The sequence below is a fragment of the Pseudomonas proteolytica genome, assembly GCF_007858275.1.
Lineage (GTDB): Bacteria > Pseudomonadota > Gammaproteobacteria > Pseudomonadales > Pseudomonadaceae > Aquipseudomonas > Aquipseudomonas proteolytica.
Genome location: NZ_VFEV01000011.1, coordinates 1 through 115,343 on the forward strand (window position 1 = coordinate 1; position 115,343 = coordinate 115,343).

General features: G+C 59.1%; 98 protein-coding genes and 1 pseudogene (1 of these 99 running past the window's edge). 32 read left to right on the top strand and 67 right to left on the bottom strand.

All coding sequences use genetic code 11. The annotated features are described in order from the left end of the window. Positions 1 to 252: 252 nt before the first annotated feature. Positions 253 to 1,008, bottom strand: a complete 756-nt coding sequence (locus tag FIV38_RS09935; RefSeq protein ID WP_029298032.1) for a spermidine synthase — start codon at positions 1,006 to 1,008, stop codon at positions 253 to 255. A gap of 142 nt (positions 1,009 to 1,150) precedes the next feature. Here FIV38_RS09935 and FIV38_RS09940 point away from each other — a divergent pair, with 142 nt between their 5' ends. After that, positions 1,151 to 2,497: a class II 3-deoxy-7-phosphoheptulonate synthase gene (locus FIV38_RS09940; RefSeq protein WP_029298031.1), complete on the top strand. Its 1,347-nt coding sequence runs from the start codon at positions 1,151 to 1,153 to the stop codon at positions 2,495 to 2,497. 43 nt (positions 2,498 to 2,540) lie between these two features. Here the strand turns inward: FIV38_RS09940 and FIV38_RS09945 are convergent, their stop codons facing one another. Both FIV38_RS09945 and FIV38_RS09950 read right to left on the bottom strand, forming a co-directional pair. Next, entirely contained in the window at positions 2,541 to 3,773 is a 1,233-nt protein-coding gene (locus FIV38_RS09945) for a winged helix-turn-helix domain-containing protein (RefSeq protein WP_092235240.1), read from the bottom strand. A gap of 42 nt (positions 3,774 to 3,815) precedes the next feature. Beyond that, positions 3,816 to 4,025 (bottom strand): DUF1127 domain-containing protein, encoded by a 210-nt coding sequence (locus FIV38_RS09950; protein ID WP_071610041.1) that lies wholly within the window; start codon positions 4,023 to 4,025, stop codon positions 3,816 to 3,818. Between the two features lie 67 nt (positions 4,026 to 4,092). Here FIV38_RS09950 and FIV38_RS09955 point away from each other — a divergent pair, with 67 nt between their 5' ends. Continuing rightward, entirely contained in the window at positions 4,093 to 4,974 is an 882-nt protein-coding gene (locus tag FIV38_RS09955) for a LysR family transcriptional regulator (protein WP_070995456.1), read from the top strand. Here the strand turns inward: FIV38_RS09955 and FIV38_RS09960 are convergent. Continuing rightward, positions 4,964 to 5,713, bottom strand: a complete 750-nt coding sequence (locus FIV38_RS09960; protein WP_029298023.1) for a sulfite exporter TauE/SafE family protein — start codon at positions 5,711 to 5,713, stop codon at positions 4,964 to 4,966. The two genes, FIV38_RS09955 and FIV38_RS09960, sit on opposite strands and share 11 nt — an antisense overlap. Before the next feature lie 109 nt (positions 5,714 to 5,822). Between FIV38_RS09960 and FIV38_RS09965 the strand changes: the two genes are divergently transcribed. From FIV38_RS09965 to FIV38_RS09975, 3 genes are all read left to right on the top strand, one after another. After that, complete coding sequence (locus FIV38_RS09965; protein WP_092235237.1) at positions 5,823 to 6,773, top strand: LysR family transcriptional regulator; 951 nt, start codon at positions 5,823 to 5,825, stop codon at positions 6,771 to 6,773. A gap of 77 nt (positions 6,774 to 6,850) precedes the next feature. Next, complete coding sequence (locus FIV38_RS09970; protein WP_092235232.1) at positions 6,851 to 7,294, top strand: MarR family winged helix-turn-helix transcriptional regulator; 444 nt, start codon at positions 6,851 to 6,853, stop codon at positions 7,292 to 7,294. 251 nt (positions 7,295 to 7,545) lie between these two features. Continuing rightward, complete coding sequence (locus tag FIV38_RS09975) at positions 7,546 to 7,965, top strand: organic hydroperoxide resistance protein (RefSeq protein WP_092235230.1); 420 nt, start codon at positions 7,546 to 7,548, stop codon at positions 7,963 to 7,965. 174 nt (positions 7,966 to 8,139) lie between these two features. On the opposite strand, the gene FIV38_RS09980 is transcribed toward FIV38_RS09975, so the two are convergent. From FIV38_RS09980 to earP, 3 genes are all read right to left on the bottom strand, one after another. Continuing rightward, entirely contained in the window at positions 8,140 to 10,263 is a 2,124-nt protein-coding gene (locus FIV38_RS09980; RefSeq protein WP_092235227.1) for an acyltransferase family protein, read from the bottom strand. A 322-nt stretch (positions 10,264 to 10,585) separates the two neighbouring features. Beyond that, on the bottom strand, positions 10,586 to 11,158 hold the full coding sequence (locus FIV38_RS09985; RefSeq protein ID WP_029298017.1) for an elongation factor P: 573 nt from the start codon (positions 11,156 to 11,158) through the stop codon (positions 10,586 to 10,588). A gap of 49 nt (positions 11,159 to 11,207) precedes the next feature. Continuing rightward, positions 11,208 to 12,341 carry an elongation factor P maturation arginine rhamnosyltransferase EarP gene (gene earP, locus FIV38_RS09990; RefSeq protein WP_092235224.1) on the bottom strand — a complete coding sequence of 378 codons (1,134 nt, stop codon included), beginning with the start codon at positions 12,339 to 12,341 and terminating at the stop codon, positions 11,208 to 11,210. A 132-nt stretch (positions 12,342 to 12,473) separates the two neighbouring features. Between earP and FIV38_RS09995 the strand changes: the two genes are divergently transcribed. Both FIV38_RS09995 and FIV38_RS10000 read left to right on the top strand, forming a co-directional pair. Beyond that, on the top strand, positions 12,474 to 12,842 hold the full coding sequence (locus FIV38_RS09995) for a hypothetical protein (RefSeq protein ID WP_092235220.1): 369 nt from the start codon (positions 12,474 to 12,476) through the stop codon (positions 12,840 to 12,842). 13 nt (positions 12,843 to 12,855) lie between these two features. Then, a complete protein-coding gene (locus FIV38_RS10000; RefSeq protein ID WP_092235217.1) occupies positions 12,856 to 13,338 on the top strand; it encodes a GreA/GreB family elongation factor in 483 nt (160 codons plus the stop codon). A gap of 5 nt (positions 13,339 to 13,343) precedes the next feature. On the opposite strand, the gene cysB is transcribed toward FIV38_RS10000, so the two are convergent. The 5 genes from cysB to FIV38_RS10025 all read right to left on the bottom strand — a co-directional run bounded on the left by cysB (position 13,344) and on the right by FIV38_RS10025 (position 17,257). After that, positions 13,344 to 14,318 carry an HTH-type transcriptional regulator CysB gene (gene cysB / locus FIV38_RS10005; protein ID WP_010176165.1) on the bottom strand — a complete coding sequence of 325 codons (975 nt, stop codon included), beginning with the start codon at positions 14,316 to 14,318 and terminating at the stop codon, positions 13,344 to 13,346. Between the two features lie 104 nt (positions 14,319 to 14,422). After that, entirely contained in the window at positions 14,423 to 14,923 is a 501-nt protein-coding gene (locus FIV38_RS10010; RefSeq protein WP_092235214.1) for a universal stress protein, read from the bottom strand. A 70-nt stretch (positions 14,924 to 14,993) separates the two neighbouring features. Continuing rightward, positions 14,994 to 15,911 carry a 5'-nucleotidase gene (locus FIV38_RS10015; RefSeq protein WP_029298003.1) on the bottom strand — a complete coding sequence of 306 codons (918 nt, stop codon included), beginning with the start codon at positions 15,909 to 15,911 and terminating at the stop codon, positions 14,994 to 14,996. Between the two features lie 9 nt (positions 15,912 to 15,920). After that, a complete protein-coding gene (locus tag FIV38_RS10020) occupies positions 15,921 to 16,883 on the bottom strand; it encodes a putative 2-dehydropantoate 2-reductase (protein ID WP_070995450.1) in 963 nt (320 codons plus the stop codon). After that, the gene (locus FIV38_RS10025) at positions 16,880 to 17,257 is read right to left on the bottom strand and encodes a YbbN family protein (protein WP_029297997.1); all 378 of its coding nucleotides are present in this window, start codon (positions 17,255 to 17,257) and stop codon (positions 16,880 to 16,882) included. The genes FIV38_RS10020 and FIV38_RS10025 overlap by 4 nt, the downstream gene beginning before the upstream one ends. Positions 17,258 to 17,402: 145 nt before the next feature. Here FIV38_RS10025 and FIV38_RS10030 point away from each other — a divergent pair, with 145 nt between their 5' ends. Beyond that, positions 17,403 to 18,479 (top strand): 3-deoxy-7-phosphoheptulonate synthase, encoded by a 1,077-nt coding sequence (locus FIV38_RS10030; RefSeq protein WP_029297994.1) that lies wholly within the window; start codon positions 17,403 to 17,405, stop codon positions 18,477 to 18,479. Positions 18,480 to 18,535: 56 nt separating this feature from the next. On the opposite strand, the gene FIV38_RS10035 is transcribed toward FIV38_RS10030, so the two are convergent. Continuing rightward, the gene (locus FIV38_RS10035; RefSeq protein ID WP_029297992.1) at positions 18,536 to 18,817 is read right to left on the bottom strand and encodes a GNAT family N-acetyltransferase; all 282 of its coding nucleotides are present in this window, start codon (positions 18,815 to 18,817) and stop codon (positions 18,536 to 18,538) included. Between the two features lie 614 nt (positions 18,818 to 19,431). Between FIV38_RS10035 and oprI the strand changes: the two genes are divergently transcribed. Beyond that, on the top strand, positions 19,432 to 19,683 hold the full coding sequence (gene oprI, locus FIV38_RS10040) for an outer membrane lipoprotei OprI (RefSeq protein ID WP_003172710.1): 252 nt from the start codon (positions 19,432 to 19,434) through the stop codon (positions 19,681 to 19,683). A 134-nt stretch (positions 19,684 to 19,817) separates the two neighbouring features. Here oprI and FIV38_RS10045 read toward each other — a convergent pair whose 3' ends face one another. Genes FIV38_RS10045 through FIV38_RS10055 form a run of 3 tightly spaced genes read right to left on the bottom strand, consistent with a single transcriptional unit; the run spans position 19,818 to position 21,804 of the window. Further along, positions 19,818 to 20,786, bottom strand: a complete 969-nt coding sequence (locus FIV38_RS10045; RefSeq protein ID WP_092235209.1) for a L,D-transpeptidase family protein — start codon at positions 20,784 to 20,786, stop codon at positions 19,818 to 19,820. Between the two features lie 59 nt (positions 20,787 to 20,845). After that, positions 20,846 to 21,142, bottom strand: a complete 297-nt coding sequence (locus tag FIV38_RS10050; protein ID WP_029297976.1) for a hypothetical protein — start codon at positions 21,140 to 21,142, stop codon at positions 20,846 to 20,848. A gap of 56 nt (positions 21,143 to 21,198) precedes the next feature. Continuing rightward, positions 21,199 to 21,804, bottom strand: coding sequence for an arylesterase (locus FIV38_RS10055; RefSeq protein ID WP_092235206.1), 606 nt, complete (start codon positions 21,802 to 21,804; stop codon positions 21,199 to 21,201). A gap of 10 nt (positions 21,805 to 21,814) precedes the next feature. On the opposite strand from FIV38_RS10055, the gene FIV38_RS10060 reads away from it, so the two are divergent. Beyond that, positions 21,815 to 22,498 (top strand): ABC transporter ATP-binding protein, encoded by a 684-nt coding sequence (locus tag FIV38_RS10060; RefSeq protein ID WP_029297972.1) that lies wholly within the window; start codon positions 21,815 to 21,817, stop codon positions 22,496 to 22,498. Continuing rightward, positions 22,498 to 25,008 (top strand): ABC transporter permease, encoded by a 2,511-nt coding sequence (locus FIV38_RS10065; protein WP_092235203.1) that lies wholly within the window; start codon positions 22,498 to 22,500, stop codon positions 25,006 to 25,008. Before FIV38_RS10060 ends, FIV38_RS10065 begins: the two co-directional genes overlap by 1 nt. A 68-nt stretch (positions 25,009 to 25,076) precedes the next feature. Here FIV38_RS10065 and greB read toward each other — a convergent pair whose 3' ends face one another. Next, the gene (greB, locus tag FIV38_RS10070; protein ID WP_029297967.1) at positions 25,077 to 25,550 is read right to left on the bottom strand and encodes a transcription elongation factor GreB; all 474 of its coding nucleotides are present in this window, start codon (positions 25,548 to 25,550) and stop codon (positions 25,077 to 25,079) included. A gap of 138 nt (positions 25,551 to 25,688) precedes the next feature. Next, a complete protein-coding gene (locus FIV38_RS10075) occupies positions 25,689 to 26,873 on the bottom strand; it encodes a hypothetical protein (protein ID WP_092235200.1) in 1,185 nt (394 codons plus the stop codon). 308 nt (positions 26,874 to 27,181) lie between these two features. On the opposite strand from FIV38_RS10075, the gene FIV38_RS10080 reads away from it, so the two are divergent. The 3 genes from FIV38_RS10080 (at position 27,182) to FIV38_RS10090 (ending at position 30,639) form a co-directional block, all read left to right on the top strand. Beyond that, the gene (locus tag FIV38_RS10080; RefSeq protein WP_092235197.1) at positions 27,182 to 28,108 is read left to right on the top strand and encodes an ABC transporter ATP-binding protein; all 927 of its coding nucleotides are present in this window, start codon (positions 27,182 to 27,184) and stop codon (positions 28,106 to 28,108) included. Next, a complete protein-coding gene (locus FIV38_RS10085; RefSeq protein ID WP_329606293.1) occupies positions 28,105 to 28,689 on the top strand; it encodes an ABC transporter permease in 585 nt (194 codons plus the stop codon). Before FIV38_RS10080 ends, FIV38_RS10085 begins: the two co-directional genes overlap by 4 nt. 156 nt (positions 28,690 to 28,845) lie before the next feature. Then, a complete protein-coding gene (locus FIV38_RS10090) occupies positions 28,846 to 30,639 on the top strand; it encodes a Gldg family protein (RefSeq protein ID WP_092235194.1) in 1,794 nt (597 codons plus the stop codon). A 9-nt stretch (positions 30,640 to 30,648) separates the two neighbouring features. Here FIV38_RS10090 and FIV38_RS10095 read toward each other — a convergent pair whose 3' ends face one another. The 3 genes from FIV38_RS10095 to FIV38_RS10105 all read right to left on the bottom strand — a co-directional run bounded on the left by FIV38_RS10095 (position 30,649) and on the right by FIV38_RS10105 (position 33,163). Then, entirely contained in the window at positions 30,649 to 30,957 is a 309-nt protein-coding gene (locus FIV38_RS10095; RefSeq protein WP_029297956.1) for a hypothetical protein, read from the bottom strand. Between the two features lie 246 nt (positions 30,958 to 31,203). Then, a complete protein-coding gene (locus FIV38_RS10100; RefSeq protein WP_029297954.1) occupies positions 31,204 to 31,638 on the bottom strand; it encodes a DoxX family protein in 435 nt (144 codons plus the stop codon). Between the two features lie 103 nt (positions 31,639 to 31,741). Further along, a complete protein-coding gene (locus FIV38_RS10105; protein WP_092235191.1) occupies positions 31,742 to 33,163 on the bottom strand; it encodes an MltF family protein in 1,422 nt (473 codons plus the stop codon). Between the two features lie 235 nt (positions 33,164 to 33,398). Between FIV38_RS10105 and FIV38_RS10110 the strand changes: the two genes are divergently transcribed. From FIV38_RS10110 to FIV38_RS10120, 3 genes are all read left to right on the top strand, one after another. Next, positions 33,399 to 34,205, top strand: a complete 807-nt coding sequence (locus FIV38_RS10110; protein ID WP_070995443.1) for a TatD family hydrolase — start codon at positions 33,399 to 33,401, stop codon at positions 34,203 to 34,205. Positions 34,206 to 34,301: 96 nt separating this feature from the next. Further along, positions 34,302 to 35,783: a methyl-accepting chemotaxis protein gene (locus FIV38_RS10115; RefSeq protein ID WP_092235188.1), complete on the top strand. Its 1,482-nt coding sequence runs from the start codon at positions 34,302 to 34,304 to the stop codon at positions 35,781 to 35,783. A gap of 145 nt (positions 35,784 to 35,928) precedes the next feature. After that, a complete protein-coding gene (locus tag FIV38_RS10120; protein WP_092235185.1) occupies positions 35,929 to 36,291 on the top strand; it encodes an Mpo1-like protein in 363 nt (120 codons plus the stop codon). 7 nt (positions 36,292 to 36,298) lie between these two features. Here FIV38_RS10120 and FIV38_RS10125 read toward each other — a convergent pair whose 3' ends face one another. From FIV38_RS10125 to FIV38_RS10135, 3 genes are all read right to left on the bottom strand, one after another. Next, positions 36,299 to 37,096, bottom strand: coding sequence for an acyl-CoA thioesterase (locus tag FIV38_RS10125; RefSeq protein WP_029300793.1), 798 nt, complete (start codon positions 37,094 to 37,096; stop codon positions 36,299 to 36,301). 102 nt (positions 37,097 to 37,198) lie between these two features. Beyond that, on the bottom strand, positions 37,199 to 37,960 hold the full coding sequence (locus FIV38_RS10130) for a CHAD domain-containing protein (RefSeq protein ID WP_070995441.1): 762 nt from the start codon (positions 37,958 to 37,960) through the stop codon (positions 37,199 to 37,201). A gap of 95 nt (positions 37,961 to 38,055) precedes the next feature. Next, positions 38,056 to 38,334, bottom strand: a complete 279-nt coding sequence (locus tag FIV38_RS10135; protein WP_029300795.1) for a hypothetical protein — start codon at positions 38,332 to 38,334, stop codon at positions 38,056 to 38,058. Positions 38,335 to 38,550: 216 nt separating this feature from the next. Here FIV38_RS10135 and FIV38_RS10140 point away from each other — a divergent pair, with 216 nt between their 5' ends. After that, entirely contained in the window at positions 38,551 to 39,588 is a 1,038-nt protein-coding gene (locus FIV38_RS10140; RefSeq protein WP_029300796.1) for a patatin-like phospholipase family protein, read from the top strand. 124 nt (positions 39,589 to 39,712) lie between these two features. On the opposite strand, the gene FIV38_RS10145 is transcribed toward FIV38_RS10140, so the two are convergent. The 6 genes from FIV38_RS10145 to kdpF all read right to left on the bottom strand — a co-directional run bounded on the left by FIV38_RS10145 (position 39,713) and on the right by kdpF (position 47,632). Continuing rightward, entirely contained in the window at positions 39,713 to 40,408 is a 696-nt protein-coding gene (locus FIV38_RS10145) for a response regulator (RefSeq protein ID WP_070995179.1), read from the bottom strand. Positions 40,409 to 40,457: 49 nt separating this feature from the next. After that, a complete protein-coding gene (locus tag FIV38_RS10150; RefSeq protein ID WP_092235182.1) occupies positions 40,458 to 43,109 on the bottom strand; it encodes a sensor histidine kinase in 2,652 nt (883 codons plus the stop codon). Between the two features lie 52 nt (positions 43,110 to 43,161). After that, positions 43,162 to 43,707, bottom strand: coding sequence for a potassium-transporting ATPase subunit KdpC (gene kdpC, locus FIV38_RS10155; RefSeq protein ID WP_029300757.1), 546 nt, complete (start codon positions 43,705 to 43,707; stop codon positions 43,162 to 43,164). 63 nt (positions 43,708 to 43,770) lie between these two features. Beyond that, on the bottom strand, positions 43,771 to 45,834 hold the full coding sequence (gene kdpB, locus FIV38_RS10160) for a potassium-transporting ATPase subunit KdpB (RefSeq protein ID WP_092235179.1): 2,064 nt from the start codon (positions 45,832 to 45,834) through the stop codon (positions 43,771 to 43,773). Between the two features lie 5 nt (positions 45,835 to 45,839). Further along, positions 45,840 to 47,534, bottom strand: coding sequence for a potassium-transporting ATPase subunit KdpA (gene kdpA / locus FIV38_RS10165; RefSeq protein WP_092235176.1), 1,695 nt, complete (start codon positions 47,532 to 47,534; stop codon positions 45,840 to 45,842). Positions 47,535 to 47,542: 8 nt separating this feature from the next. Beyond that, entirely contained in the window at positions 47,543 to 47,632 is a 90-nt protein-coding gene (gene kdpF / locus FIV38_RS10170) for a K(+)-transporting ATPase subunit F (protein ID WP_032863112.1), read from the bottom strand. A gap of 398 nt (positions 47,633 to 48,030) precedes the next feature. Between kdpF and eat the strand changes: the two genes are divergently transcribed. From eat to FIV38_RS10185, 3 genes are all read left to right on the top strand, one after another. After that, positions 48,031 to 49,395: an ethanolamine permease gene (gene eat / locus FIV38_RS10175; protein ID WP_092235173.1), complete on the top strand. Its 1,365-nt coding sequence runs from the start codon at positions 48,031 to 48,033 to the stop codon at positions 49,393 to 49,395. A gap of 111 nt (positions 49,396 to 49,506) precedes the next feature. After that, positions 49,507 to 49,674, top strand: a complete 168-nt coding sequence (locus tag FIV38_RS10180; RefSeq protein ID WP_003172675.1) for a DUF2897 family protein — start codon at positions 49,507 to 49,509, stop codon at positions 49,672 to 49,674. A gap of 134 nt (positions 49,675 to 49,808) precedes the next feature. Continuing rightward, positions 49,809 to 50,399 (top strand): TetR/AcrR family transcriptional regulator, encoded by a 591-nt coding sequence (locus FIV38_RS10185; protein WP_029298636.1) that lies wholly within the window; start codon positions 49,809 to 49,811, stop codon positions 50,397 to 50,399. Between the two features lie 17 nt (positions 50,400 to 50,416). On the opposite strand, the gene FIV38_RS10190 is transcribed toward FIV38_RS10185, so the two are convergent. Further along, positions 50,417 to 50,752, bottom strand: coding sequence for a ComEA family DNA-binding protein (locus tag FIV38_RS10190; protein ID WP_092235166.1), 336 nt, complete (start codon positions 50,750 to 50,752; stop codon positions 50,417 to 50,419). A gap of 306 nt (positions 50,753 to 51,058) precedes the next feature. Between FIV38_RS10190 and FIV38_RS10195 the strand changes: the two genes are divergently transcribed. Both FIV38_RS10195 and FIV38_RS10200 read left to right on the top strand, forming a co-directional pair. Beyond that, on the top strand, positions 51,059 to 51,919 hold the full coding sequence (locus FIV38_RS10195) for a 3-hydroxyacyl-CoA dehydrogenase family protein (RefSeq protein WP_092237380.1): 861 nt from the start codon (positions 51,059 to 51,061) through the stop codon (positions 51,917 to 51,919). A 55-nt stretch (positions 51,920 to 51,974) separates the two neighbouring features. Beyond that, the gene (locus FIV38_RS10200; protein ID WP_092235163.1) at positions 51,975 to 52,715 is read left to right on the top strand and encodes an acyltransferase; all 741 of its coding nucleotides are present in this window, start codon (positions 51,975 to 51,977) and stop codon (positions 52,713 to 52,715) included. A 64-nt stretch (positions 52,716 to 52,779) separates the two neighbouring features. Here the strand turns inward: FIV38_RS10200 and FIV38_RS10205 are convergent, their stop codons facing one another. The 23 genes from FIV38_RS10205 to mtnA all read right to left on the bottom strand — a co-directional run bounded on the left by FIV38_RS10205 (position 52,780) and on the right by mtnA (position 80,671). Beyond that, positions 52,780 to 54,774 (bottom strand): polysaccharide biosynthesis protein, encoded by a 1,995-nt coding sequence (locus tag FIV38_RS10205; protein WP_092235159.1) that lies wholly within the window; start codon positions 54,772 to 54,774, stop codon positions 52,780 to 52,782. Positions 54,775 to 54,968: 194 nt separating this feature from the next. Beyond that, positions 54,969 to 55,979 carry an MraY family glycosyltransferase gene (locus FIV38_RS10210; protein ID WP_092235156.1) on the bottom strand — a complete coding sequence of 337 codons (1,011 nt, stop codon included), beginning with the start codon at positions 55,977 to 55,979 and terminating at the stop codon, positions 54,969 to 54,971. Continuing rightward, positions 55,979 to 56,944, bottom strand: a complete 966-nt coding sequence (locus tag FIV38_RS10215) for a UDP-glucose 4-epimerase family protein (protein ID WP_092235153.1) — start codon at positions 56,942 to 56,944, stop codon at positions 55,979 to 55,981. The genes FIV38_RS10210 and FIV38_RS10215 overlap by 1 nt, the downstream gene beginning before the upstream one ends. Continuing rightward, positions 56,941 to 57,852 carry a glycosyltransferase gene (locus FIV38_RS10220; protein ID WP_092235150.1) on the bottom strand — a complete coding sequence of 304 codons (912 nt, stop codon included), beginning with the start codon at positions 57,850 to 57,852 and terminating at the stop codon, positions 56,941 to 56,943. The genes FIV38_RS10215 and FIV38_RS10220 overlap by 4 nt, the downstream gene beginning before the upstream one ends. A gap of 63 nt (positions 57,853 to 57,915) precedes the next feature. Next, positions 57,916 to 58,836 (bottom strand): glycosyltransferase family 2 protein, encoded by a 921-nt coding sequence (locus FIV38_RS10225; RefSeq protein ID WP_158682884.1) that lies wholly within the window; start codon positions 58,834 to 58,836, stop codon positions 57,916 to 57,918. A gap of 35 nt (positions 58,837 to 58,871) precedes the next feature. Continuing rightward, entirely contained in the window at positions 58,872 to 59,864 is a 993-nt protein-coding gene (locus tag FIV38_RS10230) for an EpsG family protein (RefSeq protein ID WP_139273563.1), read from the bottom strand. Further along, the gene (locus tag FIV38_RS10235) at positions 59,861 to 60,796 is read right to left on the bottom strand and encodes a glycosyltransferase family A protein (protein ID WP_092235142.1); all 936 of its coding nucleotides are present in this window, start codon (positions 60,794 to 60,796) and stop codon (positions 59,861 to 59,863) included. Before FIV38_RS10235 ends, FIV38_RS10230 begins: the two co-directional genes overlap by 4 nt. Positions 60,797 to 60,806: 10 nt before the next feature. Continuing rightward, positions 60,807 to 62,084, bottom strand: a complete 1,278-nt coding sequence (locus tag FIV38_RS10240) for an O-antigen translocase (RefSeq protein WP_092235139.1) — start codon at positions 62,082 to 62,084, stop codon at positions 60,807 to 60,809. Beyond that, a complete protein-coding gene (locus FIV38_RS10245; RefSeq protein ID WP_092237377.1) occupies positions 62,084 to 63,205 on the bottom strand; it encodes a DegT/DnrJ/EryC1/StrS family aminotransferase in 1,122 nt (373 codons plus the stop codon). The genes FIV38_RS10240 and FIV38_RS10245 overlap by 1 nt, the downstream gene beginning before the upstream one ends. Positions 63,206 to 63,301: 96 nt before the next feature. Next, complete coding sequence (locus tag FIV38_RS10250; protein WP_092235136.1) at positions 63,302 to 63,706, bottom strand: sugar 3,4-ketoisomerase; 405 nt, start codon at positions 63,704 to 63,706, stop codon at positions 63,302 to 63,304. After that, positions 63,703 to 64,269, bottom strand: coding sequence for a dTDP-4-dehydrorhamnose 3,5-epimerase (gene rfbC / locus FIV38_RS10255; RefSeq protein WP_092235133.1), 567 nt, complete (start codon positions 64,267 to 64,269; stop codon positions 63,703 to 63,705). The genes FIV38_RS10250 and rfbC overlap by 4 nt, the downstream gene beginning before the upstream one ends. Further along, entirely contained in the window at positions 64,266 to 65,159 is an 894-nt protein-coding gene (rfbA, locus tag FIV38_RS10260; RefSeq protein WP_092235130.1) for a glucose-1-phosphate thymidylyltransferase RfbA, read from the bottom strand. The genes rfbC and rfbA overlap by 4 nt, the downstream gene beginning before the upstream one ends. 483 nt (positions 65,160 to 65,642) lie before the next feature. After that, positions 65,643 to 66,992 (bottom strand): Wzz/FepE/Etk N-terminal domain-containing protein, encoded by a 1,350-nt coding sequence (locus FIV38_RS10265; protein ID WP_092235128.1) that lies wholly within the window; start codon positions 66,990 to 66,992, stop codon positions 65,643 to 65,645. Between the two features lie 371 nt (positions 66,993 to 67,363). Beyond that, positions 67,364 to 67,597 (bottom strand): lipopolysaccharide assembly protein LapA domain-containing protein, encoded by a 234-nt coding sequence (locus FIV38_RS10270; protein ID WP_092235125.1) that lies wholly within the window; start codon positions 67,595 to 67,597, stop codon positions 67,364 to 67,366. Positions 67,598 to 67,621: 24 nt separating this feature from the next. Next, the gene (ihfB, locus tag FIV38_RS10275; protein ID WP_017848846.1) at positions 67,622 to 67,918 is read right to left on the bottom strand and encodes an integration host factor subunit beta; all 297 of its coding nucleotides are present in this window, start codon (positions 67,916 to 67,918) and stop codon (positions 67,622 to 67,624) included. Between the two features lie 328 nt (positions 67,919 to 68,246). Continuing rightward, positions 68,247 to 69,941, bottom strand: coding sequence for a 30S ribosomal protein S1 (gene rpsA / locus FIV38_RS10280; protein WP_029298694.1), 1,695 nt, complete (start codon positions 69,939 to 69,941; stop codon positions 68,247 to 68,249). A gap of 121 nt (positions 69,942 to 70,062) precedes the next feature. Next, a complete protein-coding gene (gene cmk / locus FIV38_RS10285) occupies positions 70,063 to 70,752 on the bottom strand; it encodes a (d)CMP kinase (protein WP_029298696.1) in 690 nt (229 codons plus the stop codon). Continuing rightward, positions 70,749 to 72,959 carry a bifunctional prephenate dehydrogenase/3-phosphoshikimate 1-carboxyvinyltransferase gene (locus FIV38_RS10290; RefSeq protein ID WP_092237374.1) on the bottom strand — a complete coding sequence of 737 codons (2,211 nt, stop codon included), beginning with the start codon at positions 72,957 to 72,959 and terminating at the stop codon, positions 70,749 to 70,751. Before FIV38_RS10290 ends, cmk begins: the two co-directional genes overlap by 4 nt. Positions 72,960 to 72,987: 28 nt before the next feature. Beyond that, positions 72,988 to 74,100 (bottom strand): histidinol-phosphate transaminase, encoded by a 1,113-nt coding sequence (gene hisC / locus FIV38_RS10295; protein WP_092235122.1) that lies wholly within the window; start codon positions 74,098 to 74,100, stop codon positions 72,988 to 72,990. A gap of 9 nt (positions 74,101 to 74,109) precedes the next feature. Beyond that, the gene (gene pheA / locus FIV38_RS10300) at positions 74,110 to 75,204 is read right to left on the bottom strand and encodes a prephenate dehydratase (protein ID WP_029298704.1); all 1,095 of its coding nucleotides are present in this window, start codon (positions 75,202 to 75,204) and stop codon (positions 74,110 to 74,112) included. Further along, positions 75,204 to 76,289, bottom strand: coding sequence for a 3-phosphoserine/phosphohydroxythreonine transaminase (serC, locus tag FIV38_RS10305; protein WP_029298706.1), 1,086 nt, complete (start codon positions 76,287 to 76,289; stop codon positions 75,204 to 75,206). Before serC ends, pheA begins: the two co-directional genes overlap by 1 nt. A 226-nt stretch (positions 76,290 to 76,515) precedes the next feature. After that, complete coding sequence (gyrA, locus tag FIV38_RS10310; protein ID WP_029298707.1) at positions 76,516 to 79,170, bottom strand: DNA gyrase subunit A; 2,655 nt, start codon at positions 79,168 to 79,170, stop codon at positions 76,516 to 76,518. Positions 79,171 to 79,594: 424 nt separating this feature from the next. Next, the gene (mtnA, locus tag FIV38_RS10315) at positions 79,595 to 80,671 is read right to left on the bottom strand and encodes an S-methyl-5-thioribose-1-phosphate isomerase (protein WP_092235119.1); all 1,077 of its coding nucleotides are present in this window, start codon (positions 80,669 to 80,671) and stop codon (positions 79,595 to 79,597) included. Positions 80,672 to 80,780: 109 nt separating this feature from the next. Between mtnA and FIV38_RS10320 the strand changes: the two genes are divergently transcribed. The 5 genes from FIV38_RS10320 (at position 80,781) to FIV38_RS10340 (ending at position 86,143) form a co-directional block, all read left to right on the top strand. After that, complete coding sequence (locus FIV38_RS10320) at positions 80,781 to 82,112, top strand: TRZ/ATZ family hydrolase (protein WP_092235116.1); 1,332 nt, start codon at positions 80,781 to 80,783, stop codon at positions 82,110 to 82,112. Between the two features lie 62 nt (positions 82,113 to 82,174). Further along, entirely contained in the window at positions 82,175 to 82,873 is a 699-nt protein-coding gene (ubiG, locus tag FIV38_RS10325) for a bifunctional 2-polyprenyl-6-hydroxyphenol methylase/3-demethylubiquinol 3-O-methyltransferase UbiG (protein WP_003172645.1), read from the top strand. A 4-nt stretch (positions 82,874 to 82,877) separates the two neighbouring features. Beyond that, entirely contained in the window at positions 82,878 to 83,549 is a 672-nt protein-coding gene (mupP, locus tag FIV38_RS10330) for an N-acetylmuramic acid 6-phosphate phosphatase MupP (protein ID WP_092235113.1), read from the top strand. 154 nt (positions 83,550 to 83,703) lie between these two features. Continuing rightward, a complete protein-coding gene (locus FIV38_RS10335) occupies positions 83,704 to 84,444 on the top strand; it encodes a YciK family oxidoreductase (protein ID WP_032863166.1) in 741 nt (246 codons plus the stop codon). A 772-nt stretch (positions 84,445 to 85,216) separates the two neighbouring features. Next, complete coding sequence (locus FIV38_RS10340) at positions 85,217 to 86,143, top strand: GGDEF domain-containing protein (protein WP_029298719.1); 927 nt, start codon at positions 85,217 to 85,219, stop codon at positions 86,141 to 86,143. Between the two features lie 22 nt (positions 86,144 to 86,165). On the opposite strand, the gene FIV38_RS10345 is transcribed toward FIV38_RS10340, so the two are convergent. The 8 genes and pseudogenes from FIV38_RS10345 to FIV38_RS10375 form a co-directional block, all read right to left on the bottom strand. Further along, the gene (locus tag FIV38_RS10345) at positions 86,166 to 86,924 is read right to left on the bottom strand and encodes an iron-containing redox enzyme family protein (RefSeq protein WP_186352324.1); all 759 of its coding nucleotides are present in this window, start codon (positions 86,922 to 86,924) and stop codon (positions 86,166 to 86,168) included. Positions 86,925 to 87,003: 79 nt separating this feature from the next. Further along, a complete protein-coding gene (locus FIV38_RS10350) occupies positions 87,004 to 89,466 on the bottom strand; it encodes an EAL domain-containing protein (RefSeq protein ID WP_092235107.1) in 2,463 nt (820 codons plus the stop codon). A 95-nt stretch (positions 89,467 to 89,561) separates the two neighbouring features. Further along, complete coding sequence (locus FIV38_RS10355) at positions 89,562 to 91,367, bottom strand: ABC transporter ATP-binding protein (protein WP_092235104.1); 1,806 nt, start codon at positions 91,365 to 91,367, stop codon at positions 89,562 to 89,564. After that, positions 91,360 to 91,962: a DsbA family protein gene (locus tag FIV38_RS10360; protein WP_169851649.1), complete on the bottom strand. Its 603-nt coding sequence runs from the start codon at positions 91,960 to 91,962 to the stop codon at positions 91,360 to 91,362. Before FIV38_RS10360 ends, FIV38_RS10355 begins: the two co-directional genes overlap by 8 nt. 36 nt (positions 91,963 to 91,998) lie before the next feature. Next, complete coding sequence (gene trhO / locus FIV38_RS10365; RefSeq protein WP_092235099.1) at positions 91,999 to 92,940, bottom strand: oxygen-dependent tRNA uridine(34) hydroxylase TrhO; 942 nt, start codon at positions 92,938 to 92,940, stop codon at positions 91,999 to 92,001. A gap of 103 nt (positions 92,941 to 93,043) precedes the next feature. Then, positions 93,044 to 93,169: pseudogene (locus FIV38_RS30335) on the bottom strand (outer membrane lipoprotein carrier protein LolA); the annotation flags it as partial. Beyond that, positions 93,165 to 93,458 (bottom strand): BolA family protein, encoded by a 294-nt coding sequence (locus tag FIV38_RS10370; RefSeq protein ID WP_029298730.1) that lies wholly within the window; start codon positions 93,456 to 93,458, stop codon positions 93,165 to 93,167. The gene FIV38_RS10370 and the pseudogene FIV38_RS30335, both read right to left, overlap by 5 nt. A gap of 12 nt (positions 93,459 to 93,470) precedes the next feature. After that, on the bottom strand, positions 93,471 to 93,992 hold the full coding sequence (locus FIV38_RS10375) for a DUF2059 domain-containing protein (protein WP_029298732.1): 522 nt from the start codon (positions 93,990 to 93,992) through the stop codon (positions 93,471 to 93,473). Positions 93,993 to 94,185: 193 nt separating this feature from the next. Here FIV38_RS10375 and FIV38_RS10380 point away from each other — a divergent pair, with 193 nt between their 5' ends. Continuing rightward, positions 94,186 to 95,574 carry a class II fumarate hydratase gene (locus FIV38_RS10380; RefSeq protein WP_092235093.1) on the top strand — a complete coding sequence of 463 codons (1,389 nt, stop codon included), beginning with the start codon at positions 94,186 to 94,188 and terminating at the stop codon, positions 95,572 to 95,574. A 9-nt stretch (positions 95,575 to 95,583) separates the two neighbouring features. Here the strand turns inward: FIV38_RS10380 and FIV38_RS10385 are convergent, their stop codons facing one another. From FIV38_RS10385 to FIV38_RS10400, 4 genes are all read right to left on the bottom strand, one after another. Beyond that, complete coding sequence (locus tag FIV38_RS10385; protein ID WP_070995209.1) at positions 95,584 to 96,546, bottom strand: DMT family transporter; 963 nt, start codon at positions 96,544 to 96,546, stop codon at positions 95,584 to 95,586. Positions 96,547 to 96,753: 207 nt separating this feature from the next. Beyond that, complete coding sequence (locus tag FIV38_RS10390) at positions 96,754 to 97,938, bottom strand: thiolase family protein (protein WP_070995210.1); 1,185 nt, start codon at positions 97,936 to 97,938, stop codon at positions 96,754 to 96,756. A gap of 128 nt (positions 97,939 to 98,066) precedes the next feature. Continuing rightward, the gene (pap, locus tag FIV38_RS10395) at positions 98,067 to 99,584 is read right to left on the bottom strand and encodes a polyphosphate:AMP phosphotransferase (RefSeq protein ID WP_029298740.1); all 1,518 of its coding nucleotides are present in this window, start codon (positions 99,582 to 99,584) and stop codon (positions 98,067 to 98,069) included. 102 nt (positions 99,585 to 99,686) lie between these two features. Next, on the bottom strand, positions 99,687 to 104,513 hold the full coding sequence (locus FIV38_RS10400) for an NEL-type E3 ubiquitin ligase domain-containing protein (protein ID WP_092235091.1): 4,827 nt from the start codon (positions 104,511 to 104,513) through the stop codon (positions 99,687 to 99,689). Between the two features lie 208 nt (positions 104,514 to 104,721). On the opposite strand from FIV38_RS10400, the gene mnmC reads away from it, so the two are divergent. Continuing rightward, complete coding sequence (mnmC, locus tag FIV38_RS10405) at positions 104,722 to 106,719, top strand: bifunctional tRNA (5-methylaminomethyl-2-thiouridine)(34)-methyltransferase MnmC2/FAD-dependent 5-carboxymethylaminomethyl-2-thiouridine(34) oxidoreductase MnmC1 (protein ID WP_092235088.1); 1,998 nt, start codon at positions 104,722 to 104,724, stop codon at positions 106,717 to 106,719. Here mnmC and FIV38_RS10410 read toward each other — a convergent pair. Beyond that, positions 106,711 to 111,549, bottom strand: coding sequence for an NEL-type E3 ubiquitin ligase domain-containing protein (locus tag FIV38_RS10410; protein WP_092235085.1), 4,839 nt, complete (start codon positions 111,547 to 111,549; stop codon positions 106,711 to 106,713). The genes mnmC and FIV38_RS10410 overlap by 9 nt on opposite strands. A 310-nt stretch (positions 111,550 to 111,859) precedes the next feature. Between FIV38_RS10410 and FIV38_RS10415 the strand changes: the two genes are divergently transcribed. Further along, the gene (locus FIV38_RS10415; protein WP_029298748.1) at positions 111,860 to 113,632 is read left to right on the top strand and encodes an N-acetylglutaminylglutamine amidotransferase; all 1,773 of its coding nucleotides are present in this window, start codon (positions 111,860 to 111,862) and stop codon (positions 113,630 to 113,632) included. Between the two features lie 3 nt (positions 113,633 to 113,635). Continuing rightward, on the top strand, positions 113,636 to 115,343 hold the 5' portion of the coding sequence (ngg, locus tag FIV38_RS10420; RefSeq protein WP_092235081.1) for an N-acetylglutaminylglutamine synthetase. Its footprint extends 38 nt past the window's final position; the window shows 1,708 of its 1,746 coding nt (coding positions 1-1,708); its start codon is at positions 113,636 to 113,638; its stop codon lies beyond the right edge, outside the window.

Sequence of the window (115,343 nt, forward strand, 5' to 3'; positions counted from 1 at the left end):
GCAGCCCCAATAAGCCGAATGCGTTGTACCAGATACGCCGCAGCGGCTGGTTTTGGGGCTGCTTCGCAGCCCAGCGCGGGCGATGCGGCGTTCCGACAAGCCCGCTCGCCACGGGGGAGTTCGTCAGTTTCTGAAAGTTGTGTAGATACCTATGCTCATCGCGGGCAAGCCCGCTCCCACATTTGACCGCATACACCTGTGGGAGCGGCGGTGCGACGATTCGACTTGCCCGCGATGGGCCAGTACAGACACCTACGTCGCCGGCCGAACAGCCTTGATCAACGCCTGCAACGAATACCCCAGGCGCGGCGCCAGCGCCTCGGCCCGCGCAGAAACCGCCGCCAGGTCCAGCGTCTGGTCCAGGTCCGCCGGCACCAGCAGGATCACGTTGCCCTCCTTCACCGGCAATTCCCAATAATGCCGATGATAAAGCCCGCGCAGCAGTGCAGCACCCAGCGGCTTGCCATCATCGGTCGCCCACTGGTTGATCACCAACCAACCGCCTGGGTTGAGTTTTTTCTGGCAGTTTTCCAGGAAGGTCCAGGCCAGGTGGCCAACCCCAGGCCCCACATCGGTATACAGGTCGACGAAAATCAGGTCTGCCGGCTCTGCCGTCTCCAGCAACTCCAACGCATCGCCCACGCGGATGTACAACCGCGGGTCATCATCCAACCCTAGATACTCGATAGCCAGGCGCGGCACGTCCGGACGCAGCTCAATGGCCTCGACATCTTCCAGGGGCAGGAACTTGAGGCACGCCTGGGTCAGCGTCCCGGCCCCCAGGCCGAGGAACAGCGCGCTTTCGGGCTGCTCATGGCACAAGGCGCCAATCAACATGGCGCGGGTGTAGTCGTACTCGAGCCAGCTGGGGTCGGCGGTGAACACACAGCTCTGCTCGATGGCATCGCCAAACTCGAGAAAGCGGTAGTCAGCCACTTCCAGCACGCGGATCATGCCGAAGTCATCATGGACCTCAGCCAACAGGCGCTCGACGCGCTCCTCAGTCATTTCATCTCCTAACGGGCCCGGGCACGGGTTCAAGCCGCCTGGTAGCAAGCGGGAAAGGCGCGATTGTCGGCCAAGCAGCGCCAGCAGGTCACGCACTAATTGCTGATAACATGCACGCTCCCGACATTCATTCGAGTTCACGATGAGCCAACCTTGGAGCCCCGACAGCTGGCGCGCCCTGCCGATCCAGCAACAACCCCGCTACCCCGACGCCGCACATTTGCTGCAGGTCGAGCAGAGCCTGGCCAGTTACCCGCCGCTGGTCTTCGCCGGCGAAGCCCGGGAGTTGCGCCGCCAGTTTGCCGAGGTGACCCAGGGTCGCGCATTCCTGCTGCAAGGTGGCGACTGCGCCGAGAGCTTTGCCGAGTTCTCCGCCGCCAAGATCCGTGACACGTTTAAAGTGTTGCTGCAAATGGCCATTGTCATGACCTTCGCCGCTGGCTGCCCGGTGGTCAAAGTCGGGCGCATGGCTGGCCAATTCGCCAAGCCGCGCTCGGCCAACGATGAAACCATCGACGGCATCACCCTGCCCGCCTACCGTGGCGATATCGTCAATGGCATCGGTTTCGACGAGAAAAGCCGCGTCCCGGACCCCGACCGCCTGTTGCAGTCCTACCACCAGTCCACCGCCACCCTGAACCTGCTGCGGGCCTTCGCCCAGGGCGGTTTTGCCGACCTGCATCAGGTGCACAAGTGGAACCTGGACTTTATCGCCAACTCCGCGCTGGCCGACAAGTACAGCCAACTGGCGGATCGCATCGACGAGACCCTGGCCTTCATGCGCGCCTGCGGCATGGACACCTCGCCACAATTGCGCGAGACCAGCTTCTTCACCGCCCACGAAGCGCTGCTGCTCAACTACGAGCAAGCCTTCGTGCGCCGCGACAGCCTGACCAATGATTACTACGACTGCTCGGCCCACATGCTGTGGATCGGCGACCGCACGCGCCAGCTCGATGGCGCACACGTCGAGTTCCTGCGCGGGGTGAACAACCCGATCGGGGTCAAGGTCGGCCCGAGCATGAACCCCGACGACCTGATTCGCTTGATCGATATCCTCAACCCGGACAACGACCCCGGCCGCCTGAACCTGATCGCGCGCATGGGCGCCAGCAAGGTCGGCGATCACCTGCCCAACCTGATCCGTGCCGTGCAGCGCGAAGGCAAGCAGGTGCTGTGGAGCAGCGACCCGATGCATGGCAACACCATCAAGGCCAGCAGTGGCTACAAGACCCGGGACTTCGCGCAGATCCTCAGCGAAGTGAAGGAATTCTTCCAGGTCCATGAAGCCGAAGGTACTTACGCCGGCGGGATTCATATCGAAATGACCGGGCAAAATGTCACCGAGTGCATTGGTGGTGCGCGACCGATTACCGAAGATGGCTTGTCGGACCGCTACCACACCCACTGCGACCCGCGGATGAATGCCGATCAGTCGCTGGAACTGGCGTTCCTGATTGCCGAGACGCTGAAGCAGGTCAAACGCTAGGACCACGAGGCCCGCTGTGGCGAGCGGGCTTGCCACAGTAGCCCTACCTGCCTGCCTCCATTGCCAGCATCGCCACCCGCAACCGGGCCGCACTGGGCCGCTGACAGTTTATCTGTACCTGTTCCAACCCCAGCCAATCAGCCATCTGCCGCAAATTCAACGCCAACGCCAACATCCCCGCCTCGTCCAACCCCGGTTCTTCTTCGTGCACCGCATGGACCGCCAGCCGCCCGTTGGCGCGCTCGGCCCGTAAATCCACGCGCGCCGCAACCCGTTCGTTGTGCAGGAATGGCAGCACGTAATAGCCGTACACCCTTTTGTCCTGCGGGGTGTAGATCTCCAACCGATAACGGAATTCGAACAGCCGCTCGGTACGGCTGCGCTCCCAGATCAATGAATCGAAAGGCGACAGTAAGGCACTGGCCGTGACTTTGCGTGGGACGCTCGGCTCGGGCAGGCAGTACGCCGGCTGCTTCCACCCCTGGACCTGGCAGGCCTGCAATTGCCCATCCTCGACCAGCTCGGCAAGGCGCCCGCGACTGTCTGCCGGTTCCAGGCGAAAATAATCACGCAGGTCCTTTTCCGTCCCCACGCCCAACGCCGTCGCGGCATGCAGCAGCAACCCACGTTGGGCACTGTGCTCACTCAAGGGCGCCTGTTGCAGAATCGCCGGGGCAATGACTCGCTCGGGCAAGTCGTACAACCGCTCGAAACCACGGCGCCCGGCCACCGTCACCAGGCCGGCGGCGAATAACCACTCCAGCGCGTGCTTCTCGTCACTCCAGTCCCACCAGGGCCCGGCGCGTTCCTGACGGGTCGACAGGCTGCCAGCCCCCAGCGCGCCTTGCTGCTCGACGATGGCCAATACCCGGCGGATGGTGGCCTGTTGCTCGCGTCCAAAACGCGCCATTTGCTGATAGATCCCCTGCCCCTCGGACGCACGTTGCATACGCCAGCGCATCAGCGGATACAGGGCCATGGGCAGCAGCGAGGCCTCATGCCCCCAATATTCAAACAACGTGCGCCGCCGCCCCTGACTCCAGGCGGCCTGTTCGAGCAACAGCGGGGAATAATTGCCCAGGCGGGAAAACAGCGGCAGATAGTGGGAACGCACCACGGCATTGACCGAGTCAATCTGCAGCACCCCGAGGCGCTCGATCAGGCGGTTGACCTGCACGGCCTTGACCTGCGCAGGCGGTTGGCGCCCGGAAAAGCCCTGGGCCGCCAACGCCATGCGACGCGCCTGCTTAAGGGAGAAACTCAGATCTGCGGGCATGTGCATCTCCTGATTTGGCCCACAGACTGTAGCGCGAAGCCGTCATTTACCCAAAGGATCGTTCCAGGAATGCCGGTGGCGCTCATGCTCGACATCCCTGCGGGTCAAGCCGATATCCTTGAGGGATTCATCACTCAACTCTGCCAGCAATTGCCGCTCGCACTGCAGGGCGTACCAACGTGAAACCCTTTGAAACAGCCCAGCAAAGCGGCGCTTCGCCAGTAACCCATGATCGATTCGACCTTTCATCATCTCGCCCTCCACTGGGGATGACTAAAGTCTGTGCCTGGCGCTAACATCAATCCAACGAATGTTTTTTATGAAATACATCTCAGAGATTGATCAATTGCCCAACTACCCCAGTATCGATACCGAAGTGCTGCGCACCTTCGTCGCCATTGCCGACCTGGGTGGTTTTACCCGGGCTGGCGAGCAGATCAATCGCACTCAGTCAGCGGTAAGCATGCAGATGAAGCGCCTGGAAGAGGACGTGCTGCAACGCAAGCTGTTCGAGCGTGACGGCCGACAGGTCAAGCTCACGCCCGAAGGCCAGGTGCTGCTGGGGTATGCGCGGCGCATCCTGAAGCTGCACAGCGAGGTGTTCAATACCTTGCGTGAGCCGCACATGGTCGGGCTGGTGCGCATCGGTACGCCGGACGACTACGTGATGCGCTACCTGCCCGGCATTCTCCAGCGGTTTTCCAAGGCGTACCCGCTGATCCAGATCGAGATGCACTGCGAAGGCACGCCAGTGCTGATGCAGCGACGTGACTTGGCACTGACCGTTATCAGTCGCGAACCGGGGAGCGAGGTCGGTGAACTGCTGCGCACCGAGCGCATGGTCTGGGTGGCCTCCCACTGCTTCTGCGTGGACGAACATGAAGTCCTGCCCCTGGCAATTTCCGGCATGGACAGTTATTGCACGCACTGGGCCACCGCGGCGCTGGATGCCGCGGGGCGTCCGTATCGCCTGGCCTATCACAGCTCCAATGGCGCAGCGATTCAGGCGGTAGTCGGTGCAGGCCTGGCCGCGATGGTGATGATGGAAAGCCTGGTCACCGACGATCTGCGCATACTCGGCAGCGACGAGGGCTTCGGCACGCTGCCGATGGTCAATTTGCGGCTGTTGCGCAATCCCGCCATGGCCTCCCCGATCACCGAATGCCTGGCGCAGTACATTGTTGAGGGCTTCAGACCTTAAAGGTCAACATCACCGCGCACACCACCAGGAAGCCGCAGAACAACCCGCGCAGCAATCGCTCCGGCAATGCGTGGGCGATCTTCACCCCCCAACTGATGCTGAGCAGCCCACCAACGGCCAGGGGCACGCCGATCAGCCAATCCACTTCCTGATGCCAGGCATAGGTCACCAGGGTGACGCTGGTACTGGGCAAAGCCAGCGCCAGGGACAAGCCTTGGGCGACCACTTGGGTGGTGCCGAAAATACTGGTCAACACCGGGGTTGCAACCACCGCACCACCGACGCCGAACAACCCGCCCATGGAGCCGGACACCGCCCCCAACACCCCAAGCCACGGCCAGGAATAGCGCATCTGCGGTGAGGGTGGTGCATTACTGGTGACCATGCGCAACAGGTTGTATGCCGACAGCGCCACCAGAAACGCAATAAAGCCAATACGCATGATCCCCGCATCGATCCCCACCGCCCAGATCGACCCCAACCAGGCAAAACAAAAGCCCATGAGCCCCAGTGGCAAGGCATGACGCAGCTCGATCCGATTGCGCTGGTGATAACGCCACAACGCCAGCATCACATTGGGCACGACCATCACCAACGCAGTCCCTTGGGCGATTTGCTGATCCAGGCCGAACAGCACGCCCAGCACCGGGATCGCGATCAGCCCGCCGCCGATGCCAAACAGACCACCAACGGTACCCAGGGCTACGCCCAGCACCACATACATCGCCATATCCACCACAACTACACCCCTGCACCGTCTCAAGCCCTGCATGCTACGCAGTCCCCTCTGGCATGGAAACGCACAGCAACGCACAATGGCTATGCCAGATCCGCATAAGCGAGCCCCCATGAACCCCACCACCTTGACTGATCAACTGGGCCTGTTCCTCGATGTGTTGGAGGCAGGCAGTTTTTCTGCTGCCGCGCGCCGCCACCCCCTCACGCCCTCCGCCGTGGCTCGCCGGATCGACAGCCTGGAAAGCGCCGTCGGTAGCCGGCTCTTCCTGCGCAGTACCCATGCGGTGCTCCCGACGCCGGCAGGCACGGCGTTTGCCGAGCGTGCACGGCGGATTGTCCGGGAGCTGCAACTGGCCCGAGCCGAGGCCGTGTCCTTGAGCCATGCGCCCGAAGGTCTGATTCGCGTGGATGCACCCGCCGCGTTTGGGCGGCGGCACCTGGCGCCCGCAATCGCAGACTTTCTGACGGTCTACCCGGGGCTGGATGTGCACCTGCACCTGATCGACAGCTTTGTCGACATGCAGGGCGAGCACTTGGGCAAGGTTGATCTGGTGCTGCGCGCGGGGCATATCGTCGATACACGGCTGATCGCCACGCCGCTGACCAGCATCGTGCGCATCGCCTGCGCCAGCCCCGCCTACCTGAAGAACCGCGGCACTCCAACCCATCCCAGCCAGCTCAACGAGCACGATGGCCTGGACTGGGAAGGCTTGGCGCCAATGTTCGCCTGGCGCTTTGAACTCGATGGCCGCAAGAACACCTACCGTCCGCAGCGCATCCGCATGAGCGCCAACAATGCCGAAGCCCTACTATCCGGCGCCCTGGCCGGGCTGGGCATCGCACACCTGCCCACCTGGCTGGCCAGCGAGTATCTGGTGCGCGGTGAACTGGTACCGCTGTTCTGCGAAAACGGCCTGCCTACCGCAGAAACCGCTGGCATCTACGCCCTGCGCCTGGAACAGCAGGCCAACGCCCGCAGCCGCCTGCTGCTGGAGTACCTCAAGAGCCGTTTCAGCCCTGTTCCACCGTGGGATCTGGCGTTACAAAGCGGCTGGGGCTGACCGCTGCCACAGAATTATCTGGCGCGTTAAAGGTTTGGCCGCTAGATTCCAGAGCAAATACGTTTTAAGGCACTGCCATGACCGACACTTGCGATTCCCTGCTCCTCAACAACCAACTGTGCTTTGCCTTGCACTCCACATCGTTGTTGATGACCAAGGTCTACAAACCCCTGCTGCAAGCCATTGGCCTGACCTACCCACAGTATTTGGCGATGATGGTGTTGTGGGAAGAAGATGGTTTGACCGTAGGCGAAATCAGTAGCCGCCTGCTGACCGATCCGGGCTCACTGACACCGCTGCTCAAACGCCTGGAAGCCGAGGGCCTGTTGAGTCGCACCCGTAGCCGCAACGATGAGCGCGTAGTCGTCGTAGAGCTGACCGCAACCGGCCGAGCGCTGCGGGACAAGGCCATCGATATCCCCCAATGCATTCTCGGCGCCAGCGGTATGCAGATGGAGCAGTTGCAAAAACTGCAGGCGGATTTGCTGGAATTGCGCAGGAACCTGCAGGGTAGCGTCTGACCCTCACACGGTTTTCGACCGAACATCCCCCCCTGTAGGAGCCGGCTTGCCGGCGAAAAACCCGAGTGCGACGCTGGGCACCAGGCACACCGCGTTATCGCTCGCGATTTTCGCCGGCAAGCCGGCTCCTACAGGGATTGGGATGAGCTTGGAAATTTATATTGCGCACTAAACATTTGCGCGATACATTCACCTCGCCACCTACTTAGCGCGCAAACTTTTAGCGCAAAATAAACCGCGAGGAATCTCCCATGCAAACTCTGTATACCGCAGTAGCCACCGCCACTGGCGGCCGTGATGGTCGTGCCGTTTCCAGCGACAACATCCTCGACGTCAAACTTTCTACACCCAAAGAGTTGGGCGGCGCTGGCGGCCAGGCCACCAACCCCGAGCAGCTGTTCGCCGCGGGCTATTCGGCCTGCTTTATCGGCGCCCTGAAATTCGTCGCCAGCCAGAGCAAACGCAAAATCCCCGATGACGCCTCGATCACCGCCCATGTGGGCATCGGCCAGATTCCCGGTGGATTTGGCCTGGACATCGACCTTCACGTGTCCCTGCCCGGCTTGGAACACGACGAAGCGCAAAGCCTGGTGGAGGCTGCCCATCAGGTCTGCCCTTACTCCAACGCCACCCGTGGCAACGTCGATGTGCGCCTGCATATCACGGTGTGACTGGCAAACAGGCACAAAAAAACCGATGCCTGCAATTTGGCATCGGTTTCTTCAGGTAACCCACCTTCTTAAGGGTAAGCTTTACTGGTCTGGTGCCAGATCTCCAGCGTATCCAGTTGGACACGCGCCGGTGTTGCTGAGCGTATTCCAGCGCTGGTTTTGGCTTGCAGATGTTTAGTTTATTTCAACGTCCATGTCTTCAGGCTTAAGCGTCTCTTGCTGGAAAGGCAGTCCTAATGCCTCCAGCATTAACGACGCAATTAGATTATTGACTACAAATAAGGAAGTTGCCGCGTTGAAATGCCCATAATCGAATGAAACCAGTCCTTTTTTCATATCTTGCCCCAGATATGACAAGCACCCATCTACGTTGCATAGCTCATCAATTACAGATATATACTTAAATCCACCCTCTCCCTTCGAATACTTACCTTTCAGGGAGGCATCTTCATCAAATGGTTCCTGCGTAAGATTTGTAGAAATCCTTCTAGGTGTGTGCAACCAATACTGCCGGAGTACAATTTGGTAAAGCGAGACCTCATACCTCGGCACCGGCCCCATAACGATCACACGCTCAACACCGTAAGCTTTCAGCTTAGCAACAACACTCTTCATATCATTCTTTGTATCAATACCTGAAAACTGGGCAATAATCACTACTTTAGGAATTACTCTTTCAATGACGTCTAGCGCCAGAATGTTAGATGTGTCACACACTTTATTGGCAGCAGTCTCTGGCCCCGGAACATATGGAAAGCACCCGCTACTCGCCACCTGAAGAATTGAAACTTCTTTAGGAAGCACCTTTTCAATGCCATAACGCAACTGTTGTACATGCGAGTCCCCCCACAACATAACACTTTTATTTGAGGTCGGCGTATAGCAGGAACTTAAAATCTCCGGTCTAGGATCAACCGTAGGTCGGCCGTGACGATAGTTTTCTAAATCAAAAAAATCACAATCAAGCCTATAGCGTCGCGCCAAGTCATGCTCAGTCATGTACTTCATACCGGGTGCTGCATTTTCGAAATACTGAGCAAAATCCTCTCTATCTTTCATACGAAAAGTAAATCCGTCATTCTTATAAGTCGCAAAACCTACGATACCCAATATAGCAGCAACGAATAACAATCCCAAACTTTTAGTCCCAATATGTGCGGGAGAGCGAAATGGTTTTTCCACGAACCTGTAGGTTAACCATGCCGCAACGACACTTGCAAACACACAGATCACCAGGACTTTTACACTTGGCGTACCGCTCTCCATCGTTCGGGCAAATGTGAGAATGGGCCAATGCCAGAGATAAAGCGGAAAACTTATAAGGCCAATCCATACCATCACTCTGCTCGACAATATCCGCTTGTTGATTAGCGAGTCAGGTCCCGATGCGATCAGAAGGACCGACCCAAGGACCGGAATAGCCGCCCAGTAACCCGGAAATGCGAACGTTTTGTCTATGAAAAAGAAACAACCAACGAGCAAAATCAACCCAACGAAAGAAAACACGTTAGGTAATATCGGCGAAAGTTTTGCAGCTGCTACTGCATTTTCACTAAAAAATGATGCAACTGAGCTAACAACCGAATGATTTTTATATGAGCTGTACGCCAGCAAACTACCACAAAGAATTTCCCACACTCGATTGTACGGGAGGTAAAAAGCCGCACTGGCATTAGTTCCAAGCTCAATCACACACAAAACAAAAGAAAGCAAGGCCATGATCGCAAGCGATACATATACATCAAGTTTAAGTCTCCAAACAACTATTGCAGCTACTGGAAACAATAGATAGAATTGTTCCTCAACACCTAGAGACCATAGATGAAGAAGAGGTTTTAGCTCCGAGGCAACATCAAAATACCCAGACTCCCTGTACAAGATAATATTCTGTACAAACCCTAACCCTGCAGCTATATGCTTACCCAGTGACGAAAATTCCGTAGCCACAGATGAGATCCAGCCAAAACAATAACATGCAACTAGAACAAATATCAATGCTGGAAATATTCGCCTAATCCTCCTTTTGTAAAACTCAACAAAGCTAAAACTCCCAGCTTCCAAACTTTTAAAAATAATGCTCGATATAAGAAACCCAGAGATAACAAAAAAAACATCAACACCAACAAACCCACCGCTCAGCAAACCCGGAAAGGCATGAAACAAAACAACCGAAATGATAGCGATCGCACGTAGACCATCAATATCAGCTCTATACTTCAAATGCTGATTATCAGAAGTGAAATTATGTGCTGACGGGCCAGAGGTTTCCACTTTACTCAACTTACTCATTTCACTCATTCAAGTTTCTCCCTCTATCCATAACCCATTTCTTGTGGTTCGCGCAATGTGCAGCGATGCTCACATTCGTGCCCCAAAGGCAGGCTGCAGGGTGATTGCCCTTCCCTAACCAAATCACCATATCCAAGGTTCGGCAGCAACGTTGGAGATTAGGCTTTTCAGCCAAATCCAGAACAGCACTTACATCCTGAGCAATGGACATAAAAAAACCGGAGCCCTAATGAGACTCCGGTATTCCTGCTGCACATGAGTGTTTATCAACAACCCTCATGTGCACAGCATTACAACTGACGGTCGCTTTACTGGGTCAGTAACCCCAGAATTACTTCTTGGCGCGACCTTTGTACGAACCACCTTCACGGGTGTCGATCTCGATCAGGTCGTCGATTTCGATGAAATCAGCCACTTGCAGTTCGGTACCGTTAGCCAGCTTGGCCGGCTTCATCACTTTGCCCGAAGTGTCGCCGCGAGCGGAACCTTCGGTGTAGGCAACCTTACGCACGATGGTGGTCGGCAGCTCTACGGAAACCAGGCGCTCTTCGAAGAAAATCGCTTCGCAGACGTCGGTCATGCCTTCTTCGATAAATGGCAGAACGGCTTCGATGTCTTCAGCGTTCAGCTCGTACATGGTGTAGTCGGTGGTGTCCATGAACGTGTAGGTGTCGCCGCTGATGAACGACAGGGTCGCTTCTTTACGGTCGAGGATTACGTCGTCCAGCTTGTCATCGGCGCTGTATACGGTTTCGGTCTTGTAACCGGTCAGCAGGTTCTTCAGCTTGGTCTTCATGATTGCGCTGTTACGACCAGACTTGGTGAACTCAGCTTTCTGAACCAACCAAGGGTCGTTGTCGATACGGATCACGGTACCGGGTTTCAGTTCTTTACCAGTTTTCATTACGAATATCCGAAATTTGGATGGGATTTACAAAAATCAAGGTCGCGTATCATATCCAATTTTCATAAAACTGTACCAGCGCCGTCGCAAGATCAGCCTGCAAGGCCTGTTCCAGACACCATTTTTCGGCGTGCACGGTCAGTTCCGGCCAATGCTCAAGCAGGATTTTCCAGCTTGAGGCCATATCGCTGTCGGTGTTCCAGGCTTGCCATAGGGCGATCAGCGCGGCTTTTGCGGGTGCCGACAGGGCCTGGGTATAGAGCGCGAGGAAGGCATCGAGCTTGTCCAGGTGGATATCTTCGTCCTGGCGGTAGATGTGCCATAGCAACGGGCGCCCAGCCCATTGCGCACGCACAAAGGAGTCTTCGCCGCGCACCGCATTGAAGTCGCAGCACCACAGCAGGCGGTCGTATTGTTCCTGCCGCACGAACGCCAGCACCTGTACCGTCAGCGTCCCGCGCAGGTGAATATCCCCTGCGGCCAACGCCTCCACACCCAACCAGCGCTGCACGTCGCCAAGAATGCGCCCTTCCGGCACCAACAGATGAGTGGCTTGCCCATCAGCCGCCAACACGTCCAGCCAACTGGCCAGCCCGGCGTTTTCATAGGCAAACAGCGACATCAACCGCGCGCCCTTTGCGGGAAAGACGCCCAGCCCTTGCAGGAATTGTTGCCGGCCCTGCAAATCACGCTGAAAGGCCTGGCGCCGCTCGATCAGCCCGGCCTCACGCAGCAAGCCCCCCGTGCCAGGGCGAAATCCCGGGAAGAAGAAATACTTTTGGACACCTTTGAACTTCACCGACGGCAGGCCGTGGCAACCGACCACCCATTCCTCGGCGCTTAAATAGTCGAGGTTCATCCACAGTGGCGAGTGCTCGCACCCCGCCATGGCCTCCATATAGTCATGGGGCAATTGGCAGGCAAATGCGGCAATCACCACATCAGCCGCTGGCGTAGGCGCCCAGTCCTGTGACCAGTGACGTACGTCGACGCCCTCTTGCCACTGCTGGTCCAACTGCACATCCACCTCTGGGCACATGCGCTCGAACGCCCGCAAATCATCGACCCATAGGCGCACAGCGCAGGCGTGTTCTGCTGCCAATTGCCGGGCCAGGCGCCAGGTCACGCCGATGTCGCCGTAGTTGTCGACGACGCTGCAAAAAATATCCCAGCGGGCTTTCATTCCGGGCTCCATCATTCAAAGGCTCGATTGTCCGCATAAATGCCGTCATGCAGAAGGGTTGATCGCGATTATTCTGCACGCTGGCTATGCGACAATCCCTCGCTCACCGCAACCGTCCGCCAGGAGGCCGCCATGTCCGATCGCCCGATGTCGCTGTTCAAACTCAGTATTGCCGTGGCCCTGGGCCTGTGGCTGGGCTTTGTCGCAATCGCGCTGACAGGCTGGCTGGCCTCGCGCTACCTGCTTGAACAACCTGTGGCCGCCGTCACCCAGGCCGTGCAACAACTGGGCACGCCGCCGACCGTGACGCCAGAGCCGCCCAACCAAATGTTTGAGCAATACCAACAGAACCTGCACAAGCAGGAACAACAACAGACGCTGGACCAGGCGCGGGCCAACCCGCGCAACCTGTCCAACCCCAAATGCCAATTCTGGCTCCAGCAGGACCAGAACGCCCCCAGCGACAAGAGCCGGGCCAACGTCCTGCAATTCTGTGATTGAGCCGCAAGCCCCCATGAATAAACATGCCGTCCTCCAGTTGATCCTGGAAAAACTCGCCGCCGACCTGAATGTGGCGCAACGCGCCGCGCAAACCGCCTACGAGACCGCGACCCACGAAGAAAACATCGCCGAGAACAAATACGACACCCTGGGCCTGGAGGCGTCTTACCTCGCCGCCGGGCAAGCCAAGCGCGTGGAGGAAATCAGACAGTCACTGGTGTTGTGCCAAAACCTGAGCCTGCGACCCTACGATGAGCAACGGGGTATCGAAGTAGGCGCCCTGCTCGGCCTCGAAGATGACAACGACCGCCAGCAATGGCTGTTCCTCGCGCCGGACGCGGCAGGCCTGAAAGTCTATGTGGTGGGGCAGTTGGTGACCGTCATCACCCCTCGCTCGCCGCTGGGCAAAAGCCTGCTGGGCAAGTTCGAGGGGGATGAGGTAGAGATACTGGTAGCGGGCGCCCGGCAACAGTTCGTGGTGACCGAGGCCCGCTAGGTCGGTCAGTGAACCGGCAGTTCAACGCCGTCGAACAGCTCTTCCAGTTCCTGCTTGTTGTGGCACTGGATCGCCTTGGCCATGACTTCACGGGTCAGGTGCGGGGCGAACTTCTCGATGAAATCGCACATGAAGCCACGCAGGAACGTGCCACGACGGAAACCGATCTTGGTCACGCTGGACTCGAACAGTTCACTGGCATCGAGCACCACCAGGTCGCTGTCGAGCTTGGTATCGACGGCCATCTTGGCCACGATGCCGACGCCCAGGCCCAGGCGCACGTAAGTCTTGATCACGTCGGCATCAGCCGCGGTGAACACCACTTTGGGCGTGAGGCCGCGATGACTGAAGGCTTCGTCGAGCTTGGAGCGGCCGGTGAAGCCAAACACGTAGGTGACAATCGGATATTCCGCCAGCGCTTCCAGGGTCAGCTTCGGCAGCTTGGCCAATGGGTGCCCCTGGGGCACCACGACGCAGCGGTTCCAGCGATAGCACGGCATCATCACCAGGTCGCCGAACAGCTCCAGGGCTTCGGTGGCGATGGCAAAATCGACAGTACCGTCAGCCGCCATTTCCGCGATCTGCATCGGCGAGCCCTGGTGCATGTGCAAGGCCACGTCCGGGTACTGCTTGATGAACGAACTGATCACCGGCGGCAGGGCATAACGGGCCTGGGTGTGGGTGGTGGCGATCGACAGGGTGCCTTTTTTCTCGTTGGAGAATTCCTGGGCGATCTGCTTGATGCTTTCAACCTTGCGCAGGATCTCACCGGCCGTGGTGATGATGCGCTCACCAGCGGGTGTGACGCGGGTCAGGTGCTTGCCGCTGCGGGCGAACACTTCGACGCCCAATTCGTCTTCGAGCAGGCGGATCTGTTTACTGATACCCGGTTGCGAGGTGTAGAGGCTTTGAGCCGTGGCGGAAACGTTGAGGTCGTGGTGCGCCACTTCCCAGATGTAGCGCAATTGTTGAAGCTTCATATGTGTCCCTCAAAGCAGATAGACGCCACGGATATCAGCGACGGTATATAACTATATTAAAGGTTGGATCGATAAATCTAGAACTTTTTATCGTTTACGCCCCATCACACATCATCACTGCGCCGACACTGCCGCAAAGGCACCAGATAGACCGGTACCCGAGACAACTGCAACACCCGCGCCGCGGTACGTCCCAGTGGCGTCGGGATCCCTGTGCCCTGGCTATGACTCCCTACGATCAACAAATCCACCGAGAGTTTCTGCGCCTGGTCGAGAATCACTTGGGCGGGATCCCCCTGGATCACCCGCACCGAATGAATCGCCTGCAAGTCCTGCTCGCCGTCCTTCAACTCTTCACGAAAACTGTCCAGCATCCGCTGCTCGATGTTCGCCATTACTGTATTGAGCCCCTGGCTCTGCCATTCGCTCAAGGCCTGTTCATCAAGATAGGTTTGAAGCACCGACTCTGCGAACAGCCCGATCGGCTCTACCACATGAATCACATACAGATCCGCCTTGAACGTGCGTGCCATCGCCAGCGCATGCTGCATCACGTAAGGCGCATACACACCCAGGTCTGAGGCGTACAACATCGACCGAATCATAGAACCTCCCGGGCTGCCAGGATGGCGGGGATTGTTTCAGCTTAGCAGCGCCTCCGCGACTGCGATGAACTTAGCTCTGGACCTGGACTTTTGGCTCATTGCTCACGCCATGGGGCACATGCCCGGTGGCCACAACCTCCCTGGCTTTCTCGCAATGGCCGGCCTGGTCGTCAAAAAACACGTCGGCGGCGAACGCCTCAAGGAACGCGGATTTTTCCAGGCCGCCAAGAAACAGCGACTCATCCAGGCGGATGTCCCACTCGCGCAACGTACGGATCACCCGTTCGTGGGACGGGGCCGAACGCGCCGTCACCAACGCCGTGCGGATCGGGCAGGACTCATCGGGGAACTCGCGCTGCAACAGATTGAGGGCGGCCAGGAACCCTTTGAATGGCCCGCCGCGCAGCGGTTCGCGGGCCGCTTGCCGCTCGCTGGCCTGGAAGGCTTCCAGGCCGCCGCTCTGGTAGACGCGCTCGGACTCGTCGGAAAACAGCACCGCATCGCCATCGAAGGCAATCCGCAATTCGGCACTGCAAGCCCGGCGGGCGCCGCCAGACAGAATGGTCGCCGCCGCAAAACCGGCATCCAGCGCGCTGCGCACATCTTCGGCATGGGTGGAGAGGAACAGGTGGCAGCCAAACGCCGCCAGGTAAGGGTGGGGGTTACGCCCACCGACAAAGGCCGCGCGGGAAATATCCAGGCCGTAATGCTGGATCGAATTGAACACGCGCAAACCGGTATCGGCACTGTTGCGCGACACCAGCACCACTTCGACCCGCGCGCGGCCCAGGCTGGCATTGAGGGTCAGGAGCTTCTTGACCAGAGGGAACGCATCCCCGGGCTCAAGGATTTCTTCCTCGTGGTCGATCTGGTACTTGCGGTAGGCCTCGACGCCCTGGGCCAGATAAACCTTGTGGCTTTCGCCCAGGTCGAACAGTGCCCGCGAGGAAATCGCCAGTACCAGTTTGTCGCTCATGCCTTTGGCCATGTCTGTTCCTCAGCCGTTGCGTCGATCAATAAAGCCCAAGGCTTGATACAGCGCCTGCATCCGCGGCATTTCACAGCCGGCGGCCTGGGCGGCAGCCAGCGGACGGGCGTAGATCGCAGCCAGTTCCAGGGGGCGCTGGTGCAGATGATCGTGATACATGCTGGGCCAATAGTCCGTCAAACGCTCGGTCATGTTGAACATCTGCGCGGCGTAGCCAGGTGCGATTTCATGGCCGCATGCATGGGCGCCTTGCACCACTTCGGCCATCAGGCCCTGGATCAATTCCCGGCTGGATTGGTCAGCCATCAACTCCGAGGTATTGGCACCGAGCAGCACCGACAGGCCGTTGTATGGCACATTCCACACCAGCTTATGCCAGCGTGCCTGGTCCAGGTCAGGCATGGCCTGGGAGTCGATCCCGGCCTGGCGAAACAGCCCGGCGCCCTCCTCCACAATCGCCTGGCGGCGGTCTGCATCCTGTGCGGCATTGCCACTGTGATAGCCAAGACTGACCCGGCCCATGGCCTGGTGCTCGACGATCCCCGGCCCGGAACGGTGTACGCAGATATAACAAAGCCCGCCGAGCAAATGCAGGGACTCAGGCAAATGTTCGCGCAGGCCGTCCTCGACACCCAGGCCATTTTGCAACAGCACGACCTTGGCATCCGGCGCCGCCACCTGGGCAATGGTCGGTGCCAGCTCAACGTTGCCGGTGGTTTTGGTGCCCACCAGCAGCCAGTCGCAAGGCGGCATGTCGGCCGCATTGGCATAGGCCTGGACCGGGTGCAGGCTCAAGGCCCCATGCACCGAACTATTGAGTTGCAAGCCACGTTCGCTCACCGCCGCATATTCGCTGCGCAACAGGAAATGCACGTCAAAACCGGCACGCGCCAGCATCAACCCGTAAAAACCACCGATGGCACCGGTGCCGATAATCCCAATGCGCGGCCCAGGTTCAACTGCACTCGTCATGGCAACTCCTCTGGTTCTTGTTGGAGCGCCTCATTTATAGCGTCGCTGAGGTCACTCGGGTTCAGGCCCACCTGTAGTGCGCCGTGCAGTTGACCCTCGCACACTACAAATAAAGCCGGCAAATGAAAGATCCCGTAGCGCGCAACCGCGCCGCCATTGTGCCCAGCGTCGACCCAGCAGATGCGCGCCACCGGCAGATTCCAACCGGGTAGCTGCTGGCGCGCCCAACGGCAACTGGAACAGCCGACACTGGTAAACACCAGCAGCGAAGCACCAGGCAGCGCCAGCAACTGCTGGTCGATATCCAAATCCGTCAATTCAAACGCTTTCACTCGATCCGCACCACCACCTTTAACCAGGCAACACACTATCAGGCCACACGACAACGCGCGCAATTGCCCATTGTCGAGCAGGCTTGTACGCGCTAAGGTTCGGCTCCCCGCTGCATTTAAATCATGCTGTGCTCCGCCGCACGGGGTTCGCTGGCGGCCGGCACCCGTGACCCTGACGAGTAACACGATGGCTGATTTACCGATCAACGACCTAAACGTCGAATCCAACGAGACCCTGATCACGCCCGATCAGCTCAAGCGCGAAATCCCTTTGAGCGACGCTGCCCTGCAGACTGTCACCAAGGGCCGCGAAGTCATTCGTGACATCCTCGACGGCACTGACCACCGCCTGTTCGTGGTGATCGGCCCTTGCTCGATCCACGACCTCAAGGCTGCCCATGAGTACGCCGAACGCCTCAAGGTGCTGGCTGCGGAAGTGTCCGACACCCTGTACCTGGTGATGCGCGTGTATTTCGAGAAGCCGCGTACTACCGTCGGCTGGAAAGGCCTGATCAACGATCCGTACCTGGACGACTCGTTCAAGATTCAGGACGGCTTGCATATCGGCCGCAAGTTGCTGCTGGACCTGGCTGAAATGGGCCTGCCCACGGCCACCGAAGCCCTGGACCCGATTTCCCCGCAGTACTTGCAAGACCTGATCAGTTGGTCGGCGATCGGTGCACGTACCACCGAATCGCAAACCCACCGCGAAATGGCCTCTGGCCTGTCCTCGGCCGTGGGTTTCAAGAACGGTACCGATGGCGGCCTGACCGTGGCGATCAACGCCTTGCAGTCGGTTTCCAGCCCGCATCGTTTCCTGGGGATCAACCAGGAAGGTGGCGTGTCCATCGTCACCACCAAGGGCAACGCCTATGGCCACGTAGTATTGCGTGGCGGTAATGGCAAGCCCAATTACGATTCGGTCAGCGTGGCCTTGTGCGAACAGGCGCTGACCAAGGCGAAGATCAAGCCAAACATCATGGTTGATTGCAGTCACGCCAATTCCAATAAAGATCCGGCACTGCAACCGCTGGTGATGGAGAACGTGGCCAACCAGATCCTGGAAGGCAACCAGTCGATTATCGGCCTGATGGTCGAGAGTCACCTGAACTGGGGTTGCCAGGCGATTCCAAAAGATCTGGCCGACCTGCAATACGGCGTGTCGATCACCGATGCCTGCATCGACTGGTCTGCCACCGAGACCACCCTGCGCAGCATGCACGCCAAGCTCAAGGACGTATTGCCCAAGCGCAAACGTACCTGACGCACACAAAAAAGCCGGGCTAAGCCCGGCGTTTTTTTATGTGCGCATCTTTGCTTTTACAGCTTCGCGGCATGGCGCTGGTGACGCTCCATATAGCGCTCCACATAGGAACAGGACGGGATCACCGTATAACCCATGCTCTCGGCGTATTGCAGCGCCTCTTCGGTCAGCGCAGCAGCAATGCCGCGCCCACGCAGGGCATTGGGCACAAACGTGCGGTAGATATCCAGGGTCTGTTTCCCCAGGTCCATGTAGGTCAGATAGGCACGATGACCGTCCACATTGGTCTCGAACTGATGACCAGCCTGGTCATGGTGGATGGACAACGCCTCGCTCATCACTACTCCTCGCGGGTCTTGGTTTCTGACCCCTACCTTACCGATGTTTTTCCGGCGAAGGAACATCTACGCCACCCCGTGCCGGTTTCGACAACGAGAAAAGCCCTACAGCACTCACGCCCCGCACCAAGGAATAGTAGGCACCAATCCTGTCATTGCTCAAGGGACGCTCGTCATCCATCAGGCTGGCGGACATAGAAAGGGCTGATCGAACATCCGGTGGTCGATAGCCTGAACATTGCCGGCAGTTGAAGCTTGAGACGAAGCGCCGCTTTTAAAGTCACCTCTACATGCGCGAAAGATGCCCATCAGCGCCCGGGCAATCTGAACAATAGTATTGGCGCAGATATATAAATTGACATCGGCTTACAACGTTTAACACTTGCCAGGCGGTGCTTTCAGCCTGGATCCAATGTTTGCCCGCGCAGCAAAAACTGGATATTTTTTATACAAACTCGCTAAAGATTAGCCAAAATAGATTCGGCACAAGAATTTTTTTTGCTTCTTGCGCTACGTCAGTTTACTTACTACAAGTAATGGGTAGTATGTACGCCGGCTATTAGCTCACTCTGAGATAGTAGCCATTAAATAGAAAGTCCTTGAAGGGGAACACGATGAACAACGTTCTGAAATTCTCTGCTCTGGCTCTGGCCGCAGTTCTGGCTACCGGTTGCAGCAGCGTCTCCAAAGAAACCGAAGCTCGTCTGACTGCAACTGAAGACGCAGCAGCTCGCTCCCAGGCCCGTGCAGACGAAGCCTACCGTAAAGCTGATGAAGCTCTGGCTGCTGCTCAAAAAGCACAACAGACTGCTGACGAAGCTAACGAGCGCGCTCTGCGTATGCTTGAAAAAGCTAGCCGCAAGTAATAATCCTTCGGGGTTGTTATCAAGCCGATCCATTTTTGGATCGGCTTTTTATTGCCTGGGATTCAGCTAAGGATCCAAGGCAATAAAAAGCCCGCCAGGAGCAATCCATGGCGGGCTTCGATTGACGGCAGGTGTTACTGCTGCAAATCGACCGGCATGCCGGTGACCATCGGCGCCGCTCCCGGCTCGCCGATCTGCGCCGGCAAGCCATCTTCGGCCGCGACGACATCACGCACTTCATCCCAGTTGACCCGCAGGTTGTTGGCCAGGTCTTCGCGCTTGAGCATCGCATTGATGACTACCGTGTGCTTGTCGACCACCGACGGCGTGCCATCGTCGTTCAATGGCGCATGGGCTTCCAGGTAGACCTTGCCGCCGCTGATGCCGAACTTGTAGGCATCATTGATGATCCGCACAGGCGTGCCCACCGGGACCATCTTGGCCATCTCCAGCACGTTGTTGTTGAACATCCGGAAGCAGCCATGGCTGGTACGGGTACCAATGCCGAACTTCTTGTTGGAACCATGAATCAGGTAGCCCGGCGTGCCCAGGGTGAACTTGAACGGCCCCAGGGGGTTGTCAGGACCTGCCGGCACCACGTTGGGCAACGGGTCGCCGTCGGCAGCGTGCTCGGCCTTGATTGACGCTGGCGGGGTCCAGGTCGGGTTGGGGGTCTTGGCGATGATGCTGGTATGGGCAATCGGCGAGCCCCAGCCTTCACGACCGATTCCAAGCGGGAAGGTGTACACCACGTCCTGGCCCTTGGGGTAGTAGTAAAGACGGTACTCGGCCAGGTTGATCACGATGCCCTCCCGGGGACCCGGCGGCAAAATGAAACGGGTCGGCAGCACAATCTCGGCCCCGGCACCCGGCAACCAGGCATCGACGCCGGGGTTGGCCGCAACCATCTCCGAATAGCCCAGGTCATAAGTCACCCCCAGGTCGGCAAAGGTGTCTTCGTACTTGGCCTTGATCACCTGGACCTGGCCGACAATGTCTTCACCCGGTGGTGGCAGGGGCAGTTGCAGGGCCGCAACAGGACCGGCTGCACACAAGGCAGCGAGAGACAGGCAGCGGGTGACGACAGGCAGGCGCGACAACATCCGGAAAATCCTTCGCAGATCGACGGGGGTAAAATGGCGATTGTAGCGTGTACCTGCCCTTAAAGCTCGAAGCGCAGTTCAGGCCAGATAGGCGGCGTACCCCGCTTTTGCGATTCGAGAATCGCCCGGCACAAGGGGCAGAGGCGCTGGTCCTGGAAGATCGAACGATCCACCGAAGACCAGCGTGGCTGGGCCGGCAGCAATGTGCCGCAAAGCGTGCGATCGATGGTACCGCCCAGCTCCAACTGGCGCGTCACCAGATGCACCTTCACTTCCTGGCAGGCGAACAGATCCAGCTGCTCGTCGGGCTCGATCAGTTGGTAGGCAAACAAGGACCAGGCAGGACGCGACGACATCGGGGGCTCCAAATCGGGGGCGCCACCTTAGCCGAAAGACCGCTGCTAGAAAAGCGTCATAACAGCGGTTTTAGCGTCGGCCAGACATTTTCCAGCAACTTGGCCTGGGCACCGACTGCCGGGTGCAGTTGATCGGCCTGCATCATCTCCGGATGACCGCCCACGCCCTCAAGGAAAAACGGCACCAGCGGAACGTTTTTTTCCTTGGCCAGCGCACCATAGACTTCGGCAAACGCAGTGGTATATCGCAGGCCATAATTGGGCGGCAACTGCATCCCCAGCAGCAACACCTTGGCGCCACCGGCCTTGGACTGGTCAATCATCGACGCAAGATTTTGTTGCAATTGCGCCGGGGGCTGCCCACGCAAGCCGTCGTTCCCCCCCAACTCGATAACCACCACGTCGGGCTTATGCTCTGCAAGCGCCGCCGGCAGCCGCGCCAAGCCTCCGGCACTGGTGTCGCCGCTGATGGAGGCGTTGACCACTTTATCGGCGAAACCCTCCTTCTTGAGGCGTTGCTCCAGCAGTGCGACCCACCCTTTGCCGGTATGCAGGCCGAAACCGGCACTGATACTATCGCCAACGATCAGGACAGTACCCGCCGCTGCGTTCTGGGCCATGCACATCAAGGCCAGGCCAGCACTCAAAAACCATATTCGCATCGGATTCTCCATGGGCGCATGCATTCTCACCGCGCAGAACCTTAGCAAAGTGGTTCCCAGCGCGGAAGGTGAACTGACCATCCTGCACGAACTGAGCCTGGAACTGAACAAGGGCGATAGCCTGGCTATCGTCGGCAGCTCCGGTTCCGGAAAATCCACGCTCCTTGGCCTGCTGGCCGGGCTCGACCTGCCCAGCAGCGGTGAAGTGACCCTCGCCGGCCAGGCCCTGAGCGTCCTGGACGAGGATCAACGGGCACGTATCCGCGCTGAACACGTCGGTTTTGTGTTCCAGTCGTTCCAGTTGCTCGACAGCCTCAATGCCCTGGAAAACGTCATGCTGCCCCTGGAGCTGGACGGGCGCAAAGACGCCCGCGAGCGCGCCAGGCACTTGCTCGAACGTGTCGGCCTGGGCCAGCGCCTGACCCATTCACCCCGCCAGCTCTCCGGCGGCGAGCAGCAACGCGTGGCGATTGCCCGGGCGTTCGCGGCCGAGCCGGACGTGCTGTTTGCCGATGAACCCACCGGCAACCTCGACAGCCACACCGGCGAGCGCATCAGCGACCTGCTGTTTGAACTCAATAAAGAAAACGGTACCACCCTGGTGCTGGTGACCCACGACGAGCGCCTGGCCCATCGCTGCCGACGCCTGATCCGCCTTGAAGCCGGCCTGATGGTCGAGCCCCTGGAGCCTTGATGGCACGTTTGCCGCTGTTGCGCCTGTTCAGCCTTGCCCTACGCCAGTTATTGCGCGATGCCCGCGCCGGTGAATTGCGCGTGTTGTTCTTCGCCCTGCTGGTGGCCGTGGCCGCCAGCACCGCCATCGGTTATTTCGGGGCGCGGCTCAACGGCGCGATGCTATTGCGCGCCACCGAGTTCCTCGGCGCCGACCTGGTGCTGGAGGGCAGCTCCCCTGCCCGTTCCGAGCAGGTCACCAGCGGCATGCAACTGGGCCTGACGCACGCCAGGGTGGTGGAGTTTTCCAGCGTCATCGCCACCGACAACGGCATTCAGCTGTCGAGCATCAAGGCAGTCAACGAGCAATACCCGCTACGCGGCCAACTGAAAAGCGCGGCCGAACCGTTCGCCGAAGAAGCCTCGGGCGGCGGGCCGAAAGCCGGTGAAGCCTGGGTCGAGGCACGTCTGCTGACAGCACTGGACCTGAAAGTCGGCGACAGCATCGACGTGGGCATGAAAACCCTGCGCCTGGCGCGCGTCCTCACCTATGAGCCGGATCGGGCGGGCAACTTCTATAGCCTCACCCCTCGGGTGATGATCAACCTGGCTGACCTGGAGGCCACCGGCGTAGTGCAGCCGGGCAGCCGGGTCAGCTACCGCGAGCTGTGGCGTGCGCCACCAGCCAGTACCGCCCTGCAGACCTATCGCGACCAGATAACGCCGGGGCTGGCCGCCAACCAGCGCCTGCAGGACGCACGGGACGGCAACCAACAGATCGGGGGTGCCTTGGGCAAGGCCGAGCGCTACCTGAACATGGCCAGCCTGGTTGCCGTGCTGCTGTCCGGGGTGGCCGTGGCCCTGTCGGCGAACCGCTTTGCCAGCCGCCGCTTCGACGCCAGCGCACTGTTGCGCTGCCTGGGCCTGTCGCGCCGGGAAACCATGCTGTTGTTCAGCCTGCAGCTGACTGTCCTGGGCTTGCTGGCCAGCCTTGCCGGTGCGGCACTGGGCTGGCTCGCACAGTTGGGGCTGTTTTACCTGTTGCACGACCTGCTGCCGGCAGACGTACCGCCGGGCGGGCTGCTACCCGCCGTAGCCGGCATCGGTACCGGGCTGGTGGCCCTGGCCGGTTTTGCCCTGCCCCCTCTGGCAGCCCTGGGCCGAGTGCCGCCGCTGCGGGTATTGCGGCGCGACTTGCTGCCGATCCCCTCCAGTACCTGGATGGTGTATGGCGCCGCGTTGTTTGCCCTGGGCCTGATCATGTGGCGCCTGAGCCTGGACCTGGTGCTGACCTTCGCCCTACTGGGCGGTGGGGTTATCGCCGCGTTGATCCTCGGGGGCCTGCTCCTGCTGTTGCTGCAAAGCCTGCGCCGCCTGCTGGCACGCGCCGCCCTGCCCTGGCGCCTGGGGCTGGGCCAGTTGTTACGCCACCCATTGGCCGCGGCGGGCCAGTCCCTGGCGTTTGGCCTGATCCTGCTATCGATGGGTTTGATCGCCTTGCTGCGTGGCGAGTTGCTGGACACCTGGCAGAACCAGTTGCCAAAGGATGCTCCCAACTATTTCGCCCTCAACATCCTCCCGGCCGACAAGGACGCCTTCGGTGCCCGCCTGCTTGAACTACAGGCGCAGGCAGCGCCCTTGTATCCCGTGGTGCCGGGACGCCTGATCAGCATCAACGGCGAGCCGGTGCAGGAAATTGTCAGCAAGGACTCCAGTGGCGATCGTGCGATACAACGGGACCTGAGCCTGACCTGGGCGGCCAACCTGCCCCCAGGCAACACCCTCACATCAGGCACCTGGTGGTCGGATCAGCCGGGCGATGCCATTCCAGGCGTGTCGGTCGAGGCCAAGGTCGCCGACAGCCTCAAGCTCAAGCTCAACGACCACCTGATCTTCACCGTTGGCGGGGAAAACCGTGAGGCCCGCGTTACCAGCCTGCGGGAGATCAACTGGGACAACTTCCAACCCAACTTCTTCATGATCTTCCAACCGGGCACCCTCAAGGACCTGCCGGCCACCTACCTGACCAGCTTTTATCTGGCCGCCGGCCATGACCAGCAGATCGTCGACCTGTCCCGAGCCTTTCCGGCAGTGACCATCCTGCAGGTCGAGGCGTTGCTGGCCCAATTGCGCAGCATCCTGGCCCAGGTCACGCTGGCCGTGGAGTACGTGCTGCTGTTTGTCCTGGCGGCTGGCATGGCGGTGCTGTTCTCGGGCCTTCAGGCCACCCTGGACGAACGCATCCGCCAAGGCGCCTTGTTGCGCGCCCTGGGGGCGGAACGCAAGTTGCTGGTCAAGGCCCGGCGCATCGAGTTCGGGCTACTGGGTGCGGTCAGCGGACTGCTGGCGGCGCTGGGTACCGAACTGGTGACGCTGGTCCTGTATCGCTATGCCTTCGACCTGGTCTGGCACCCCCATCCGTGGCTGCTGGTGCTTCCGCTGATTGGTGCAGTGTTGATCGGTGGTGCCGGGGTATTCGGTACGCGTCGGGCGTTGAACGCCAGCCCGCTGGCGGTATTGCGCGAAGGTTGAAACAAAAAAAGCCGGCTCCCCCCTGGGAGCCGGCCTTACTAAAGGCGCCATCGCCAGCAAGTCGGCTGCTACTTGATGTACTCGATGCCGGTGATCCACCAGCACACTTCACCGCCTGGCGTCTGCACAATGGCTTCATCGTCCACCTCTTTGCGCAGCAACGCCCTGGCCATGGGTGAGTCGATGGAAATGTAGTCCATGCGCTCATAAATCTCGTCATAGCCCACGATTCGAAAACGCTTGGTCTCCCCCTGCTCGTTTTCGATATCCACCCAAGCCCCGAAGAACACCTTGCCCTCCTGCTCGGGCATGTATTCCACCACGCGCATATCTTCCAGGCGTTTGCGCAGGTAACGCACCCGACGATCGATTTCGCGCAGCAGCTTCTTGTTGTACTGGTAGTCGGCGTTCTCGCTGCGGTCTCCCAGGGAAGCTGCCCAAGTCACTTTGCGCGTGGTATCAGGACGCTTTTCTCGCCACAGGTAATCAAGCTCCTTCTTCAGCGCTTCATGACCTTCTTTGGTAATCAGCTTGGTACTCAAAAGCGTCACATCCCCCGCAAACTTCCATTGGTTCAAACCAGCGCTACATCCACCAAAGATGCACTGGCTGCCTGACGGCAACTGGTCGGCCTTGATAATAAATGAACGCCAGAAAGTAGCCAGGCCTGATTCCCAGGGTCAACCGGAACCAGGCAAACTGCCTGCATCCACGCCGCGCTGCACCTCGACCTTTTGCTCGGGAAACAAGGTGGCGTCCAGGCGATTCAACACCGCCTGCAGATCGCCCCTCAGGCCCGACAACTGCCCCATGTTGCTCGCCAGTTGCTCAGCCTGTTGCTGGGTCGCACGGTCCAGCGCCTGCAGCCTGAACGACTCATCTTCGATCTGACGTGCCCAACCCTCCAGACGGCGTTGTTCTGCCTGCTGCACCTGCGCCTGGTGCTCTTCACGCCCCTTCAACGCCAGGGTTCTTTGCTGCAAGTCAGTTTCCAGCGCCGCCAACTGTTGATTGGCCTGCGCCAATGCATTTTTTTCCCGTAGCAACTGGCTTCTCTGCTGCTCAAGTTCCTCCTGCTGCTCAAACGCCGCACGCTTCTGTTGCGTCAACTCTTGCGCCACCCGGGCAAGATTGGTCAGCGTGGTATCCACCTCATGCAGGGTCGCCTGATCCGGGACCACGGATGGCGGCACGGCTTCGGCAGGTGCCACAGGCTCTTGCACTCGCGGAGCCGGCTCCTCGGGCTGCGGCGCCTTCGTCGGAGTAGGTAATGGCTCCTCAGGGATTAACGCCGGCAGAACTACGGCCGGTTCCTCGTCCGGCTCCTGCGTCACAGCCTCATTACGATTTGCCGGATTGGGCGGCGACACCATTTTTGACGAGAAACGAATGGACGGCACAATCAACTCGGCGCTCTCGATCGCAGGCAGGCCAATGACTGAAGTCCCCAGGGTGATGACCTTCATCACCAATACCTTCTTGATCATCAGCGAGTGGTGATCTTCAGGCCTCGCCGTCGGTAGCTTGCTGCCCTTCAAGTCAATGAAGTGATACGCCACCTGTGACGCCGAGCAATTGCCATCCTTGACCCCGGATGCGGTGGCCAGGGTGATGATCTGCTTGAGCACGCTCATCGCCAGTTGCAGGTTCTCCTTGGACTCGATCCCTCCTAGAAAATACCGCTCGGCCTTTCTGCGCAGTGCAGCGATATAGACCCGCGAACTCCCAGGCTCGACCTCTTCGTCCAGGCTATAGACAAGAAAGTTCGCAGCGATTTGCGGTACCGCAAAGCAACAGAGCAATGCACCGTTAACCGGGGAATCATGACCAGAATGTTCAAGAACAAGAGTACGCAGAAGCATCATGAGTATCGGACTCCTTTACGGTAGTACTTCATATACACGCCATCTATGAAATCAAAATCAACATATCACCAAGAACAACACAATTGTTTCAGCGAGTGATTGAGGCACATGTAGGACTTACCTTATTCCAGCGACTCAGCGTTTCCAAACGCCCCTATTGAACGTACCATTTTTTAACAAAGCAGCGCCTTAAACACTTGATCAGTACTTTTTCCCACAACGTTCGGCAATTCTCAAACCGAAGACACTGGCTTATAGAGCCCCGTCTACTCAGCATGCCCCGGCAAACAACCAAGTAGAAAAGCCCAATGATCGAAATAACAAATCTAACAAAAAAAACAGGACAGACGATTGCCATCGACAACTTGACGTTCAGCGTTACCTCCCGGGAATGCCTGGGATTGTTTGGACATGAGGGCGCAGGCAAAAGCACATTACTCAAATTGCTCTCAGGCGCAATCAAGGCAACTTCCGGCACCATAAAAATACATGACACAAATATCTCAACCCACCCCATAAGAGCGAAAAAAATAATAGGTTATCAACCTGAAGCGGCACTCGGCCACGGCAACATGACAGTCAAGAACTTCCTCGGTTTCATCGCCGAAGTTCGCGGGCTGCATGGCCTGCAAAAGCGCAAGATGGTGGATCGGGCAATCACCCGCCTAGAGCTCTGGCGAGTACTTGACTCACCTATCGCCACCCTTCCTGCGGGGCACCAACGCAAAGTGGCGCTGGCCCAAGCCATCCTGCATGACCCCAGGTTGCTGTTACTCGATGAGCCCACAGCAGGCCTGGACCCCTTGCAAAAGCAAAAGGTCGGGACGCTCATCCAGTCCCTGGCCGAAGACATGACGGTGATTGTCGCCTCGCGCAATCCCGAAGAGTTCTCGTGTACTTGTCAACGGGCGCTGGTTATGGCCGAGGGCAGATTGCTGGCCGATGCCCCGGTCAGCGAGCTACAGCGCAGTTCGCACTATTACCAGGCAATCACCCTGGCCGCCGATGCCCCCCTCGACCTGCTGGCGCTGGCCGTTCTCCCGGGAGTGGCCGGCATAGAGGAAGACCGGCATACCGCCGGCAGCGTGACCGTGCTCGCGATGCCAGGGCAAATCATCTATCCACACGTCAATGCCCTGGTCGCCAACCGTCGCTGGAAGATCAATACCTTGAGCCTTGAGCCGGGGCGCCTGAGCGATGTCATCCACCACTTGAGCCAGGAGGCACTCAATTGAAACGTCTACCCGTGATATTCAAGCGGCAACTAAGCAGTTACTTGTCGAGCCCGACCACTTACTTAAGCATCGCGACTTTCTTGATTGCCAACACTGTGCTCGGCTTGTTTGTAGGAAACTTCCTGGAAAAAACTCCGGAAAACTTACACGCTTTTTTTCAGTTCCATCCTTGGCTTTACCTTTTTTTCATTCCTATTATTTCAACACTGCTTTGGGCAAACGAGCACAAAGACGATGCATTTTGCTTTACAAGCACCCTGCCAGTCTCCGCCCTGGAGCTGACACTGGGAAAATTCCTGGCCGCCTGGACACTCTGTGCGCTCACGATTTTATTAAACTTCCCACTGGTCATTACCATAAATTATCTGGGCGTCGCGGACAATTCGACCATCTTGGCTCAGTCCATCGGGAGTTGGCTACTGGCAGGTGCTTATCTTTCATTCGCCTGCCTCATCTGTGTACTGGCCTATAATCGTCTGATTATTTTTGTGATCACACTCGCGCTACTATTTGCAGTAAGCACTGCTATCACTAGTTCTGGATATGTTGGACCATCAGGCGCCCATCTGGCTGATCGATAGTTTGATTTCACTCAATCCACAGATACGTTTCAGCTCGATAGATAGCGGCCTTCTGACGCTGCATGACACGTTGTACTTCATAAGCATGATCATTGCGTTCCTCACCGCAACCACCCTTACTTTAAATTTCAGGAAAAGCTGAGAAAGGAACCCCCCATGAGGAACCTCATGAACTTCGGCGTGACGTTGATCGTCATCGTCCTGCTTTTTCTTGCCTTTAACCTGGTTTGGGCACTGAAGCTGCCCAACTACCGCCTGGACCTCTCAGAGAAAAAAATCCATACCCTGTCGCCTTCGACGCAGGCCCTGCTCGCGGGGCTTGAAACCCCCATGGAGGTGCATTTTTTCAACGCCAGTCACGCCCGCAAGAGTGAAGCATTGAAAAGCCATGGCGCGTACATCGCGCTGCTGCTCAAAGCCTATGAAGGCGCATCAAACGGCAACATCACGCTGCACCTGATTGACCCTGAGCCCTTTTCAGAGGAGGAGTACCAGGCCGAGTCATTGGGCCTGGATAGAACGCAGGGGCTGTTCGGGCTCATCGGCACCCGCGCCAACCATGAACCTCAGAAAATCGAACGCTTCGACCCGGCCCAGGCGAACTTCCTGGAGTATGGGATCAGCCACTTGATCCACAACGTCGCACGCCAGGAACAGCCAGTAATCGGCCTGATCAGCGGCTTAACCGTGGACGGCAGCCGGGATGAACGCAATCAGCAAATCATACCGCCTTGGCAGTTGCTCAAGGAAATCCGCGCTCAGTTCAATCTGGTGAGCCTGGGCAGCGACATTTCGCGTATCCCCGGGCACATCAAGACCTTGATGGTGGTGCAGCCCGCTCGACTACCGGAACAAGCGCTTTTTGCCATTGATCAATTTGTCCTGGCTGGGGGCAAGCTGCTGATGTTTATCGACCCCCTGAATGAACCGGGCTCAACCACCGAGAACCCTGGCCAGCAAAACCTGCTCGCCGCATGGGGCGTGCAGGTGCCAGCGAACCAGGTTTTGGCAGACAGCCTCTACGCAACGCCGGTAGTGGTGGCGAACGGCCAAGCCCCCGTACGCCATCCAGGGGCGCTCACCCTGACCCGAGAATCAATGGCGCAGAGCGATATCAGCAGTTGGGGCGTTGACAGGGTGACACTATTGAATTCCGGTACGCTCATGCCCCTGAAAAAAAGCCGCACCACCTTCACTCCCCTGCTCTGGAGCTCCGAGCGAGCCTATACGTTCGATGGCGCACGCTTCGCCCAACAGGATGGGTTCGACGCCATGCTCAGCGAGGCCGCCATGCGCGGCCGGTCGAGTGTGATCGCCGCGCGGATACAGGGACCCGCCTACTCCGCCTTTCCTGACGGCATCAACGGCCAGAAAGCGACGTTGCAAAAAACCGCCAATATCCATGTAGTGCTAGTTGCCGACACTGACTTGCTCAGTGACCGCGTCTGGCTGGCCGCACGCACTGCCAATGGACACCAAGCGCAGCGTCCGGGCAACGCCAGGTTTGTCTTCAACACCCTGGATAACCTGGCGGCGCCTGACACACTAAGCGCTATCAGCCCCCGCGCAAGCGACGGGCCACAGCCTGGGTTGCTGGACAGAATGCGCAACGAGGCCGCGCAGTCCTACCGGAAAAAAGCCAACCTTCTGGAGCAACGTCTGGACCAGGCAGAAAAGGAGTGGCAGACGCTCAACGCGCCTTTATCGAGGCTGGGAAGCCAGGCCCTTTCCTCCAATACGCTGTTGCAGGCGCTGAACAAAGAACGCCTGCGCTTGCGCCTGGAACTTCACACCCTGAAGAAGGGAGCCTACAAGGACGTCCGGCAGTTGGAGCGCACGGTAGCCCTGCTCACTATCGTCACTGTTCCGTTGATAGTGAGCCTGCTGGGGCTGGGGATTCTCATCTCGCACCGACGCCGCCAACATCCACCCGCCGCAGCGTTCTATTGAGCGTCGCGGTCAGCGGCGGGTAATCAAACCCTGGCGCGCTACGCGGGTCAGGTGTCGGATGAACTCACCGGCATCGTCGGCGTTGGGCGCCTGGATCACCGCCAGGTCAAAGCTGTTCGTGGCAAAGCGCGCCAGGGACTCGCCGTCTTCGACAAACTGGATCAAGAAAGCCGAAGGGCGGCCAGTACGGCGGGGCCAGCCATCCAGGTAACGCAATAGCGTCGGTTGGTGCTTGCCGCCAAGCAGGATTTTAGGGTTGCGCTGAGTGAGGCCCGCAGTGATCGGGGCCAGGCGTACAAGAGGTCGTAGTGCATTCATCGTGTCGTGTCTCTGCCTCAAAAGTCTGCGGGCAGGTGAGAGGCAACACCGAACCAGCGCTTTAGCGGTATTTCGAAACCTGGAGCAGGCTTCTGTCGGGGCTGCAGTGAGTCCCTGTGGCGCCCCGCAATTAGCTGTTTAAATCGGCGCATGCAGCATCCTAGAGAAGCCGGTGGGGCGGTGTCAAGAATCCCCTACAACGAAAAAGGCCCGCACGGGCGGGCCTTTAACACGTGTGCTGCAAGATCAATTGGCGATGGCGCGATCGACAGACAGTTTGCCAGCACCTTCGAACAGGACCGCCACCGTGCCGCCCAGCAGCGCCAGGGCGAACTCATAGCCGTTGTTGGCCATGAACAAACCGTTGCTGATATGCACCGAGAATATCGCCACCAGCGAGACAATCGTCAGACCCAGCGCCGCTGGGCGTGCCAGCAAGCCAATGATCAGTGCCAGGCCGGCAAAGAACTCAGTGCCGCCCGACAACAGCGCCATCAGCGTACCTGGGGCCAGGCCGATGCTCTCCATCCACTGCGCCGTGCCCGCCAGGCCACCACCGCCGAACCAGCCAAAGAGTTTTTGCGAACCGTGGGCGGCAAAGATGATGCCGACGAAAATCCGCAGGACAGTCAAGCCGAAGCCTGCACGGGTGGATAGAACGTTTCTGATCATTGGGCTCATGTAGATAATCCTTTTCGATGATGGGGTTGGTTGGCCGCTATATTAATCAGTTTATAGAATGATAAAAGCCGAAAATAGCGTTAATCAATATCGATTAATTAGATTATTTGCGTGAGACGATCTTGGTCGCCACCGGCTCCAGGGAGTCCCGTTCCCGATCAAACGCCAAGTAGTACTTGTTCACGCTATTAACATAGCTGACGCCGCCCATTCCAACCTGCTCCATGGCGATGCGCTCCACCTGGAAGAACCACTGATTGGGGTTCAACCCCCGACGCCTGGCCTCGGCGCGCATGCCCTGCACCCGTTCCGGGCCCATGTTGTAGGCGGCCAGGACGAACGCCATACGTTCGCGCTCGTTGAGCTTGGGGCTGGCGAAGAACTTGCGGCGGATCAGCGCCAGGTAGCGCGCCCCTGCCTGCACATTGCTGTCCAGAGTCTGGATATTGTTGACCCCCACACGCTGGGCGGCCGACGGGGTGATCTGCATCAGGCCTGTGGGCCCGCTGCCACTTTTCGCGGCGGGATTGAGGGACGATTCCTTGAAGGCCAGGGCCGCCAGGTTCAGCCAGTCCATGCCCTGTTCCCGGGCATGTTTTTGCAAGACCGGGCGCAGCTTTTCGAGGCGCTGGCGATCGGCCCGTGCCAAGGGATAACGCACTTGGTAGAGGCGCCGATAGATACGCTGGAACGCTACATCCTGGTCTGACGGGGTCTTGTAGGTTTTCAGGAAGCGGTCGATGCTCGCCCGCAGCATCGACGCATCCTGGCGCACGAACCAGTACTCCTCACCCGGCTCACTGATCGCCACTTGCTTGTCGAAACGCAACTTGGGCAGGATCTTCGACCAGCGCTCGGCAATCGGTCGCTCGACAATGGTCAGGTGGAAGATCCCGGCCTGGACCATCTCCAGCACATCTTCCACCGCCAGGCTGGGGTCCACCCATTCCACCTTGACCGGCGGCAGCTTGCGCAGCGCCAGCTTCTGGTTGATCTGGTTGACCGCCTCCCCTGCTGCGCTGCCCGTGGTCAGGGCCAGGGTGCGCCCGGACAGTTGCTCCAACCGGGTAAACCGCCGCTCGCCCTTGAGACCCACCAGCCACAGCGGCACGTCACTGGCAATCGGGTCACTGCTGCTGATCTTGTGGGCAGCCGTCACATCCAGCAGCTCACCGGGCGCCACCAGGTCACCTTCGCCACGGGCCAGCGCGCCCAGCAACTGATCCTTGGCCTTGGGAATGATCTTGAGGTTGATTTCCTGGCCATCGCGGGCGCGGCCATTGAGGTAGTGTTCGAAGGCCCGCAGGCGATGGTACTCGACACCAATTGACTGGCCCTGGACTTCACCGGAGCTGTTGCGACTCTGGTTGACCAGCACGCGCAACGTGCGACTGCTGCGGATTTCGGCCAGGTCGCGGACCTTGCCCGGCTTGGTCACTTCCAGCGGCCCGTCCAGACGCGCGACCGCCGCGTTGGGCAGCAGTAGCGTCAGGCATACCATGAGCAATGCCGAGGGTCGGATCATCCGCTCTCCGGAAAGAACAAGGCCCCATGCACCGCGAAACACGCCACATTGGGGGACAGAAACAGAGCGCCAGAGGCGCAGACTTTGAGCGCAAGGGTGTCACAGCAGCAGGCCTTCGGCCAACCACGGTGTGACTTGCGACGTTCAAAGACAGCGATAACTCTTTGTAGTTCTTGGCTTTTCTTATAAATCCACAGCTCTGATAGACTTTCCGGCCGCAGGCGGAGATAGCACCATGCAACTCATTGATATTGGCGTCAACCTGACCAACCCCAGTTTCGACGACAAACACCAGGCCGTGCTCGACCGCGCCTATGCCGCCGGCGTGGGCCAGCTGGTAGTCACCGGCACCAGCGTGCACGGCAGCGAACAAGCCCTGGAACTGTGCCAGCGCTTGGATCCAAGCGCCCGACGCTTGTTCAGCACCGCGGGCATTCACCCCCATAGCGCCAGCGACTGGAATGCCGACAGCGAGCGGCAACTGCGTGACCTGCTCAGCCAGGACCGGGTGCGTGCCGTGGGTGAATGCGGGCTGGACTTCAACCGTGACTTCTCACCCCGCCCCCAGCAGGAAAAAGTCCTCGAAGCCCACCTGGCATTGGCCGTCGAACTGCGCTTGCCGGTGTTTCTCCATGAACGGGACGCCAACCAGCGCCTGCTGGAGATCCTGCGCGACTACCGCGATCAACTGCCCGCCGCCGTGGTGCACTGCTTCACCGGCGAACAACGCGCACTGTTCAGCTACCTCGACCTGGACCTGCATATCGGTATCACCGGCTGGATATGTGACGAACGCCGTGGCACACACCTGCACCCGCTTGTCAGGGAAATCCCCCGGGGCCGCCTGATGCTGGAAAGCGACGCGCCCTACCTGCTACCGCGCACCCTGCGGCCCAAACCGAAGAACGGGCGCAACGAGCCAGCCTACTTGCCGGAGGTGTTGCGCGAAGTGGCCCTGCACCGCGAAGAAAGCCTGGAAGACCTGGCCCAACACAGCACCGCCTGCTCCCGCGCGTTTTTCGGCCTGCCTGCGTTGGATTGACGCGGCGCATTGACCCACATCAACACCCTTTTTCCGAATAGCGGCACAATAATGGCACCTTGCCAAAACTGTTTCCGCTATCAGAGAAAACCTTCCATGGGTGCCTGGCTTAGCAATATCTCGCTGAAGTACAAATTCTGGGCCGTGAATGCGGTCGCTTTCATCACCACGCTGCTGCTGGTGCTGTATGCCGTGCACCTTGAGCAACAGGCCCGCAGCCATGCCTCCCAAGCCTCGGCACAAGCCCAGGGGCGCTTGCTCGGCGCATGGCCGGCGGGGCAGCCGCTGCCCAAGGACGAGCACTGGCTGGTGTTCCAGCGGGGCCTGGCTCCCGAACTGGCAGACCAGGACCTGTCCGCCCTCAGCGAGGCCAATGGCTGGGTCGAGTTCAACTCTATGCCGCTGTTCGGCGAAAACCCGTTGCTGGGCGCCGAGGTCATATCCCGCGCCGACGGCCAGCAAATCGCCGTACTGGCGTATGCGCCGAGCCTGAGCCAGGTGTTTACCGAACGCTTCACCAACTACGCGGTGGCGGTGCTGATCCTGATGCTGGCGATGCTCTGTGCCTCGCAACTGCTGATCCGCTTTTTGCTCGCCCAACTCAACACCTTGAAAGACGTGATGCTGCACGTAGAAAAAACCGGCGACCTCTCGGCCCGCGTTCCCCTGGCCTGCAAGGACGAAGTCGGGCAGATGGCCAGCGCGTTCAACGCCATGCAGGCCGGCTACCAGCGGGTGGTCAGTACCGTGGCGCGCACCGCCAAACTGTTGGACGACGGCGCTGCGCGCCTGGCCAGCAGCATGAATGAAGTCCAGCACGGCATGCTCGGCCAGCAAAGCGAGACGGACCAGGCAGCCACCGCGATCAATGAAATGACCGCCACCGTGTATCACATTGCCCAGCACGCCGGCGCCACACGGGACCTGTCGCAGACCGCCGACACCCTGGCCGGCAGCGGCCAGGAAGTGGTGACCCGGGTCCAGCGTTCGATTGCCGGATTGTCCACCGGCGTGCAGCAAACCGCCGAGATGATCCAGAAGCTGGCCGAGGACAGTCAGAAGATCAACGGCGTGGTCGGGGTGATCCATAGCATCGCCGAACAGACCAACCTGCTGGCCCTCAACGCTGCCATCGAAGCCGCCCGCGCCGGGGAGATGGGCCGCGGCTTTGCCGTGGTGGCCGATGAGGTGCGCAACCTGGCCAAGCGCGTGCAAAGCTCCACCGATGAGATCACGCGCATGGTCTCGGCCCTGCAGGCCGGCACCCGGGATGCGGTGGATTTTATGCAGGAAAGCTCGTTCAAGGCCGATGACTGCGTGCAGCAGGCCCAGGAAGCCGGCGCCTCACTCGCGGAAATCACCAGCGCCGTGGCGCAAATGCGCGAGAGCAACACGCAGATTGCGGTCGCCGCCGAACAGCAAAGCCATGTGGCCGAAGAGATGAACCGTGCGGTGGTGAGCATCCGTGATGTCACAGAAAACACCGTGCAACAGACCGTGGACTCTGCGACCACCAGCAACGAACTGGCGACCCTGGCTGGCGAGTTGAGCAAGGCGATCGGTCAACTGAAGTTGTGAGGTTTGCCTGCCGTTCAGCCAACGCTTGCCGTTGGCTGAACCCGTCAATTGGCTATAACCCCCATAGCCAACCCCAATTCGCCGCCCCTGCCCGCCCCACCTAGACTCTGTTCATCGAGTATCAATGGACAGAGGATTTATAATCATGGGCAAACGTCACCCCAATCTCCCGGCCTGGCAATGGCGCGCCTACCCGCAGAACCATCAGCACCCGACCAACCTGGTGTTGCACCTGATTGCAGTACCGCTGTTCATCGTCGGGTTTCTGCTGATTGTGTCCGGGGTGTTCAGCCTGAGCTTGGCCAGCTTTGCCATCGGCGTGGTCGGCGTGTTGGCCGGCCTGGCCCTGCAACGTCATGGCCATAGCCTGGAAGCCCAGGCCAGCGAGCCATTCAGTGATCGTAGGGATGCGGTGCAACGCCTGGTGGTCGAGCAGTTCGTGACCTTTCCGCGCTTTGTCCTCAGTGGCCGCTGGTGGCAAGCCTGGCGCCAGCGCCACCACCATTAAGGCGGGCTCAGGCGAAAACCACCACGGTCTGGCGGCTGATGGCGATCAACTGGCCGTCAGGCCCCCACAACATCGCAGCGGCATGGCCATAGCCGTCGCGGGCATGCTCGATCTCGACGTGGTACTGGCACCAATCCAGGGTCGTCAATTGCGCCAGAGGCTGGATGAATTCGATGGTCCAGGTCAGGGTGCTGCCCGCTGCAGGCCGCTTCAGGTGCGGTAGCAGGGCCGGCGGCCAGGCATCCACCAGCGCGAGGATATGCGCTTCGGTCAAAGGCTCCTCCTTCACATCCCCGCGCAAACGCACCCAGCCGCCCATCTCCCGGGATTTGTTGCCCGTGAACGGCAAACCGCCGACGCTCCAGCGCATTGCCAGGTAGCGCATGAACTCAGGCGTCACGCCTTTGATATAGGGCAGTTCCTGGCATTCGTCCCAATGCTTGAAGGTTGGCGCGGGCAGTGCTGGCACGTCGATCTCCGAAGGCCGTGATGCGCCGAAACTGGCCTGTGCCAGGGTCATTACTTCCCCACCCTGCACCACCCGCCCCAGCAACTGGCTGACCGCCTTGCCTTCGCGCAGCACTTCCACTTGATAGCTGGCAGAGACGTCTGGCGCCACCGGCCCAACAAACGTCACGGCCAACGAACGCAACGGCCGGTCTGCCGGCACCTGGGCGCGCAAGGCTTCGTATTGCAAGGCGGCGACCAGGCCGCCAAACGTGGCACGGCCCTGGGCCCATTGCGCCGGGATAGACACGTCCAGCGGGTTATTACGGGCGGCGTCGAGCAAATCACTAAAGCGCATGGCGACCTCACATCAAGAAAATCGATTGTGCGATCTTAACCAGCGTGCCAGCCAGGTACAGCGCTTATTCCGGCCAAATACCCAGACAGATAAGCCGCCGCCTCAGAAACACTCCGCCGCCAGCTTATCCAGTACCCGATCCGCCTTGCCTTCGGCCTGGGCCATGGTGCGATGCCAGACCGCAACACAAGGTTGCAGATCCGCCTGGTGTTCGGCCTGCGCCAGCCATTGCCAGCAGTCATGCCAATCCCCCAGTGCGCCTTGGGCGGATTTGAGACGGGACATGGCCTTGGCCGGCAATTGCCCCAATTGCGGATAAGCCTCGGCCGCGTAACGTACGCGCTTGATCAACAAGCGCAGGCGATGGCGGTCGTGACCGGGATCGTGCAGGGCCGCATCGAGGGTCTGCCATTGCTTGGCCAGCCGCTTTTCGATGCGCGCCCGCAGCCCCTTGAGTAGTTTTTGATGATCTGACGCGCGGATAAAGCGGGGAAAGGCATCCAGGATCAGCAGCAGTTGTGCGACTTCCGGGCTTTGCGCCACCTGCCGATAGGTTTGTGGCTGCTGGCGCAGACGCCGCGCCGCAGCGTCGTGATAACCGTGCTGCTGCAAGTACGCCGCCAGCACCTCACGGTCGCGCAACGGCGTGGTCAATTGGCCGACTGCGCTGGCGGCCGCTTCCAGTTGCTCGACGCCGGGCAGCCCGCGCAAGGGGCGCAGCAGGCTGCGCAGGCGCCGCACCGTGGTGCGCAGGTCATGCAGCGCTTCGTCATCGGTAACCGCCGCCAGGCGCGCCTGGCAACTCAACAATCCGACTTCCAGGCCAATGACCTGGGTGACCAACTGATCCACCAACGCCGACATGCTGCTTCCCCTGATAAACAACGTCCATGTACCTGCGCAAAACAGGCGTCTGGAACTACCTTAACCACTACCCCGGCATGTTGCGCTGACTCGGATCAACGCCCGGCGCGCGACTCACGGATATAGAAACGGGCTTTTTCCGCCTTGCTGGCGCACCCTTCGAACGCTTCGAATTGTTGCTGGGTCTTGGCGCCAGTCAGCAACGACAGAGCCTTGGAATAGCTGACCGTGCCGGCGAAACCTTCAGCCTTGGCCAAATCCAGTTCGTGCCACGCCGCATCCAACTGGCTGCCGCAGCTATCGCGATAGGCCGTTTTGCCGGCACAACCGGCCAGGGCCAACACAATCACAGGCAAACACATCCAGGCTTTCATCAATGACACCTCAAGAAAAGAAAACAGTCGTGGGATGTAGACGTTGCCTACATCGAAAAGTGCCTTATCACACAGCCTGAAATGCCTAGCGCCGATAGCCAAAGCATACCCGAGCAACTAGCTCGGCTTATGAAAATAATCACTCTTGTCAGCTAGGATTGAAGCAGCCCCCTGGTTGGGTGCATTGTGGACAGCTGTTTTGCGAAGGATCCGATCATGAAAAAACGCGTTGCATTGGTCCTGGGCTCCGGTGGAGCGCGGGGTTATGCCCACATCGGGGTGATCGAAGAGATCGAAAAGCGCGGCTATGAAATCGCCTGTATCGCCGGCTGCTCCATGGGCGCGGTGGTCGGCGGGATCTATGCCGCAGGCAAGCTTAAGGACTACCGCAACTGGATCGAAAGCCTGGACTATCTGGACGTGCTGCGCCTGGTGGATGTGAGTTTTCGCCTGGGCGCGATACGCGGCGAAAAAGTCTTCGGGCAGATCCGCAAGATCGTCGGCGAGATCAATATCGAAGACCTGCGCATTCCCTACACCGCCGTCGCCACCGACCTGACCAACCAACAGGAAATCTGGTTCCAGGAAGGCTGCCTGCACCAGGCCATGCGCGCCTCGGCGGCGATTCCCAGCCTGTTTACCCCGGTGATGCAAGGCAACCGCATGCTGGTGGACGGCGGCCTGCTCAACCCGCTGCCAATCGTGCCGGTGGTGTCGAGCCATTGCGACCTGATCATTGCGGTCAACCTCAACGCCACCAACCAGAAGCACTACACCCTGCCGGTAATCCAGCGCCCGCCGGCGTTCAAGAGCCGCTTCGACAACCTGGTGCGCTCGTTGGGTTCGCACCTGCCGTTTCGACGCAAGCAGGCCGAGCAACTGCTGTTGCTGGAACAGGAAGCGCTGCAGGCGCAAGCCGCTGATATCAACCCCTGGCTCGAGGGCGCCGAGCCCGAAGCCCAGCAACCGGCCGCCGCCCCAGAGTCCGCTGGTGCACCGAAATCCGCTACCGGTTCGTTCATCATCGACAACGTGGGGCCGGCATCGCTGCTGGATCTGATCAACCAGAGTTTCGAGGTGATGCAGACATCGTTGGCCCAGTACAAAATCGCGGGCTACCCGCCGGATGTGCTGATCAACGTGCCCAAGCGCGTGTGCCGGTTTTTTGAATTCTACAAAGCGCCGGAACTGATCGCCCTGGGGCGTGAGATTGCCAGTGATACGTTGGATCGGTATGAGAGTGAGCAGAGTTGAGAGCTTCGCTGGGGCTTGGGGCCCTATCGCGGGCAAGCCCGCTCCCACATTCATATTTGTGAATGCATTCAAAAGGTGGGAGCGGGCTTGCCCGCGATGAGGCCGGTCCAGCCACCACAATCCCTCAGCCCTCAGCCCCCAACAACCGATACCCCACCCCCGCCTCGGTCACGATAAAGCGTGGCTGGGTCGGGTCATCCGCCAGCTTCTGGCGCAAGTGCCCCACCACAATGCGCAGGTAGTGGCTGTCTTCGGTATGGGTCGGGCCCCAGATGTCCTTGAGCAACTGTTGCTGGGTAATCACCCGGCCTGGATAACGCGCCAGTTGCGCCAGCACCGCGTATTCCTTGCGGGTCAGGGCCACGTCGACACCGTCCAGCAACACCCGCCGATAGGCCAGGTCGACCGTCAGCGGGCCAAACTGCAGCGCCGCCTGCTGGGCTTCTCCGACAGGCGCCTGGCGTAACAACGCACGGACCCGGGCCAGGAACTCCTGAATGCCAAACGGCTTGGTCACATAGTCATTGGCGCCACCGTCCAGCGCCTGGACCTTCTGCCCTTCGCTGGCCCGTACCGACAACACCAGCACCGGGGCTGTCGACCATTCGCGCAACTCACGCAGCACCTGCTGGCCGTCCATATCCGGCAGGCCCAGGTCCAGCACCAGCAGGTCCGGCTTGTTCAATGCGGCCTGGGCCAACCCTTCGGCGCCGGTTCCAGCCTCAATTACCTTATAGCCCTGGGACGCCAGGCTGATGCGCAAGAACTTGCGGATCTGCGGCTCGTCATCAATGACCAAAATCGTCGCAGTCTGGCTCATGGTGTTCCGTCACAATCGCTGAAAAAAAATAAGAGTAGCGCACCTGATATCACGCTTCACTTTCCAGGCTCGGCTGGGTCTGCAATGGCAGGAACAAGGTGATGCACGTGCCCCGCCCCTCGATGCCCTCGGCCACGCTGATATGCCCGCCGTGGGCGCCGACCATGCCCTGGCAGATTGCCAGGCCGAGCCCGGTGCCCTGCCCGCCGCGGTCGCCGCGGGCGGCGGTGTAGAACATATCGAAAATCTTCGCCCGCTCCTCTTCAGGAATCCCCGGGCCTTCATCACTGACCGAGAAAAACAACGCCTGGTCCGCCACACCGGCACGCAGTTGCAAGCGACCATGGGGCGGTGAAAAACGCGCGGCATTTTCCAGCACATTGACCAGGGCTTGCTCGATCAAGGCGGCATGCACATACAGCAGCGGCAACTCGGGCGGCACGTCGGTACTCACCTGCAACGGCGCCAGCACCGCGCGCAACCGGGCGAGGGAACTGCCGACGATATCGCCGGGCGACACCCAGTCGCGTGCCAACTTCAAGGCGCCATGGCCCAGACGGGTCATGTCCAGCAGGTTCTGAATATAGCGGTCCAGGCGCTCGGCTTCGTCGCGAGTGCCTTCGAGCAGCTCACGGCGATCTTCCAGGGGAATGGCTTCGCCCAGGGCCAGCAGGCTGTCGATGCTACCGCGCATGGAGGTCAGCGGCGTGCGCAGATCATGGGACACGGAAGCCAGCAAGGCGCTGCGCAGTTGCTCGGTCTCGCCATGCAAACGGGCGGCCTCCAGATTCTGCGCCAGCTGGGCACGGGCCAGCGCCTGAGCCAATGGCTGGCTCAAGGCCGTGAGCAGGCGCCGACGTTGGCCACTGAGTTCCAGGCCGGCCTTGGGGCTGACGCCGAGCAAACCCAATGGACCATTTTCAGCGGACAACGGCCACCACCACCAACGCCCAAACGGCAAGGTGCCAGTGCCCATGCCCGCCGGTTGGTCGTGCTGCCAGGCCCAGTCGGCGGCGGCACGTTCGGCTTCGGTGAAGGTGATCGGCCCACCGGTCTCGACTTTCCACTCACTGGGCCCGTCGCGATTGACCAGGCACAATTGCAAATCGCTCCAGCCCTGCAGATGATGGGCCGCTGCGCTGATCACCGCTTGGCGGTCGGTGGCGGCGGTGAGTTTGCGCGACAGGTCGAGGAGCTCGCTGGTTTCTTCCTGAGTGTCGCGCAGGGCTTGCAGTTGCCGACGCTGACGCGCAGCCAGGTTGCCGGTCAGCGCCGCCATCAGCAGGAAAAACAACAGCGTCAGCACATCTTCTTCACGCTGGATGGCAAAGGAAAAATTCGGCGGGATAAACAAAAAGTCATAGGTCATGAACGACAGCGCCGCACAGGCCAATGCCGGGCCCAGACTGCTGCGAACCGCCACCAGCAGCACAGCCGCGAGGAACACCAGGGAGATGTTGGGCAGCGGCAGGATACTCGACACCCCCCACGCCAATGCACTGGCCAGCACGGTTGCCAGCAGCGCCAGGGCGTAGTCGAACCACACCAGGCCCCGCACCTCGGGCAAGCGTGGCGGCACCGGCGTTTCATCGCTGTCGAGGACGTTGATTTCCAGGCCCCGGGCATTGCGCAGCAAGCGCGCCGCCAAACCGCCGCCGAACAGTCGGCGCCGCCAGCGCGGGCGCGACTGCCCCACCAGCACCAGGCTGGCACGGCGTTCGGCCGCGTGCTGGATCAGGGTCTTGGCCACTTCGCCGGCACGCAGTAACACCACTTCGCCACCCAGGCGCTCAGCCAACTGCTGGGCGTTTTGCAGGCGCAGCCGCGACTGCTCGTCGCGCATACGGCCGTTGTCCACATGCACCAGGCTCCAGGGCAAATGCCGGCGCTGGGCCACACGGCTGGCGTGGCGCACCAGGCGTTCGGCCTCGGCATCGCCATCCACCCCCACCAACAGACGGCCGCGCACGGTCGGCGCGGCCTGGCCCAGTTGCCGGTAGCCCTGGGCCAGATCGTCATCCACGTGAGCGGCGGCGGTCTGCATCGCCAACTCGCGCAGGGCCATGAGGTTGGTCTGGGTAAAGAATGCATCGATGGCGGCCCGCGCCTGCTCCGGCACGTAGACCTTGCCGTCGCGCAGGCGCTCCAGCAACTCGCGGGATGGCAGGTCGATCAGCAGCAGCTCATCGGCTTCCTGCAACACCCAGTCCGGCAGGGTTTCGCGCACTTGCACGCCGGTGATACCGCGCACCTGGTCGTTGAGGCTTTCCAGGTGCTGGACGTTGACCGTCGTAAACACGTTGATGCCGGCGGAGAGCAGTTCCTGGATGTCCTGCCAGCGCTTTTCGTGGCGGCTGCCGGGGGCGTTGCTGTGGGCCAGTTCGTCTACCAGCACCAGCCGGGGCTTGCTGGCGAGCAAGCCGTCGAGGTCCATCTCTTCAAGCATCACCCCACGGTACTCAGAACGCAGCAGCGGTTGCTGGGGCAAGCCACTGAGCAAGGCCTCGGTCTCGGCGCGACCATGGGTCTCGACCACCCCGGCCACCACTTTGACGCCCTGGCGCAGTTGGGTGTGGGCCGCCTGAAGCATGGCGTAGGTCTTGCCCACGCCGGGGGCGGCACCGAGGAATACTTTGAGCCGGCCACGGCCGTGCTTGGGCAGGTCGGCTAGGAGGGCGTCGGCGCGGCCGGAGTCACTCATGGGAACAGTCTTCTTTCAGTTAGTGATGTGGGGAACATGCTGCCGCCATGGTTTACAACTTTTCCAGCGCCATGTTCAGCGCCAGTACATTCACCACCGGCGGCCCCACCAGCGGCTGTTCGATATGCTCGTCCATCAAGCGCTCCAGGGTCGACACCGGCAACTGCCGTGCCGCCGCCACCCGCGCCAGTTGATAGGCAATTGCCTGCGGTGGCAAGTGTGGATCAAGACCACTGCCGGAGGTCGTCAACAGCGCCAGGGGCACGGGGCCCTGGCCTGGCACCTGAATTTTAGCGGCGTCGTCAAACACCCGCGCCGCTAGCGCCGGATTGCTCGGGCCAAGGTTGCTGGCGCTGCTGGAGACGGTGGCAAACGCACCTGCCGACGGCCGCGAGTGGAACCAGCGCTCGCCGGTAAATTCCTGGGCAATCAGGCTGGAGCCGCGCACCTTGCCTTCGGCATCGCGCACCAGGCTGCCATTGGCCTGGTCGGGAAAGGCCACCTGGGCGACGCCGGTCACCACCAGCGGATAGGCCACGCCAGTGATCAGGGTCATCAATACCAACAGGCTCAAGGCCGGACGGATCGTACTGGACATTTCATCTTCCTCAATTGATTCGTGGCCTGTAGGAGCCAGCTTGTCGGCTCCTACAGGGCTGGGTTAGACCAGGTGCAGCGCGGTCAGCAGCATGTCGATCGCCTTGATCCCGGCGAACGGCACCAAAAGCCCGCCCACGCCATAGATCAACAGGTTGCGCCGCAGCAACGCCGCCGCACTCGCTGCCTGCACCCGTACACCGCGCAGCGCCAAAGGAATGAGCACCACGATGATCAGCGCGTTAAACACAATGGCCGACAGAATCGCGCTCTGCGGGCTGCTCAGGTGCATCACGTTGAGCACGCCCAGTTGCGGGTAGATCGAGGCAAACAGCGCCGGCAGGATCGCGAAGTACTTGGCCACGTCGTTGGCAATCGAAAAGGTGGTCAGCGCGCCCCGGGTCACCAGCAATTCCTTGCCGATCTGCACCACGTCCAGCAGCTTGGTCGGGTCGCTGTCGAGGTCGACCATGTTCGCCGCCTCGCGGGCCGCCTGGGTCCCGTCATTCATCGCCATGCCCACGTCCGCCTGGGCCAGGGCCGGGGCGTCGTTGGCGCCGTCACCACACATGGCCACCAGGCGCCCGTCGTTTTGCTCGTGGCGGATGCGCGCCAGTTTCTTCTCCGGCGTGGCTTCCGCCAGCACATCATCCACGCCGGCTTCAGCGGCAATCGCGGCGGCGGTCAGCGGGTTGTCGCCGGTTACCATCACCGTGCGGATCCCCAGTTTGCGCAGCTCGGCAAAGCGCTCGCGAATGCCGGGCTTGACCACGTCCTTGAGGTGGATCGCGCCGAGCAGTTTACCGTCGGCACACACCAGCAACGGGGTGCCACCACTCTGGGCGATCTTGTCGATTTCCCGGGACAGTGCCGGCAACAGGTCCTGGCGTTTCTGGCCGATAAACGCCAGCAGCGAATCGACAGCGCCTTTACGGTAGACGCGGCCTTGATAGTCCACACCGGACAAGCGCGTTTCGGCACTGAACGGCACGCCCGTCAGCTCTTGCACCGAGGGCTCGGTGTACGGATGCAGGGCCCGCAGGTATTCGACGATGGATTTGCCCTCCGCCGTATCATCTGCCAGCGAGGCCAGCAGCGCGCCTTCGGCCAACTCCTTGCCGTTGACGCCGGGCGCGGCATAGATGCCAGCGCAGCGCCGGTTACCAAAGGTGATGGTGCCGGTCTTGTCCAGCAACAGCACATGCACGTCCCCCGCCGCTTCCACGGCGCGCCCGGACTTGGCGATCACATTGAGGCGCACCAGGCGATCCATGCCGGCGATGCCGATGGCCGATAACAGGCCACCGATGGTGGTGGGAATCAGCGTGACCAGCAGCGCCACCAGGAACACCAAGGGCAGGCTGCCATTGGCGAAGTGGGCGAATGGCTGCAAGGTCACGACCACCAGCAGGAAGATCAGGGTCAGGCCGATCAGCAGGATATCCAACGCCACTTCGTTGGGGGTTTTCTGGCGCTTGGCGCCTTCGACCAGGGCGATCATGCGATCCAGGGTCGACTCGCCAGGGTTGGCGGTGATGCGAATCACCAGCCAGTCCGAGACCAACCGGGTATTGCCGGTGACCGCCGAGCGGTCGCCGCCGGATTCACGGATGACCGGCGCGGACTCACCGGTGATCGCCGCTTCGTTGACCGCCGCGATGCCTTCGATGACCTCACCGTCGCCCGGGATCATTTCCCCGGCCGCTACCCGCACCACATCACCTTTGCGCAGGCTGGTGGCGGGCACCACCTTGAAGCTGCCATCGGCCTCCTGGCGCCGCGCACTCAGGCCCTCACTGCCGGCCTTGAGGCTATCGGCGCGGGCCTTGCCACGGCCCTCGGCCAGGGCTTCGGCGAAGTTGGCGAACAGCACGGTGAACCACAGCCACAGGGCAATCTGCACCGCGACAAAGGTCGGCACGCTGCTGTCCGGCACCAGGCACAGCACCGTGGTGAGGATCGCGGTCAGCTCAACCACCAGCATCACCGGCGAACGCTTCAACTGGCGCGGGTCCAGCTTGACGAACGCCTGGACCAACGCAGGGCGCCACAGGGCCGAGATCGCAGTCTTGGCCGATTCCTGGGTCTTGAGCGGAGCGGCATTGTTTACAGGCATATTCATGTTCATACCCCTTAGAAGCCCATGCTCAGGTGTTCAGCGATAGGGCCCAGTGCCAGCGTTGGCAGGAACGTCAGGCCGCCCACCAGCAAAATGGTCACGGTCAGCAACGTCACGAACAACGGGCCGTGGGTCGGGAAACTGTTCTGGCCAATCGGTGCGCTTTTCTTCATCGCCAGGCTGCCGGCCAGGGCCAACACCGGGAGGATGTAGCCAAAGCGCCCGATCAACATGCCCAACCCGAGCATCAGGTTGTGAAACGGCGTGTTGGCGCCAAGGCCAGCAAACGCCGAACCGTTGTTGGCACTGGCCGAGGTGTAGGCGTACAGCAACTGGCTGAAGCCATGGGGGCCGGGGTTGGTGATGGTCGCAGCGGTAGCCGGCACGCTGGCGGCAATCGCGCCGAGCACCAGCACGCCCACCGGCATTACCAGCAGGGTCACCACCAGCAGTTGCACTTCCCGGGCCTGGAGTTTCTTGCCGAGGTATTCCGGGGTGCGGCCAATCATCAAGCCGGCGAGGAATACCGCGATCAGCACGTTGAGCAACATGCCGTACATGCCGGCGCCGACGCCGCCGAAGATCACTTCGCCCACCATCATATTGACCAGCGCCACCATCCCGCTCAGGGGGCTGAGGCTGTCTTGCATGCCGTTGACCGAACCGTTGGACGCCGCCGTGGTGGTCACCGACCACAACACCGTACCGGTGGTGCCGAAGCGCGCTTCCTTGCCTTCCAGCGGCGCAGTCTGCTCCACGGCCGGGTTGCTCAGGGTCGGGTTAGGCTGATACTCGGACCACAACGACACCGAGCCGCCGATCAGGAACAGCGCGAACATGCAGCCAAGGATCGCGCGGCTCTGGCGCAGGTCCTTGACGTAGTGGCCAAAGGTGAAAACCAGCGCCACCGGGATCATGATGATCGCCGCCACTTCAAACAGGTTGGCCCAGGCCGTCGGGTCTTCGAATGGGTGCGCCGAGTTGACACCGAAGAAGCCACCGCCGTTGGTCCCCAGTTGCTTGATCGCAATCTGGCTGGCGGCCGGGCCGAGCGGGATCACTTGATCAACGCCTTGCAGGGTCAGCGCATCAACGTAGTGGGCGAAGGTTTGCGGCACGCCCTGCCACACCAGGAACAACGCCAGCAGCAGGCACAATGGCAGCAGGCCATAGAGGGTGGCGCGGGTCATGTCCACCCAGAAATTGCCCAGGGTGCTGGCGGACTTGCGACCAATCCCACGGCAAAGGGCGACAAGGACGGCCAGGCCGGTGGCGGCACTGACAAAGTTCTGCACGGTCAGGCCGGCCATCTGGCTCAGGTAGCTGAGAGTCGCCTCACCGCTGTAGGACTGCCAGTTGGTGTTGGTCATGAAACTGACCGCGGTGTTGAACGCCTGCGTCCACTCCTGCCCGGGCAATTGCTGGGGGTTGAGGGGCAAGTAGTCCTGGAAGAGCAGGATCGAAAAGAGGAGTAAAAATCCGGCGAGGTTGAAGGCCAGCAGGGCCAGCATGTACTTCTGCCAACTTTGCTCTTGCTGCGCATCGACCCCGGCCACGCGATAACAGACGCGCTCCACCGGCCCGAAAACCGGGGTCAGCCAGGTGCGCTGCCCTTCCATCACCTTGTAGTAGAACCGCCCCAGAAATGGCGCCGGAACCAGCACCACGGCGAAGAAGGCGATGATCAGCCAATAGTCATAACTGTGCATAGCCGCTCCTAGCCCCGGTCCGCGCGCAACAGCGCAACCAGCAGATAAATGAACAGCGCCACGGCCAATAGCAGTGACACCCCGTCCAGAACACTCATGGAAGTTTCTCCGTCATACGGCGACTGCCGCGTGTGGGCATTGTCCGCAGGAGGGGTGTAAAGGAGCGAGGGCGAGGGGGTGGAGGGGGCGTAAAGATGGCGTAAAGAGTGGGGTGGACGTGAGGTTTGTGGGGCTGTTGAGACCGCTATCGCGGGCAAGCCCGACTCCCACAGTTGGCCGCATTCCAAATGACGTACCCGATCAACTGTGGGAGTCGGGCTTGCCCGCGATAGCGTCAGCATATCCACCACCGCCCTACCCTGGTGCACGAAATAACGGTCTCAAACAACAGACTATCTCCCACACGACAGTTCCAGCCCTTTACGACACCCTTTTCCAAGCTGGCATGGCCGCTGCAATGTCCTGAAACATTCCAAACCGTTCAGGGAGCAACACAATGAACACACAACTCAAGCCCACCTTGGGCACTTTGCACCTGTGGGGCATCGCCGTCGGGCTGGTGATCTCGGGCGAGTACTTTGGCTGGAGCTATGGCTGGGGCGTGGCCGGGACGCTGGGCTTCCTGGTGACGTCATTGATGGTCGCCGCCATGTACACCTGTTTCATCTTCAGCTTCACCGAGCTGACCACCGCGATTCCCCATGCCGGCGGGCCGTTTGCCTACAGCCGTCGGGCCTTCGGCGAGAAAGGTGGGTTGATCGCCGGGTTGGCCACCTTGATCGAGTTTGTCTTCGCGCCGCCGGCGATTGCCCTGGCCATTGGCGCCTATCTGAATGTGCAATTCCCGGCACTCGACCCGAAACACGCAGCGGTCGGGGCCTACTTCGTGTTCATGGGCTTGAATATTCTGGGAGTGAAACTCGCCGCGACCTTCGAGTTGGTGGTGTGCGTATTGGCCGTAGCCGAGTTGCTGGTATTTATGGGCGTGGTCGCACCGGCGTTCAGCTTCAGCAACTTCGCCCTCAACGGCTGGGCGGGTTCCGATACGTTTGGTGCGCCGGCGATTGCCGGAATCTTTGCCGCGATCCCCTTCGCCATCTGGTTCTTCCTCGCCATCGAAGGCGCCGCCATGGCCGCCGAAGAAGCCAAGGACCCGAAACGCACGATTCCCAAGGCTTATATCAGCGGCATCCTGACCCTGGTGTTTCTGGCCATGGGCGTGATGTTCTTTGCTGGCGGCGTGGGCGACTGGCGCACCCTGTCGAACATCAACGACCCATTGCCCCAGGCGATGAAGACCGTGGTGGGCGAAAGCTCCGGCTGGCTGCATATGCTGGTGTGGATTGGCCTGTTTGGCCTGGTCGCCAGCTTCCACGGCATCATCCTCGGCTACTCGCGCCAGTTCTTCGCCCTGGCCCGCGCCGGCTACCTGCCCTCCTCTCTGGCCAAGCTGTCACGCTTCCAGACACCCCACCGGGCCATCCTTGCCGGCGGCGTGGTGGGCATCGCCGCGATCTACAGCGACGGCCTGATCAACCTCGGCGGCATGACCCTTACCGCGGCGATGATCACCATGGCGGTGTTCGGCGCCATCGTCATGTACATCATGAGCATGCTCAGCCTGTTCAAGCTGCGTAAGAGCGAACCGCTGCTGGAACGCACTTTCCGCGCACCGGGCTACCCCATCGTGCCGGCGATCGCCCTGATCCTGGCATTGGTCTGCCTGGTCGCCATGGCGTGGTTCAACACCCTGATCGGCCTGATCTTCCTTGGGTTCATGGCCGCAGGCTTCATCTACTTCCAACTGACCGCCCAAGACCGCGCCGACGCACCGGCAGATGCCATGTTGACCGGGCTCTAAACCAGCGAGGCAGAACGGGCCTACAATGGAACGACTGACGAACGCCGTCACTCAAAGCTGATAGTGCCGTGGGGAATCTTCCCCATGGCAGTCAGCCTCAAGGAGAGCCCTATGCCCTGGTATGCCTGGTTGATCATGGTGGTCGCCATCGGTTCGATCGTTGGTGGCTTGATGATGCTGCGTGACAGCGCCAACAAAGTGGAACTGACCGACGAACAACGCAAACGCGTCGCCGAGCGCAATGCTCAGGCTGACGCCAAGGATGCGCAGGATCGCTGAAACCAACGCCCCGTGCTGACCCTTACCGGCAGCACGCCAAGCGAATCGATTGAGATTAGTGCAAATTTGTAATCGGGCCGAGAAACAGCGCCAAACCTTGGTTAATATGGCGCGATGTTACAGAGGGCCCTCTCATGCGCTACTCGCAAAATCACAAAGCTCAAACCCATCAGCGCATCATTAAAGAAGCGTCGGTGCGCTTTCGCCGCGACGGCATCGGCGCCACCGGCCTGCAGCCCCTGATGAAAGCCCTGAACCTGACCCATGGCGGGTTCTACGCCCATTTCAAATCCAAAGACGAACTGGTGGAAAAAGCCCTGCAAGCAGCCTCCGCCGAGCTGGACGCCCATTGTGCGGCGATCTTCAGCCAAGAGCGGCCGCTGGAAGCCTTCATCGATAGCTACTTGTCCGAATGGCACCACACCTCCCCCGACCAAGGCTGCCCGCTGCCCACCATGTCCTCGGAACTGGGGCAACGCGGGCAACAGAGCCCCACCACCGATACAGTCCTCGACGCCCGACTCAAGCAAATCGAAACCGCATTGGGCAGCCCCAGTGCGGACGAACAAAGCCTGGTGATCATGTCGACACTGGTAGGCGCATTGGTGCTGGCGCGTAGTGTCGAAAACCCGCAACTGGCGACACGCATACTCGACGTCGTGCGGCAAAACCTGAAAACCGGGATCAATACAGCCCCTGCTGACGCAAAAAAGGCCGGTCAATGACCGGCCTCCTGCTTTGATTACTTAACCTCCAGCCTGTCGCGATTCTTCTCCAGCAGCGACTTGCCAATCCCCTTCACCTCCAGCAACTCATCCACCGCCGTGAACGATCCATTGGACTCGCGATAAGCGATGATCGCCTTGGCCTTGGCGGCGCCAATACCGAACAGATCGCGGCGCAGGGTTTCAGCGTCTGCTGCGTTAAGGTTGATTTTCGGGGTTGGCTGTTCGCTTCTGTCTGCCTGGGCCGCTACCGACACTGGCGCTTCGGGCTTGGCCGATGGGGCGGCGAAGGCCGCGACTGACAGGCTGGTGAGGACGGCAAAAACCAGGGAGGATAAAACGGATTTACGCATTAGAGACGCTCCATGACATCAGTGGGAAAAGCAGCTTTCCGAAGCTGCTTTTCAAACTTAGGCGATGTGGGGGGATAGTCAAAAATGGGTGAGTTACAATATATGCCAGCCTAAAATATGCGCCTCCAGCGTCAAGGGCCCACCAGGCAAAGGGCTGAACGGGCAAAGCGCAATCAACACCTGCGTGAAAATATCAACGTCTATCTAAACGCCCTGTGTCGGAGCACGCACTGATTGCTTCATCTTGCCAGGTGAATTGGATATCATGGAATTTTTCGAAAAGAAGCGAGCCGGGACGAAATGCGAATGTCGACAGACCTGTACTCTGTAGCGGTAATTGGAACAGGCACTATGGGTAAAGGAATAGTACAGATCCTCGCGCAGTCGAATCAAATCTCGACCGTATTCTGGAAAGGGCGCAGTTTAGCTTCTGTTAATGAATCTCTAGTTGAGTTGGAAAGTCAATGGAGTCGCCAAGTTAAAAAAGGTCGACTCGAAGAATCACTCTCCCACCAATACCGCGAAAAAATAATTACTGTTGACCATTACACTTCCCTGTCTGACTCGAAGCTGATCATTGAAGCTATTGCAGAGAACATGGATGCCAAACAAGCAATATTCACAGAACTCTCGGCCATATCCTCACCCGATATGGTCCTGGCCTCAAACACCTCCTCGCTCTCCATTACCGGCCTTGCCTCGTTGTGCGCTTTTCCTCAAAACGTAGTAGGCCTGCACTTTTTCAATCCGGCGCCGGTCATGAAACTGACTGAAGTCATCGCGGGATTGGCCACTTCAAATGCCACGCTGGATTGGGCGGTCAACTTCTCCAAGGGTTTGGGTAAAGAGCCTGTAATTGTTAACGAAGCTCCAGGATTCATCGTCAATCGGATGTTGATTCCTATGATCAACGAGGCCATTGGTATTCTCGCAGAGGGCGTCGCCACAGCCGAAGAAATAGATAAGGCGATGCGCTACGGCGCCAACCACCCAATAGGCCCGTTGGCACTCGCGGACCTGATCGGCAATGATGTGAATCTCTCGATTATGGAAACGCTGCACAACGAAACAGGCGATCCAAAATATCGCGCCCATGCCTTGTTGAGAAAGATGGTTAGAGCCAATCATCTCGGTAGAAAAACAGGCCAGGGCTTTTACAAATACTAATTCGCAAACAAGGCACTTATTTAATTCAAAGTGCGTTGTCAGAAGGGAGAATTCAATGATACATGCGACCGCAATCGTAAATGACGGTGCGAAGATCGGGAACAATGTCAGTATTGGCCCTTACAGTATTATTCATAAAAATGCCGTTATCGGTGATAACACCGAGATCGGTGCATACTGTGAAATAGGCTTACCGACAAAACTTGCAAATGGACGCCCGCTGATCATTGGTAACGGTGCCGTCATCCGTTCGCATAGCGTATTTTACGAAGGTTCGACTTTTGGTGAAAAACTGGTTACCGGCCATCGAGTCACGATAAGAGAGCTGACAACAGCCGGGGACGGTTTCCAGATTGGCACATTGGGCGATATCCAAGGACATTGCGAGATTGGTGACTATGTCAAATGCCATAGTAATGTCCACATTGGACAGCACTCGACCGTGGGCAATTACGTCTGGATCTTCCCCTATGTGGTACTGACCAACGATCCTCATCCACCGAGCGAAGTGATGGCCGGGGTAACTATCGAAGACTTCGCGGTCATCGCCACCATGTCGGTCATATTGCCTGGTGTGACCGTCAAAAAAGGCGCATTAGTAGGTGCCCATAGCTCCGTGAACAAAGACGTCAATCCAGATGCCGTGGTTGCCGGCTCGCCCGCAAAATTCATTTGCGGCACGGAGAAGATCAAATTGAAGGATGGTTCGGGGAATCACGCCTATCCATGGCGCCGACATTTCCACCGCGGCTATCCAGAGAAAGCTGTCGCTGAGTGGATCAAGGAATTTTCGTAAGCCCCGTTTGATGCGGGCTCATCAGTAAACCTTTTATAGGCTTCACTGATGAGCCAGCCCCCCCTCAAGGCTCCAGGCGACGCTGCTGGTAGATCCAGTCCACGATCTCGCCATCCGGGGCATATCCACTGACCGTATCGCGTAGTAGTTGACGGACCCTGCTGTAGTCGTCCGCATCAACCGCCGCGAGTAACTCTGTCAGCTTCCCTTTGAGTATCTCCCAATCCAGATGATCCTCGTTGGCACTCATGATCATCGGATGCTGGGTGGCCACGACGTTGTCGCCAATCAGCAACTCCTCGTAGAGCTTTTCACCAGGACGCAATCCGGTGAACTCGATGGCGATATCACCATGGGGATTTTTATCCGAGCGAACACTCAGGCCGGACAGGTGAATCATCTTCTCTGCCAGCTCGACAATTCTCACCGGTTCGCCCATATCAAGCACGAATACATCCCCGCCCTGCCCCATTGAGCCTGCCTGGATCACTAACTGTGCCGCCTCAGGTATGGTCATGAAGTAACGCGTGATCTTTGGATGAGTGACTGTTAGTGGCCCGCCTGACTTGATCTGCTTGTGAAACAACGGAATAACCGAGCCAGAAGAGCCCAGCACATTGCCAAAACGAACCATGGTAAAGCGAGTCTTATTGACGCGAGAAATGTTGGCCTTGTCGCCAAACAATACCGGTGCCAGCTCACGGCTCAACGCCTGCAGCGTCAACTCGGCCAGGCGCTTGGTACTGCCCATGACATTAGTCGGGCGCACGGCCTTGTCCGTGGAGATCAGCACAAAGTTAGAGACCCCCGCCTGAAGCGCCGCTTGGGCGGTATTCAATGTACCGATGACATTGTTCAGGACGCCTTCGGCGATGTTGTGCTCAACCATCGGCACATGTTTGTAAGCTGCCGCGTGGTAGACCGTATCAACATGCCAGGTCTTCATCACGTCGAACAATTTTACCTGGTTTCGTACCGAGCCCAGGATGGGTAGCAAACGGACAGGCAGCGACTCACGGGTGACACGCTGCTCCAGCTCCGACAAAATACTGTAAAGATTAAACTCACTGTGCTCGAACAACAGCAAGGTAGTAGGACGCAACGCCAGGATCTGCCGGCAAAGCTCTGAACCAATAGAACCACCTGCCCCCGTCACCAGGACGCTCTGCCCCTTGATGCAATGCTCCAGCAGGTCACCCTGGGCAGGCACTGCATCACGCCCCAGCAAGTCGGCAATGTCTACTTCCTGAATGTCATCGACCTTCACCCGGCCACTGGCAAGATCCATAAAGCCCGGCACGCTACGCACGTGCAACGGAAACCCTTCCAGCAGGCCAAGAATCTCGCGACGTCGAGCACGATTGGACGACGGAATGGCCAACAGGATTTCCTGGGCCCCAGTGGCATCGATCATCTGTTGAATATGCTTGGGTTTAAACACCTGAAGGCCGGAGATGACGCGATCAGAGATGCTGCTGTCGTCATCGATAAACGCCACCGGGCGCATGACTCGCCCCATACGAAGCGCCGCAACCAGTTGATTGCCGGCAGCACCTGCACCGTAGATCGCAACCTTGGTCAGGCCATCATCGCGACTGGTAAACGGTACATGCTGGGCAGCTGCAAACCAATCCCCCAGAAAGTACTGGCGCATGGCTAGGCGTAATCCACCAATCATGATCAGACTGAGCCACCAGTAGTTGAACACGATAGAACGTGGCACCACATTTTCGTGGTTGCTGTACCAATAGACGACAACCCCCAGAATCAACGCCGACAGGCTGACAGCCTTGATAATCGCGATGAGTGCATCGTTGCCGAAGTAGCGCATCACGGCGCGATACATGCCAAAACGGATAAACAGCGGGATGGAAACAATTGGCGCACTGATGAACAGCCAAGAATGCAGTACGACGGGGTTGACCAACTCATCGATCCCTAGACGAACAACAAACGCCATCCAGAGGGCGAGCCAGACCAGAATGATGTCGGCAATGACCTGGAGAATGCGCTTTTGCCTGCGAGGGAGGTTCAGCAGGAATGTTCGTAATTTATCCATGTTTTTCTGACGACCTTACTACTCACAATTAAATTAAAACTCTCAACGAGCAGCTACCGCCCGTCGCTTCTGCGAACGTCATGCCGCACGGATTGAAACTAAAGCTTTTGGTTTCATTCACGAAGCTACCTGATCATACAGGTTATGCCGGAATGAGAAGAAAAAAGCGGTCAATACCGTCCTTGCCAGAGCATCTACTCACGCATACCCGCATTATATTTTACGGCCAATAACAGCAATGGCACATAAGCGATTACTAAGCCCAGAGAGCCATCCAGTCCCAGTAACGTAACGCAGAGAGCCAGAGGGAAAAGCCAGACAACGTTGATGACACCAATAGACACCGTTACCGGCAGGTGCTTTCCAAATTGGCGTGAGGCAAATTGATATGCATGGCTACGATGAGCCTCATAGACCTTGTCTCCCCGGGCCAGTCGCCTAGCCAAGGTAAAGGTAGCGTCTACAACAAATACTCCCAACATGATTAACCAAGCGAAAAAAAACTCACTGCCAATCCAGGCTGCCTGTATAGAAAATCCGCCCAGAACAATGCCGAGAAATCCGCTCCCTGCATCCCCCATGAAAATTCGGGCAGGTGGGAAGTTCCAATATAAGAATCCTGCAACGGCCATGGCTAATAAAAGAGGAGACCATATCAACGTTTCATAGCCACTAAAAAAATAAATCAGCGACAAACCGACGCACGCACAAATAGCCTCTAGACTGGCGATGCCATCTATTCCGTCCATGAAATTATAAAGATTCAGCATCCAAACCAAGTAAAATGCGCCAATTAAATGGCCAAACCATCCAAGGTTCAAAGAAAAGCCAAAAACTGTAATTGGGGGCAACCCTTGCATCCAGAAAAGTGCCCAGCCGGCAGCGACAAAATGACCCAACAGCCTCCAACGCGCAGCTATATGACCGTGATCGTCCATAAAACCAATCACTGCGATCAGTAGACCCGCCCCTAAGAGCGCGACACTTTCAGCAATGGACACCCATTGCAGGAGTGCCAACACGAATAGCGAAAATGCATACGTGAGTACAATTGCTACCCCGCCTCCTCTGGGCGTTGGTACCGTATGAGAGCTACGAGCATTAGGAATATCAATGATGCTACGACGCAGTGCATATCGGCGCAGTACGGCTGTCAGTAACAGGGACACAAGCGCGACAAGGGGAAAGATGTACCAATACGTCATTAAATTTGCTCACTAAGGTAATGTTGCGCAGTTGCATTGAGCCCTTCTTGAAGGGTAACGACTGACGCCCAGCCCAATAGTTGCCGGCTTTTTGTAATATCCACTTGCAGCGAACCACACAGTCGCTGGGATAGCGCCTTGCGACCCAGCAAAGTGGCCCCTAACACCAACAACCACTCAGGAACCGGGATGAGTCTGGCAGGTGACCCCAAGGCCTCGCCTAATCGAATTAACAATTGAGTGGTGGATACATCCTCACCATCACTGATCAAAAACGTCTGGTTAGCAGCGGCTGGATGAGATACGCAGGTCAGAATAAAACTGACCAAGTTATCTAATGCCACAAGACTTCGCTGGTTGCTAATAGCACCAAAGGGCAACGGAACGCCCTTTTTCAACCACCTCATCATATTCGCAAAATTAGCCTTCACACCCGGCCCATAAACCAGCACGGGGCGGACAATGACTACCTCAAGACCTGTTTGCGCTGCAAGTTCTCTGAGCGCATCTTCGGCCTCCATTTTTGAGATACCATAAGGATCAACAGGCAAAGGATTATCGGTTTCACTGTATGGCCTGCCGAAAGCCGTCTGCTCACCGTTGACCTTGACCGAACTGACGAAAATAAAACGTTTCGCCCCAGCTGCAACAGCGCTACGGGCTAATTGTAGCGTGTGGCCCACATTCACTCTGCGAAACGCTTCGAGAGGATCAGACTCTGTATCATTCATGACGTGCACGCGTGATGCCAGGTGTACAACAACGTCAAGACCCCGCATAGCCGGGTGCTCCGCTGTCACAGTGGAAAAGTCAGAGAGCTGCACGTAATCAACATCAGTCGCCAAAACATCGGGCATAGTGCGGACAAGAGCACGTGTGTTGTAATTTGAATGGCCCTGTAACTGTCGAATCAGTTGGCGCCCGACGAAACCACTACTGCCAGTAATCAATAGCTGGGTTTTCATTTTTTTTGCCTCAACAACGCCAACATCAGACACAGCCCACCGAAAACAAATTTATCTCGTAGCCGTCTACGGCACTTACAGGCACTGCCTGCTAGACAGAGCAGCTCCCATCGCCCCAGTCCGATCCAGCGCCGAACAAAAGGGTCATTTTCCATGCCGACCATGCGGGAAATCAGCGCAGCCTGATTTAGCCACCAGCCATCAAAAACCTGAGATAACCGTTTTTTAAATGCTTTAGCACCGCTATTCACACCAACCTGGTTACCCCCGTGCTGGCGATAGCGCATATACGGCTGGGCATCAATCACCCATTTAAAGCCGTGTGAACGACTGTAGGCGTAACAATACCAATCATGTAGGGTGACATTCTGCACCTGCGCCAAGCGACTATTGATATCTCGCTGAAGCTCGGCAAACAACGCTTGGGTAAAGATATACGTGCACCCAGGACCTGCCGCTTCAAACAAATGATCAAATGCCACCTGTGGCTGAGCCTTCACGATGATCGACTCACGGCCATCAGGCCAAAATGCAGTGACATTACCTGAGTAGCCGTCAGACTTTTGCTCAAGCATAAACCTGGTCGCACTGATCAGCTTGTTTGGAAGCCAGATATCATCCTGATCGGCAAATGAGAAGTAATCAAAGTCGTCGACCGGCGCTTCGCTTATCAAACGAAAGAAATTTCGAGCCGCACCTCCAAATTTCTCTCCGTGGGCCAGCGTTTTTACCCTTGAGTCACGCTGGCACAACTGATCGACCCAATTCTCAGTGCCATCATCAGAGCGGTCTACGCTGATCAGCAATGAAACAGAGACCTCCTCTTGGTTCAGGATCGTATTGACCTGTTCAGAAATCCAACGCATACCATTGTAAGCCGCGAGCAAAACCAAAATACGTGGTTGCATAACTTTCTACCTTTAATACTTAACCCACGTATTGGAACGAGGGAACTCAATCACAGCTAAATATTAACGCAGTGGGCCAAGTTTTTTTTGCCAGCCATGGAGCGCGCCGCGCAACATCATCTTCAGAGACTGGATTTTGTTTTTGTCGATCAATAGGTTGGCGAAGAAACGCAGGACCAAAGCCAACAACAGGCGTTTTTTCCAACACGTTGGCATATGGTTCATCCGACACACCGCAACTGTGGCACGGAAGAAGAAATATCGGCGCACCGGGGAATATCGAAGAAAACTCAACCCAAAAAGCTTGACAGGTGGCGCATCGGATAAAGCATGCCCCATCTCAACATTCAAACACCCGTAAAGTGCATACCCTTGATCTCTAACCCGAAAACACCACTCAGAATCGGTAAAGTCGACAAACAAACCTTCGTCGTATCGATGTCCTTCAATCCAGGCCTGTGTACTGATGTACATGCCAGAAGTAATCAAAATATCAACATTTACCAAACCATTCTCATCATCAGAATGAAACACGGGTTTAATAACGCCATTGACAGACTGATAAAACGGAAAATTAACTTTCTTCCCGTCCCGACGGTCAAAAAAAGCCGGGCTGACGGCAATACAACGTGGATCTTTTAATTTTGCTTGAGCCATTGCCGTGCCTAGCTTCGCGATTAACTGAGGTTCGGCATGACTGTCTTGATCAAAGGTAACTACGTAGTCCACACCGGCATTAACAGCCAATTCGAAACCTTTATTCAAGGCCGCCCCGAGCCCCTTATTGCCCTCCATATCCACATAAACGAGGGACTGTCGCTCGACAGGAGCGGCCATCAGTACGTTTGATGAGGCTCCATTATCAAGAAAAATCAACACATCCACCTGCGAACCAAGCGAAATCAAAAGCCTGTCCAGGACGTCTATTTCCGGCATATAGCCGACCACTACCGCAGCAACTTTAGCCACTTCCACCTCTAACATAAACTCACTTACCGCTAAAATAGGAGGTCGGCTCCTCAGCCAGCCCATGAAATTGCGTCCAGGTTAATTAGAGGGTTCTCCCCTAAATAACTGATATTCGTAAAAACGTAACCCAACGCAAAGATGGTCAAAAGCTTATAGAGCCAACTGAACCGCAGATGTGCGAGGGATAAAGCTAACAACGCAAAAAAAAGTGAAATATCCGCAACCCTGATGGCCGCAGCCGGCATCTTGCCCATTGCCAGATAAAACGACAACAAAGCCATCGAATAATAAGCAAGACTCTTCGGCAGTGGCTGGCGACAAAACTGGATATAGATAAATGTAAATACTATAAACAAGTTCTTCAAAGAGAACGGCTTAAAATCCTCTTTGTACACATCGGCAGCATAGCGCTGATAGTAAGGCGCATACTCAAGCCCTAGAAAAATCACTAAAGCCACTCCTATGACAATAGGGTATTTCAATGAACCAAAAAAACGCTGAACTAGCCAAAAGGCGACGATCAAAAAACTAACGTTATGCAAAAGCACAGCAAGTAAAAAATAAAAAACCGAATTAATTTTACGATCTTCAAGAATAGCCAAGGCAACAACTGCTATTGCCGCCGCATTACGAATTTGCGTCAATTCCCAGACCGGGAAAAACACAAGAAAATAGACAACACCAAAAAATAGCCCTTCACGAACACTGCGATAACTTTCTAACCGCTGAAAAAACTTAAACTTTGCATACAACGCAATAAAAGCATATGTATACAACACCCCCAAAAAACCAATCCCTATCTGCTCAAAAAAAATCGTAATCAGCTTATAACCAACTTCAACCGCTGGAGGATAACCAGCAAGAATATTATCGTAGTACTCCAAGTAGGTCTGATAATCGTAATCCAACCCCATGGGACGCAAGGCAATCAATAATGAGGCTATTGCAACAAAAACAAATGCGACAATGGCACCCGGAGTTGTCACCCTCCACCGCCCATCAAAATACATTCGACGAACAGGCTCATTGATTGATGGCTTCAACCGAATACTCTCCGTACCAACTTACTTAACATTCGCCCTGTATAACTGAAAACATAGGAGGCAAGATAATATACAAAGTATGACTTAGCACCCATTGATACATTCTTAAAAAGGCTTAGACCATCATTGAAACGACCTAATCGAACAGCGCCTAAAAAATGCATCGCCAGTACTTTCCCCAGCGCTTTTGAATAAATCTCAGCAGGCGCCAAAAAATCCAGCATTTGCTTGATTATAAAAAATTGTCGAGACACATTTTTGTAAGCATTGGCACCATGTTGCCTATACTTCACCACTTTTTGTGCCGGCACATACAAAAAGTCATGATTTAGCAATGGAAATTTAGTAAACATTTTGATGAACATTGAATAGTCATCTAGAACAATTCGCGGATCCCACCCCCCCACCTCTTTCAAGCCAGCACACCTAAACACCGTCGACTGCAGAAGAATGGGCTGCGGGTAGTTCAAATACAGTGCACTCGCTCGCGAAGAAGCACTCATAGAAAAAAACTGTTCGTGCAACTCACCATAAACAGGGATATTTACATCTGGGTCATCGCTAGCAAAGCTTACCCCGCCACCGATGCAGAACATCGCATCAGGATGGTCTTCCAATTGCTGAATACAGGCTGTAATTCCCTCGTAACAAAGAATATCGTCCGATGCGACAAAATAAATAAATTCAGTTTTTGCTCTTTCAAGCCCAAGAGCCAAAGATGAAACAACACCGCCATTTTCCTTGACCACAAAAGTAACATTTCCTGGATTTTTCTCTTGAAGAAACTGTTCTATTTTCAATCTGGTTGCATCAGTGGATCCATCATCAACAATTATAATTTCCGTTCCCGGCAGATCAACCGAACATGCAGCCTCAAGCCCCTCAATGACATAGTGTTCGTGGTTGTAAGCAGGAATAACAATCGTCAGCATCTAGTACACCTTATTCAACTGCAGAGGATGAAGAGCTGCGCATCATTCTAAAATACCCTGCCACGCACGCGATCATGACGAACCAATAAAGTGCATAATTCAGCGCATACGCCATCACCACGCCCTCCAAGCCAACTTGACGAACAAAAAACCACGCAAATAGCACATAGGACGCAGAAAAAACAATTTCCGTAACGATGTAGGTCTTGTACATCGCCTTGCCCAAGAGTAAATAAGCAAGAATCCAACTACCGATTTTCAGCGTATCTCCCACCATTTGCCAAGCAAACAGCTCACGGACTGGAGAAAAGTCTGTGGTGAACAATAAAAATATTATCAGGTCGCGAGCAACGTACATCGCGACACCAGCTAAAACAGCAACAGGCAGAATAATCTTGTAGCCTTGCTTAATTTCGAAAATCAATTCTTTAGCCGTACGGAGTTCAGACAGTCGTGGTAAATAGTAAACAGCCAGCGTTGTGGTCACCAACAGAAGATAGGCCGCACTGAGCCTTAGCATTGCCTCCCAATAACCTGCAGCATCCCATCCAAGCATTGAAACAATATCATTTCGAATAAGTATCGTACTAATGGGCATACAGATAGCAGAGGTCAATGCCATGGCAGTGAATTTCGCCAACCGCAATGCAACCGCACGGTCTACAGCACCAAAGAATAATCCAACTTTAAACCATACTGTTTTCCTGCAGAGGACAACGGTAACCAGGAAACTTAAGGATTGATATACCGCAAGAGCAACCAACGCGCCATAAAGCCCAAAGTAGATCGCCATTATCGAGGTAACTATCAATGAAAAGAGGCTTCCTCCTATATTTGCAAATACATAAAGAACAATTTCCTTCCGTCCATTCAATACTGCGAGCAGTAAAGTATTAAAACTAAAAAATATTAACGTAGCGGCAAAACAAAGAAACACGCCAGAGAACTCAGCATCCCCAAGAACCCACAACGCCAACTCTTTACTAAGCAATGCTATCAACAGCGAAGCAATTGTTGCACCTACCAGTACAATAGTACCGGAGGTCCTCCATAAAGCATGTAGTCGGTACTCGTCCCCGGAATACTCTGCTGTATATTTAGTCACACCATTATTGATGGCACCGCTGGCAAACGTGGTCAGCATCTGTACGACGTTCTGAAACTGACCGATTGCTGCATAACCACCAGGTCCGACGTATACAGCCAGTAACTTATTCAGCCCCAGCAACGTCAACATTTTTATGGCAACGGCGATGCCATTCAAAAGGCTGGTTTTAACAAGATTCATCAGTTTCTACCGAAACTGTTACACGCCGAGACAATAACCTGCGCCTCCGCCATCGACAGCGTAGGGCCAATCGGCAAACTTAATATACGTTGATGTATACGTTCCGCGACAGGATAGGAATGACCAGCAAGCTCTGAATATGCTTGTTGCTGATGAGGCGGAATTGGATAGTGGATCAATGTTTGTATGCCATGCTCCGCAAGATGTTTTTGAAGCTCATCTCGCTGATCGCACAAGACCGTATAAACATGCCACACATGACTGGAGTTGCTTGACGCATCAAACTCTGACGCGACAGGCAAAGAAATAAGAGGATTCGTGATTGTCGCAGAATACAACTGTGCAATTTCACGACGATAAGCGGTTTGTGCATCCAGATACTTAAGTTTGACCGAGAGGCAAGCCGCTTGAACTTCATCAAGCCGACTATTTACACCGCGATAAGTATTCTTGTACTTCTCATACGATCCATAATTACCCAACGCCCGGATCGTAACGGCCAACTTATCATCATTGGTTGTAACGGCACCCGCGTCACCTAAAGCGCCGAGATTTTTTCCTGGATAAAAGCTGAATCCCGATGCATCCCCCCAGCTGCCAGCCTTTTTCCCATCAATATGGGCACCGTGAGCCTGTGCTGAATCCTCCAGCACCAATAGGCCATGTCGCTTGGCAACGGCCATAATCTTGGGCATATCAGCCATTCGACCATAAAGGTGAACAGGAAGAATAGCTTTGGTCTTCTTCGTGATGGCAGACTCGACTGCCATCGGACAGAGATTCCGTGTGTCGGGATCCGGCTCGACCAGCACAGGAACCAGTCCATTTTCAGAAATAGCCAGGACACTGGCGATATAGGTATTGGATGGAACAATGATTTCGTCCCCCTCACTCATGTAGCCAAGCTCTTTCCACGCTCTGATAACCAATACCAAAGCATCGAGACCGTTAGCCACACCGATGCAATGTCGAGTGCCGCAATAGGCTGCAAATTCGCGTTCGAATATCTGAAGTTCAGTTCCGCCGATATACCAACCAGAGTCAACAACACGAGTGCAAGCAGCGACCAACTCATCACGGCAAAGGCTGTTTATATCTTTTAACTCTAAAAACTTTATCATTTTTGCAATTACCTGATCATTTCGGCCAAACAACAGACTAAAAACCAACCCACTCATTAGCTCGTAATCTTCATGCGCTCTATTACACTCGAGAGTTTAGTTCGACTTGGCCAGCAACTTAAAGTCAGAATAACTACGAATGTAGTCTTGCTCATCGTAGAGTTCGCTCGCCAAGACAAGCAGGACACAATCAGGGCTGAAATGATGCATTTCACGCCAAATCATCTTCCTGATGAGAATCGCTTTAACAGGAGAGTCCAGCCAGACCTCCTCCTGATTGACCCCATCATCCAATTTCATGAGGCATCGACCAGATATGCAAACCGCAACCTGCATCAGCTCTTTGTGAGCATGAAAACCACGAGCAACGTCTTCCCGGGTTTGGGTAAGGTAATAAACGCGCTTGATTGCGAAAGGAATATTCTTGTTATTCTCCAGAGCGATCAGTTGCCCTCGCTCATCCCCCCTCGATTCAATATCTAAAATCTCGATCAAACTCATTGCTGCGCCTCCAGAAAGGCATCCAACCCTGGTGCGCTATCGTCTTTTTCACTGACGAGGTAGTCTCCAGCATTAGGCCAATCAATATTCAGCGCCGGATCACTCCAATGAAGCGCTCCCTCGGAATCCTTAGCATAGTAATCGGTGGTCTTGTACAGAAAATGAGTGTCGTCCTCTAGCGAGACAAAGCCATGTGCGAACCCTTCTGGGATCCAGAGCATATGGTTGTTGGTAGTATTCAGATGCACGCCGACCCATTTCAAATAGGTGCTGGACTCAGGCCGAATATCCACCGCCACATCAAATGCAGCACCCCGTACCACACGCACTAGCTTGCCCTGGGCATGCGGCGCACGCTGGAAGTGCAAGCCCCTCAGCACGCCCTTTGCTGAGCAGGAGTGATTATCCTGAACAAACGCTCGTGGGATCGGCAGCCCTAGCTCTTTAAGCGCTGTATGAAACCGCTCTTCGTTAAAGCTTTCCATAAACCAGCCGCGATCATCGACAAAAACCTTTGGTTCAATGATTACAACGTCAAGAATAGCAGTCTGAATCAGTTTCATGCCTTTGAAGCCTCTTCCAGAAGTTTCTGCAAGTACTGGCCATAGCCTGTCTTTTTCAGTTTTTCCGCCTGAACACCTAGCTGCTCCGAAGTGATCCAACCTTTATGGAACGCAATTTCCTCGAGGCAGGCGACTTTAAGCCCCTGGCGGTGCTCAATGGTATGGACGAAATGACTCGCCTCCAAGAGCGACTCGTGAGTACCAGTGTCCAGCCAGGCAAAACCACGGCCCAGCATCTCTACAGTTAATGACTTGTCGTCCAGATAGGCACGATTGACGTCCGTGATCTCAAGCTCGCCACGCGGCGATGGCTTGATGCTCTTAGCAATGTCCACCACTCGGTTATCGTAGAAGTACAAGCCTGTAACTGCGTAGTTAGACTTCGGTTTCGTTGGTTTTTCTTCGATGCTCAATGCCCGACCAGTGGCATCGAACTCAACCACACCAAAACGCTCAGGATCCGATACGTGATAGCCAAAGACTGTCGCACCGGATGTCTGGGACATGGCGGAGCGTAAGTTATCGGAAAAGTGCTGGCCGTAGAAAATATTGTCGCCAAGGATCAGGCAGCAAGGATCATCACCAATAAACTCTTCGCCAATCAGGAAGGCCTGGGCCAATCCGTCCGGACTGGGTTGCTCGGCATAGCTGAGCTGGATGCCGTACTGGCTGCCGTCTCCCAGGAGCTTTTTAAAGCAAGGCAGATCTTCAGGTGTCGAGATGATCAAGATTTCGCGCATGCCAGCGAGCATCAACACCGACAACGGATAAAAAATCATCGGTTTGTCGAAAATAGGCAACATTTGCTTGGATACACCCAGAGTCAGTGGGTGCAAACGCGTCCCGGAGCCGCCGGCGAGGATGATGCCTTTGCGTTTGATGTCCGTCATATCTTTAGAACTTCCTTAAATATCTGCATTACACCAATGCCAACACACGGGTTGGCGGGTGAAAAATAGCGCGTAGCTTCTCGGTATTGAGCCACAATTTCAATGCCTGTGGCCGGCAATCCGAAATCGCCAATATAAAAATCTCGTTTTTTCCGGACAGAGCTCTCCCCTGCGGAGGCCTCCTGCGCAACGTAGTCAACGCTCCACGCGGGAAAATAACCGCCCTGGCAAGGTTGATCGACTCGCGTGATTATGAGCCATCCGCCGCAGGACGCTGCCGTTTTTTACATGAAATAACCCGACGAGCAGGAGGACCGCCCCTACAAACGCCAGTCACACTGACCGACCCCAGGTATCACGCGAGCCCAAAAGCCGAAAAACACTTATCCAGTGCGCTATAGACAATAAGTTGCAAGCTAGTTTCCAAATGAAATGAAATACCGCACTGCCAGGAGAGCACAGCGCGGTTCTTGCAGGCATCTATTACGGCTTGTTCAAACCTGTATCGCTACCCACCATCGTCGGCGAATTGGACAGCATGGATAATGCTGCCGATTGGGGCTGAGATTGACGGGTCTTGACAAGATGACGAATCACGGCAATGAATGCCCCGACAAATCCACCCAAGATCAGACCAAGCAGGATAATCAACGCCTTCTGAGGCTTGACCGGACGTAAAGGTTCAAGGGCTTGCTTATCGATAGTTACCAGCTTCAGCCGGCTCATATCAATGCTTAAGTTACGCAAGCGAGCCTCTTCAGCGCGCACCGGCTGAACACCGGCCAGAAACAGATCCTCGTTTTCACGACGATTCAGCACTTCAATCTCACGGTTCGACTGGAGCAATTGAAGCTCTTTGGCAATCTGCGCGATACGACCCTCAGTAAAGTCATCGGACTTACGCTGCATCAACACAGTACGTTCAGCCTCAAGCGCCTCGACGCCCATGAAGTACAGAGGGATTTGCTGATTGTTTATTTCGGTACGCATCACACTTGATGAGCCATTACGCTCTGACTCACCCAGAGCGGAAGGCGTGCTGGGCTTTCTGATCCCCAGGGACTTGGCGATTCCGATGGCTTCGTTCAACTGCGCCACTCGGTCGATGCGCCCAGTCTTCAACTGTGCTCGCAACGCCTTGAGTTCATCCTGCAACTGCGCACGTCGCAAGCTATCGGTTTCTCGCAGCGATGCAATCCGCGCCTCTTTATCAACCTCGTAATTAGAGCGGGCAGCATCAATCTTGCCCTTGAGCTCGTTCAATCGGTTTTTTACGATGACGTCCAGATCCGCTGCAATTTGCTCACGTTCCGTGGCAATCGCGTAATCAACGAAGCCATTGAGAATGGCGACGCCATCCACGCCTTTCGGATAACTCATCTCAAGCTTGATATAGGCACTGAGAGAGTTAGCCTTCTTCGGGTCGGGCAGAATGAGCTCAATAGAGTTGCGGTTAAACTCTTCGAAACTCTGCTCCAAGGTCCTGCCAGGCTGCTCGAATGCCTTGAACAATTTCTGGTTTGAGCGGAAAAAACCCAAGCGGGTATCGTAAGACTCCAATGATGCGCCCACTCTGACAAGAGCATCACCAGGAGGAAGCGTATAAATCTCAGAGCGATTCAAAGCATCCAGCTCGTTAATTGCGGCCGGGCGCAACACACTGCTGACTTCGTACTGAGGAGGCGTGAGGAACGCATAGATCGCAGCAATCAGCCCGGCGCTTGCGGTAGCAGCCAAGACTAATTTTTTCTGCTTCCAGATAACCTGAAAAAGTGCAACAAGATCAATCTCGTCGGACGAAGGAATCGGGGGTGCGCGGAAGCTACTACTCACAACAAAAACCTGCCTTCAAAGAGAAACTGCGGGCTCGTTATGCAGACAATCTTGTGGTTTTTGTATTTATAAGGGTCGGCCAAAAAGCCCAGCGTCGCTGCCAAGCCTTGGACACACAAAATGACTGGAATCGAGAACAGGTTGCATTTTGCCATCTCGTCATAACATTACAAGACTTGACATGTCCGTAGGGCAATTCCTACTCACTGAGGAAGTTGCAGGGAACATGATTCAGTTGAGCCCCAACATCACTATTTCCTAACGACAGAGAAGCGCTAATGCATCCTAGGGGGGGGGTGTAGAGCCAACGCCCAACAAAAGGCTTACACCTGCAATCGAAGCGACAAACGGTATGCGCCTTCCGACTAACCCTACAGTGTGGGGTTTGGGCGTTTCTTACGGCGAACCAGCAAACTCAGAAACGGCCCCACCAACATCCCCACAATCAACGCCAACGTCACAAACACCGAAACCGGCAGCTGTGGCGTAGACCACCCCAGGAACGCCAGGGCGACGTCTTGCTGGTTTTCCAGTACGAATGCCAGGATCGCCAAGGCGGCGATCAGCACAATCAGTACCAGGGCGACGCGCTTTACACCGCGCATAAACTTCTCCTATCCCAAAAAAACTCAGACGTTTTCTTCTTCGTCTTCGTTCACTCGATCCCGCAATTCCTTGCCCGGCTTGAAATGAGGCACGAATTTGCCGTCGAGGCTGACGGACTGGCCGGTTTTCGGGTTACGGCCCACGCGTGGAGCGCGGTAGTGCAGCGAGAAGCTGCCAAAGCCGCGGATCTCGATCCGATCACCAGTGGCCAGGCACTGGGACATTTGCTCAAGCATGGTCTTGATGGCCAACTCCACATCTTTGGATGAGAGCAGCCCTTGATGGGTGACAATTCGTTCGATCAACTCCGACTTCGTCATATTTTTCCCTTCTTTTTCAAGCAGCTAGGAAAAGCGCTCCGAAGGTTTTAGCATGACCAGATGAATTTGAACAGCCTGTGGCTTGACTTATCTTGCGCAAATTATGCTAACCCTTACCAGACCCAGGACCAGAGCAGGCCGGGCTCAGGATAGCGCTGGCGACCTTTCCCCAGAAAAGCCCATGGAGTGCCTGGATAACAAGATCGCACCCCGTAAGACGCCTCAAGGGCGATCACGCCTTGCCGGCCACGCACCTCACTCCAACCGCCAAATCCCAGACACAAAAAAGGGCGACCGAAGTCGCCCTTTTTATATGGTCTGACAGAACTTAGTTCTGTTTTTCCATTTGTGCACGCAACAGGTCGCCCAGAGTGGTCGGACCCGAAGCAATGTCAGAGGTAGCTGGCTTGTCGCGCAGGCTCTGGATTGCTTCTTTCTCTTCGATCTCGTCTTTCGACTTGATGGAGAGTTGGATTACGCGGCTCTTGCGGTCAACGCTGATGATCTTGGCTTCTACTTCCTGGCCTTCTTTCAGAACGTTACGAGCGTCTTCAACGCGATCACGGCTGATTTCGGAGGCTTTCAGAGTCGCTTCGATATCGTCACCCAAAGTGATGATGGCGCCTTTAGCGTCAACTTCCTTCACGATGCCTTTAACGATTGCACCCTTGTCGTTCTCTTGAACGTACTCGGAGAACGGATCGCTTTCCAGTTGCTTGATACCCAGGGAGATGCGCTCGCGCTCTGGGTCAACCGACAGGATAACGGTGTCCAGCTCGTCGCCCTTCTTGAAACGACGAACAGCTTCTTCGCCAACTTCGTTCCAGGAGATGTCGGACAGGTGAACCAGGCCGTCGATGCCGCCGTCCAGACCAATGAAGATACCGAAATCGGTGATCGACTTGATGGTGCCGGAGATTTTATCGCCCTTGTTGAACTGGCCAGAGAAATCTTCCCATGGGTTAGATTTGCACTGCTTGATGCCCAGGGAGATACGACGACGCTCTTCGTCGATGTCCAGAACCATAACTTCCACTTCGTCGCCGACTTGTACGACTTTCGAAGGGTGGATGTTCTTGTTGGTCCAGTCCATTTCGGAAACGTGTACCAGGCCTTCCACGCCTTCTTCCAGCTCTGCGAAGCAGCCGTAGTCGGTCAGGTTGGTAACACGCGCAGTTACGCGAGTGCTTTCTGGGTAACGGGCTTTGATAGCAACCCATGGATCTTCACCCAGTTGCTTCAGGCCCAGGGAAACACGGTTGCGCTCGCGATCGTATTTCAGAACCTTGACATCGATCTCGTCGCCAACGTTGACGATTTCGGAAGGATGCTTGATACGCTTCCAAGCCATGTCGGTAATGTGCAGCAGGCCATCGACGCCACCCAGATCGACGAATGCGCCGTAATCGGTGAGGTTCTTGACGATACCTTTGACTTGTTGGCCTTCCTGCAGGGATTCCAGCAGAGCTTCACGCTCAGCGGAGTTCTCTGCTTCCAGCACGCTGCGACGGGAAACGACAACGTTGTTGCGCTTCTGGTCGAGCTTGATGACCTTGAATTCGAGTTCTTTGCCTTCCAGGTGCGTGGTGTCGCGCACTGGACGAACGTCGACCAAAGAACCTGGCAGGAACGCACGGATGCCGTTAACGTCGACAGTGAAGCCGCCTTTAACCTTACCGTTGATAACGCCCTTGACCACTTCTTCAGCTGCGAAGGCTGCTTCGAGAACAATCCAGCATTCAGCGCGCTTGGCTTTTTCACGGGACAGCTTGGTTTCACCGAAACCGTCTTCAACCGAGTCCAGAGCAACGTGAACTTCGTCACCGACATTGATAGTCAGGTCACCAGCGTCGTTGTAGAACTGCTCAAGCGGGATGAGTGCTTCAGACTTCAGACCAGCGTGAACGGTTACCCAGCGAGCTTGGTAATCGATATCAACGATAACACCGGTGATGATGGAGCCAGCCTGAAGGTTCAGGGTTTTTAGGCTTTCTTCAAAGAGTTCCGCAAAGCTTTCGCTCATTTTAATTCCTGTTGATAAGGGCGAAGAATACGCCCATCTGCCACACCCCAGACGGTGTGGGTTACGTTCATATAAGAGAAGAAGCGCAGGTCTAGGACTGGTCCCCTGCACTTCCTCTGAGTCATCCGGCGATATCGCGAAGGGCGATTTCACTCAAGATGCGTTCCAGCACCTGCTCGATGGACAATTCCGTGGAATCCAGCTGTATGGCGTCAGCCGCCGGTTTGAGCGGGGCTACCGCACGCTGGGTGTCACGCTCATCGCGCGCACGAATCTCATCTAGCAGACTCGACAGACTAACACCATCCACCTTGCCCTTCAACTGCAAGTAACGGCGGCGCGCCCGCTCCTCGGCACTGGCCGTCAGGAAAATCTTCAGCGGCGCCTCAGGGAACACCACGGTACCCATATCACGGCCATCGGCCACAAGGCCCGGCGGCTCCTGGAAAGCCCGTTGACGCTGGAGCAAGGCATCACGCACGGCCGGCAAGGCGGCCACCTGGGAAGCCCAGGAGCCAACCTGCTCGTTACGCAGATCATCGGTTACGTCATCTCCTTCCAGGATAATGCGCAGCGAATGACCTTCGGTCGCGCCGACGAACTGCACGTCAAGGTGAGCCGCCAGCAATACCAACGATGCTTCATTGGTCAGGTCGACGCCATGATTACGTGCGGCGAAAGCCAGCAGGCGATACAACGCCCCGGAGTCCAGCAGACACCACCCCAGACGCTTGGCCAACAAGCCTGCGACGGTGCCTTTGCCAGAGCCGCTCGGCCCGTCGATGGTAATCACCGGTGCTTTGATATTCACAATTGAGCCTCTTGGGCTACACGAATGCCGACTTGGGCAGACAGTGTAAGAAAATTCGGAAAAGATGTAGCTACGTTGGCACAGTCATGGATACGAATCGGCGCAGTGGCACGCAGGGACGCCACACTGAACGCCATGGCGATCCGATGATCACCGTGGGCATGCACTTCACCCCCGGCCATGCCGCCGCCATCAATGATAATCCCATCAGGGGTCGGCACACACTTCACACCCAGCGCCAACAGACCGTCGGCCATTACCTGGATGCGGTCAGACTCCTTGACCCGCAACTCTTCGGCACCACGCAATACCGTGCGCCCCTGGGCGCAAGCGGCGGCGACAAACAGCACTGGGAATTCGTCGATAGCCAGCGGAACCAGCGCTTCGGGAATCTCGATACCCTTGAGCGGTGCCGCGCGTACACGCAGGTCCGCAACCGGTTCGCCGCCCACTTCACGCAGGTTTTCCAGGGTGATATCGGCCCCCATGAGACGCAGGATATCGATCACCCCGGTGCGGGTAGGATTGATTCCCACATGCTCCAGCAACAATTCGGACCCCTCGGCAATCGAGGCGGCCACCAGGAAGAATGCCGCGGAAGAGATATCACCCGGCACTTCGATGCGCGTGGCCAACAGTGCATGACCCGACTCAACCGCCACCGTTGCGTCAACGACCTCCACCGGGCAGCCAAAACCGCGCAACATCCGCTCGGTATGATCACGGGTGGGCGCAGGCTCGGTCACCGCCGTCCGGCCTTCGGCGTACAAGCCAGCCAGCAACAGGCTGGACTTGACCTGGGCGCTAGCCATCGGCAGCGTGTAATTCAACCCCTTGAGCGACTGCCCGCCACGAATAGTCAGCGGTGGCCGGCCTTCCGGCCCGGTTTCGATCACCGCGCCCATCGCCCGTAACGGCTTGGCCACGCGATTCATCGGCCGCTTGGACAGCGAAGCATCGCCGGTCAGCACACTGTCAAAACGCTGCGCCGCCAACAAGCCTGACAGCAGGCGCATGGACGTGCCCGAATTGCCGAGATAGATCGGCCCCGGGGCCGGCTTCAAGCCATGCAGGCCCACACCATGGATGGTCACTCGCCCGTGGTGCGGACCTTCGATCACCACACCCATGTCGCGAAACGCCTGCAGGGTCGCCAGGGCATCCTCACCCTCAAGGAACCCCTCGACTTCGGTAATACCGTCCGCCAGCGACCCGAGCATGATCGAGCGATGGGAAATGGATTTATCCCCCGGCACCCGGATCTTGCCACTCAATTGCCCACCGGGGCTGGCGACAAACACCACATCGTCAGCGTTGACAGCGGCGTCCATATAGGCACGCCGCGCCAGGATCTTGCTGAAGTGCTCGCGCGCTACCCGTGCACGGGTGAAAACACCCAGCAACTGGTGCCCATCCCCCGCATCGACCGCATCGCGCAAGGCATCCAAGTCACTGCGGAAGGTGTCTAGGGTGCGCAGTACGGCCTCGCGATTGGCGAGAAATATGTCATGCCACATCACCGGATCGCTCCCGGCAATCCGCGTGAAATCGCGAAAACCGCCGGCGGCGTAACGGAAAATCTCCAGATTTTCGTTGCGCTTGGCCAGGGAGTCGACCAGGCCAAAGGCCAGCAAATGCGGCAGATGACTGGTCGCCGCCAGCACTTCGTCATGACGCTCGACCTGCATATGCTCGACATCCGCCCCCAGCTCGCGCCACAGCCGATCCACCACCGCCAAGGCGGCGGGATCGGTTTCTGGCAACGGCGTGAGGATCACCTTGTGCCGACGGAACAGTTGGGCGTTGGAGGCTTCCACCCCGCTCTGCTCGGAGCCAGCGATCGGGTGCCCCGGCACGAACCGCGCCGGCATGCCGCCAAACGCCAGCCGCGCCGCGCGTACAACATTGCCTTTGGCACTGCCGACATCCGTGAGGATCGCCTGGCCCAGGTCCATGCCAGCCAGCAGCCCCAGCAGTTTTTCCATGGCCAGGATCGGTACCGCCAACTGAATGACATCGGCGCCCTGGCATGCCAGGGCCAAGTCCGCCTCACAGCGGTCCACCACCCCCAGCTCAACCGCCAACCGACGCGATTGCGGGTCCAGATCCACACCGACCACTTCGCCACACAGGCCGCTTTCACGCAGGCCCTTGGCAAAGGAGCCGCCAATCAATCCCAGGCCGACCACCACCAGGCGACCGATCACAGGCACAACAGGTTGCATTGCAATCACATCAACCACGGGCCAGGACCTTGGCCAGCGCCTCAAGGAAGCGACTGTTTTCAGCCGGCAAACCGATGGTGATACGCAAATGGTTGGGCATGCCGTAATTGGCCACCGGACGCACGATCACGCCTTCGCGCAGCAGGCCCTGGAATACCGGAGCGGCCTCCTGGGCGAGATCTACGCAGACAAAGTTGCCCTTGGACTCAATCCAGCCCAGGCCCAACTCACGAAAGCCTTGCTGCAGCTGCTGCATACCGCTTTCGTTGATCCGCCGCCCTTCTTCCAGGTACTCGGCATCCTTGAGCGCCGCACAGGCCGCCGCCAGCGCCAGGCTGTTGACGTTGAATGGCTGGCGCACGCGGTTCAGCACATCCGCGACAACGGCTGTGGATAACCCGTAGCCAACCCGCAGCGACGCCAGGCCATAAGCCTTGGAGAACGTGCGCGATACCAGCAGGTTCGGGTAGGCCGCGAGGAAGTCCAGGCCGTCGGGCAAGTCACTGCCTTCGGCGTATTCGATGTAGGCCTCGTCCAGCACCACCAACACGTGCCCAGGCACATCCTGCAGGAACTCGTTCAGCGCGTCGGCACCGAACCAGGTACCGGTCGGGTTGTTCGGGTTGGCGATAAACACCACGCGGGTCTGGGCATCGATGGCCGCCAGCATGGCCGGCAGGTCATGCCCCCAGTCCTTGGCCGCAATCACCCGCGCCTCGGCGCCGACAGCCTGGGTGACAATCGGATACACCGCAAACGCGTGCTCACTGAACACCGCATTCAGGCCCGGGGCCAGATAGGCACGCGCCACCAGTTCCAGGATGTCGTTGGAACCGTTACCCAGGGTCACCTGGCTCAACTCGACCCGGCAGCTCTCGGCCAGCAGGGACTTGAGGGCAAAGCCGTTACCGTCGGGATAACGGGTCAGTTCCGCCAACTCTTCGCGGATCGCCGCCAGCACTTTGGGGCTTGGCCCCAGGGGGTTTTCATTGCTGGCCAGCTTGACGATCTTCGCCGGGTCCAGATTCAACTCGCGCGCCAACTCGTCCACAGGCTTGCCTGGAACGTAAGGCGACAGTTGTTGCACGCCCGGCTGCGCCAGGGCGAGGAAGTTGCCACTCATGTCAAAGCCTCACAAAACCGCTTTTGGGTAGGAACCCAGCACCTTGAGTGCCACGGCTTCCTGACTGATTTTCTCGAGCACACCCTTGACCAGCGGATCACGGTGGTGGCCGACGAAGTCGATAAAGAACACATAGGTCCATTTACCGCTGCGCGAAGGACGGGTCTCAATGCGCGTCAGGTCAATCCCGTTGTCATGGAACGGCACCAGCAGCTCATGCAGCGCCCCCGGCTTGTTGCTCATGGAGACGATGATCGACGTCTTGTCGTCGCCGGTCGGCGGCACTTCCTGGCTGCCGATCATCAAGAAGCGCGTGGAGTTGTCCGGGCGATCCTCGATTTTCTCGGCCAGGCGCGTCAGGCCGTACAGGCCCGCAGCCATATCCCCGGCAATCGCCGCCGAATTCCACTCACCCTTGACCCGCTTGGCCGCCTCGGCGTTGCTGGAGACCGCGACGCGCTCGACATTCGGGTAATGAGCGTCCAGCCACTTGCGGCACTGGGCCAGGGACTGAGCGTGGGAGTAAATGCGGCTGATGCTGTCGGTCTTGGTGTTTTCGCCCACCAGCAAGTGGTGGTGAATACGCAGCTCGACTTCGCCACAGATCACCATGTCGTGCTCAAGGAAGCTGTCAAGCGTATGGTTGACCGCGCCTTCGGTGGAGTTTTCCACCGGCACTACGCCGAAGTTCACCGCACCGGCAGCCACTTCGCGGAACACCTCATCGATGGCCGCCATCGGCTTGCTGATCACCGCGTGGCCGAAATGCTTCATCGCCGCCGCCTGGGTGAAGGTGCCTTCGGGGCCGAGGTACGCCACTTTCAATGGCTGCTCGAGGGCCAGGCACGAAGACATGATTTCGCGGAACAACCGCGCCATCTCTTCATTGCCCAGCGGCCCCTGGTTACGCTCCATCACCCGTTTGAGCACTTGGGCTTCGCGCTCTGGACGATAGAACACCGGCACTTCGCCTTCGGCCAGGGAAGCCATCTTGACCCGCGCCACTTCCTGGGCACACCGCGCCCGCTCACTGATCAGCTCCAGGACCTTGGTGTCCAGGGCGTCAATGCGTACACGCAGGGCCTTGAGTTCTTGCTCAGACATTAGCCGTGTTCCTTTTCGAACTCTGCCATGTAGGCCACCAGTGCCTTGATGGCATTGATGTCGACGGCGTTGTAGATGGAGGCGCGCATGCCGCCTACCGAACGATGCCCCTTGAGGTTGAGCAGGCCACGCTCGTCGGCACCCGCCAGGAATGGCTTGTCCAGGCGGTCATCGGCCAGGCGGAACGGCACGTTCATCCACGAACGGGCGCTCAGGCTGATCGGGTTGCTGTACAGGCCGCTGGCGTCGATGAAGTCGTACAGGGTGCGCTTCTTCTCTTCGTTGAGCTTGCCCATGGCTGCCACGCCGCCCTGCTCCTTGAGCCACTCGAACACCAGGCCCGACAGGTACCAGGCAAAAGCCGGCGGAGTGTTGTACATCGAGCCGTTGTCGGCCGCGACCTTGTAGTTGAGCATGGTCGGGCACACCGAGCGGGCACGACCGAGCAGGTCTTCACGGATGATGTTGACCAGGATGCCGCTCGGGCCGATGTTCTTCTGCGCGCCGGCGTAGATCATGCCGTAGCGGGACACATCCATCGGGCGCGAGAGAATGTCCGAGGACATATCGCACACCAACGGGACATCACCGACTTCAGGTACCCAGTCGAATTCCAGGCCGCCGATGGTTTCGTTCTGGACGTAGTGAACATAGGACGCGTCCTTGGACAACTTCCACTCGTTCTGACCTGGAATAGCGAAATAATCGTAGGGCTTGGCAGTACCGGCCACGTTAATGTTGCCGTAGCGCGAGGCCTCTTCAATGGCCTTCTGCCCCCAGATACCGGTATCGATATAGTCGGCAGTGCCGTCTTCCGGCAGCAGGTTCAGCGGGATCTGGGCGAACTGCTGGCTGGCGCCGCCTTGCAGGAACAGCACCTTGTAGTCCGACGGGATGTCCAGCAGGTCACGCAGATCCTGCTCGGCCTTGGTGGCAATGGACACGAACTCATCACTGCGATGGCTCATTTCCATCACGGAGAGGCCTTTGCCATGCCAGTCGAGGAGTTCACCCTGCGCGCGCTGCAGGACTGCTTCAGGAAGTGCCGCGGGACCAGCACAGAAGTTATAGGCTCTCTTGCTCACATCCAATCTCGCTCTGATCTGTTGGTCACATAATTCGTGTTCGACACATAACCCCTGTGGGAGCGGGCTTGCTCGCGAAAGCGGTGTGTCAGCCCGCCTATGCGCTGACTGATACGCCGCTTTCGCGAGCAAGCCCGCTCCCACAGGGGAATGCGCAGTATTGCAAACTTTCAAAAGGGACAAATAACAAGGGGGCGAATCTTCATCCGCCCCCTTGGTTGTCCGCTTATTCCTGCGGTTCTTCTTCGTCTGCGGCAGCATCGAGGGTTGGCTCGTCGACGCTGTCATCGCCGGCTGCGATCACCTCGCCATCGAACTCCTCACCTTCCAGCTCCTCGCCTTCGACTTCCGATGGCTCCTGGACACGCTCCAGGCCCACCAGGGTCTCGTCGCTGGCCAGCTTGATCAAGGTCACGCCCTGGGTGTTACGGCCCAGGCTCGACACTTCATCAACACGGGTACGTACCAGGGTGCCCTGGTCGGAAATCAGCATGATTTCCTCGCCATCCAGCACCTGGACCGCGCCGACCAGACGGCCGTTGCGATCGTTGCTGACCATGGCGATCACACCCTGGCCGCCACGCTTGTACTCGGGGAACTCGCTGATAGCGGTGCGCTTGCCATAACCACGGGCCGAAGCCGTAAGGATCTGGCTGCCTTCTTCCGGGATCAGCATGGAAATCAGCTTCTGCCCTTCCGGCAGGCGCATACCGCGCACACCACGGGCGGTACGGCCCATCGCACGCACGTCGGACTCTTTGAAGCGCGTCACCTTGCCACCGTCGGAGAACAGCATGACTTCCCGCTCGCCATCGGTAATGGCCGCAGAGATCAGCACGTCGCCTTCGTCCAGCTCCAGGGCGATCAGGCCCACGCTGCGCTGGCGGCTGAAGGATTCCAGCGGGGTCTTCTTCACGGTGCCTTTGGCGGTTGCCATGAAGATGAAGTGACCCTCGGTGTATTCCTCGACCGGCAGCATGGTGGTGATGTATTCATCGGTGTCCAGCGGCAACAGGTTGACCAGCGGACGGCCACGGGCAGCGCGGGACGCTTCCGGGATTTCGTAGGTCTTGAGCCAGTACACCTTGCCCTTGCTGGAGAACAGCAACAGCGTGGTGTGGCTGTTGGCAACCAGCAGGTGAGCGATGTAGTCCTCATCCTTCACACCGGTAGCCGATTTACCTTTACCACCGCGGCGCTGGGCCTGGTACGCAGCCAAAGGCTGGGTCTTGGCATAGCCACCGTGGGAAATGGTCACCACGCGCTCTTCTTCCGGGATCATGTCACCCAGGGTCAGGTCGAGGCGCGCATCAAGAATTTCGGTGCGGCGCACGTCGCCGTATTCGGCGCGGATCACTTCCAGTTCTTCGCGGATCACTTCCATCAGGCGCACGGCGCTGTTGAGGATGCGGATCAGCTCGCCGATCTGGTTGAGTATCTCCTGATACTCGGCCAGCAGCTTCTCGTGCTCCAGACCGGTCAAACGGTGCAGACGCAGTTCCAGGATGGCCTGGGCCTGTTCCGGCGACAGGAAGTATTTGCCATCACGCAGGCCGTATTGCGGGTCCAGGGTCTCCGGACGGCACGAATCGGCACCGGCACGTTCAACCATCGCCACGACGGCGCTGGATTCCCACGGCATCTTGATCAGCGCTTCCTTGGCTTCCGACGGGGTCGGCGAAGCCTTGATCAGGGCGATAACCGGGTCGATGTTCGACAGCGCAACCGCCTGGCCTTCCAGGATGTGCCCGCGTTCGCGGGCCTTGCGCAGTTCGAACACGGTGCGGCGGGTCACCACTTCGCGACGGTGACGCACGAAGGCTTCCAGCAGATCCTTGAGGTTCAGGATGCGCGGGCGACCGTCGATCAGGGCCACGACGTTGATACCAAACACGCTTTGCAGTTGGGTCTGGGCGTAGAGGTTGTTGAGGATCACCTCAGGCACTTCGCCACGACGCAGCTCGATCACCACGCGCATACCGTCTTTGTCAGACTCGTCGCGCAGTTCGGTGATGCCTTCGAGCTTCTTCTCTTTAACCAGCTCGGCGATCTTCTCGATCAGGCGTGCCTTGTTCAACTGGTACGGGAGTTCGGTGATGACGATCTGCTGGCGGCCACCGACCTTGTCGATGTCTTCGATCATCGAGCGGGCGCGCATATAAATGCGGCCACGGCCGGTGCGATAGGCTTCGATGATGCCGGCGCGACCGTTGATGATCGCGGCGGTCGGGAAGTCCGGGCCGGGGATGTATTGCATCAGCTCATCGACGGTCAGCTCGGGGTTGTCGATAAGCGCCAGGCAACCGTCGATGACTTCACCGAGGTTGTGTGGCGGGATGTTGGTGGCCATGCCCACGGCGATACCGCTGGAGCCGTTGACCAACAGGTTGGGAATACGGGTCGGCATGACCGCCGGGATCATTTCGGTGCCGTCGTAGTTCGGCACCCAGTCCACGGTTTCTTTGTGCAGGTCGGCCAGCAGCTCGTGTGCCAGCTTGGTCATGCGCACTTCGGTGTATCGCATGGCCGCGGCGTTGTCGCCGTCCACCGAACCGAAGTTGCCCTGGCCGTCTACCAGCAGGTAGCGCAGGGAAAACGGCTGGGCCATCCGAACGATGGTGTCGTACACCGCAGTGTCGCCGTGAGGGTGATACTTACCGATCACGTCACCGACAACACGGGCAGATTTCTTGTACGGCTTGTTCCAGTCGTTACCCAGCTCGCTCATCGCGAACAGCACACGCCGGTGCACGGGCTTCAAGCCATCGCGCGCATCAGGCAGTGCCCGCCCGACAATTACGCTCATCGCATAGTCGAGGTAGGACTGTTTCAGCTCGTCTTCGATATTGACCGGGAGGATTTCTTTGGCCAGTTCGCCCATGAGAAGCCTGATTCCTTTTTCGGGTGAAACCTCGTCACATCCATATGGGACGAACGAAGCTCGCCGCCGCCGGCATGATGCCTGGCAACGACTTACGACAAATCAACGAGTTATGACACGGATCTGCGCATTAAAGGTCGCCCCTTGGGGTGACCTTGGAAACCGCCGAATGGTATCACAATCGCCGCCACGCACCTATCCCCCAGATGCGCATGGAGCGTAGTAAGTTGACGGATGACAGGCTTGAGGGCGACGAGAGGGGCTCAGAGCTGAATAGAGGCTAGGATTTGCCTGTGGATCCGAGGGTTTTGCTGGCTTTTCGGGCCAATCGCGGGCAAGCCCACTCCCACCGTTGTTTTATGAAGGCACTCATAATGTGGGAGCGGGCTTGCCCGCGATTGCAATCTGCCAGACACCAAAGCCCTCAATGCAGGCGCTTACGGCACATCAGTTTGGCGATCTTGGCGGTATCAGGCCGCTCGACGATGCCTTTTTCGGTGACGATCACGTCGATCAGGTCCGCCGGTGTGACGTCAAACACCGGGTTGAAGGCTGTTACATCAGCGGCAAATCGCTGCCCGGCGACGTTCAGCAGCTCGCCGGCATCCCGCTCTTCCAGGGCGACGTCATCACCAGTAGCCATCATCAGGTCCAGGGTCGAACTCGCCGCCACCACCATAAAGCGCACACCATGGTGCATGGCGCACACGGCCAACTGGTAGGTGCCGATCTTGCTGATCACATCGCCATTGGCGGCGATGCAGTCAGCCCCCACAATCACCCAGGTCACCCCCTTGGTCTTGAGAATATGCGCGCCAGCCGAGTCGGCATTCACCGTGACCGGAATGCCCGCGCCCGCCAGTTCCCAGGCGGTCAACCGCGAGCCTTGCAGCCAGGGGCGGGTTTCGTTGGCATAGACCTGCTCGACCATGCCCTCCAGAAACGCCGCACGGATCACCCCCAGCGCAGTGCCTACACCACCGCTCGCCAAGGCCCCGGCGTTGCCATGGGTCAGGATCGCCTGGGCATTGCCCTGATGCTTGCGGATCAATTCGACGCCCAATTGCGCCATGGTGAGGTTGGCTTCACGGTCGCTTTCATGGATCGCGATGGCTTCAGCCTCCAGCACCACCAGCGGATCGGCGTGCTTTTTGAGGCGATCGAGGCGATCACGCATGCGCTTGATGGCCCAGAACAGGTTCGACGCGGTGGGACGGGAATCGGCCAGCAGCGCGTAGTCCTCCTCCCATGAAGCCTGCCAGTCACCGCCCTCGGCGATCCGCGCGCGCGCGGCCAGCACCAGCCCATAGGCGGCGCTGATGCCGATGGCCGGCGCGCCCCGCACCACCATCGCACGAATGGCCGCGGCCACTTCGTCGGCCGTCGCGCAGGTCACCCAGTTTTCCCGGGAGGGCAGCGCACGCTGATCGAGCAGGTGCAGTGCGCCATCACGCCAATCGATGGCCTTCACTTTCTCCGCTGCCAACAGTCGATCGCGCATCCCTCACCCCGTACTCATCAACAAAAGCCGCGGATTATAGCGATCCGCCAGCCAGGACGCTCGGGTATACTTCGCCCTCTTTATATGACCGCCCTGGACGATGCCCGCTATGACGCCACCTGCCGCCCCGCTCGACTTACTGCTACTGCCAAGCTGGCTGGTACCGGTCGAACCTGCGGGCGTGGTGCTCAAGGCGCATGGCCTGGGCATCCGCGACGGGCGCATCGCGTTTATCGGCCCGCGCGCGCAGGCGCTGAAGCTGGCAGCCCATGAAGTGCGCGAGTTGCCCGGAGTGCTGCTCAGCCCGGGCCTGGTAAACGCCCATGGCCACGCGGCGATGACCCTGTTTCGCGGCCTGGCCGACGACCTGCCACTGATGACCTGGCTGCAACAACATATCTGGCCGGCCGAAGCCAAGTGGGTCGATGAGGCGTTTGTACGTGATGGCACCGACCTGGCGATTGCCGAGCAGATCAAGGGCGGCATCAGTTGCTTCTCAGACATGTACTTCTTCCCCAAGGTCGCCAGCGAACGCGTACACAACAGCGGCCTGCGGGCACAGATTGCCATTCCGATCCTCGACTTCCCGATACCCGGCGCAGCCAATGCCGACGAGGCGGTCCGCCAAGGCGTGGAGCTGTTTGGCGACCTCAAGCATCACCCACGGATCAAAATCGCCTTTGGCCCCCATGCGCCCTATACCGTCAGCGATGCAAACCTGGAAAAAGTCCGGGTGATCGCCGAGGAGCTGGACGCCGCCATTCATATGCATGTCCACGAAACCGCCTTTGAAGTGCAGCAGTCCGTGGAACAGTATGGCGAACGCCCCCTGGCCCGACTCGCGCGCCTGGGCCTGCTCGGCCCGCGCTTGCAGGCCGTTCATATGACCCAAATCAGCGAAGACGACCTGGCGTTGCTGGTAGAAAGCAACAGCAGCGTGATCCATTGCCCGGAATCCAACCTGAAACTGGCCAGTGGCTTCTGCCCGGTGGAACGCTTGTGGCAGGCCGGCGTCAATGTGGCAGTAGGCACCGATGGCGCAGCAAGCAACAATGACCTGGACCTGTTGGGCGAAACCCGCACCGCCGCGCTGCTGGCCAAGGCCGTCGCCGGCTCGGCCAGCGCCCTGGATGCCCACCGTGCGCTGCGCATGGCCACCCTCAACGGTGCGCGGGCCATGGGCCTGGAGGCTGAAATCGGCTCGCTGGAAGTGGGCAAGGCCGCAGATATCGTGGCCTTCGACCTTTCAGGACTGGCCCAGCAACCGATCTACGATCCGGTCTCGCAGCTTATATATGCCACCGGACGCGATTGTGTGAAACACCTTTGGGTCGGCGGCAAGCAACTGCTCGACGACCGGCAACTGACCCGTATGGATGAGCAGCAACTGAGCGCCATGGCCGCTGCCTGGGGCCAGCGCATCAGTGGACACCACGAATAACGCCGGCCCAGGATCAATATTCCGGCCAGGCACACCGTTTTATCGGATTTAGAGGACTACCCATGAGTAACGTCGACCACGCCGAAATCGCCAAATTCGAAGCCCTGGCCCACCGCTGGTGGGACCGCGAGAGCGAGTTCAAGCCCCTGCACGACATCAACCCGCTGCGGGTCAACTGGATCGACGAGCGCGTCAATCTGGCCGGCAAGAAAGTCCTCGACGTGGGCTGCGGCGGCGGCATCCTCAGCGAGGCCATGGCCCAGCGCGGCGCCACAGTGATGGGCATCGACATGGGCGAGGCGCCTCTGGCCGTGGCCCAGTTGCATCAGTTGGAGTCGGGCGTGAGCGTGGAGTACCGCCAGATCACCGCCGAAGCCCTGGCCGAGGAAATGCCCGAGCAGTTCGACGTGGTGACCTGCCTGGAGATGCTGGAGCACGTGCCCGACCCATCGTCGGTGATCCGCGCGTGTTTTCGTATGGTCAAGCCCGGCGGCCAGGTGTTCTTCTCCACCATCAACCGCAACCCCAAGGCTTACCTGTTCGCGATCATCGGCGCCGAATACATCATGAAGCTGCTGCCGCGCGGCACCCATGACTTCAAGAAATTCATCCGTCCTTCCGAACTGGGTGCCTGGAGCCGCCAGGCCGGGCTGACCGTCAAGGACATCATCGGCTTGACCTACAACCCGCTGACCAAGCACTACAAGCTGGCCAGCGACGTCGACGTCAACTACATGATCCAGACCCTGCGAGAGGAATAAACCTGTGAAGTTGAAAGCGGTTCTTTTCGACATGGACGGTACGCTGCTCGATACCGCGCCGGACTTTATCGCCATCTGCCAGGCCATGCGTGCCGAGCGCGGGCTTGCGCCGATCAACGATCAGCATATCCGCGATGAAGTCTCCGGCGGCGCCCGGGCCATGGTTGCCGTGACGTTTGCCATGGACCCCGAGTCCCCAGGCTTCGAAGCGTTGCGCCTGGAGTTCCTCGAACGCTACCTCAAGGGCTGCGCGATCCATAGCAAGCTGTTTGATGGCATGGCCAAACTGCTGGATGACATCGAACAGTCCAAGCTGATCTGGGGCGTGGTCACCAACAAGCCGCTGCGCTTTGCCAAGCCGATCATGGAGCAACTGGGCCTGGCCGAACGCTCGGCGCTGCTGATCTGCCCGGACCACGTGAAAAACAGCAAGCCCGACCCGGAACCGCTGATCCTGGCCTGCAAGATGCTCGACCTGGACCCGGCCAGCGTACTGTTCGTAGGCGACGACCTGCGGGATATCGAGTCAGGGCGCGACGCCGGCACCCGCACCGCCGCCGTCACCTATGGCTACATCCACCCCGACGACAACGCCCGCAACTGGGGTGCCGACGTTGTGGTCGATCATCCGCTGGAACTGCGCAAAGTGCTCGATAGCGCACTCTGCAGCTGCTGAATGGCTAACCAATGAAGCTCTAATGTGGAAGCGGGCTTGCTCGCGAAGGCGGTGGGTCATCTGATAGAGAGTTGACTGACACTACGCTTTCGCGAGCAAGCCCGCTCCCACATTCAGATATGTGTTGCCCCACTGAATTTTGTTGAGGTCGATTATGTTTGATTACTCCGCACGCCCAGAATTGCTCAAGGACCGGGTCATCCTGGTCACCGGCGCCGGTCGCGGGATTGGTGCTGCTGCGGCCAAGACCTACGCCGCCCACGGCGCCACCGTGCTGTTGCTGGGCAAGACCGAAGCCAACCTGGCCCAGGTCTACGATGAAATCGAAGCCGCCGGCCACCCGCAACCGGTGGTGATTCCGTTCAACCTGGAAACCGCCCTGCCCCATCAATACGATGAGCTGGCGGCAATGATCGAAAAAGAATTCGGCCATCTCGACGGGTTGCTGCACAACGCCTCGATCATCGGCCCGCGCACCCCGATCGAACAGCTGTCGGGCGAGAATTTCATGCGCGTCATGCATATCAACGTCAACGCCATGTTTATGCTGACTGCCACGCTGCTGCCGCTGCTCAAGCTGTCCCAGGACGCGTCGGTGGTGTTTACCTCCAGCAGCGTCGGGCGCAAAGGGCGCGCTTACTGGGGCGCCTATGGCGTATCGAAATTCGCCACCGAAGGCCTGATGCAAACCCTGGCCGACGAACTCGACACCGTTGCCGCAGTGCGCGCCAACAGCATCAACCCAGGCGCCACCCGCACCAGCATGCGGGCCCAGGCTTATCCTGGAGAAAACCCGGCCAACAACCCGCTGCCGGAAGAAATCATGCCGGTGTACCTGTACCTGATGGGCCCGGATAGCTCGGGGATCAATGGGCAGGCATTCGACGCGCAGTAATCTCCACAACGCGGGAGCGGGCTGGCCTGGGACAACCCTACGTCTCTAACTGACGACTCACCCCGTGGCGAGCGGGCTTGCCCCGCGCTGGGCTGCGCAGCAGCCCCACCCCAGGCACCGCGATTGTTTCAGACATACCGAGCCGGCAGGTCTTGGGGCGGCTCCGCCACCCAACGCGGGCGATGCGGCGTTCCGTCAAGCCCGCTCGCCACAACAAGCCCACAGGTCTTTGCCCACCCATCACATGTGGGAGCTGGCTTGCCTGGGATAACCCTAGGTCTCTACACAACTTTCAGAAACTGACGACTTACCCTGTGGCGAGCGGGCTTGCCCCGCGCTGGGCTGCGTAGCAGCCCCACCCCAGACACCGCAGTTGTTTCAGACATACCGAGTCGGCAGGTTTTGGGGCGGCTACGCCACCCAGCGCGGGCGATGCGGCGTTCCGACAAGCCCGCTCGCCACAACAAGCCCCCCCCCCACAGGGGCGGGCGCCAAATTCCCAGCGCTGTGCATACGTACTAAATCCCATCCCCTTGTTTTATAAGCAATAAAAAATATTGCACGAAATGGCACGCTTTTCGCTCCAATTTGCTTCAAACAGGCGGCACGACGTAAAGACGTGTGGCATGGGATCAGGGGTTATAACCCCCGGCAAAGCGGACTAGACTGTTACCTATGTTTTACGGAACTGAAGGAACAGTAAGGCGCCCGCCAGCGGCCGCTCCCATTGAGCCTGTAAGACAGCATTAAGTGCTTAGAGGCCTACCCGCTTATGAAAACACCGACCCAGACCAACGCAATTGACTTCGACAGTGCCAAATTGCAACGCCTGGGCTTTGGCCAGCCTTCCCTTATCGCACGGCGCCCCATCAGCCTCGGGCAACTGCGCCAGCAACTGAACCTGCAATTGCAGACCAGCCTGGAGGCGGAGCGAATCCTTGGCCTGTTCTTTCGCGAAGTGCAACGCCTTGTGCCCCTGGATGCCCTGCAATACCGCCATGAAGCCAGCGACCTGCGCCTGGAATACGGCCAGCGTGGCCATCACTCCGTGAGCTACAGCCTCAGCCACGAGGGCGAGCACCTGGGAGAGTTGGTGTTTCGCCGCAACCAGCGTTTCACGGAGGAGGAACAGGGCAATCTGGAGTCGCTGCTGGCCAGCCTGCTCTACCCCATGCGCAACGCCTTGCTGTATCGCTGCGCGACCCGCACCGCCCTGCGCGATCCACTGACCGAGACCGGCAACCGCGTCGCCATGGACCAGACCCTGGGCCGCGAGATCGAAATGGCCAAGCGGCACCTGCATCCGCTGTCCTTGCTGATGCTCGACATCGATCACTTCAAGCACATCAACGACAGCCACGGCCACGCCACCGGCGACAAAGTGCTCAAGGCCGTCGCTGCCTCGATCAAAAGCCAGTTGCGCAATGTGGATATGGTGTTTCGGTTTGGTGGGGACGAGTTCCTGATCCTGCTTTCCAACACCAGCCGCGAGGCCGCCACCCTGGTCGGCGAACGCCTGCGCCAGGCAGCGCAGGCCCGGGACTACTGGGCAGACGCTACGCGTATCGAATTGACGGTGAGCCTGGGTTGCGCGACGTTGCTGGCGGGCGAGTCGGCCGAGAGCCTGCTGCGTCGCGCCGACAATGCCTTGTACGTGGCCAAGCGCGAAGGCCGTAACCGCCTGGCAATGGCGGGGTAAACGCTACCCCGCCATGCCCGGGTCAGGCTTCGCTGGTCGCCAGGACTTGGCGCTCGCGGGTCACCGCAGTTTTCTCCAACTGCATGCAGCGCTCCAGGAACAGGTACATATAGTCGTAGCTTTTGCACACAGCCTGGCGCAACTCCACTTGCAACGCCTTGCTCGGGTTCATCCCCGCCAGGGTGCAAATAATCTCCAGCGCTTCCCATGGGTGGGCGTCGTCATACTGGGCATGCATCTTCAGCCACTTCATGGCGCGCTTGCGGTCTTCTTCAGGGAAAGCAGCGGCATACACGCCCGTTGAACACACCAGCGCAGACCACTCCCCAGTGGCGCCTTCGATGGCGTAGTTGGTGGCGGCAATGGCAACGATCAACGAATCGGCCGAACTGGTGTGCCAGCACCAATGACTCAGCGCATGCAACTCTGGCGGTACGTGTTGCGCCTGCAGCTCTTCCAGGCCGACGCCATGGGCGCGCGCCCAGTGCATCCAATAATCGGCATGGTTCAGTTCCACACGAATATTGCGCATCAACCAACGTCGCGCCATATCCTCCCCAGGATGTCGGGCAAACTTGGTCTTGGTCAGGTTTTGTGCCATGTACAACGCGAACTGTTCCACCACTGGCCAGCCACCGATCAGGTAGTGGCGCATGGTCTTGGCGCTGAGCTTGTTATCGCGCATGCGCTGGTACAGTTCGTGTTCGACAACGCGGCGCTTGCTCTCGCTACAGTCCTGGATCAATTGCTGAGCCCAGGCGGGGTAACTTGAGGCTTCCATAAGCGGGCCGGTTCTGCTGAATGTGTCGATCACTGTCGGGCTCCTTTTGATTTGTGATGTGTACAGACCAGCAGATGTTTCAGCGGAACGTGCCGGGCGCCCTGAATAACAGAGGCTGCGGGCGCGCAGGTCGACATTGCAAACTATCGAAGGTAAACAATTGCGGGCGCTCAATCAGGTAGCCCTGAGCGTAGTCCACGCCGATCTCGAGCAGTGCCTGCTCGATGTGCGGCGTTTCGACAAACTCGGCAATCGTGCGTTTACCCATGACATGGCCGATGTGATTGATCACTTCGACCATGGCGCGGTTAATCGGGTCGTCCAGCATATCCTTTACGAAACTTCCATCGATCTTCAGGAAGTCTACAGGTAAATGTTTGAGGTAGGCGAATGAGGACATTCCGGCACAAAAGTCATCCAGGGAGAAGCAGCAACCCAACGCCTTGAGCTCATTGATAAAACGAATCGCGCTGCCCAGGTTGGAAATGGCGCTGGTTTCGGTGATTTCAAAACAGATCATGCCCGGTGGAATCCCATAGGCACTGAACTTCTCCCGCAGGAAACGCAGGAAATCGTCATCGCCAATGGTGATGCCCGACAGGTTGATCGCACACATCGCCATGGGCCTGCCAGGTCGCTCGAGCATGCAACGGGCGATCAGCTTGAACACGTTCTCTACCACCCAGCGGTCCAGCGAGGTCATCAACCCGTAGCGTTCGGCGGCCGGGATAAAGCTGTCAGGCAAAATGATCCGCCCCGCTTCATCATGCAGGCGCAGCAGGATCTCGATATGCCCGGCCCCCGCCTCGGTGTGGCCCAAGGGCGCGATTTCCTGGGCATACAGGCAGAAGCGGTCCTCTTCCAGGGCCATGTGCAGGCGCTGGATCCAGGCCATTTCGCCAAAGCGCAACGACAGCTCGGTGTCGTCGGCATGATAGACCTGCACCCGATTGCGCCCCTTCTCCTTGGCCATGTAGCAGGCCATATCCGCGGCACGCAATGACGTCTCCAGGGTGGTCGGGGTGTGCGAGATATGCACCAGGCCGATACTGACCGTGGTGACAAACGGTCGGCCTTTCCAGACGAAGTGCAGGTTTTGCACGGTATGTCGCAGGCTCTCGGCGATCTTCTCGGCCACCGGCGCCGGGCAGTTTTCCAGCAGGATGCCGAACTCGTCCCCACCCAGGCGGGCCAGGGTATCGCCTTCGCGCAGGTCCGATTGCAGCAAGGCGCAGATATGCCGCAACAGTTCATCGCCCGCCGCATGGCCACAGGTGTCGTTGACCAGCTTGAACTGGTCCAGGTCGAGGAACATCAAGGCATGGCGCGCCGACTGCTGGCGCCCGACGCCATGCAGCACCTGCTCCAGGCGATATTCAAATTCACGCCGATTGGCCAGCCCGGTCAAGGCATCATGGGTCGCCTGCCAGGACAGATTGGCAATGTACTGACGCTCCTGGGTCATGTCATGCAACACCAGCACCGCGCCACTGACCTTGCCGGCACTGCGGATCGGTGCCCCCACCAGGGTCACGGAGACGGTACTGCCATCCAGGCGCTGAATCAGCTTGGAGTGCTCGCTGCCACCGCTGAGTTGGCCGTCAAGAATATGGTCGATCAGGGTAAACCCGTCGGCCTGGGCGTGCTCATCCAGCAGATTGAACAACGCAGCCAACGGCAGCCCTTGCGCCTGGGCCGCGTTCCAGTGGGTCAGGGATTCCGCCGCCGGGTTCATGTAGGCGATAGCCCCATCGACATCGGTAGTGATCACCCCATCGCCGATGGACTCCAGGGTGATCTGCGCCCGCTCCTTCTCCAATTGCAAGGCATCGGCAAACGCATGGCGCTGGGCCAATAGCTTGCGCGTGCGCAGCAACGCCAAGGCGATCAGCCCCAAGGCAGTGGCCAGGTTGGTGATCAGCAACAGGCGCAGAATCACCCTGGAGCCTTCACCCAAGGCATCGCTGAAGGCCTTGGCCGCCGGCGTCACCCCCTCGTTGATCGCAATGATACGGTCTTTCCAGGCATGGATATCGGCACTGCTGACCCGATCGGCGATGATTTGCCGGTGCATCTCCTGCGCCAGCTCATCAAGTTGCACCAGGTAGCTGTCACCGACGGTCCACAGTTCGATGGCTTTTTCCAGGTAGCTGAAATGGCGAAAGTTGAGGTACAGCCAGATCAGGCTCGACACGTCGTCAGGATGATTGCCGCCCTTGAGGATCCCCTGGCGCGCCGCCTCCAGGTCAGGGATGGCGCGATCCAGGGCGACACGCAGCTCATGCCCGCCCTGAGGTACGGCAATAGCGTTCTGGTATTTGAGAAAGGTCGCCTGGTCGCGGTTGTCGGCGTACAGGGTCAGGTAGTAGATGGCGTCTTTCTGGCCCTTGGACCACAGGCTCTCGCCCGCCACATAGCCGCGCACGGCCGACAGCACGTAAAGACTGACGCAGCCCAGCAGCGCCTGGAACAGCACGACGGCAATAAAGGGCCAGACAATACCGAGCAACCGGGGTGTTCCGAGAGTTCGCTTCTGCTTCATGAGATCCCTTGCATCAGCACAGGCGACTAAAAACTGCTCCTGACAGCACAGCCGAGGCCAAACACGACCCCTTCAGGGCCGGAGCCGGGATCGATTCAGCGAACTTGTTGCAAGTGTCCATAAAGCTTGGCGTACAAGCCGCCATCGGCTATCAGTTGCTGGTGGTCGCCATCTTCGGCGATGTGTCCACCGTCAAACACCAATACCCTATCAGCCTGCTTCACCGCCGACAAACGGTGAGCAATGATCAGTGTAGTACGCCCACTGAGAAACCGCGCCAGGGCCTGGTGCAGGTTGTACTCGGTAGCCGCATCCAGGGCCGAGGTGGCTTCGTCGAGAATTACCACTTTTGGCTCGGCCAGCACCATCCGGGCAATCGCCAGGCGTTGGCGCTGACCACCGGACAAACGCACGCCCGAGCGCCCGACAATACTGTCCAGACCTTGAGGCAACCCTTTGACCGTAGCATCCAACTGGGCAATTTCAAGGGCCTGCCAACAGGCCTGGTCAGTGCGCTCGCGGCCCATGGTGAGGTTGGCGCGCACGGTGTCGTTGAACAGCGCCGGATGCTGCAGCACCACCGCGACATGCTCGCGAATGGTTTCCAGGCCAATGGCCTGCTGGGTCGCGCCGCCGAAGCGGATCGTCCCCGCTTGTGGGGTGTAGAGCCCCAACAGCAATTGCACCAGGGTGCTTTTACCGCCGCCACTGGCACCGACGATCGCAACCTTTTCCCCGGGGGCAATGGCCAGGTTCAACTGGTTGAGCACCAGGTCTTCGCCATAGCCGAAGTCCAGGCCCCGCACTTCGATGCCCACGGTCTGGTGTCCGGTAAATGGATCTTCGCCCCCGGCATATTGCGGTTCGTCGGCGCGGGCCAGCAGTTCGTTGATGCGCGTCAGCGCACCGCCGGCGGCGTAGTAGGCGTACTGCAGGTTCAGCAGTTGTTCCACCGGGCCGATCATGAACCACAGGTAGCTGAACACCGCGAGCATCTGGCCGATGGACAGGTCGGAAAACAGCACCGTGAGCATCGCTGCCGCACGGAAGATATCGATCCCGAACTGGAACAGCAGGCCGCTGGCGCGGCTGGATGCATCGCTTTTCCACTGGGAGTTGATGGCAAAGTCACGTACTTCCTGGGCGCGCTGCCCCAGGCGCCCGAGGAAAAAGCCCTGGCGATTGCCAGCGCGCACTTCCTGGATGGCGTCCAGGGTTTCCGTGAGGGCCTGGGTGAACCGCGAGGTGCTGTCGTTTTCCAGTTTCTTCAGGTGTTTGACCCGCTTGCCCAACTGCACCGTGGCGTAGATCACCAATGGGTTGAACAACAGGATCAACAGCGCCAGCTTCCAGTGCATCCACATCAGGATGCCGGAGGTGCCGACCAGGGTCAGCATCGCCACCAGGAAGCGGCTCAAGGTTTCACCGACAAACTTGTCCACGGTGTCGAGGTCGGTCACCAGGTGCGTGGTGACGGTACCGCCGCCCAGGCTTTCGTATTCACTCAGGGAAATGCGCTTGAGCCGTTCGATCAGGCGCACGCGGATGCGATAGACGATGTCCTTGGCCAGCCCGGCAAACAGGCGCGCCTGGACCACGTTGAACACCAGCGCCGCGCAACGCAGCACCAGGGTGATCAGCAGCATCAGGCCGATATAGCCTGCGGCCTGCTGCCAGGGTGCTGGCAACGCGTGGTTCATCACCTTCAGCGCGGCATCGCCATTGCCCAGCAACACCTCGTCCACCAGCAATGGCAGGAGCAAGGGAATCGGTACGCTGCACAGGGTCGCCAGAACGGCGACACCATTGGCGATCCACAGGGCTTTTTTATGACGCAGGGCCAGGCGGCGGATTTCTGCCCAGGTCAGCCGATCAACGCGTACGGCGGGTTGATCAGCCACAGGCGGCTCGCTCCAGCCAGCGACCGAGCAACGGCGACAGCTCGGACAGCGGCTGGTAGCCGTTGGTCAACAAGGCCAATTGGCCATTGCGCTCGGCCAACAAGGTGGGAAAACCGGCGATGCCCAGGTCCTGGACCCAAGTGAAATCGGCGGCCGTGGCGGCATGCTGTTCGGCGCGGTCAAAAGCCTCGGCAAACTCGATACGCGGCACCCCGGCGGTCTCGGCCAGTTCCACCAGCACACTGGCGCGGGTCACATCGCGACCCTCGACGTAAAATGCCTGCTGGATCAGCCCGAGCAAGGTCCAGGCGCAATCCGGCGCCAGGCTGCGTGCGGTGACCAGGGCCCGGCATGCCGGCTCCGTGTCATACACAAACCCGTCAGGCAAGGCGCCCTCCAGGCGGAACGGCTGGCCAGTGGCTTCAGTCACCGCCTGCCAGTGTTCCAGGATATAGCGCCGGGTGGCCGGCTCCAGCGCCGAACCACTGCCGGTGCGCAAACCGCCGACCACCAGGTGCAATTCCACGCCAGCCGCCTGGGCCTGCTCAACCAGGGCCTTGGCCACCGGGGCAAAACCCCAGCACCAGGAACACATCGGGTCCATTACATAGAGCAGGCGCGCGGACATGGCTCAAGCCTCGGTGGATGATTGCTTGTAGTTGTAACCAATCGGGTGCGGCATATTGCGGGCCTTGGCCAGTTCGATCTGCTTCTGGCGGTCGATCGCACTGCGACGGGTCTTCTCGGACAGCTTATCCCAGCAATGCGGGCAACTGATGCCGGCCACGTAATGCTCGGATGCGCGGTCCTCTACGCTAACCGGTGTACGGCAGGCATGACATTGATCGTAGTCACCTTCGCTCAAGTCGTGGCGCACGGTCACGCGGTTATCGAACACGAAGCAGTCACCCTGCCACTTGGTTTGTTCCTGGGGCACCTCTTCGAGGTATTTGAGGATGCCGCCCTTGAGGTGATACACCTCATCGAACCCTTCGCTGAGCATGTAGCTGGAGGCCTTTTCACAGCGAATGCCGCCGGTGCAGAACATGGCGACTTTCTTGTGCTTGGCCGGATCGAAGTTGGCTTTGATATAGTCGGGAAATTCGCGAAAACTCGTGGTTTTCGGGTCGATCGCCCCTTCAAAGGTGCCGATCGACACTTCATAGTCGTTACGGGTGTCGATCAACAGCACTTCTGGGTCGCTGATCAGGGCGTTCCAGTCTTGTGGATCAACATAGGTGCCGACTTTCTTGTTGGGGTCGACGCCTTCGACGCCCAGGGTCACGATCTCTTTTTTCAGCTTGACCTTGGTGCGGTAGAACGGCTGCTCGTCGCAGTACGACTCTTTGTGGTCGATGTCGACCATGCGCGGGTCGTTCTTCAGCCAGGTCATCAGGCCATCAATGCCTTCGCGGCTCCCGGAAACGGTGCCGTTGATGCCTTCTTCGGCGATCAGCAAGGTGCCCTTGATGCCGTTGTCGACCATGGCTTGCAGCAGAGGCTCGCGCAGGGCGACGTAATCTTCGAGGGTGACGAACTTATACAGTGCCGCCACGACGATGGGTTGTGTCATGGGTGTTCTCTCCAGGTGGCTACCCTCGCAAAGGGTGAACCGGATGCAAAAAAAACGCGCCGACTGAGCGGCGCGTTGCGGATTCTATCAGGGATAAACCCCGAACTGTAGGAGCGAGCTTGCTCGCGAAAAACCTGAGAACGCCGCGTGCTTTCAGAATGCGCGCGTCATCGTTAACGATCTTCGCAAGCAAGCTCGCGCCTACAGAGGTTGACCGTAACCGATCAATGTCCGCCAGCGCAGGTCGGCGAGGCCGGGGCTGCGTCGATTTTCGCCCATTCTTCAGGCGTGTAGGTATGCAGTGCCAGCGCATGGAACTCGCCCATCAGGTCGCCCAACGTGGCGTAGACCTTCTGGTGGCGCTTGACGCGGTTGAGTCCGTCGAACTGCTGGCTGACCAGCACGGCCTTGAAGTGCGTCTGCAATCCACGGCTGTGCATATGGCTTTCGTCCAGCACACTCACGTGTTCCGGGCTCAGGGCGGCAAGTGCCGTCTCGATGCGCTGTTGCATGGTCATTCCTGGCTCCACTTACTTCTTGGCAGGCGCGGCGGCTTTTTTCGCCGGAGCCAATTCGTTGGTCATGTCTTCCAACAGCTTGTTCACGACCGGTACCGCGCTTTCCAGTTTGGCCTGGGTCAGTTGGGCCGATTGCTGGGTCAGTTGCGGCATTTTCTCCAGGACTTTCTTACCCAGTGGCGATTTGTAGAAGGCAACCAGGTCCTTGAGTTCTGACTCACTGAAGTTGCTGGTGTACAGCTTGACCATGTCCGGCTTGAGCTTGTTCCAGCCAATGGCCTGGTCCAGGGCGGCGTTGGCCTTGGCCTGGTAGGTGTCCAGAACGGTTTGCTTGGCGGCAGGCGCCTTGGTCTGCTCGAAACGCTGGGCAAACATTTGCTGCACTTGCATGTACACCGGGGTGCCGAGCTTGTCTGCGTGAGCCAGGGTCAGGAAGGCTTCGGCACTGGCGTTGTGGCTGGCGGTATCGGCAAGAACCTGGCCGCTGGCACATACCAGGGCAACCGCGGTACAGATGGCACGAAGACGAGTCATCGAGTTTCCTTTCTAGCTGGCGAGGTAAGACCCCAAGGGCGACCATTCTGCGCCTAAAAAACGCCGGTACTCAACCCCACGCCTTGTAGGGCCTGGTTTTGCGGGGGATTGCCCGATGAAATGGCTTTTATGGAACCCAAGCGTGCCTCCAGGGCCTAAACTGCGCAAACCGACTACAAGGAGAGTCACCGCGATGAGCCGTATCGAAACCGACAGCCTGGGCGAAGTACAAGTCCCGGATGACGCTTACTGGGGCGCACAGACCCAGCGTTCACTGGTCAATTTCGCCATCGGCGAGCAACGCATGCCACTGGCGGTCCTGCACGCCCTGGCGCTGATCAAGAAGGCCGCGGCGCGGGTCAACGATCGCAATGGCGACCTGCCCGCCGACATCGCCCGCCTGATCGAACAGGCCGCTGACGAAGTCCTCGATGGCAAGCACGATGACCAGTTCCCGCTGGTGGTCTGGCAGACCGGCAGTGGCACCCAGAGCAACATGAACGCCAATGAGGTGATCGCCGGCCGCGCCAATGAGCTGTCGGGCAAGCCCCGTGGCGGCAAGAGCCCGGTGCACCCCAATGATCACGTCAACCGTTCCCAGAGTTCCAACGACTGCTTCCCCACTGCCATGAGCATTGCCACCGTACAAGCGGTGCATGAGCAGTTGCTGCCGGCGCTGCGTGAGCTGTCCGGTGGGCTGGCCGAGCTGTCGGCGCGCCATATGAAGCTGGTCAAGACCGGCCGCACCCACATGATGGACGCCACGCCCATCACCTTTGGCCAGGAAGTCTCGGCGTTTATCGCGCAACTCGATTATGCCGAACGCGCCATTCGCAGTGCCCTGCCCGCCGTCTACGAACTGGCACAAGGCGGCACGGCGGTCGGCACCGGCCTGAACTCGCCCCATGGCTTTGGCGAGGCCATTGCCGCAGAAATCGCCGCGTTGTCCGGGCTGCCGTTTGTCACCGCCCCCAACAAGTTCGCCGCTCTGTCGGGCCATGAGCCGCTGACGACTTTGTCCGGTGCCTTGAAAACCCTGGCCGTGGCCTTGATGAAAATCGCCAACGACCTGCGCCTGCTAGGCTCGGGCCCGCGCGCCGGGCTGGCTGAAGTGCGCCTGCCGGCCAATGAGCCGGGCAGTTCGATCATGCCCGGCAAGGTCAACCCGACCCAGTGCGAAGCGCTGTCGATGCTGGCCTGCCAGGTGCTGGGCAATGACGTGACCATCAGTATTGCCGCAAGCCAGGGGCATTTGCAGTTGAACGTGTACAAGCCGGTGATTATCCACAACCTGCTGGAGTCGATCCGCTTGCTCGCCGACGGCTGCCGCAACTTCCAGGAACATTGCATCGCCGGCCTTGAACCCGACGCCGAGCAAATGGCCGAACACCTGGAGCGCGGGCTGATGCTGGTGACGGCGCTGAACCCGCATATCGGCTATGACAAGTCGGCAGAGATTGCCAAGAAAGCCTATGCCCAAGGGCTGACCCTGCGCGAAGCGGCGCTGGAATTGGGCTACCTCACCGATGCCGAGTTCGACCAGTGGGTACGCCCGGAAAACATGCTCGAAGCCGGGCACTGATCCCCTCTCCTACAGAGGTTGTATCAACCTTGCGCGCCGGGCCTTGAGCCCGGCGATCAAGGACGGGGCCAACGCCACCGATGCCGACCCCAGCACCACCAGCACCGCGCCACCGTAGCCCAGGCCATTGATCTGCTCGGCGTGCACATAGTCGGGCCACAGCCATGCCGCAATCGCCACCGCCACGAACGTCACCAACGGCGTGATCGCCAGGGTCGCGCTGACCCGCGAAGCCTCCCAGTGGGCCAAGGCCTCGGCAAAGGCGCCGTAGGCAATCAGGGTATTGAAACAGCACGCCAGCAGCAGCCAGCCTTGCAACGGGCTCAGTTGCAGCGCTTCCATGGGATGCACCCAGGGCAGCAGCAGAAATGCGCAGCTCAGGTAGATCACCATCATGACCTGCAGGGAATTCCACACCGTCAACAATTGCTTCTGGCCCAGGGCGTAGAACACCCAGATGGTGGTTGCCAGCAGAATCGTCAGCACCCCGGCGGTGTAGGTGCCCAGGGACGTCAACAGCTCTGCCAGGCGCTGGTTGAAGAACAGCGCAAAACCGATGATCAATACCAGCAGACCTACGCCCTGCCCCAGGCTGAAACGCTCCTTGAACAGGAACACGCTGGCAATCATCAGGAAGATCGGCCCCATCTGCACCACCAGTTGCGCGGTGCCGGGGCTCAACATCTTCAGCCCGACCAGATAGAGCACGTAGTTGCCCACCAGTCCGCATACCGCCATCGCCACCAGCCAGCCACCGCGCTTGCCCAGGACTTTGGGGCTGGGCAGACGCTTGACGGCGGCCAGGTAAATGAACAGGCAAGTGCCGGACACCATCAGGCGAAACCAGGTCACGGTGATCGGGTCCATCACCTGCAGGACCTGCTTGAGCTTGATCGGCAAAATGCCCCAGAGCAGCGCGGTCAGCAGGGTCAGGGATAAACCGTAGACCCAGCGGCCGGAAGAGATGTGCATGAGTGCCCCAAGAGCCAGAGGAAGAGGAACCTGCATTCTAGGGGGATGTGGGTAGACCTTGGCGAAGTTTTTTATCAGACACACCACAAATCAACGGTGGGAGCGGGCTTGCTCGCGAATGCGGTGGGTCAGTGATGGATATATCGACTGATACACCGCTTTCGCGAGCAAGCCCGCTCCCACAGTTGATCTTCGGTGTTTTATAGATCAGCGCACGGCTTCAAACAGCCCCGTCGCCCCCATCCCACCACCGACGCACATGGTGACGATGCCGTAGCGCAAATCACGCCGCTGCAGTTCACGCACCAGATGCCCCACCTGCCGCGAGCCGGTCATGCCGAACGGATGGCCAATGGAGATCGAACCACCGTTGACGTTGTACCTGGCATTGTCGATTTCCAGGCGATTACGCGCATACAGGCACTGCGAAGCAAACGCCTCGTTGAGTTCCCACAGGTCAATGTCCGCCACCTGCAGGCCACGGGCCTTGAGCAATTTGGGCACCGAGAACACCGGGCCGATACCCATCTCGTCCGGCTCGCAACCGGCAACGGTAAACCCGCGGAAAAACGCCTTGGGCTTGAGCCCCAGTTCCAGGGCTTTTTCCAGGCTCATCACCAGGGTCATCGATGCGCCGTCGGACAGTTGCGAAGAGTTGCCTGCCGTCACCGAGCCATCCTCGGCAAACACCGGCTTGAGCCCGCTGAGGCTGGCCAGGGTGGTGTCTGGACGGTTGCAATCGTCGCGATCGACCACGCCATCAAGAATCTGTACCTCGCCGGTGTTTTTATCCTCGACCTTGTACTTGACCGCCATGGCTACGATTTCATCATCGAACAGCCCGTCAGCCTGGGCCTGGGCGGTGCGCTGCTGGCTTTGCAGGGCGTACAGGTCCTGCTCCTCGCGGCTGACGTTATAGCGCCGGGCGACAATTTCGGCGGTCTGGCCCATGGGGAAATAAATGCCCGGCACCTGCTCCTTGAGCAAAGGGTTGATCAGGTTGTCGGTATTCACGCTTTTCATGGTCAGGCTGATGGATTCGACGCCACCGGCAACAATGATGTCGCTGCAACCCGAGGCAATCTGGTTCGCCGCGATGGCAATCGCCTGCAGCCCCGAAGAACAGAAACGGTTGAGGGTCATGCCCGCGGTGCCGGTGCCAAGGCGCGACAGCACTGCCACGTTGCGGCCGATGTTGTAGCCCTGGGCTCCTTCGTTGGAACCGGCACCGACAATGCAATCCTCGACACTGGCCGGGTCGATGCCGTTGCGGGTGAGCAAGGCGTTGACGCAATGCGCGGCCATGTCATCGGGGCGGGTCTGGTTGAACTTGCCGCGAAAGGACTTGGCCAGGCCGGTTCGCACGCTGTCGACGATCACTACTTCACGCATGGGCTACCTCAATCTTGTCGTTGTTGGGAGACAGATCGAGGATAGATCCAGCGCCAGGCGATCGCGACGATCATTCACCTGGCGTATGCAAAAGCATGGCGCTAACCCTGTAGGAGCCAAGCTCGCGCCTACTTATGCTTCTTCTTTTTGTCGTGTTTATCGGACTTGGCGAACGCCTCTTCCAGCGCCAGGTTGATGGTGCGCAATACCTTGACCCGCGCCCAGCGCTTGTCGTTGGCCTCCACCAGGGTCCAGGGGGCGATCTCGGTGCTGGTACGGTCCACCATGTCGCCCACCGCTGCCCGGTACGCATCCCACTTGTCGCGGTTGCGCCAATCGTCTTCGGTGATTTTGAAGCGCTTGAAGGGGATTTCTTCGCGCGCCTGGAAGCGCTCCAGTTGGGTGTCCTTGTCAATGGCCAGCCAGAACTTGACCACGATCACCCCGGCGTCGCGCAGTTGCTCCTCGAAATCGTTGATCTCGGCGTAGGCGCGCATCCAGTCCGCAGTGCTGCAAAAGCCTTCGATCCGCTCCACCAGCACGCGGCCATACCAGGAGCGGTCAAACACGGTGAACATGCCCCGCGCCGGGATCTGCCGCCAAAAACGCCACAGGTACGGCTGGGCCCGTTCGTCTTCGGTGGGCGCGGCAATCGGTACGATGCGGTATTGGCGCGGGTCCAGCGCCGCCGCCACCCGGCGGATCGCCCCGCCCTTGCCCGCCGCGTCGTTACCTTCGAAAACCGTGACCAGCGCGTGCTTGCGCATGCGTTTGTCGCGCATCAAGCCCGAAAGCCGCGCCTGTTCGGTAATCAGTTGTTCCTCGTAGTCGTCCTTCTCCAGGCGCTGGGTCATGTCCAGGCTGTCGAGCAGGTTCATCTGGTCCACGGATGATGGCAATGGCGCCGGCTGGATACCGCTGGCCTTGGTTTTTGGCACCTTCAGGGCATTTTGCAGGCTTTCCAGCAGGATCTTGCCCACTGTCAGCCCACGGTAATTGGCGTCGACGCCTTCGATCACATGCCAGGGCGCGTAGTCCCGGCTGGTGCGGCGCAGCACGCGCTCACCAAAATGCACGAACTTGTCGTAGGTCTCGGACTGCTGCCAGTCCAGCGGGCTGATGCGCCAGCTGTGCAGCGGATCGTCCTGCAAGGCCTTGAGCCGTGCCTTCATTTGCTTCTTGGACAGATGGAACCAGAACTTGAAGATCAGCGCCCCTTCATCGCAGAGCATCTGCTCCAGGCGTTCGGCCCCGGCGATGGCCTGGTCCAGCCGCGCATCCTTGATCTGCCCATGAACCCGCGCCTGCAACATCTGGCTGTACCAGTTGCCGAAGAACACCCCCATGCGCCCCTTGCCCGGCAATTGCCGCCAATAGCGCCAGGCCGGCGGGCGCGCCAGTTCTTCGTCGGTCTGCTGGTCGAAGGTGCGCACTTCGATCAGGCGCGGGTCCATCCATTCGTTGAGCAGCTTGACCGTCTCGCCTTTGCCGGCGCCTTCGACGCCATTGATCAGGACGATTACCGGGAAGCGTCCCTGCTGGTGCAACTCGAACTGCGCCTCCAGCAAGGCTTCACGCAATGCCGGGACTTGCGCGTCGTAAGTGTCTTTATCGACGGCGTGACCAATTTCTGCGGATTCGAACATGGGCGACTCCCTTCCAAGATGGATCAAGACTAGCGGATTGGGCTGCAAGGCGGGCAAGCAATTCCATAGGCCTTGCCGTGGATCAATCCGCAACCCTGGCGGCTAGTCTTCCGGCAGATGGCAGATGTTCAGGTCCTGATACTTCATCATCTGCTGGGTCAGGCGTTCCATCACCTCGTTGATCGCCTGCCTGCGCGGCGCGCGCAGGCCTTCCATTTGCGCCAGGTATTCGCCATCGGTGAGGTTCTGACTGTTCTCGAAAAGCGCCTGCTGCTGCCCATCAAATGGCTCGGTCGCACGCCTGAACGTCTCGGGAAACTGCTGCTTGAGATGAGCCTTCCAGAACGACAGTTGGGCAATAAACCGCAAAAACACCGGCGACAGCTCGGCGATCAGGACTTGCTCATGCGCACGCTCCAGGTTCTCGCTGGTCAAGTCAGCCAATGACCCGAAGCGCATGTGCTTGGGTTGCCCCGGCAACTGCAGGATCTTCGCCAGGCCGACCCGATACGCCAGGCTCACCTCCAGCGGGTCTTCGCTGGCATGTTCGGTGGCGTAAGTCGCCGCAATCTTTTCCAGTTCACTGAGGCGAAACAGGCCGCGCCCCAGGCTCAGCAGCACCCCGGAGTTGCCTTGCCCACGGCTGGCCTGGCGCGTGGCGTTCGCCACGGCCTTGAGCACTTCGACCTGGCTGAAAATCTCTGTCGCGCCATCGACACAGTTCGCCGGATGGGCCACCAGTTGGAACACCCGCTCGCGCAACTCGACGCTGTCATGGGTCGCCTGCAAGACCTCCCAGACTCGCCGGGTCATGTCCTCGCGCACGTAACGGCTGTCGGCGGCGCCAGAGAGTTGCGCCAACAATGCCATCAGCGGCATCGATTCCGGGTCATCGCGCAGGTTGGCCCAAATCGCCCGCTTGCTGGCATCGGCCGCCGCCACCTCGTCTGGCAACCAGGTGCGCCTGGCCTTCAGCTCAGTGAATCGTGACGAATCGTCCTCCACATAGCCCATACCGATTCCCACTGCATCGCGGTAACTGATCAGGGCGCTCATCGTCGTCGAGGACAAGGGGTTGCCCCCCAGATTGATCGCCTGGCTGAACCTGCGTGTGGAGGTGAACAACCAGTCGGGCAACACCGTGATCCAGTTACTGCGCAGGTCGACCTGTTCCAGATGGGCCAGACGTGCGATCCCGGTGGGCAGGTCCACCAGCTTGGCATCCTCCAGTAACAGGGTCTGCAAGTCGCGCATGTTGCTTACGTCCAGATGCGACTCGATGGGGTTGTGGCTCAAGTCCAACAGACACAACGTGCTCATGTCGGCCAGCTTGCGCCGGGTGTACTCAGTCAGCGCCAACTGATTATGGGGCAAGGCCAGGCTGTTGAGTTCGGGCATGCGCGACAGGTATTCGGGCAGGCGGGTCAGGCGGTTGCGGTCCAGGTTCAGGCGCCGCACGCCCTTGAAGCACTTCAGAAAATAAGCCACGTCATCGCCCAGGCGCATGTTTTTCAGGGACAGTTGCCGCACATGGTCGAAGCGGATCTCGGGGGGCAGGTTCGGCAATGCCCCCACGCGCATGCCATCCAGTGTCAGCCCCGGCACGGGCACTTGGTGATCATCGAGCACAAAGCTCTGGCGGCGCCAACAGGCTTCGATCCGCTCGGCCACTTGCTGGCGGCTGTGACGGATATCAGCCATGCCCGGCTGCGCCGCCAGGTCGCCGAGGTTGTTCTTCCAGTGCTTGAGGATCGAGCGCAGAAGCTTCAGGTCAGCCTGCAGGCGCGCGACGGCCTTGGCTTGGGCCAGGGCGTCGGTCCCCAGGCTTTGCAATAACTCGGCTGCCTGGACATCACTGAACAAGGGATAAATTTTCTGTACCTTGCCCACCAGCGGCCGCGGGCTGGCCGGTGAATCAGACATGCGACTGGGAACCTCCAGCGCCTGGGGCTCGCTCGCCTGATCGGAGAAAGCTTCGCCCGCCACCACACGCTCGCTCTGCGCCCGGGCAGCCAGGCGACGGCGCAGCCTCCAGGCGTTTTCGCCAGGATGCAACGGCAACTCCAGGGCGCTGCGCTGGGTAGCCGAGAGCGTTTGCAAGATCGCCTCGAACAACCCGTCGGAACCGGCCTGGGCCGCCCCCATGCTCACCCCGTGGGCATCGAACGGCGTGAATCCCACGCCCGAGCTGACCAGCACCCGACGCACGCTCGCGCCCTCCCTCGCCCCCAGGGCCAACAACGGCCCGGCGGGTGAACCCTGGCGCAACTCCACTTGCAGTGTGCTGTCCCAGCCGTCGAGGTGCGGCAGCATGCGTACCGCCACGCACTGGGTGTCCAGACCGGCCAACTCCGGCTGCTCGAAACCGGCCAGGGCACGGTCCAGGCGCTGTGCCTCCAGGCTCACGCGCACCGACTCTGCCAGGGCCATGGGCACCCGCTGGTTGTCCCGCAGGGCTTGAAGCTCCACGGAGGACGCCTGGGCCATCAACTCGCGCATCACGCGGGAGGGTAATGGCGGGTAGGCCTCGCGCAACGGCGCGCCACCCTCGGGCACCGGCCCGTCGTAGGCCTGGTATAGCTGCTCAAACAACGGTTTGCGATCAGCCTTGAGGTGCGCGAGCAATTGACGCGCCAATGCCGCGTGCTCGTCATTGGCGGCCACCCCTTCGCCCAACAGACCGGCCTTGCGTGGCGCATCCAGGCCAGACAGCAACACATCAAACACCTGCCCCTGCGCCACGGCCTGCTCGCAGAGGCTCAAGCGCCCGGCGGCATCAAACGGGCCAGCGGCGGGATAACGCGCCGTAACGCTACCCTGGGCATCCAGCACCTCGAAATAATGGCCCTCGGGCCAGCCCGGCAGCAGCGGCAACGCGTGCATCTGGGTGGTCGCACTTGGCCCATTGAGGTAAGCGCCACGCTCCAATAGCCAGACCAGGTCGCGAATCGACTGCTCCAGCCTGAAGCGCTCGTACAGATCACGAAAGCGCGCCGGAAAAGGCAAGCACTCCTGCGCCAGGTGATACCCCCAGCGGTGGGGCTTGTCCATGATGTCCTTGACCAGCCGCAGCTTGCGCGATTCCAGCGCAGGGTAGCGACTGCTCGGCTCCAGGCGGGAAAACAGATAGTCCTGGTCTTCCCACTCCTCGGGGTCCTCGAACGAAAACCGCCAGGCCCCCTCGCCGTTGTGCACCATCGGCGGCTGATAGGCCGCCTGCCGCGTACGGTGGCTGGCCCGCCACACACCCTGCTGCGGCTCGTAGGTCACCTGATGCAGGTTATCGCCGACTTTGACGTATGAGCCAGCGCCCACCTTGTACACGCCCTGGGCGTCGGCAGGCACATCGTCGATCAGGTGTTGATCGTGGGAATACTGCCCGATGTCAGGGTGCCACAGCCGTGGCTGTCCATCCGTCGAACGCACTGCTTCCAGCGACTTGAAGTAACCGGCATAGCTTTGCCGGGTGCGCTTGAGTACGTTGCCCACGACCTTGGTCCCCGCAGCGAACAACACCATTGAGGTAATGTCCTGCGCCACGGCTACCAACTGCTTGAGCGCCTCCTCCTTGTCGCCACGGCGCCAATCCTCAATGCCCTCATACACCTCGCCGAGCATCTGCCCCACCGCCACGCTCGTCATCAACAGGCCCAATGCCGGAACCACAAAGCCGGCGAGATTGAGCAGCGTCAGCCCCGCGTCCAGGTAGTCCAGCAGACGCTGCTTGCGCACCTGCTCATCCACATCCGCCACCGGGACCGCCAGGGTCCGGGCGTCGATCTGCAATTTGCCCGCGTAGGTGGCAAAAAAGTGCTGCGCCAGGCTGGTGGTGATGGGCTTGGCCTCCAATACACCGAGGGTACGGTGCTGGTCAAAGCGACGGAAAAAATCGACCCGGTCTATTTCCCCCAGGTACCCCGTGAAAAAGGTGCGGTAGGTGCTGACTTCCAGCTTCAGATCCAGATAAAGCTTGAAGTCGTTGAGCGATGGGTACTCAAAAAAAGGTCGCCCTGGCTCATTGGGCATGTACACCACACAGGGCTCCTGCGGGTAATCGGCAATCGGCCGGCCAGAGAACACCAGCACACTCCACAGGCAGCAATCCAGCGCATTCAAGCCCTGCCAGATGACCTGGCGCCCTTGGAACATCAGGCCCCTGGCCTGCACGGGGTCCATCTTGCGATCCAGCAGGGTGCATAACAGGCCATAGGTCGCGGGGGTGATATCGCCGCGCATGCAGGCAATGTGCGCGTCGATTTTCAGATCCAGGGTTTTCATCCAACCGATATCGAGCGCCACGCCATTGAAATAGGCGTCATCGCCGGGTTCGCCAACGTCGAGGTTGAACACGTCACTGATGTGCTGCTGATACAGGCTGCCGACATCAAGATCCCGGCAGCCCTTGGCAAATGCCTGCACGGAGACAGGGATCACCCCACCCTGGCCTGAACCCGATTGCAGCCGCGACGGCGGCGCAAAATGCGCCTCTTGCGCTTGCTCCTCGGTAAAGTTCTGCAGGGCCATGTGCAACAGGGTCTGCTGCTCCAGCTTGACACTGCGGACATATTCCAGCGGCAGCACGCCTTTCTGGTATTCGTAGAAGGCCCGCACAAACAGGTCCTTGTGCGGCTCGACCGTGACCTGCCATTGCCTCTGGCAGTAGGCCTTCAACTGCGCACTGCAAAACTCATCCAGTGAGCGCAATGGGCGCAAGCGTCCCGCGACGGCGGCCCTGGCCTCGTCAAGCTGCGCGGCCTCCCGCTCCAGCGCCTCCAGTACCCCTTTGGGAGCGTTCAACATCCAGCCCGGCAGGCGCTTTTGCAGGACCTCGGCCTTGGACAGGTCGTGGGTGATTTCCAGCAACGCCGCTTGTAGCTGGCGCTGCGTCAATTGAGTACATGTCTTGGTCAAATCATCCTGGTCCGGCATGCGCAATGTCCTTTATTGCCCGTTAATCAGCCATTCACCATAACCCGACGCAAGCCTTTGAATTTACGCAGATAGTTGATCGTTAGCGGGTGCTTTACAGAGGTTTTTTGCGTGCAACCATCAGCGGGCTACCACCACAGGCCGGCGCGGATCGGCCGGCGCTCCCGCGATCGGCTAGAATGGCCGCCTTGTCTTTGCCGAGTTACCCATGAACCCCGTATCGCCAAATGCCCAGCTTGACTGGGACGACCAGGGACGCCCGCGCTCGCGGGTCTTCGACGACGTGTACTTCTCGGACCAGTCGGGCCTGGACGAAACCCGTTATGTGTTCCTTGAACAGAACCACCTGCAGCAGCGCTTTGCCGCGCTGCCCGAGGGTGGGCGGCTAGTGATCGGCGAGACCGGCTTTGGTACCGGGTTGAATTTCCTGTGCGCCTGGCAGCTGTTTGACCAGCACGCAGCGCCCGGCGCCCGCCTGCATTTTGTCAGTGTGGAAAAGTACCCCCTGAGCCATGCCGACCTGCAACGCGCCCTGGCCCTGTGGCCGCAACTCAAGCCGTGGGCCGACCAACTGCTGGCGCAATACGTGGCCATTCACCAGGGCTTCCAGCGCCTGGTGCTGGACGCAGGACGCGTGACCCTGACGCTGTTGATTGGCGATGCCCTGGAACAACTGCCACAACTGGACGCGCAGGTCGATGCGTGGTTTCTCGACGGCTTTGCCCCGGCGAAAAACCCCGACATGTGGACCGCCGAACTGTTTGCCGAACTGGCCCGACTCGCGGCACCGGGCTCGACGATCAGTACCTTCACCAGCACCGGCTGGGTACGGCGCCTGCTCAATGGCGCCGGGTTCAAGATGAAGCGCACGCCGGGCATCGGTCACAAGTGGGAAATCCTGCGTGGCGAATTCCTCGGCTGGCCGTCGCAAACACCCGCGCCGCCAGCGATCAAGCCCTGGTTCGCCCGCCCGCCGGCGCACCGCGGTGAACGCCGGGCCCTGGTCATCGGCGGCGGCATGGCCGGTTGCACCACCGCGGCCAGCCTTGCGGCGCGGGGTTGGCAGGTCAGCCTGCTGGAGCGCCATGACGGCCTGGCGCAAGAAGCCTCAGGCAATCCTCAGGGTGTGCTGTACCTCAAGTTGTCCGCCCATGGCACCGCGCTGTCGCAGATGATTGTCAGTGGTTTTGGACATACCCGCCGCCTGCTCCAGCATTTGCAACGCGGGCTCGACTGGGACAATTGCGGGGTCTTGCAACTGGCCTTCAACCCCAAGGAGGCCGCACGCCAGGCGCAATTGGCAGCAGCCTTCGATCCGCAGTTGGTCCATCAACTGGATCAGCAGCAGGCGCAGGCGCAGGCCGGTATCGGCCTTGAATCGGGCGGCTTGTTCTACCCCGAGGGCGGCTGGGTCCACCCGCCCGCATTGTGCGAATGGCAGGCGCGTCAGCCGGGCATCGAGATCCTGACCCATCATGATGCCCTGGACCTGCGCAAGGTCGATGACCAATGGCAAGCCTTTGACGGCGAGCGGTTGCTGGCCAGCGCACCGGTGGTAGTGCTGGCCGGGGCGGCCGAGGTCAAGCGCTTTGCGGCGAGTGCCCAATTGCCCCTCAAACGGATCCGCGGGCAAATCACCCGCGTGCCACAGACCGGCAGCAGTCAAAGCCTGGCCACCGTGGTTTGCGCCGAAGGCTACGTGGCCCCGCCTCGCCTGGGTGAACACACGCTGGGGGCCAGCTTCGATTTCAAGAGCGACGACTTGACTGCCACCGCCGCCGACCACGCGGGCAACCTGGCCCTGCTTGCGGCCATCTCGCCCGACCTGGCCGCACGCCTGCAAGCGTCCAGCCTCGCCCCGGACACCCTGCAAGGCCGTGCCGCGTTCCGCTGTACCAGCCCGGACTACCTGCCGATTGTCGGGCCGTTGGCCGACAGCCCGGCCTTCGCCGAGGCCTACGCGGCCCTGCGCAAGGATGCGCGCCAGACGCCCGACATAGCCTGCCCGTGGCTGGACGGCCTGTACGTCAACAGCGGCCATGGCTCCCGTGGGCTGATCACCGCACCGTTGAGCGCCGAGCTACTCGCCGCCTGGCTCGACAACGAGCCACTGCCCTTGCCCCGAAGCGTGGCCGAAGCCTGCCACCCGAATCGTTTTGCCCTGCGCACGTTGGTGCGCAGCAATGTGACCGGGCATTCAAGCTAACGGCAAACCGCAGCCGACCAACTCTTGGTATTTCAACGCCTCCTCGGTGAGGCGTTCCAGCTCTGCTTGTTCGGCCAGCCTCTGCTCCCTGAGCACCTCATTCATCTGGTCGCGATAGGAAGCGTCATCCAGGGTCAGGCCCTGGTCGAACACCGCTTGCAGGCGCTGGTCGTAGGGCTCGTTCACCTGCTCGAACCCACGACTGAAGGTGCGCTTGAGATAGCCGACCCAGAATGGCAACTCCACCAGAAACTTCTGCAGCGCCGGCGACAACTCGGCAGCCCGCAACCGAGACTCGGCAGTGCGCAACGCCTGCGGCGTGACCCCGCCCAATCGGGAAAAGCGCATGTGCCGGGGTTGGCCCGGCAAGTAAAACTGATCGACCAGCCCGGTACGGTACGCAAGGCTGACCTCCTGCGGGTCCGACAACGGATGCTCGTTGCTATGGGCGCGGGCCATGCCCTCCAGTTGCTCAAGGCGGAACAGGCCCTTGCCCAGGCGCAGCAACGATTTGGCATTCATCTGCCCGCCTTCCAACAGCCTGGTTGCTTCGTTGACCTCAACCAATACTTCCAGATTGCTGAAACTCACTGCGGCGGCGTCGTCACAATTCAACGGTGTGCCGGCGCGCTCAAAAATCTCTTCGCGCAATTTCACATCGGCGGCAGCGGCATCCAGTACCCGCCATACCCGACGCGCCATATCTTCACGCACCTGCATCGAATCGGCCGTGCCCCCCAGCTCGGCCAGCAGCTTGAACAGGCCGTCGGAACCGGGTTCATCATTGAGTCCCTTCCAGGCCAGCTCCTTCTCGGCCACCCCCCTGGCCCCATCCTGCGTCAACCATAGCTCCCGGGCGCGCTGCTCGTTGAGCCGGGCGATATCGTCCTCGATAAACCCCATGCCCACCCCCACGCTGTTGCGAAAGTTGCTCAACAACTGTTGACTGCGCGAATCCAGCGGGTTGTGGCGCAAGTTAATCATCTCGGCCCTTTGCCGCGTCTGGGTGAAGAGCCAGCCGGGCAACTGGGCGATGTCATTGTCACGCAGGTCAACACTTTCCAGATTAGGAATGCGCAGCAGACCACTGGGCAAATCCTTGAGCCGGCAATTGCTCAGGACCAAATGGCGCAACTCAAACATCCGGCTAACCAGCGGCGGATCGATCAACGGGTTGTCGCTGAGGTTCAAGACCCTGAGCCCGCGCATATCCGCGAGCTTGGCCCGTGTGTATTCGGTGAGTTGCAAGCGGTTGCCGTTCAAGTACAAGCGTTGCAGTTCAGGCATCTGGGACAGCGCTTCGGGCAAAAGCGTCAGCTCGTTACCGGTCAGCTCCAGCGAACGTAGACCTTTGAAGTGCTTGAGAAAGTAGGCAACGTCATCGTTGAGTCCCATGCGCTTGAGCGACAGTTGCTCGATGGCGTCAAATCGGATGCTCGCCGGCAATGTCGGCAAAGGGCCAACGGCCATACCATCGAGGCTCAGGCTGGGAACCTTTTCACCGTATGCATCGGCCAGCAGCATCGCCGATTGCCAGCAGCGCTTGATCGTCTGCGCCGATTGCAGGCGGCTCCAGCGATAGTCCGCCACGGGGTTGGGTAGTTTCTCCAGCGAAGCCGTCTCGCTGCACCACAGCTTGAGCGCACGGCGCAGGGCCTCGTACTGCTGTTCAAGCGCGCGAACCGCCTTGGCCCGGGCCAGGTGATCCGGCCCCAGCCCCTGGAGGAAGGTCGCGATGCGCGCCTCATCAAACAACGGGTAGAGCTTGCGCACCTTGCGCACCAGTTCCAGCGGATGCTTGACCTGCTCCTTCCTCATCGCCTGCACGCAGGCCACCGGTTGCTCGGGCAGCGCCGCCCGTTCAGGCCAGAGGTAACGGGAAAGCTGGCCGCGTTCATCCCGCGCCTTGAATATGACTTTATTACGCAACTGAACGTCGGCGCTGCTCCCCTCCAGTTGCAACCTTGCGCGCTGTGCGGGCGCCAGGCTCTCGAGAACGGCCTGATAGAAACCCTGTGGCCCTCCGAATGCCTTGCCCGCCACGACGCCCTGTGAGTCGAGGGTTTCAAAACCCTTGGCCGAATGAATCAACGTCCGTGTAAATACAGCGGCCTGGTTGCCCGCCTGCCCCAGCACCCGCCCCGTCGCTGACGCTTGGCGCAATTGCAGAAAAACATCTTCTGGCCAGCCCGGCAGCCCGTCGAACAACCCCAGCGCCAGGCGCCACGTTGCCTCATCCGCCAGCTCCGGCAGATGCAAGCCGAGCACGGCCTGATCTTCATACAGCGTTTCCAGGGTTTCCCGCGCCCGCTGCGCCACCAGCAGCGGGATCCGCCCGGTGCGCCGCAATGCCCAGCGTTGTTCTGTCGGGATGCCAGTCATGACCTCCCACGCCAGGCGGGTCGGTAACTGCGGGTAGTGCTGCTTGAGCAGGCCATGATCACCCAGGTCGAGCCTGTCGTAATCCTCGTACAGCTTTTCGTACACCCGCCGATGATTGGGCCTGAGGGCGGCAGCCAAACGCCGCCTCAATACCGCGGGCGCCGCCTGCGCCGAATACACCCCGCCCAGCAATTGCTGGCTCTCATCGGCGTCCAGTGCCGCCAGCGTCGTGGAGATGACCTTGCCTTCGCTCAACTGCTGTTCGGTAATGTGAATACTCAGGTCTTCATAGTCGAACGGTGCCGTGTCAGGGTAGCGCTCAAGCAATACACCCTCTTGGTCCAGCACCTCGAAAAACCTTCCCTGGGGCCAGCCTTCGACCATGGGCAGCGCCAGCAACTGGGTATGCGCCGTGCTCGGGTCCGGGGATGGCTGGTGCTCCAGTTGCCAGAGCAGATCCCGGACCTTTTGATTGAGGTTGAACCGCATTGCACACTCCCGAAAGCGCTCCGGCAGCGGCAGGCTTTCCAGGGCCAGTTGTTGCAGGCGGGGCGTGGTCATGTCGGTGATGCTGGCAATATCTTTCAGATGGCCGTCGGGCAGGTCTGCGAGGCTGGGGTCCAGGCGTTTGAGCAGGTACTCGGGGTCACGCCATTCGTGCAAACGCTCAAAGGTGAACTGCCAGCCGCCCTGACGATTGTGGGTCAGGAACGGGCGATACGCCGACTCGCGCAGCGGGTGCAAGGCCCGCCAGTAACCGGTGCGCTCATCAAAGGCAATGGCGTACAGCGAGCCCTCGACCTTGACATAGGACTGCCCAAGGATCTGATAGATACCCCTGGGGCTGGCCACCGTTCCTGTAATGTCCAGCGCCTGGCGATAAGGCATCGGGCGACCGCGCCACAAGCGCGAACTGCGGTCCCCTAGCTTGACGGCTTCCATCCCGTCGAAGAACCGCTGCGCATTGGCCTGCGTCTGTCGCAGTCGCCCCACTAGGCTGGCACCGGCGGCGAACAACGCCATGGTGGCGAGGTTTTCTGCGACATTGACCAAATGCTTCAGCGCTTCCTGACGGTCATTGTGGCGCCAGTCCTCAACCCCCTCGAACACCTCGCCCAGCAGTTGGCCGACCGCCACGCCCATCATCAACTGGCCCAACAGCGGCACGACCAGGCCGGCCACGTTCAATACGGTCAGGCCGACATCCATGTAGTCCTGCAAGCGCTGCTGGCGGGCCTCTTCGTCGACTTGCGCCTTGGGCACCGCCAGAACCTGCGCGTCCAGTTGTAACTTAGTCACATAGGCACTGAAAAAAAACGCCGACAAGTTACCAATGACCGGCAACGGTTCTACGGCGTAAAGGGTGCGGGTGCGGTCGAACCGCTGGAAAAAATCGAAGCGCTGCGCCTCGTCGAGGTAGCCGTTAAAAAAAAGGCGGTAGCTTTTCACCTGAAGCTTGAGGGTCAGGTAGAGCTTGAAATCCTCCAGCGACGCATACCGGTACCACGGCCTGACCGGCTCGTTGGGCATGTACACCAGAAACGGCCCGCTGGCAAAAGCGTCGTAGGTGTGATGGGAAAATATCAACACGCTCCAGATGCAAACCTCATTGATACTCACCCCATGCCAGGCCAATGGTTTGCCATCGAGCAACATCGATGTGACCTCGCTCGCGGGAAAATCCGCGCAGATCAGTTGCTGCAACAGCCGGTAAGTGGCCTCGTCGAGATCGCGCCTGGCGTAGGCAATGTGCAGATCAACCTGCATGTCCATGCACCGCGATTGACCAATCGCGGCGAGTGCCGGGTTGTAACCGCGCGTGGGGTCGACCGGCCCTTCTTCGGGCGCGGGCAGATTGAAGATCTCGCGAATATGCGCCTGGTAGGCGGCCCCCAGGTCCAGCTCACGGCAATACTGCACAAACTGCGCAGCGGTCAACGTCGGCGATGCCAGCCGTTTTGCGCCGACACGTACCACGGCGGCCTGCGGCAGGCCACCGGGTGCGGCACTGGCCGCCGCAAAGTTCTGCATGGCGGCCTGCAACAGGCTGTGCTTTTGCAGGTTCACGGTTTCTATAAGCAGGCCGCCCAGATCCGGACCGACCCCACTCAGGTTGCGTGTGGGTACCTCCAGTGTGTCGTGGTGGATATCCAGGGTGTTCAGCGCCTTGGTGGCCAAAAAGGCTGTGAGTTGCTCGGCGCAAAACGTATCCAGGGGCTTGACGCGGTTGAGCAGCCGGCGCGCGCGCTGGCGGGGTGCCTCACTTTCCGCGTGGGCCTTTTCCAGGGCTTCAAGAGCGCCGGGCGTGGCCGCCTCCAACCACGTCGGCAACGTCTCGATCAAGGTCTGCGCCTTGTCCAGGTGGCCGGTGATATCCAGCAGGGCCCGCAACCGCTCCTCTGGCGCCACAACGCGGGGGGCCTGTTTTTGCTCGGGTGTTTGTGTCATCTACCACGTCCCTTATGACGTTGAACATGGCTCCACACCCTAAGCCCATCGCGCCTGAAAACCGATTCGAATAGCAGGGCGTTCAGCCCGCTGAACCGCCCACTATTTGTATGTCATTGCCTATCTATATACCGCCCTTCAACGCCAGGCCACGGCGTGCGATACCCACTACAAAATCAGCGCAGGCCATTTGCCTTATAACGCATTGTTCTAAAACTCCCGCAACACGGATGGGGTCAGTCTCTGGGTACCCGCCGTATTGACGGGTGCGTTTTTATCCCTCCCCAACGGAAAAACCGGTAAGGAATTTATGTGCGGATTAGCTGGAGAGTTACGTTTCGATGCCCAACCTGCCGACCTGGCAGCCATTGAGCGCATCACCCATCACTTGGCCCCTCGCGGCCCCGACGCGTGGGGTTTCCATGCTCAAGGGCCGATTGCCCTGGGCCATCGGCGCCTGAAAATCATGGACCTGTCGGATGGCTCCGCCCAACCGATGGTCGATGCCCAGTTGGGCCTGTCCCTGGCCTTCAACGGCGCGATCTATAACTTCCCCGAATTGCGCAGCGAACTCGAAGCCCTGGGTTACGCGTTTTATTCCGGTGGCGATACCGAAGTGCTGCTCAAGGGCTACCACGCCTGGGGCGAAGCACTGCTGCCCAAGCTCAACGGCATGTTCGCCTTCGCGATCTGGGAGCGCGACAGCCAGCGCCTGTTCATCGCCCGTGACCGCCTGGGCGTGAAGCCCTTGTACCTGTCGCGCACCGGCCAGCGCCTGCGTTTTGCCTCGGCGTTGCCAGCGCTGCTCAAGGGCGGCGATATCAACCCGATCCTCGACCCGGTGGCGCTCAACCACTACCTGAATTTCCATGCCGTGGTGCCCGCGCCGCGCACGTTGCTCGCGGGTATCGAAAAACTGCCGCCTGCCAGCTGGATGCGCATCGATGCCAACGGCACCACCGAGCAGAAAACCTGGTGGACCCTGCCCTACGGCCCCCATGAGGATGAAAAGAACCTGACCCTGGAAGACTGGACCGACCGCGTGCTCGACAGCACCCGCGAAGCCGTGGCGATCCGTCAACGCGCCGCGGTGGATGTGGGCGTGCTGCTTTCGGGTGGGGTGGATTCGAGCATGCTCGTGGGCCTGTTGCGGGAAGTGGGCGTGCAGGACTTGTCGACCTTCTCCATTGGTTTTGAAGATGCCGGCGGCGAACGTGGTGACGAATTCCAGTATTCGGACCTGATCGCCAAACACTACGGCACCCAGCATCACCAATTGCGCATCGCCGAAAGCGAGATCATCGAGCAACTGCCGGCCGCGTTCCGCGCCATGAGCGAACCGATGGTCAGCCATGACTGCATCGCCTTCTACCTGCTGTCCCGGGAAGTGGCCAAGCATTGCAAGGTAGTGCAAAGCGGCCAGGGAGCCGATGAGTTGTTTGCCGGCTATCACTGGTACCCGCAGGTGGACGGGGCCAGCGATCCTTACGCTGCCTATCGCGATGCGTTTTTTGATCGCAGCTACGACGATTACGCCGCCACTGTCGCGCCGCAATGGCTGACCGCCAATGACGCCGCCGGCGACTTCGTGCGCGAACATTTCGCACAGCCGGGGGCCGATGCCGCGGTGGATAAGGCCCTGCGCCTGGACAGCACGGTGATGCTGGTGGACGACCCGGTCAAGCGCGTGGACAACATGACCATGGCCTGGGGCCTGGAAGCCCGTACGCCGTTCCTCGACTACCGCCTGGTGGAGTTGTCGGCCCGGGTGCCGGGCAAATTCAAGCTGCCGGACGGCGGCAAGCAAGTGCTCAAGGAAGCGGCGCGCCGGGTCATCCCCAGTGAGGTCATCGACCGCAAGAAAGGCTACTTCCCGGTGCCCGGCCTCAAGCACTTGCAGGGTGACACCTTGAACTGGGTACGTGACCTGCTGCTGGACCCCAGCCAGGATCGCGGCCTGTTCAACCCGGCGATGCTCGACCGCCTGCTCACCGATCCACAAGGCCAACTGACCCCGCTGCGCGGCTCCAAGCTGTGGCAATTGGCAGCGCTGAACCTGTGGCTCAGCGAACAAGGACTCTGATTGATGAAACCTCACGCCACGGCCTACAGCCAACGCCTGCTGCGCGGCCAGGCGCCTTCCTACGAGCGCTTGCAAGCGCGCCTGGCCGAAGACGGCAGCGAACCCAGCGCGCAACCCATCGCCGTGCATTGCGGCTGGGGCCGGTTGTTGATTGGCCATACCTTCCCTGACCCGGCGAGCCTGGCCCTGGAGTTGCTCAATGAGCAGCCGGGGGAACGGGATATCGCCCTGTATGTAGCGGCGCCCCAGCAGATCCTCGGGATCGATCCACAGCAGTTGTTCCTTGATCCGTCCGACACCCTGCGCCTGTGGTTCACCGACTACCGCCCGGCGACTCGGGTGTTTCGTGGCTTCCGCATTCGTCGGGTACAGAGCGAAGCCGACTGGCAGGCCGTCAATCGCCTGTACCAGGGCCGCGGCATGTTGCCGGTGGATGCCAACCTGTTGACCCCGCGCCATCAAGGTGGCCCGGTGTACTGGCTGGCCGAGGACGAAGACAGCGGCGCGGTGATCGGCAGCGTCATGGGCCTCAATCATCAAAAGGCCTTCCACGATCCGGAAAGCGGCAGCAGCCTCTGGTGCCTGGCCGTAGACCCGCAATGCTCGCGGCCGGGGGTCGGTGAAGTGCTGGTGCGCCATCTGATCGAGCACTTTATGAGCCGTGGCCTGAGTTACCTGGACCTGTCGGTATTGCATGACAATCGCCAGGCGAAAAGCCTCTACGCCAAGCTCGGCTTTCGTGCCCTCACCACCTTCGCGATCAAGCGCAAGAATGGCATCAACCAACCGCTGTTCCTTGGCCCGGGGCCTCAGGCGGGGTTCAATCCCTATGCGCGGATCATTGTCGAAGAAGCCCACCGACGCGGGATCGACGTGCAGGTAGATGACGCCGATGCCGGGCTGTTTACCCTCAGCCATGGCGGGCGGCGGGTGCGCTGCCGCGAGTCGTTGAGTGACCTGACCAGCGCCATCAGCATGACCCTGTGCCAGGACAAGAGCCTGACCCACAAGACCCTGAGCGCCGCCGGTTTGAAATTGCCGTCGCAGCAACTGGCCGCCAGCGCCGACGATAACCTGGAGTTCCTCGACGAACACCAGCGCATCGTGGTCAAGCCCCTGGACGGGGAACAGGGCCAGGGCGTGGCCGTGGACTTGCAGACCATCGAAGAAGTGCAAAGCGCTATCGAGGCGGCGCGCCAGTTTGACTCGCGGGTATTGCTGGAGAGCTTCCACGAAGGCCTGGACCTGCGCATCCTGGTCATTGGTTTTGAAGTGGTGGCCGCCGCCATCCGCCGCCCGGCCCAGGTGATCGGTGACGGCAAGCACAGCGTCGGCGCGTTGATCGAAGTGCAAAGCCGCCGACGCCAGGCGGCCACCGATGGCGAAAGCCGCATCCCCATGGACGACGAAACCCTGCGCACCTTGAAAGCGGCGGGTTACGACTACGACAGCATCTTGCCTTCCGGCGAAGTGCTGGCCGTGCGGCGCACCGCCAACCTGCACACCGGCGGTTGCCTGGAAGATGTCACGGCGATCCTGCACCCGACCCTGGCAGACGCTGCCGTGCGTGCCGCGCGCGCCCTCGACATCCCCATGGTGGGCCTGGACCTGATGGTGCCGGCCGCCGACCAGCCGGAATATGTATTTATCGAAGCCAATGAACGCGCCGGCTTGGCCAATCATGAACCGCAACCGACTGCGGAGAAATTCG

Bases quoted from the DNA above. Each gene is read 5' to 3' on its own strand.
- FIV38_RS09935 (WP_029298032.1), bottom strand. From the start codon at position 1,008: ATGACTGAGGAGCGCGTCGAGCGCCTGTTGGCTGAGGTCCATGATGAC.
- FIV38_RS09940 (WP_029298031.1), top strand. From the start codon at position 1,151: ATGAGCCAACCTTGGAGCCCCGACAGCTGGCGCGCCCTGCCGATCCAG.
- FIV38_RS09945 (WP_092235240.1), bottom strand. From the start codon at position 3,773: ATGCCCGCAGATCTGAGTTTCTCCCTTAAGCAGGCGCGTCGCATGGCG.
- FIV38_RS09950 (WP_071610041.1), bottom strand. From the start codon at position 4,025: ATGATGAAAGGTCGAATCGATCATGGGTTACTGGCGAAGCGCCGCTTT.
- FIV38_RS09955 (WP_070995456.1), top strand. From the start codon at position 4,093: ATGAAATACATCTCAGAGATTGATCAATTGCCCAACTACCCCAGTATC.
- FIV38_RS09965 (WP_092235237.1), top strand. From the start codon at position 5,823: ATGAACCCCACCACCTTGACTGATCAACTGGGCCTGTTCCTCGATGTG.
- FIV38_RS09970 (WP_092235232.1), top strand. From the start codon at position 6,851: ATGACCGACACTTGCGATTCCCTGCTCCTCAACAACCAACTGTGCTTT.
- FIV38_RS09975 (WP_092235230.1), top strand. From the start codon at position 7,546: ATGCAAACTCTGTATACCGCAGTAGCCACCGCCACTGGCGGCCGTGAT.
- FIV38_RS09980 (WP_092235227.1), bottom strand. From the start codon at position 10,263: ATGAGTGAAATGAGTAAGTTGAGTAAAGTGGAAACCTCTGGCCCGTCA.
- FIV38_RS09985 (WP_029298017.1), bottom strand. From the start codon at position 11,158: ATGAAAACTGGTAAAGAACTGAAACCCGGTACCGTGATCCGTATCGAC.
- earP (WP_092235224.1), bottom strand. From the start codon at position 12,341: ATGAAAGCCCGCTGGGATATTTTTTGCAGCGTCGTCGACAACTACGGC.
- FIV38_RS09995 (WP_092235220.1), top strand. From the start codon at position 12,474: ATGTCCGATCGCCCGATGTCGCTGTTCAAACTCAGTATTGCCGTGGCC.
- FIV38_RS10000 (WP_092235217.1), top strand. From the start codon at position 12,856: ATGAATAAACATGCCGTCCTCCAGTTGATCCTGGAAAAACTCGCCGCC.
- cysB (WP_010176165.1), bottom strand. From the start codon at position 14,318: ATGAAGCTTCAACAATTGCGCTACATCTGGGAAGTGGCGCACCACGAC.
- FIV38_RS10010 (WP_092235214.1), bottom strand. From the start codon at position 14,923: ATGATTCGGTCGATGTTGTACGCCTCAGACCTGGGTGTGTATGCGCCT.
- FIV38_RS10015 (WP_029298003.1), bottom strand. From the start codon at position 15,911: ATGGCCAAAGGCATGAGCGACAAACTGGTACTGGCGATTTCCTCGCGG.
- FIV38_RS10020 (WP_070995450.1), bottom strand. From the start codon at position 16,883: ATGACGAGTGCAGTTGAACCTGGGCCGCGCATTGGGATTATCGGCACC.
- FIV38_RS10030 (WP_029297994.1), top strand. From the start codon at position 17,403: ATGGCTGATTTACCGATCAACGACCTAAACGTCGAATCCAACGAGACC.
- FIV38_RS10035 (WP_029297992.1), bottom strand. From the start codon at position 18,817: ATGAGCGAGGCGTTGTCCATCCACCATGACCAGGCTGGTCATCAGTTC.
- oprI (WP_003172710.1), top strand. From the start codon at position 19,432: ATGAACAACGTTCTGAAATTCTCTGCTCTGGCTCTGGCCGCAGTTCTG.
- FIV38_RS10045 (WP_092235209.1), bottom strand. From the start codon at position 20,786: ATGTTGTCGCGCCTGCCTGTCGTCACCCGCTGCCTGTCTCTCGCTGCC.
- FIV38_RS10050 (WP_029297976.1), bottom strand. From the start codon at position 21,142: ATGTCGTCGCGTCCTGCCTGGTCCTTGTTTGCCTACCAACTGATCGAG.
- FIV38_RS10055 (WP_092235206.1), bottom strand. From the start codon at position 21,804: ATGCGAATATGGTTTTTGAGTGCTGGCCTGGCCTTGATGTGCATGGCC.
- FIV38_RS10060 (WP_029297972.1), top strand. From the start codon at position 21,815: ATGGGCGCATGCATTCTCACCGCGCAGAACCTTAGCAAAGTGGTTCCC.
- FIV38_RS10065 (WP_092235203.1), top strand. From the start codon at position 22,498: ATGGCACGTTTGCCGCTGTTGCGCCTGTTCAGCCTTGCCCTACGCCAG.
- FIV38_RS10075 (WP_092235200.1), bottom strand. From the start codon at position 26,873: ATGATGCTTCTGCGTACTCTTGTTCTTGAACATTCTGGTCATGATTCC.
- FIV38_RS10080 (WP_092235197.1), top strand. From the start codon at position 27,182: ATGATCGAAATAACAAATCTAACAAAAAAAACAGGACAGACGATTGCC.
- FIV38_RS10090 (WP_092235194.1), top strand. From the start codon at position 28,846: ATGAGGAACCTCATGAACTTCGGCGTGACGTTGATCGTCATCGTCCTG.
- FIV38_RS10095 (WP_029297956.1), bottom strand. From the start codon at position 30,957: ATGAATGCACTACGACCTCTTGTACGCCTGGCCCCGATCACTGCGGGC.
- FIV38_RS10100 (WP_029297954.1), bottom strand. From the start codon at position 31,638: ATGAGCCCAATGATCAGAAACGTTCTATCCACCCGTGCAGGCTTCGGC.
- FIV38_RS10105 (WP_092235191.1), bottom strand. From the start codon at position 33,163: ATGATCCGACCCTCGGCATTGCTCATGGTATGCCTGACGCTACTGCTG.
- FIV38_RS10110 (WP_070995443.1), top strand. From the start codon at position 33,399: ATGCAACTCATTGATATTGGCGTCAACCTGACCAACCCCAGTTTCGAC.
- FIV38_RS10115 (WP_092235188.1), top strand. From the start codon at position 34,302: ATGGGTGCCTGGCTTAGCAATATCTCGCTGAAGTACAAATTCTGGGCC.
- FIV38_RS10120 (WP_092235185.1), top strand. From the start codon at position 35,929: ATGGGCAAACGTCACCCCAATCTCCCGGCCTGGCAATGGCGCGCCTAC.
- FIV38_RS10125 (WP_029300793.1), bottom strand. From the start codon at position 37,096: ATGCGCTTTAGTGATTTGCTCGACGCCGCCCGTAATAACCCGCTGGAC.
- FIV38_RS10130 (WP_070995441.1), bottom strand. From the start codon at position 37,960: ATGTCGGCGTTGGTGGATCAGTTGGTCACCCAGGTCATTGGCCTGGAA.
- FIV38_RS10135 (WP_029300795.1), bottom strand. From the start codon at position 38,334: ATGAAAGCCTGGATGTGTTTGCCTGTGATTGTGTTGGCCCTGGCCGGT.
- FIV38_RS10140 (WP_029300796.1), top strand. From the start codon at position 38,551: ATGAAAAAACGCGTTGCATTGGTCCTGGGCTCCGGTGGAGCGCGGGGT.
- FIV38_RS10145 (WP_070995179.1), bottom strand. From the start codon at position 40,408: ATGAGCCAGACTGCGACGATTTTGGTCATTGATGACGAGCCGCAGATC.
- FIV38_RS10150 (WP_092235182.1), bottom strand. From the start codon at position 43,109: ATGAGTGACTCCGGCCGCGCCGACGCCCTCCTAGCCGACCTGCCCAAG.
- kdpC (WP_029300757.1), bottom strand. From the start codon at position 43,707: ATGTCCAGTACGATCCGTCCGGCCTTGAGCCTGTTGGTATTGATGACC.
- kdpB (WP_092235179.1), bottom strand. From the start codon at position 45,834: ATGAACATGAATATGCCTGTAAACAATGCCGCTCCGCTCAAGACCCAG.
- kdpA (WP_092235176.1), bottom strand. From the start codon at position 47,534: ATGCACAGTTATGACTATTGGCTGATCATCGCCTTCTTCGCCGTGGTG.
- kdpF (WP_032863112.1), bottom strand. From the start codon at position 47,632: ATGAGTGTTCTGGACGGGGTGTCACTGCTATTGGCCGTGGCGCTGTTC.
- eat (WP_092235173.1), top strand. From the start codon at position 48,031: ATGAACACACAACTCAAGCCCACCTTGGGCACTTTGCACCTGTGGGGC.
- FIV38_RS10180 (WP_003172675.1), top strand. From the start codon at position 49,507: ATGCCCTGGTATGCCTGGTTGATCATGGTGGTCGCCATCGGTTCGATC.
- FIV38_RS10185 (WP_029298636.1), top strand. From the start codon at position 49,809: ATGCGCTACTCGCAAAATCACAAAGCTCAAACCCATCAGCGCATCATT.
- FIV38_RS10190 (WP_092235166.1), bottom strand. From the start codon at position 50,752: ATGCGTAAATCCGTTTTATCCTCCCTGGTTTTTGCCGTCCTCACCAGC.
- FIV38_RS10195 (WP_092237380.1), top strand. From the start codon at position 51,059: ATGTCGACAGACCTGTACTCTGTAGCGGTAATTGGAACAGGCACTATG.
- FIV38_RS10200 (WP_092235163.1), top strand. From the start codon at position 51,975: ATGATACATGCGACCGCAATCGTAAATGACGGTGCGAAGATCGGGAAC.
- FIV38_RS10205 (WP_092235159.1), bottom strand. From the start codon at position 54,774: ATGGATAAATTACGAACATTCCTGCTGAACCTCCCTCGCAGGCAAAAG.
- FIV38_RS10210 (WP_092235156.1), bottom strand. From the start codon at position 55,979: ATGACGTATTGGTACATCTTTCCCCTTGTCGCGCTTGTGTCCCTGTTA.
- FIV38_RS10215 (WP_092235153.1), bottom strand. From the start codon at position 56,944: ATGAAAACCCAGCTATTGATTACTGGCAGTAGTGGTTTCGTCGGGCGC.
- FIV38_RS10220 (WP_092235150.1), bottom strand. From the start codon at position 57,852: ATGCAACCACGTATTTTGGTTTTGCTCGCGGCTTACAATGGTATGCGT.
- FIV38_RS10225 (WP_158682884.1), bottom strand. From the start codon at position 58,836: ATGTTAGAGGTGGAAGTGGCTAAAGTTGCTGCGGTAGTGGTCGGCTAT.
- FIV38_RS10235 (WP_092235142.1), bottom strand. From the start codon at position 60,796: ATGCTGACGATTGTTATTCCTGCTTACAACCACGAACACTATGTCATT.
- FIV38_RS10240 (WP_092235139.1), bottom strand. From the start codon at position 62,084: ATGAATCTTGTTAAAACCAGCCTTTTGAATGGCATCGCCGTTGCCATA.
- FIV38_RS10245 (WP_092237377.1), bottom strand. From the start codon at position 63,205: ATGATAAAGTTTTTAGAGTTAAAAGATATAAACAGCCTTTGCCGTGAT.
- FIV38_RS10250 (WP_092235136.1), bottom strand. From the start codon at position 63,706: ATGAGTTTGATCGAGATTTTAGATATTGAATCGAGGGGGGATGAGCGA.
- rfbC (WP_092235133.1), bottom strand. From the start codon at position 64,269: ATGAAACTGATTCAGACTGCTATTCTTGACGTTGTAATCATTGAACCA.
- rfbA (WP_092235130.1), bottom strand. From the start codon at position 65,159: ATGACGGACATCAAACGCAAAGGCATCATCCTCGCCGGCGGCTCCGGG.
- FIV38_RS10270 (WP_092235125.1), bottom strand. From the start codon at position 67,597: ATGCGCGGTGTAAAGCGCGTCGCCCTGGTACTGATTGTGCTGATCGCC.
- ihfB (WP_017848846.1), bottom strand. From the start codon at position 67,918: ATGACGAAGTCGGAGTTGATCGAACGAATTGTCACCCATCAAGGGCTG.
- rpsA (WP_029298694.1), bottom strand. From the start codon at position 69,941: ATGAGCGAAAGCTTTGCGGAACTCTTTGAAGAAAGCCTAAAAACCCTG.
- hisC (WP_092235122.1), bottom strand. From the start codon at position 74,100: ATGAGTGGCAACTTCCTCGCCCTGGCGCAGCCGGGCGTGCAACAACTG.
- pheA (WP_029298704.1), bottom strand. From the start codon at position 75,204: ATGTCTGAGCAAGAACTCAAGGCCCTGCGTGTACGCATTGACGCCCTG.
- gyrA (WP_029298707.1), bottom strand. From the start codon at position 79,170: ATGGGCGAACTGGCCAAAGAAATCCTCCCGGTCAATATCGAAGACGAG.
- mtnA (WP_092235119.1), bottom strand. From the start codon at position 80,671: ATGCGCGATCGACTGTTGGCAGCGGAGAAAGTGAAGGCCATCGATTGG.
- FIV38_RS10320 (WP_092235116.1), top strand. From the start codon at position 80,781: ATGACGCCACCTGCCGCCCCGCTCGACTTACTGCTACTGCCAAGCTGG.
- ubiG (WP_003172645.1), top strand. From the start codon at position 82,175: ATGAGTAACGTCGACCACGCCGAAATCGCCAAATTCGAAGCCCTGGCC.
- FIV38_RS10335 (WP_032863166.1), top strand. From the start codon at position 83,704: ATGTTTGATTACTCCGCACGCCCAGAATTGCTCAAGGACCGGGTCATC.
- FIV38_RS10340 (WP_029298719.1), top strand. From the start codon at position 85,217: ATGAAAACACCGACCCAGACCAACGCAATTGACTTCGACAGTGCCAAA.
- FIV38_RS10345 (WP_186352324.1), bottom strand. From the start codon at position 86,924: ATGGAAGCCTCAAGTTACCCCGCCTGGGCTCAGCAATTGATCCAGGAC.
- FIV38_RS10350 (WP_092235107.1), bottom strand. From the start codon at position 89,466: ATGAAGCAGAAGCGAACTCTCGGAACACCCCGGTTGCTCGGTATTGTC.
- FIV38_RS10360 (WP_169851649.1), bottom strand. From the start codon at position 91,962: ATGTGTTCCTGGTGCTGGGGTTTTGCCCCGGTGGCCAAGGCCCTGGTT.
- trhO (WP_092235099.1), bottom strand. From the start codon at position 92,940: ATGACACAACCCATCGTCGTGGCGGCACTGTATAAGTTCGTCACCCTC.
- FIV38_RS10370 (WP_029298730.1), bottom strand. From the start codon at position 93,458: ATGACCATGCAACAGCGCATCGAGACGGCACTTGCCGCCCTGAGCCCG.
- FIV38_RS10375 (WP_029298732.1), bottom strand. From the start codon at position 93,992: ATGACTCGTCTTCGTGCCATCTGTACCGCGGTTGCCCTGGTATGTGCC.
- FIV38_RS10380 (WP_092235093.1), top strand. From the start codon at position 94,186: ATGAGCCGTATCGAAACCGACAGCCTGGGCGAAGTACAAGTCCCGGAT.
- FIV38_RS10385 (WP_070995209.1), bottom strand. From the start codon at position 96,546: ATGCACATCTCTTCCGGCCGCTGGGTCTACGGTTTATCCCTGACCCTG.
- FIV38_RS10390 (WP_070995210.1), bottom strand. From the start codon at position 97,938: ATGCGTGAAGTAGTGATCGTCGACAGCGTGCGAACCGGCCTGGCCAAG.
- pap (WP_029298740.1), bottom strand. From the start codon at position 99,584: ATGTTCGAATCCGCAGAAATTGGTCACGCCGTCGATAAAGACACTTAC.
- FIV38_RS10400 (WP_092235091.1), bottom strand. From the start codon at position 104,513: ATGCCGGACCAGGATGATTTGACCAAGACATGTACTCAATTGACGCAG.
- mnmC (WP_092235088.1), top strand. From the start codon at position 104,722: ATGAACCCCGTATCGCCAAATGCCCAGCTTGACTGGGACGACCAGGGA.
- FIV38_RS10410 (WP_092235085.1), bottom strand. From the start codon at position 111,549: ATGACACAAACACCCGAGCAAAAACAGGCCCCCCGCGTTGTGGCGCCA.
- FIV38_RS10415 (WP_029298748.1), top strand. From the start codon at position 111,860: ATGTGCGGATTAGCTGGAGAGTTACGTTTCGATGCCCAACCTGCCGAC.